We start from the raw sequence: 113,125 nt of genomic DNA on the forward strand, positions 1-113,125 counted from the left end.
TCCGTGAACTCCGGGGCATCGGCGGTCAGGACCTTCACCGCACCGTGCTCACCCAGCACCCCCGCGGTCGCCTCCGCACCCGCGCCCAGCGCGAGCGCGACCGGGTCACCGATACGGCGGGCCAGCGTCAGCAGCTCCAGCGTGGGCTTGCGGACCGCACCGTCCACGTGATCGACCAGAACAAGAACTTCAGCCATGACAACGCACTCCAGACGAGAAAGACAGCAGGGAAGAGAAGGGGGAAGTCGAGCGTGCGGGCTAGATGAACTTCTGGCCCGCGAGGAACTCGGCGAGCTGCTTGCCGCCCTCGCCCTCGTCCTTCACGATCGTGCCCGCCGTACGCGCCGGACGCTCCGTCGCCGAATCGACCGCGGTCCACGCACCCGCCAGACCCACCTCATCCGCGTCCAGACCCAGATCGTCCAGGTCCAGGGACTGAACCGGCTTCTTCTTCGCCGCCATAATCCCCTTGAACGACGGGTAACGCGCCTCACCCGACTGGTCGGTCACCGACACCACCGCCGGAAGCGAAGCCTCCAACTGCTCCGACGCCGTGTCGCCGTCACGACGGCCGGTCACCACACCACCGTCCACCGCCACCTCGGAGAGCAGCGTCACCTGCGGCACACCCAGACGCTCCGCCAGCAGAGCCGGCAGGACACCCATCACACCGTCGGTGGAGGCCATCCCGCAGATCACCAGGTCGAAACCGGTCTTCTCGACCGCCTTCGCCAAAACCAGCGACGTCCCCATCACATCGGTGCCGTGCAGATCGTCGTCCTCGACGTGAACAGCCTTGTCCGCACCCATCGACAACGCCTTGCGCAACGCGTCCTTGGCATCCTCCGGACCCACCGTCACCACGGTGATCTCCGCACCGTCCGCACCGTCCGCGATCTGCAGCGCCTGCTCGACCGCGTACTCGTCCAGCTCCGACAGCAGACCGTCGACATCCTCACGGTCCAACGTCAGGTCATCGGCGAAATGCCGGTCACCGGTCGCGTCGGGCACGTACTTCACACAGACAACGATCCTCAAGCTCACGCCGGCTCTCCTGCCTACCTGGGTGTGGTCCCCAGCCGATCGGGCCCGGTCCCACCTGGGAGTAGTTTCGTTAGGGTGACCTTATGGTACTCAGTACCCTCTGTAAAGGTACCCAGTGCCAAAAGTGCCCTTCCGGTGCTACGTTTCGCCGCATGAGCGAGGCACGCGGACCCGAGAAGAAGGCACCCATGCGGGAGGTGCTCGCGCAGGCGGCCTTCCAGCTCTTCCTTGAGCGGGGCTTCGAGCGGACGACGGTCGACGACATCGTGGCGCGGGCCGGGGTGGGGCGGCGCTCCTTCTTCCGGTACTTCCCCTCGAAGGAGGACGTGGTCTTCCCGGACCATGAGCGCTGTCTCGCCGAGATGACCGAGTTCCTGGCCGCCGTGGACGACAGTGATCCGGTGGGCGCGGTGTGCGACGCGGCGCGGATCGTGCTGCGGATGTACGCGGCCGACCCCGAGTTCTCCGTACAGCGCTACCGGCTCACCCGTGAGGTGCCCGGACTGCGGACGTACGAACTGTCGGTGGTGCGCCGCTACGAGCAGACGCTCGCCGGTCATCTCCGGGGCCGGTTCGGCGCGGACGGTGACGGGGAGTTGCGGGCCGAGGTGATCGCCGCCTCCGTGGTCGCCGCGCACAACAACGGGCTGCGGCTGTGGCTGCGTTCGGGGGGTGCAGGGGATCCCGAGGCGGCTGTGGACCATGCGCTCGATCTGGTGCGGGGTGTGTGGGAGCGGCCCGCCGGGCCCTCGCCCGCGCGGGAGAAGCCCGCCCTGCCGGCGGCCGGGCCGTCCGGCATCACCGCGGGGTCCGGCGACAACGAGGTCATCGTCATGGTCGCGTCCAAAGGGACGCCGATGTGGCGGGTCGTGCAGCAGATCGAGGCAGCCGTCGGCGAGAGCTGAGCGGGTGCACGCAGTAAGAACCCGGTAATAATCGGCACTCAGTGCCTTTACTCTCCGGCACTCAGTGCCATATGGTGCGGACGCGCCGTCAGCCAGGTGCGGCGCGTCCGAGTCGAGCGCAGGGGGTCGATCCGTGTCTCAGGCAGGAATGGGCACCGTCCAGAAGACGCACGAGGAGTGCGGCCTCTCCTACAACCGCTGCCGCTGGTGCGGCACCGCCTCCTTCCGGCGGCTGCTGTGCCCGGTGTGCGCGTCGAGCGAACTGGAGCCGGAACGCACCACCGGCCACGGGGTGGTCGTACGGACCGCCGTGGTTCACCGCTACACCGAGGCAGCGCGCAACGAGTCCCTGGTCCGCTTCCCCGAGGGGTTCGTCTTCCGCTGCCAGGTCGTCGGCGCCGCACCGCAGATGGTGGCCGTCGGCGCCCGTGTGAAGCCCCTCGCGGGGGAGGAACCGGAGTCGGGCGCGGTGGTTCTGGAGCTCTGCGAGCCGCCCGTACGCAACGACTGGGCCTGACGCGCCGGGAACGCCCGCGCCCCGGCCACGTACGGCCTGTGAGCGCGGGCGGTCCGGTGCCGGTCGAGCGGCGGCCGTGGGGCAGGCGGCCGGGCGGTCCGGTGCCGGCCGGGGCCGTCAGCCGATCCGCTTGAGCAGCTCCTCGGCCAGCGGGGCGGAGGACGCCGGGTTCTGACCGGTCACCAGGTTCCGGTCGACGATCACGAACGGCGCCCAGGGCTCGCCCTCCTGGAAGTCCGCGCCGAGCTCCACGAGCCGGTCCTGGAGCAGCCACTTGGCCTTCTCCGCGAAGCCCGCCTGGGTCTCCTCGGCGTTGGTGAAGCCGGTCAGCCGGTAGCCGGCGAACGCGTTGGCGCCGTCGGGTCCGGTGGCGGCGAGCAGTGCCGCCGGGGCGTGGCAGACGACGCCGAGCGGCTTGCCCGACGCCAGGGCCTCGGTGAGCAGCCGCCCGGACACGGGGTCCACCGCGAGGTCCTCCATCGGGCCGTGTCCGCCGGGGTAGAAGACGGCGTCGTACGCGTCCAGGTCCACGTCCTCCAGCGCGACCGGCCGTCGCAGCTCCTCGAACGCCTCCAGCCCGGCCGCCACCTTGTCGGCGCCCTCCTGGCCGCCGTTGACATCGGGTGCCAGGCTGCCGCGGTCCACGGTGGGGACGACGCCGCCCGGGGTGGCGACGACCACCTCGTGACCGGCTCCGGTGAACGCCTGGTACGGGGCCACGGCCTCCTCGGCCCAGAAGCCCGTGGGGTGGGCCGTGCCGTCCGCCAGGGTCCAGTGGTCCGCGCCGGTCACCACGAAAAGGATCTTTGCCATGTCGTACATCTCCGTCGGTCGGGGTGGGCTGACCCGGCCGACCGTAGGCCCGGTCCGGCCAGGATCCGCGTCCGGCCGACGTGTGCCGGAAAGTGGGTTCCGACGGGTCGGTGGTGATCGGCCGGACGGCGGATCGTCTGCCCGCCGCAGCCCGTCCGAATCATCCGGAGGCTTCCGGCGAACCGCCCGGAGGTTCCGGGGCGGCTCAGCCCGCGCGCGTTCCCGCCGCGCGGGCGGCCAGCGCCTCCGCGTTGCCCGAGAGCCAGGCGGTGATCACCTCGGCGGGCAGCGCCAGCGCGGCAAGCTCATCGGCCAGGGAACCGGTCGGGCCCGGATTGACCCAGGTCGAGGTGCCGAAAAGGACCCGGTCGCGGGCCATTCCCCGGGCGTGGTGGAGCAGCGGCTCCCAGCCCGAGCCGGGCTTCGGCATGTGCCGGGGCCGGTGCGAGGAGAACTCCAGGAAGACCCCCGGGTGCCGGGCGGCGGTGAGCAGCATCTCCTGCACATCGGGCCAGCCCGCGTGCCCGGCGACCAGCACCAGCTCGCGGTGGCGGCCCGCCAGCGTCTCGACCGTACGCCAGCTCCCCAGGCCGCTGGGGTGGCTGCGGGAGAAGTGGTGCCCGGTGTGCAGCCAGACCGGCAGCCCCGCCGCAGCCGCCGCGTCCCAGACCGGGGAGAACCGCGGATCGGCCGGGTCGGTGCCGTCCAGGAAGGGGATCACGCACAGCCCGGTCGCCCCGGCGGCCGCCGACCGCTCCAGCTCGCGCAGGGCGTCGGCCGGGTCGCGCAGGGAGAGTCCGGCCCAGACCTGGACGCGGTCGGTGACGCCCCGGACCGTCTCCAGCAGCCACTCGTTGACGGTACGGCCGTCCGGCAGCCGCTCCGGCGACCCCATCGCGAACTCGCCCGTCACGCCCTGCCGTTCCCGGTCGGCGAGGTGGGCGGTCAGGTCGAAGGGGGGCCGGCCGGGCGGCAGGAGCACGTCGACCGCGTCCTGGCGGCGCACGGCCAGGGCGTCGCGGTACGCGGTGTGCGAGGCGCCGAAGTACCGGCAGAACGAGGCGGAGAAGACGTCCAGGTACTCGGGAGCGTTCTCGCCCAGCCGGTTGAGGTACACCCGCCACCCGGCGTCGTCGTACACCAGCGAGCAGGCGTCCACGACCGGCGGCCGGACCCGGACACCGGCGTCCGCCACGGCGGTGGCGGTCGCTGTTCCGTTGCTGGTAGCGGGGCCGGACGACAGGTTCACGGTCACTCCATCACGAGGGGGCGGCGGCGCGGTGCGAAGGCGTACGCGAGTGGTTCAGGAGGCGGCGCGGTGCGAAGCCGTACGGGCGGGGCTCGGTTCAGGAGGCGGCGCGCCGGGCCTCCCAGTCGGCCACCAGCGCCTCGGTCTGCTCCACGAAGCCGCTGAACAGGGTGGCGAGCGAGGCCAGCCGGTCCCGGGCCTCGCCCCGCGCCACCGGGATGCCCGAGCTCAGCGTCTCGGTGAACTTGCGCATATGGGCGTTGTTCACCAGCAGCAGGTGCTGGAGGTCGCCGACCGCCTCGTAATCGATGCGCCGGCTGCCGGGCCTGGTGGAGCGCCGCACCAGGGTCCAGGACTCCAACTGGCGTGCCGCCACACTCAGTCCGCTCTTGGCCTGCCCGAGCTCGCGGGTCATGGTGTCGAGGTCCACCGGCTTGTTGCGCAGCAGGAGGTAGCCGAAGAGGCGCCCGGTGGCCTGGGGGAGCCCCCAGCGCTCCATCAGCGAGCCCATTTCGCTGATGAAGGCGGCTTCCGCGTCGCTGAACCCGTCGGAGCCGGGGGCCGGGGAGGGCTCGGCGTCGGTGGTGGTGTCGTCGTGGTCAGTCATGGTCTCGCTGGGTTCTCAGGCCTTCGGGAAGGCGAAGGAAGGCGACGGTCAGCCGGTTGACCTCGTCGGGACGGTCCAGATTGGCGACGTGTCCGGCGCCGGGGATCACATGGAACTCGCTGTTCGGATCGCGTTCGCTCCACCGTTCCATCGCCGAGCGGATGTTACCCGTGCTGTCGTGTTCACCGCAGATCAGGAGCTCGGGCTTCTCGACACGGTAGTCGGGGGAGGGGTCGACCGCGCGGGTCATACCGTCCCAGGTGGTGAGGAAGGAGCGCCGCCCGTTCGCCGCGAAGGCCTCGCGCAGATACTCCTGGGCCCCGGGGTCCTCGGCCGACGCCCGGGCCATCCAACGGGTCAGCCGGCGGTAGGGCAGCAGCCGCATGAGGGTGCGGGAGAAGGCCAGGCGCCGCCGCTCGCCCCGGGTGATGGGGAGGGTGCTGGACGTGGAGCCGATCACCACGAGCGCGGCGACCTCCTCGGGCCGCCGGCGCAGGTACTCCTGGGCGATGTTGCCGCCCATCGACTGCCCCAGCAGGACCACGGGCCTGCGCACGTCGGCCGCGTCCAGCACCGCCCCCAGGTCCCGCGCCGCGTAGCCGGTCCGGAATCTGCCGGTGCCGGAGGCGGACGCGCCGTGATAGCGCACGTCCCAGCGCAGGGTGCGGTAGCCCGCGCCGACCAGGGCCGGGATCTGCGGGTCGAACATGCGGTGGTCGGCCCCGGCGCCGTGGGTGAGGGCGACCGCCGGGCGGTCGGCCCCTCCGGCGGTCCAGTAGTGCAGCCGGGCGCCGGAGACGTCGACGCTGTGCGCCGTCTCCTCGACCCCGGTGCCGCCGGTGGACAGGAGGGGCGACGGGGGCGGGCTGGCCTCCGGCCGGTGGTGCCGCATCGCTTCGTTCATCGGAATCAGAATACTCTCATCGTTGCGGTCGCAGAGGGAGGCAGCCCACCGCGCCGAGTCGCGGCAGCGGTGGCCGGACCCCGAATCCCCGTCAGCCGCCGGTGAAGCGCGGCGGCCGCTTCTCCGCGAACGCGGCCATCCCTTCCCGGGCGTCGGCCACCGTGGCGTGCGTCTTGAGGTGGTATGCGTCCTGGATCCGCAGACCGTACTCGGCCGGCTGCCCCCAGCTCCGCTCCCGCAACTCCTTGAACAGCCCCACCGAAGCGGTCGGCAGCGCGGCGAACCGGCCGGTCAGCTCGGCCAGTTCGCGGTCGAAGTCCTCCGGTGCGCAGAGCCGGTCGAACAGTCCCAGGCGCACCGCCTCGTCCCCCGAGACCATCCGCCCGGTGAGGTAGATCTCCGTCGCCCGCGCCGGACCGGTCAGCCGGGACATCAGGACCACGTTCCCCACATGCCCGACCCCGGCCAGGCAGCTGCCGATCGAGGCGCGGGTGTCCGCCAGCCGGAAGTCGGCGGCGCAGGCGATCTCCGCCCCCGCCCCCGCCGCCGCCCCGGTCAGCCCCACGACCACCGGCTTCGGCAGGTGCAGGATCGCCTCGCAGACCCGCAGATAGTGCGCGTCCGAGGTGATCGGGTCGAAGGGGGTGTCCACCCGGTCGCCCAGCCGCCACCGCCGTACGCTCTCCACGTCGTCGCCCGCGCAGAACGCCCCGCCGCTCCCGGTGATCACGACCGTACGCACCCGGGGGTCGTCGCCCGCGCACATCAGGCCGAGCAGCAGATGACGGGAGAGCGTCAGATCGAGGCTGTTGCGGCGGTGCGGCCGGTCCAGCGTCAGCGTGGCGACCCCGCCCGCCAGCGAGGCACGCAGCGGTACGTCCTCCTTGCCGTCCACCCGGTCCGCGAAGTCCGCGAACGACTCGGTGGCCGCCCCGGCCCACTCGGCCGCCGGCTCCTGGCCCGTCGGGAACGCTTCCTGGCTCATACGATCTTCTCCCTGCGTATCCGGATGCCCGCCGCCTCGCGGTCCCACGTCCCCGCCACCACGCCCTCGGCGCGCAGCGTGTGCTTGGTCGGCTTTCCGGTGGGTGTCTTCGGGAGCTCGGGGAGCACCCGGATGTAGCGCGGCAGCATGAAGTGGGCCAGCCGCTCCCGCAGGAACCCCAGCAGCGCCGCCGGGTCGACCGGGTCGGCCGGGTCGCGGTCCGCCACCACCAGCAGCACCTCGTCCTCGCCCTCGTCGCCGGGCACGGCCACCGCCGCCGCCTCCAGCACGCCGGGGTGGGCGACCGCCTGGGCCTCCACCTCGAAGGAGGAGATGTTCTCGCCGCGCCTGCGGATGGCGTCCTTCTTGCGGTCCACGAAGACCAGGCCGCCGTCGGGGGCGCGCCGGAAGGTGTCCCCGGTGTGGAACCAGCCGTTGCGCCAGACGGCAGCCGTCTCGGCGGGCCGGCCGAGGTAGCCGCTGAGGAACGACCACGGGCGGTCCGCGCGCAGCACCAGCTCGCCCGCCTCGCCGTCCGCCACCTCGCGGTCGTGGTCGTCGACGACCCGGGCGGTGATGCCCGGCCGGGGTTGCCCGCAGTGCATCGGGACGCCCGGGTGGTGGTCCGGGGCGGAGAGCACCGGACACGACACCTCGGTCATGTTGAACAGTGCGCGGACCGACACCCCGAACCGCTTGGAGAACTCCGTCGCCCCCTCGGTGAACGGGATGACGTAGGCCGCCCGCAGTGGATGCCCGGTGTCCTGCGGCAGCGGCGGCTGCTTGAGCAGATAGGTCGCCATGACGCCGAGCAGCGTGCACAGGGTCGTCCCCGTACGTCGGATCAGGGGCCAGAACTCGCTGGTGGTGAAGGCGGGTACGACGGTCACCGAACCGCCGTGCACCAGCATCCCGTAAGCACCGATCGTGCCGCCCGCGTGGAACAGCGGCAGCTGCAGCAGATAGCGGTCCTCGGGCCCTGCCATGCCGTGGAAGGCGGCGGTGCAACTGCTGTACAGGTGCGCGTAGGAGGAGACGACCCCCTTGGACGGACCCGTCGTCCCCGAGGTGTAGATGACGGTCTGCGGGTCCCAGGGCTGCGGCGCGGGCACCGGTTCCGTGAACTCCGTCCGGGGCGAGCGCAGTTCGGTCTCCACCCGGAAGCGGGCGGAGAGCCGGGCGGCGAGCGCCTCCACGTCCTGCGGTACGTCCTCGGGACCCGGCAGCAGGACCACCGTGCGTACTGCTCCCACCCCGCCGTCCGACTCCTCCAGCCGGGCCGCCAGCGACGGCCTGCAGATCAGCACCTCGGCCCCGCTGTCGGCGATCACCTGGCGCAGGATCGCGCCCCGGTAGGCGGTGTTGAGGGGGACGAGGACGGCTCCCGCCGCGTTGACCCCGTACCACGTACGCAGCGCTTCGGGCCCGTTGGGCAGCCAGCTCAGCACCAGTTCGCCCGGGGCGACACCGAGCGCCTGGAGCGCGGCGGCCGTCTCCTCGGTCTCCTGGAGCGTCCGTGCGTACGTCCAGACGTCACCGTCCGGCATCAGCGCGTACGGCGCCTTCGGCGTGGCTGCGGCGCGCCGTCTGAGCAGGGGGCCCAGTACACACTGTTCGGCCGTCGGTACGGCGGCGGACGCGGGGTCGAGTACGTCGTCGGTCACCGGGCCTCCCCGGCGGTCGGCGCGGGCAGGGTCCGGAGCTGGAGCACACTCTCGTACGGGCCGCCGTACCAGACCGTCTGCCGGGCGGGGCGGCAGTGTTCGGCCTCGCCGACCGGTCCCGGAACGTTGGGGTGCCGGTCCAGATGGGGGAAGTTGCTACTGGTGACGTGGACCCGCAGCCGGTGCCCGGGGGCGAAGCGCCACGCGGTGTCCCCGAGCAGCAGATCGGCGTCGTACGGCTCGTCCGGCGGGCCGTCCCCGTCCGCCTCCAGCCGCAGGCTGGCCTCGGCCACCAGCAGGGAACGCCCGTCCGGATGTACATCGGTGAGCTTGGCGACCACGGCGGTGGCGGGTGCGTCCGAGCCGAAGCGCAGCCGCAGCCGCTGCCGGCCGACCACGTCCAGCGGCCCGGTGAGCGGCTCGGAGGTGTAGACGAGCACGTCCGGCCTGCTCTCCAGATGCGCCTGGTTGAGCGGGCCCGCCGCCAGCCGGCCGAGCTGGAGGACCCGCCCGCCGTGCGAGGGCACCGGGTCCTCCGGGTCGTAGGTGAACGTGTCGTGGCCCGGGGCCACGTCGGACGGTTCGGGCAGCAGCCGCCCGCCGTCTCCGCCACCGGCCGAACCCGCCAGGTACCAGGGCGAGTCGACGGCCTCCGGCGGCGGCCAGCTCGCCGCCCGGTGCCAGGTGTCGTCACCGAAGAGGAAGTACCGTACGTCGCCGCCGGGATCCTGGTCCGCGGTACGTTCCCCGGTCGCCCTCAGGTGGCGGTCGAAGAAGTCCAGATGCAGATCGGCCAGCCGCGCGCCCTGCGCCGAACCGTACGGGCCCGTGTTCACCTCGCCCTGCACCTGCGGGAGTTGGCCCGAGTGCACCCACGGCCCGACGACCAGCTCGTGCCGCCCGGCCACCGGATCCTGGGCGCGCATGGCCCGGTGCAGCTCGATCGTGCCGAAGGAGAACACGTCGTACCAGCCGCCCACCGAGAAGGTGGGCACGCCCACCTCGCCCAGGCGGTAGTCGGCCACCGTCGCCACCTTACCGGCGAAGATGTCCCGCAGTCGGCCGGGGAACCCCTCGAAGTCGAGGATGGTCGACAACGGCCAGCGCCTCAGCGGCACTTCGGGCGTGGTGAGCAGCTGCACCACCTCCGCCACGACCGCCCCGTCCACCGGATCGCCCGCCGCCGCCCGGCGTTGCACCCACTCCAGTGCGGTCAGGCCGAGCCAGCTCGTGAGGTGGTCCAGCCGCAGCGAGCCGCCGAGCTGCTCGGTGTCGTAGGGGGCCGAGGTGGACATCGTGGGCGCGATGGCCCGCAGGTGCGGCGGCTTCTCCATGGCGGCCAGCCACTGGACGATCGCCTGGTACGAGGTGCCCGCCATGGCCACGTTCCCGTCGCACCAGGGCTGCCGCGCGGTCCACTCGACGGTGTCGTACCCGTCCGGCCCCTCCTGGGACCAGTCCAGCGGCGCCCACTCGCCCTCCGAACGGAACCGGCCCCGGGTGTCCTGCACCACGGCCGCGTACCCCCGGTCCACGCACTGCGCCGGGGTCAACGTGGCCAGACCCAGAGGGGACTTGCCGTACGGGGTGCGGAAGAGCACGGCGGGCGAGGCCGGGCCGTCCGCCGGGCGCCACACATCGGCCCGCAGCACCGTCCCGTCACGCATCTCCACCGGCACGTCGTGCTCGATGAGGGTGGTCCTGCCCATCAGGGGGTCTCCTTCGCAGCGGGCTCGGTGCCCGCGTTCTGTGTCGGCCCGGCGCCCCGGTCGCGGGAACGGGTCAGATGACGCGTCATGGCGTCACCGGCGGCGGCCCGGCTCGCCGAGGGCTCGACGCGGACCAGCGGGCCGACGCTCATCCGGGCCGGGCGGTCCAGCAGCCAGGCAACGGTGTCCGCGATGTCCTCCGCGTCCAGCACCTCCTCCTCGGGCACACCGAGGTCCGAGGGGCGGGCCGCGAGCCGGGTGGAGACCCAGCCAGGGGCGACGGTGACCGCGCGGATGCCGAGGTCACGGTTCTCCTCGTGGACCAGCTCGGTGAGCCGGTGCACGGCGTGCTTGCTGACGCCGTAACCGCCGCTGCCCGGCACCACCTCGGAGCCCACGCCCGAACCGATGTTCACCACCCAGCCGTAGCGGCGCTCCCGCATCCCGGGCAGCACCTCACGCGCCAGCAGGAACGGCACGGTCAGATTGATCCGCAGCTGCCGCTCCCAGTGCCGCTCCTCGGTCTCATGAATGGCTGCCAGCCGGATCGCGCCCGCGCTGCAAACCAACAGCCCGACCGGCCCCAGTCCGGCGGCGGTGGCGGCGACCGCCTCGGCGGGGGCACCGGGCTCTGCCAGGTCCAGGGGCAGCGGCAGCGCCGTGCCCCCGGCGGCGCGGATCGACTCCGCGACCTCCTTCAGCTCGGCTTCCCGCCGCCCGACCAGCGCCACGGCGCTGCCGCGCGCGGCCAGCCGTCGGGCGACAGCCGCCCCGATCCCGGAGGAGGCCCCGGCGACGAGAGCGACCGGGTGGCCCCCCGTCTCCTCAGTGACGTTCACCGGCTCCCCACCTCGGCAGCCTCGGGGAACCCCGGCCGCAGCGGAGCCACGTCCCCGAGGCCGAAGCCGCCGTCGGCGCGCAGCACCGCGCCGGTCACCCGGGAGGCCGAACCGCTCAGGAGGTATCCGAGGACCGCCGCCACCTCGCGCGGGTCACCGACCCGCCCGGCCGGTATCCGGCTGATCCAGCCGCGCCGGTGATCCGGTCCCGCCGCGTCGCCCATCGGCGTCTCGATGATCCCGGGGGCCACGCAGTTGGCGCGGATGCCGTAACGCGCCACCGACACCGCGAGACAGCGGATGTACTGCGCCATCGCCGCCTTGCTCGCCCCGTAGTACTCCAGCCCCGCCACCGGGCTGAGCGTGGAGCTGACCGAGGAGACCCCGACCACCGCGCCGGGGACCTTCTCGTCCCGCCAGCGGGCCGTCAGGTACTCGGTGACGGCGACGAAGCTGTGCAGGTTCACCGCGAAGGTCCGGGCGGCCGACGCCGGGTCGCCGCCGACCGCGCTGAAGCCCAGGTGCCCCGCCGCGTACAGCAGGGTGGTGACCCCGTCGGCCGCCTTCCAGGCGCGTTCGCCCAGGGTGGCGGCGTCCTCGGCGTCGGAGAGGTCGCAGCGCAGGGTCCAGGCCTGCCGGCCCAGTGCTTCGATCTCGGCGGCGACCTCCTCCAGCGCCTGGGTACGCCGGGCGGCCAGGACCACGTCGGCCCCGCGCCCGGCCAGGTGCAGGGCGGCGGCCCGGCCGATGCCGCTGCTGGCGCCCGCCACCAGGACCTTCTGTCCCAGCAGGTCCTGACCGGTGACCGGCTCCGGCGGCGGCTGCTCCTGCGGGGCGCTGCGCCGGGGTGCGGGGGCGGCGGCCGGAGTACCGGCGGGCAGGGACGGGATCTGGCCGAGCCCCGCGCCCCCGTCCACCGGGATCGTCTCGCCGACGAGGTACGAGCACCCCTCCGACGCCAGGAACGCGACGGTGGCCGCCACATCGGCGGCCGTGGTGGGGCGGCGCTGCACGAGATAGCGCAGCAGCCCGGCCTCGGCGGCCGGGGAGAGGCGGTGGCCCAGGTCGGGGGAGTAGCCGGTGACCAGGGTGTTGCCGGTGACGCCGCGCCCGGCCACCTCGGTGACCAGGTGCTGCCACCAGGCCCGGTCGGCGGCCAGCCGGGCGTACCGGTCGGGGTCGGTCCCGGCGTGCGTCCCGCCCGTCGCGTCGGTCACCAGGACGAGGCGCCCCCGGCCCGCCGCCGCCATCGCCAGCGCGGCGGCCCGCACGCGCTGGCGGTCCAGGCCGGCCGAGCGCCCGGCGCCGTACGCCTCCTCGCCGAGGAGCAGCGCGCAGTAGGCGGCGGGAGTGTCGGTCGATACGTCAGAAGCATCCGGGGCGTCAGAAGCGTCCGGAGCTTGCGAGATGTCCGGGGCTTGCGAGGTGTCCGGGGCGTCAGAGGTGTCCGGGGCCTCGGGTGCGAGGCCGAGTGCGCCGAGCGCTGCGGAGAGAGCAGCGCCCCCACCCTCCGCCCCCGACGCGTCGAGGACCACCCGGGTGCTGATCGGCGCCCGCAGCGGGTCCCCTCCCGCGGCCGTCCCGGGCCGCGTCGCCGTGCTGTGAACGTGGGTCATGGCAAGTCGCCGCCTTCGTATTCGATGACCATGCTCGTGGCGTCGCCGCCCGCCCCGGAGGCGAGCACCAGCGCGCTGTCGCCGCCGGTCGCCAGGCCGCCCGCGAGCACCGGATCGCCCGGCAGACCCGCGTACGGGACCAGGGTGTTGGCGCTGGGGGCGATGTGGCCGTGGTGCAGCATGAGCAGGCTGCCGAGGAGTTTGACCAGGCCACCGGTCCCGGCGACATGCCCGAAGACGGCCTCCTGGTTGGTCAGCCGCACCTCGCCCCGGTACCCGGCCGCCTCCCGTACGCCGGAGAGCGCCTCGCACAGGTGGTCCTCGACGAACCGGTTGCCGTCCGCGTAGTCGTTGACGAACGCCAGATCGCCGAGGCCGCGCCCGGCCGACGCCAGCGTGGCCAGCACATCGCCCACCACATTGGCGGGCGGCCCGGTGGCGACGGTGGAGGGGCCGTTGGAGCGCGAGGTGCGCAGATGCGCCCGGTGCAGCAGCCCCGGGCGCTCCCCGGTCGCCGCCGGGTCCTCCAGGACGACGGCGAGCGCGCCCTCCCCGGTGGCGTTGCCGGTCTGGATCTCGTCGTGCGGCCGGACGTCGGCGGGGTCGTCCGAGAGCGAGGAGGCGCGGTAGCCGCTGCGCCCGGTGTGGCTCGTGCCCGCCACGAAGACCGGGTCCACGGTGGTGTCCACGCCGACGACGATCGCGCGGTCGATGTCCCCGCACCGGAACATCTGCTGGACGAGGTGGAGCGTCCGCAGTGCCACATTGCAGGAGCCCGCCACGCTCAGTGTCTGGCAGGGCAGTTGGAGGCCGGAGGCCACGGTCCCCACCACGCTGGGCGGGGTGCCGTTGAGCCAGTACTCCATGCCGAGGGCGGCAACCCCCTTGTCCCGGGCCAGGTTGTAGTAGCGCTCGGTCTCCGGGAAGGCGAACTGGAGCGAGCAGGCGACCAGTGCGGTGCGCTCCGGGTCGAGGTCGGCGGCGGTGAGCCCCGCGTGCTCCAGGGCCCGGTGTACCGCGCCGGTGGCCATCAGCCCGGCCCGCGAGGAGCGGCGGATCTGCCGCTCCGACAGCGGCAGATCCGCCTGAGGGTCCCAGCCGTTGACGGTTCCGGCTATCCGGAGGGGGAGTTCGGGATGGGCGTACGGGGAGAGGCAGCTCGCCCCGTCGCGCACCACGCGCCAGAAGGTGTCCAGGTCGGTGCAGGCGCGGCCGTCCGGTCCCGGCAGGACGAATCCGGCCCCGGAGAGCCGCAGCACCGGAATCTCAGCAGGCATCGCCACCCCCGAGCAGCAGTGCGCTGTTGACCCCGCCCACCTGGTAGTTGAAGCTCAGCGCCCGGTCGAAGTCCAGCGGACGTGTCTTCGTGCCCGGCACCGGGTCGAACGTGCAGACGGGCGAGGGGGTCTCGCAGTTGGCCGTGGGGCAGACCTCGCCCTCGCGCATCATCATCAGCGTCAGCGCCGTGCCCAGGTTGCCGAGCGGCGCCCCGCTGTGGCCGAAGCAGGCCTCCTGCGAACTGACGAGCAGCTGCTCGGAGTTCTCGCCCCACAGGGCGCGTACGGCGTTGGACTCGATCCGGGTGAACAGGGCGTCGCCCTCGCCGCCCCCGTTGACGTACGGGATCTGCTCCAGCGAGGTGTGGCCGCCCAGGGCGCGGCGGGCCGCCTCGGCCAGCCCCGTACCGCCGGTGTCGATGGCGACCGCGCTGTTCAGCCCGCCCCGCGTGGTGGCCTGGCCGAGGACCGCCCCGTGGGCGCGGGCGCCGCGCGCGGTGGCGTGCTCGCGGCTCTCCAGGATCAGGGTCACCGAGCCGTCGCCGTAGTTCATGCAGTCGCCCGCCGCGTCGTACGGGCGCATCGGCCGGTCGTGCCGGGGTGCGGCGGGCGGGTCGGCGTTGTGCCGCACGGTCACGCCCTCGCGCTCGACCACCTCCCGCAACCGGTGCCCGTGCAGCACCCGTTCGGTGTCGAAGCGGTCCACCCCGGTGACGACCACCAGGTCGCTCCGGCCGGAGGCGATCATCATCTGGGCGATGCCGAGCAGCACCGAGGAGGAGGCGCAGCCGCAGCTCACCGTGTAGTTGGCCCCGGTGGATCCGAGCAACGCCGCCTGCACCGGCCCGACATCACTCGACGTGCCCGCCACCAGCAGCCGTACGAAGAGGGACTTGGCGTCCGCCGGGCTGACCGTCGCCGGATTGGCGTCGTGCCAGGCGCGGTAGCTGTCGTAGTTGCTGTCCACCCCGGCGCGGGCGGTCAGCACGTCCGCCCCCCTCAACTCGTCCTCCCTGTGGTCGAGTCCGGCGTCCTTGCAGGCCTCGGCCAGCGAGATGAGACCGTAGAGATGGACGTCGGCGTAGCTGCGCAGATAGCGCGCCGGCATCTCCGGCAGCAGCTCACCGAACGCCTCGCGGGCGCCGCGTACGGTGCCGTGGTGGAAGCCGTCGCGCTCGACATGGCTGGTCCCCGTGGAGGCGGCCGCCCAGACGTCCTTCGCCTTCCGCACCGGCTCGTCGCCCGCCCCGGGCAGGCAGAAGCCCATCCCGGTGACCAGGGCGTCCCGGGGGCCGGGGGACCACGTACCGTACCCGTTGCTCACAGAGCCCCCGCGTCCACGTTGACGGCCTGTCCGGTCATCCCGCCGGAGAGGTCGGAGAGCAGGAACAGCACCTGGGCCGCGATCTCCTCGGGGCGCACCAGGCGGCGCAGGATGGTGCTGTTGACCGCCCGCTTGAGGTACCGCTCCCAGGTGAGGTCCGGCGGTCCGTGGTGCTTGGCGATCGCCGACATGAAGGCGTCGCCGTACCGTCCGCCGTCCGTGGCGGCCGGGCTGTCGGTGAGCCCGGGGCAGACCGCGTTGACCCGCACCCCGAAGGCGCCCAGCTCGGAGGCGAGCGCCTGGGTCATGCCGTTGAGCCCGAACTTCGAGGCGCAGTAGGAGGTGTTGGCGGGCAGCCCGCGCTTCCCGGCGATCGAGGAGACCATCACGATGTTGCCCTCGCGGCGCTCCATCATCCCCGGCACCACCGCACGGGCGACCCGGAAGGCCCCCAGCAGGTTGATGTCGAGGGTGGCCATCCACTGGTCCTCGTCCTGGTCGCAGAGGAACGCCTGGTTGCGGGCCTCGCCCGCGCAGTGCACCAGCCGGTCGATCGGGCCGAGCTGCTCCTCGGCCTCGCGGACGGCGGCGCGCACGCTGTCGGCGTCGGTGAGGTCGCCGGGGACCGCCACCGCCCGCCCGCCCTCCGCCTCGATCCGCTCGGCCAGCAGGCGGAGCTCCTTCTCGCTGCGGGCCATGAGCGCCACACGGGAGCCGTGGGCGGCGAGCATCGACGCCAGCACGGCGCCGATCCCGCTGCTGGCACCGGTCAGAAAGGTGGTCCTGCCCTCAAGCAGGGTGGGTGCGAAGCCGCTGGTCATGCTGTGTTCTCCGCTTTCTCGGGGAGGTCCGCGCTCGCGGCTGTCGTGCTCGCCCCGGCGATCCGGCCGGCCGGGGGCAGGACGCGGGCGGGCAGTCCGCCCCCGTCGACCTCCAGCACGGTGCCGGTCACCGAGGGGTTGTCCGCGGCGAAGGCGACCGCCTCCGCCACGTCCCTCTCGTCGCACCAGCGGCGCAGCGGCACATGGCGCCGGAGGTCGGCCATGTACGCCGCGTGCCGCTCGCTCGCCGCCGAACGGCGGCGCAGCGCCTCGCCGTCGATGACTCCGGGCGCCACCGCGCTGACCCGGATGCCGTACTCGCCCAGCTCGACCGCCCAGGTCCGGGTCAGCGCCTCCACCCCGGACTTGGCCGCGCAGTACGCCGACTGCCCGTACGAGCCGTGGCGGACGGTGGAGGAGATGTTGACGATGGCGCCGGGCGTACCGGCGGCCAGCATCGCCTGCGCCGCGTGGCGGCCGACCAGGAAGGTGCCGGTGAGCAGGGACGTCACCACCCGCTCGAAGTCCTCCAGCGGATGCGCGGAGAGCAGTGGCGGGCCGTCCGGCTGTTCCTTGACGCTCACCAGGCGGCGGGAGAAGTTGTTCCCGGCGTTGTTGACGCAGAGCCCGAGCGGTGGGGCGTCCTCGGCCAGCCGCTCGAAGAGGGCGGCCACCGACCGTTCGTCGGTGACGTCCGCCCGTACGGCGTGGAGCACGAGCCCGTCGTCGGCCGCCGCCTTGACGGCCGCGTCCAGGCTCTCGGTGTCGCGCCCGCAGATCACGGTGTGCCAGCCGACGGAGGCCAGATGCCGGGCGATGGCCGCGCCGAGGCCCCGGCTGCCGCCGGTGACCAGTGCGGTGCCGCGAACACCCGTACCGGGCAAGGAGAATGACTGATCAGACACGGAAGAGAAGCCCCCCGTAGTACCAGCCCGAGCCCACCGTGGGCGTGTAGCAGAGGTCCCCGGGCTTCAGCCGGCCCTCGCGTGACATCTCGGAGAGCACGATCGGAACCGAGGCGCTGCCGGTGTTCGCCCGCGTCTCGTAGTTGGTGACGAAGCGCTCCTCCGGGATGTCCAGACGTTCCCGTACGGCGGTGTGCAGCTGGCCCGTCCCGGGGTGCGGCACCACCCAGTCGATCTCGTCCATCTTGGTGCCCGAGCGGGCCAGCATCCGGGTCGCCAGGTCGGCGTGGGAGTCGGCGGCGATGGAGACCAGCTCCCGGCTGCTCTTGATCCACCCGTTGGGCGGGTAGACGGTGACCGTCTCCCGGCCGGAGCCGTCACTGATCAGCAGCGAGTCCCAGAGTCCCGCACCGGGTTCGGCGCCCCGCGACAGCACGGCCGCACCGGCCGCGTCGCCCACGATCAGCTCGCCCTTGCTGCCCGGGCGGACCCGGCGGGAGAACCGCTCGCTGGAGACGACCAGCGCGTGTCGCCAGCCGGCGTGCGCCCCGAAGAGCGCCGCCGCCGTCTGGACCCCGTGCACGAACCCCGTACAGGCACCGCACACGTCGAAGGCGAGGGCCCGGTCCGCGCCCAGCAGATGCGCGGTGTGCGGACCCCACTCGGGGACGAACTGGCGGTCCGTCCAGTTGCTGAAGACCAGCAGGTCCACCTCGTCGGCGCCGATGCCCGCCTGCTCCATCGCCGCACGGGCGGCGCGCACCCCCATGTACGCGGGGGTCTCCTCGTCGTCCGCCACATGGCGGCTGCGGACGTCGAGCCGGCCGATGACGGCCTGGTCCACGGCGTTGCCCGCCGGGTCGTCGCCGCTCTCGTTCTCGACCAGGAGGCGTGGGTAGTAGTGCCCGAATCCGGACAGGCGCAGACCGCTCTCGCGCCACAGGGACGTCTCGTCGTGCATCTCTCGTCTTCCCGTACTGTGCGGTGGGGCCGGGGGCCGCCCGGCCGGAGTGGGATCGTCCGGGCTCACGGAATCCGCAGGAGCATCGCGCCCCAGCTGAAGCCGCGGCCGATGCCGATGGTCGCCACGAGATCGCCGGAGCGGATCTTCCCCGAGCGCAGGTTCTCCGAGAGGCAGCTGGGGATGGAGACGCTGGAGGTGTTGCCGCGCTCCTGGATGTTGGTGAGGAGCTTCTCGCGCGGGATCTCCAGGGTTTGGCACACCTGGTTGATCATGTTCAGGTTGCCCTGGTGCGGCACGAACCAGTCGATGTCGTCCACCGTCAGGTCGTTGCGCTCCAGGATCTCCCGGCCCACATGGGAGAGCAGCTTCGGGCCGACCGCACCGACCTCCCGGCCGCGCATCAGCATCTTGTCGTTCTCGTCGATGTCGAAGGCGTCGAAGTACGAGCCGTCCGCGTGCAGCGCCACATCCAGCAGCCCGCGCTCCTGGGTGTCCGCCGACCAGACCGCCGCGGCGGCCCCCGCCCCGAACAGCGCCGAGTAGCGGTAGTCGAAGTTCAGGATCGGGCGCGGGTTCTCCGCGCAGACGACCAGCGCGTTGCGCATCCCGAGGGCCGGGAGCATCGCGGCGGCCGTGGCGGTGCCGTACATGAAACCGGCGCAGGCCACCGAGGTGACGTCGAAGCAGGTGGCGTGGCGCAGCCCGACCTGCTTCTGCAGCGGCAGCGAGATGTCCATGTAGTTGTTGGTGGCGCTGGAAGGGTTGGTACGCGGCCGGGTGGTGGAGGTCGTACCGATGACGAGGTCGATGTCGTCGGGGCCCAGACCGGCGGCGGTCAGGGCGTCGTCCACCGCCTTGGCCGCCATCTCCACCGCGCGCTCTTTCTCGTCGGCCGGCCAGTGGCGGCTGACGATCCCGGTGTTCTCGCGGATCCAGGCGTCGTCGATGCCCAGCGCCTCGATCTGCTCGAAGTGGGCGTTGGTGATCGGCTCGCCGGGGAAGTAGTGGCCGATCCCGGCGAGCCGCACGGGGGCGATCGCGGTGGGCGGCAGGGGGCGGAGGTGGGCCGTCGCCGGGTCGGGGACGGTGCCCGTGGTGATGGTCGTCATCGGTAGAAGCCTTCCGGGTCCATGGTGCGCAGGAGCGTGAGTTCTTCGGTGGTGACGGCCTTCTCGTCGGTCAGGAACCCGCTGACGCCCACGGTCCAGCCGGTGAGTTCGCGTACGGCTGCCTCCGGCCCGTCGGGGAGGTCCTGCGCGCCGCGGCCCCGGCCCGGCACCGGCGGCAGCCAGCTCGTCAGCTCGAAGGCGGCGTCGGCCCCCGTCCGGGTGAAGCGGCCGAACTGGCTGACCACGTCACGGACGTGCAGGCCCGGACTGGTGAGGTGGGTCAGCCGCGGTACGTAGCGGCGGGGCGAGGCGACCGCGACGACCACGCAGTCCACGGACGAGGCGATGTCGTTGGCCCCGCCCGATCCGGTGATCCAGCGGCCGTCGGGCAGCAGCGTCGTGTTGATGTTGGCGTCCGGGTCGATCTCCGCCGCCGAAAGCACGCCCAGGCAGCGCGGGTTGGCGGCGACCGCGCCGCCCAGCGTCTCCGCGACCCCCGCCAGCATCTGCGAGCGCTCGGCGTGCCGCTGGCTGAAGAGGAAGACGTCGCCCGCCTCGGGGTCCATCGACTGCAGGCCCAGCTCGGCGGCCACCTGCACCTGCACACCGTCGGCCGCCAGCAGCCGGGCCGCCAGCCACGCGGACATGTGCGAGGTGCCGATCCCGGCGAGCAGCGTGTCGTAGCCGCGCTCCCGGACCAGCTCGGCCACCGCGCGGGCGCCGAGCACGATGAGCTGCTCCTGCTCGGTGGGCGCGCCGGACCCGTCCGCCGGGGGCCGGGGAGCGGCTGGGGGAGCGGGGAAGGCCAGCGAGGCGCGGCGCTCCTCGCCCAGCCGCTCCAGGTAGTCGGCGTGACTCTCCACCCCGCCGACCCACTCCTCGTACCAGGCGGCGGCCGTCTCCGGGTCCTTGCAGGCGGTCACGATGTCGGTGAGGAACGCGTAGTCGTCCAAGTAGCCCTCGACACCGGCCAGTCCACCCGTACGCAGCGACTGCGGGTGGGCGCCGAGCGGCGCCTCGCACAGGCCGAGCACGCGGGCGGCGGGGATCACCACCCGGTCAGGCATGGCCGCGATCACCTCGTCGTCGACGATCGCCTCGACGGAGGCCAGCACCCCGTCGGTGGCGGCGTACGCGGCCCAGGCGCCCTCGCCCAGTGGCGGGACGGCGACCACGTTGCCGCGCCGGTCGGCGACGACCCCGTGGAAGAGGGCGATGCGCGGGCGCAGCGGGGTGAGGAGGGTGACGGACCGCTCCGGGTCCTCGGGGTGGGGCACCAGGTGGAGGCTGCCCTCCTTGCCGTGCCGGAGATCGGTCTCCGCGAGCATCGAACCGGTGGTGGCGAAGGGCTGGCCGAGCGCGGCGGCCATCAGCCGCTGGGTGTAGCTGAGCAGCGACCACATCTCGATCTCGAAGGGCCTGCCCTCGGCGAGTTCGCGGTAGAGGCGGTTGGGGCGCGGCGAGGGGAAGGTGTCACCGACGAAGCCCGTGATCACCTTGCGTACGGCACCGGACAGAGCGAGCGCGTGGGCGCTGGAGTGCACGGCCGTGGTGCTCACCGTCAGGCTGTGGCTCCCGGCGAAGGCCCGGCACACCGCGTTCAGCAGGGCGTTGGGCCGTGACATCGTTGCCGCCGCGTGCACGTGGTCGCCCTCGCGGACGAAGCGGCGCACCAGCTCGTCGGGGCCGCTCGCCAGATAGGGAGTGGTGGCGGCGGGGCGTTCGGGGGCTGTGGTCATGCGTGCTCCAGGGCCATGACGGAGGTCTGCGATCCGAAGGCGAAGGACAGCGAGACCGCGAGGTCGAGCTCGGTGTCGCGCGGCCCCTCGGCTACGTGGTCGTAGTCGCACTCGGGGTCCGGCGTGAGGTGGTTGGCGGTCCGGGCCAGCCGCTGGTGGTGGAGCATCAGCGAGGTGGCGGCGACGTTGATGATCCCGGCCATGCCGAACGTGTGGCCGTAGATGGGCTTGTTGGAGCCGTGCGGCGGCAGGTCGGCGTCGTCGTGGCGCGGCAGCAGACGGCGCAGCGCCCGGCTCTCGGCGATGTCGTTGTACCGGGTGGCGGTGCCGTGGCCGCAGAGGTAGCCGATCTCCTCGGGTTTGCGCCCGGCGTCGTCGAGCACGCCCGAGACGACCGAGGCGGTGACATCACCGACCAGGTCCATGCTGGTGGCGTGGTTGGCCTCGTTGAGCGCGCGGTGGCCCAGGATCCGGGCGTAGATCCGGGCGCCGCGCTCCCGGGCGGACGACTCGCGCTCCAGGCAGAGCGTCATGGCGCCCTCGCCGAGGGCGAATCCGCGCCGGTCGCGGTCGTAGGGGCGCACCGCGGTGGCCGGGTCGTCGCTCTCGGGCGAGAGCACCCCGTCACCGAGGGCGAGGTAGCAGCGGGCGACCTCGGGGACGATGGGGAACTCGTGCCCGCCGGCGAGGACCACGTCGGCGCTGCCCGAACGCAGCTCGCGCAGGGCGAGGCCGATCGCGTGGTGGCCGCCGACGCAGGCGCTGCTGAGGGTGGTGACCAGGCCGCTCGCGCCGACGTCGATGGCGGCCAGCGTGGCCGGGCAGCCGGCCAGCCCGCGGAACATGGCCGTCGCCTTGCCCCCGTACGGGTCCTGCTCCGGGTCGGCCGTGATGGTCTCGGCCCACCACGACAGGGGGCCGCGGGACGAGGACTGGACGATGCTCATCCGCTCCGGGGCGATCTGGCCCCGGGCGATCCCGGCGTCCTTCAGCGCGTCGCTGACGGCGGCCATGGTCGCGAGGATGTCGCGGTTGTACTTCGCGGCGTGCGCCGGGAGGAGGTCGGGCAGCCGGGTCGCGGTGTCGAACTCGCCGAGCTGCGCGGCCGCGTGGACGGGCAGCCCGGCAGCGGCGAAGGCCGGCTTCTCCAGCCGGCTCACCTGTGAGGTCCCGGTGGAGACATGGTTCCAGAAGGCATGGACATCGGGAGTTCCGGGCAGTACGCACCCGATGCCGGTCAGCACGATGGGATCGGAGGGGTCCGGGGAATGGGCTCGGCTGCTGTCCATGGATCGAAGCTAGCCGCCCTTACATGAGCCTCGATATGGCCGTCAAGTACTCATGCGCGCTTTATTTGATGACTGCCAGTACTCGATTTCCGGCCCCGCGCGTCAACGCCGTGACCCGCCCCCACCCCGTACACACGCCGGCGGCCCGGCACCTCCGCGAGGGAGGCACCGGGCCGCTGGGGAACGCGCGGGTGCGCGGTTCAGGCGTTCTTGATGTCGCGTCGGTCCACGGCGTACGTCCCGGCGGCGACGACCACGACGGAGACGGCCACCAGCAGCGCGACCCCGCCCCAGGGGACGCCGTTGAGCAGCGGGTCGCTGCCCAGCGCCCACTCCCAGGGGGAGACGTTCGCCAGCGGTTCCAGGGCGTCGGACATCGGCGCGATGCCGTGCAGCAGGTACCCGACGACGAGCACGCCCGCCGCCACGCCCAGCGCGGGACCGCGCCCGAAGCCGAACCCGACGATGGCGTACGCGATACCCGCGTGCAGCACCGCCAGCAGGGCGACGGTCAGCGTCACCGCCGCCACCCCGCCCGCGGAGACGTCCATGTCGAGGGAGACGACCGAGCCGTACACCGACAGCCAGACCAGGACGCTGGTGAGGGCCAGGCCGAAGGCCACGCAGAGGAAGCGGACCAGGAACACCTGGCGGCGGGCGACCGGCAGCGCAAGCAGCAGTTCGAGCCGCCCGGCCTCCTCGTCGCCGCCGGTCAGGGCGGTGGTGGCGGTGACGGCCATCAGGCCGAGGAGCAGCGGCAGCAGGACGGCGTACAGGTTGCCCTTGAGGTAGCCGCTGGCGCTGGCGATCTGGTCGACCCCGAGCGCCGAGGCCAGCTCCGGCGAGAGGCCGGTGGAGAAGTCCTCCAGGGCGCCGGAGCTCTCCATCGAGGGCCAGGCGCTGACGACGGAGAGCGCGAGCAGGACCAGCGCGGCCGACCAGGCGATCAGGGTGCGCTTCTGGATCTGTACTCCGCGCCGGAAGATCTCCGAGCTGGGCGATGACATGTGTTTCCCTTCCGGCCGGCCCGGGGGAGCGGCCTTGGTGACTGAGACCCGTGGCGGTGGTGTCCGGCGGTCGCTACCGCACCGGGTCGGCGGCCGGGGAGGGCTCCTCGGCCGTGGAGCTCCGGCTGCCCGGGACGTCCCGCTGGTAGTACTCCAGGAACGCCTCCTCCAGGTCCGGTTCGGGGGCGGTGAGCGTCGTGATGCGGTGCCCGGCCAGGAACCTCAGCAGCGCGTCGGGGGAGCCGGCCCACGCCAGGGAGACCTCCTGGCCCTCCGCCCGGCGCCGCTCCACGCCCGACGCCCCGTCCAGGGCGGCCAGCGCGGTGAGCGGTACGTCCTCGCCCTCCGCGAAGGTGATGTGGAAGCGCTGCGCGGCCTGGCGGCGTAGCTCCTGCGTCGGCCCGGAGGCGGCGAGCTTGCCGCCCTGGAGCACCGCGACCAGGTCCGCGACCCGCTCGACCTCGGAGAGGATGTGCGAGGAGAGCAGCACGCTCTGCCCGTTGTCCCGGGCCTCCTCGACGGTGGAGAGGAACACCTGCTGCATCAACGGGTCGAGCCCGTTGGTCGGTTCGTCCAGGATCAGCAGCTCCGGCCGGGCCATGAAGGCGCCGACCAGGCCGACCTTGCGGCGGTTGCCGGTGGAGAGCCCGCGCACCTGCCGGGACGGGTCGACGCCGAACCGCTGGACCAGATCGTCCCGGTAGGCGGTGTCGGTCAGCCCCCGCAGCCGCCCCCAGGAGGCCAGCGTCTGCCCGATGGTCAGCCGCTCGTCCAGCCGCAGTTCGCCGGGCAGATAGCCGATGCGCCGCCGGACCTCGGGTTCGGTCGGGTCCTGGCCCAACACCCGGACCTGGCCCGATGTCGGCCGGGAGAGGCCCATGAGCATCCGGATCGTGGTGCTCTTGCCCGCTCCGTTGGGGCCCAGGTATCCGTAGACGACGCCCTGGGGGACCGTCAGGTTCAGCCGGCTCAGCGCGGTGAAGTCACCGAACTTCTTGGTGACATCGGTACATTCGATGAGAGGGGTCACGTCTCTTCTGCTCTCTCTCCTCTTGCGTCCACGGCTCTTGCGTCCACGGTCGTCCGCACGGCATATTCACTGATTACTGAATCTGATCAACAAGACTAACGGTGCAGCTCACCCGCTGCAACGGAGCGCTCGCTTCCGGTGGCCGGAAATGCTCCGGTCGCAGGGGTGTGAGACCTAGGCGGGGTTCCGGTTCGCGGCCGACGCGGCCTGCCACCAGTAGCCGTTCTCCACGCCGAGCGCCGCTGTGCGGTCCAGGTGCCCGGAGTCCCGCAACAGCCGGACCCCCGCCTCCAGAAGCGCCGGATCCTGCGCCGCCACGGAGGCGGCCAGGGCCTGTGCCTCGGCGAGCGCCCCGCCGTCGGGCACCGTACGGTCCACCGCGCCCAGCCGGGCGAGCTCGTCCGCCCGCACGCGCTCCCCGGGGATCAGCAGTATCCTGGCGGCCACCCCGCGGCCGGCCCGGCGCAGCAGTGAGTGGACCGCACCGCCACCCGGAACGGCGCCGACCCCCAGCTCCGGAAGGCCGAACAGCGCACCCTCGCCGGCCACCACGAGGTCGCAGGCCAGGGCCAGTTCGAGCCCGCCCCCGAGCGCGTACCCCTCGACGGCCGCCACCACCGGGAAGGGGGCCTCGTGCAGGGCCGCGAACACGGTACGGAAATGGGCCCGCCGCACCGCGCGGCGCGACAGATCCCGCCAGTCGGGCTCCCGGGTGTCCGCGCCGCTGGAGAAGGTCCCGCCGGCGCCGGTGAGCACCAGTGCGCCCGGCGCATCGCCACCCGGATCCGTCAACTCCCTTAATTTATGCGCAAGTTGACTCAACATCTCGGTGGACATCGCATTGCGGCGGTGCGGCCGGTCCAGAGTGAGGGTGACCACCCGCCCGTGCCGCTCGACCAGCAAGGGGTTTTCCGCCCTTTGTGCCGCTGTTTCCGGTGGGGTCATCCGCAGGGCCTCAGCATCCTGAACAGCTCCTTGCGCCCGGAGACGCCCACCTTGTGGAAGACTCGGCTCGCATAGTTCTTGACGGTCTGCTGGGTGAGGCACAGCTCATGGGCGATCTCCTCGTTGGAGCGACGACGGAGTAAGAGGCCGAGAATCTCCTCCTCACGCCCGCTCAGTTTCCACTGCCCGCCCGCGTCGGGGCGCTGCGCCACCGGTGCCCGCTCGGGCTCGTCGGCCCCCAGATGCCAGAAGCTGCGCCCGCTCAGCACATCGTGCAGCCCCTTGACGATGGACTCGGGCGGGCACGACTCGTGCACGAACCCGGCGGCCCCGCCCCGGATGCAATCCACCACGCTGCGGGGGGTGTTGTCCCTGCTGTAGAGGATGACCCGGGTGCCGCTCCAGTACGCCAGATTGCCGCGCACGCCCTGCCACTGCTCGTACTCCACCAGCGCGACGTCCGGCCGGCGTCCGGGAAGGCTGCCGACGGCGGTCGGGTGCGGACAGCCGCCCAGTACGGTGACGCCCGGATCGCCCCGGAACAGATCGAGAATCGCCTTGCGTATCAAAGGTGACGAGTGCAGGACCAGCAGTCCGCATCTGCCCTTCTCTGCCATACCAGAACCCCTCGTGCTCCAACAGCGACGGCTGCTGCCGTGTGTCGTTCGGCATGTTGTGAATGTGTTGAACCGTGTGATCGGAGCGCGCCTGCCCCGCCTGGTGGGAGTTCACTCCCGGTGTGGGTCCGGGGCGACGGAAATGCGGGATTGCGGCGTCTTCGGCGCGCGACCGCATTGCTGCCGGGGCGCCGCCGTGTATTCAGGCGGAATGCATTCTTCTTCCGACAGTTATTACTGGCGCGTAGACAGTCCGTGCGGGAATGGGATTCCCCATGGGGGACGCTTCCGCTTCCTGATCGGTTCCACTGTCGCGGATACCTGATACCAGGCTTCGGTGCGCACGTTAAGGCTCTGTGACATCCGTGGGAACAGTGGGCCCGGGCCGCACGGAGGGCGACACGGTGGCCGGTGGCGGCCCGGGTCTCCGCGGTGTGACGGGAAAGTCCGCACGATCCTGCCGGGGCGGTGCAACCCTGAGGGGTCAGCTGGCTGCGGCACGGTTTCCCCCCTGGTTGTGCGTTCCAGCCTGGATGGCCACTCAAGGGCCGCACGGGGGAATCATTGCGTGAGCTCCGCCCCCGAATCCAGGCCAACACTAACCGCAGCGCCTCCACTTGTCACGCAGCGGATTTTTACCCGGGGGTCAAGAATATGCAGGGGAAATTGACGCATCCTTTGTTCCTGGTCGCATTTCGCGGCCACTGTCCGGCATCCGACCGTGCGCCGGAGATGTCCCGGTTCACCCGGGGTGAGGGCGCCCGGCGGGCCATGCTTAGCTGGAGCCATGATCGATGACTTCCTGTACGGGACCGCCGGGCACACCGGAGCGTTGACCGAGGTCGAGGCGGCCGTGCGCGCCGCGGCGGCGGCCGAGATCATGCCCCGGCACCGGAAGCTCGCCGCCCACGAGATCATCGAGAAGAGCGGCCCGCACGACCTGGTCACCGCCGCGGACCGGCTGGCAGAGGAACACCTCACCGCCGCCCTCACCAAGCTGCTGCCCGGCTCGGTCGTCGTCGGCGAGGAGGCCGTGCACGCCGACCCGGCGGTCTACGACGCCCTCGGCGGCGACGCCCCCGTCTGGATCGTCGACCCGGTCGACGGCACCCGCCAGTTCGTCCGGGGCGAGTCCGCGTTCTGCACGCTCGTCGCCCTCGCCCAGCACGGCGAGGTCCACGCCTCCTGGACGTACGCCCCGGTCCTGGGCGAGATGGCCGTCGCCCTGCGCGGCCGCGGCGCCACGCTGAACGGCACCCCGATACGCTCCGGCGCGCCCGCCCCCGGCGCCGTACTGAACGTGGCCATGTCGCACCCCGACTACACCACCGAGGCCCAGAAGCGGGCCCTCCTCGGCCTGCGCACCGAAGGCATCGCCGCCCGCCCCTGCGGCTCCGCCGGGCTCGAATACCTCGCCGTCGCCCGTGGCGCCCAGGACGCCACCGCCTTCAACTGGGAGTACGCCTGGGACCACGCGGCGGGCCTGCTCCTGGTCACCGAGGCGGGCGGCGCCCAGGCCACCCTGTCCGGCACCCCCTTCCGGATCGCGGGCGGCAACGACCTGCCGTTCTCGGCGGCCCGCGACGAGACCGCCCTCCAGCGCGTCCTGGCCGCCCTGCGGACGGGCGGCTGACAGGTTCCGGGCGGCACCCGCGTCCACACGGCCGGTGCGCCGGAATACCCTGGGGTTCCGCCTGTCGGCTGACGAAGGAGTCCCAAGGTGCCGTCGATGCTCGATGCGGTCGTCGTGGGGGCCGGGCCCAACGGGCTGACCGCCGCCGCCGAACTGGCCCGCAGGGGCTTCGCCGTGGAGGTCCACGAGGTGCACGACACCGTCGGGGGAGGCGCCCGCACCGAGGAGCTGACGCTACCGGGGTTCCGGCACGACCCCTGTTCCGCCGTCCACCCGCTCGGCGTCGGCTCACCCGCGTTCCGCGCGATGCCCCTGGCCCGGCACGGTCTTGAGTGGCTGCACCCCGAGGTCGACCTCGCCCACCCCTTCCCCGACGGCACCGCCGCCACCCTCACCCGCTCCGTCGGCGAGAGCGCGATGTCGCTGGGGCCCGGTGACGCGGGGGCCTACCGCCGCCTCGTCGCCCCCTTCCTCGGCCACTGGGACACCCTGGCCGCCGACTTCCTCCGCACCCCCTGGGACGGCCTGCCCCGCGACCCGTACCGGCTGGCCCGCTTCGGCCTGCTCGGCCTGCAGCCCGCCACCTGGGTCTCCCGGCGCTTCGAGGGCGAGAAGGCCCGGGGCCTCTTCGCCGGGCTCGCCGCCCACGCCATAGCTCCCACCAGCGGATTCGCCACCGCGGCGATCGCCCTTGTCTTCGCGCTCGCCGCCCACGAGAACGGCTGGCCGGTGCCGCGCGGCGGATCGCAGGCCATCTCGGACGCCCTCGCCTCCTACCTCCGCGAACAGGGCGGCACCATCCGCACCGGCAGCGAGGTCAAGCGGCTCGACGAGCTCCCGCCGGCCCGCGCCTACATCTTCGACACCTCGCCCTCCGCGCTCGCCCGGATCGCCGGCCTCGGCAGCGCCTACAGCCACTACCGCTACGGCGCCTCCGCCTTCAAGATCGACTACGCGCTGTCGGGCCCCGTCCCCTGGACCGCCGAGGACGCCCGCCGCGCCGGCACCGTCCACATCGGCCCCGACGCCGGGACCATCGACACCGCGCTGAAGGCCGCCGTCGAGGGCCGCGACCCGAGCGTGCCCTTCCTCATCACCGCCCAGCCGAGCATCACCGACCCCTCCCGGGCCCCCGAAGGACGCCATGTCTTCTGGGTGTACGGGCACGTCCCGGCCGGCTGGGAGGGCGACGCCACCGACGTCATCGAGCGCCAACTGGAGCGCTTCGCCCCGGGCTTCCGCGACCTGGTGCTCGCCCGCGCCGTCTCGGGCCCGCCCCAGCTCGCCGCACGCAACGCCAACTACGTCGGCGGCGACATCGCCTGCGGAGCCTTCTCGGGCCTCCAGACCCTGATCCGCCCCAAGCTGGCCCGCGTCCCCTACGCGACCGCGCACCCCGCGGTCTTCCTCTGCTCCTCGGCCACCCCGCCAGGACCCGGCGTGCACGGCATGTCCGGCCACCACGCCGCCAAGGCCGTATGGCGACAGCTGCGCGCCTCCTGAATCAGCCGCCGGGGGCGGTGCGGGAGGCCGGAGCCCAACGCCGCTGCGCCGCACCGCCGATGTGGCTGCCGAGCACGGTGCCCACGCCGATGGCGGCCGTGGTGACGAACGCCAGCACCGCGTAGGCGCCCGCCCCCGGCACGTGCAGCCCGTACTGGAGCAGGCTGCGGTAGACGTCCGGGCCGGGCAGCAGAGCCCCCGCGATACCGGGCACCACCAGGGAGCGCGACGGGATCCGGAGCACCGGCGCCACCGCACCGGCCGCCGCGCCCAGCACCGCGGCCGCCCCCAGGACCGCCAGCGGCGTCGGCTGCCCCAGCTCCTGGTGGAGCACGCCGTTGACCAGGCCGGCCAGCACGCCCGCCCCCATCGCCCACGGCAGCAGGCGGGGCGGGCCGCCCATGAAGATGGCGTTGCCGAGCGCCCCGACCGCCGAGGTCACCAGGGAGAGCACCAACGGCAGGGCGCGGAAAGCGGTGTTGCGGGCATCCACGTCGGCGTCCCGCAGCAGGAACGCCACCAGGGAGATCCCGCCGACCATCGACGCCAGGAACATGCCCACGCTGATCAGCCGCCCGGCCGCCATCGCCCGGAACCCCGAGATGGCGTCCTCCGCGAGGCTCACCACCGACAGGATCGGCAGGAGCAGCACCATGTTCGCCGCGGCCACGCTCGCCGCCTCACCCCCGGTCAGCGCATGCGCGTCGGCCAGCACCATCGTCAGCCCGATGACGGCGGCGGTCTGGAGGCCGGTGACGTAGAACGAGGGCAGGCCGTTGGTGGACAGCGCCCAGCCGAACCGGTTGCCGACCAGGAACACCACGGTGGAGACCACCGCCGCCTTCGGCGTCCCCGAGGCGAGCACACAGAGCATCGCGGCGAGCAGCGCCCCGCCCAGCACCTTGGTCCACCAGGGCCAGTAGCCCTTCAGCGAGATGATGCGGGTCAGTTCACGCTCGGCGGCGAGCGGCCGCAGCCCCTCGTCCAGCACCCGGTGGGTCAGCGCGCTCAGATCGTCCAGCTGCCGCAGGTCCCGGCTGTCCTCCGAACCCGTCTCCATCATCATCGTCAGCGGCCGGGCGCCCGGCGGCGCGTACTGGGCCTGGATCGTCCGGGAGGTGACGTCGACCGTCATGTGGTCCATGCCCCAGCGCGCGGTGACCGCCACGACCGCCGACTCGATGGCCCGGGTCTCCGCCCCGGCGAGGAACAGCTCCCGCCCGTGGCGCAGCGCGAACCGCATACAGGCGACGGCGGTGGCCTCGTCCACGTCGTACGGCTCGGGGAAGGCGTACCCCTCGAACTCCGTTCCGTACAGCCGGTCCAGCAGCGTCGACTCGTTGTCCCGCAACCGGGCGAGCTGCTCCCGCCGCTCCCGGCGCCGGGCGAGCAACGCGGCAACGGAGGGTCTGCCGGTCAGGGGGCCGCCCGCCCGGCCGCCGGTGGACGCATCGTCTGAGGACACGGACGCGCCCCTCCCCTGGGTAGCCACCGCCGAGAGCGCGGGGAATGTTGATGTAACGGACATTCTGCCCCTCGGGTGGGCGGCCGGGCGTCAGCGGGGCGCCGCGCGTCACCGTGGGACGGCGGCGCGGCGCCGTCCGCCGGGTCCGGTCCGCCCGAGCGGGCGGCGCGGGCGCGTGGGGCGCGGCATGATGTCCGCATGAGCACCTCCGTCACCCCCGCGGTCCGCCTGGTCCGCGGTGACATCACCGACCAGTCCGTCGACGTCATCGTCAACGCCGCCAACTCCTCGCTCCTCGGCGGCGGCGGGGTCGACGGCGCCATCCACCGGCGCGGCGGACCCGAGATCCTCGCGGCCTGCCGGGAGCTGCGCGCCTCGCAGTACGGCAAGGGCCTCGCCACCGGCCGGGCCGTCGCCACCACCGCCGGACGACTGGCGGCCCGCTGGGTGATCCACACGGTCGGCCCGGTCTTCTCCGGAGCCCAGGACCGCTCTGCGCTCCTCGCCTCCTGTTACCGCGAATCGCTGCACCTGGCGGCCGAGTTGGGGGCCCGGAGCGTCGCGTTCCCGGCGATCTCGACGGGCATCTACGGCTGGCCCATGGACGACGGCGCGCGGATCGCCGTGCGCACGGTGCTCGCGGAGACCGTGGCCCCCGTCGAGGAGGTGCGGTTCGTGCTCTTCGACGCGCACGCGTACGTGGAGTTCGAGGAAGTCCTCGCGATGCGCGGCTGACACCCAGGGGCCACGGCGGCCGCGGTGGCGGTGGCCCGGAGGCTGCGGCTGAGACCGTCCCGGCCGCCCCGAGGTGCATGTCGGATTTCCGCCAGCCAAGCCCCTGACCGGTGCCCCATCCTGGAACCATGCACACCGACACCGAGCGCTGCGTGCGGGCCGTCCAGTCCAAGGACGCCCGCTTCGACGGCTGGTTCTTCACCGCGGTCCTCACCACCCGGATCTACTGCCGCCCCAGCTGCCCCGTCGTGCCGCCCAAGGTCCGCAACATGACGTTCTACCCGAGCGCGGCCGCCTGCCAGCAGGCCGGATTCCGGGCCTGCAAACGGTGCCGCCCCGACACCAGCCCCGGATCCCCCGAGTGGAACGCCCGCGCCGACTCCGTGGCCCGCGCCATGCGGCTCATCCGGGACGGTGTCGTGGACCGCGAGGGCGTCCCCGGCCTCGCCTCCCGCCTCGGCTACTCCGCCCGGCAGATCGAGCGCCAGCTCCTCGCCGAGCTGGGCGCGGGCCCGCTGGCCCTGGCCCGCGCCCAGCGGGCCCAGACCGCCCGGCTCCTCATCGAGACCACCACCCTGCCCCTGGCGGAGGTGGCGTTCGCCGCCGGGTTCTCCTCCGTCCGCACCTTCAACGAGACCGTCCGCGAGGTCTTCGCCCTGGCCCCCGGCGAACTGCGCACCCGCGCCGCCCGCGGCCCCCTGGCCCCCGCCACCCCCGGCGTGATCGCGCTCCGCCTCCCGTACCGGGCCCCGCTCAACCCCAGCAACCTCTTCGGCCACCTCGCAGCCACCGCCGTCCCCGGCATCGAGGAGTGGCGGGACGGCGCCTACCGCCGCACGCTGACCCTCCCGTACGGCCACGGCATCGTCGCCCTCACCCCGCAGCCCGACCACATCGCCTGCCGGCTCTCCCTCACCGACCCCCGCGACCTCACCCAGGCCATCAGCCGCTGCCGCTGGCTCCTGGACCTGGACGCGGACCCGGTCGCCGTCGACTCCCAGCTGCGCACCGACCCCCTGCTCACCCCGCTCGTCGACGCCGGGCCCGGCCGCCGGGTGCCGCGTACGGTGGACGGGGCCGAGTTCGCCGTACGCGCGGTCCTGGGCCAGCAGGTCTCCACCGCCGCGGCCCGCACCCACGCGGCCCGCCTGGTCACCGCCCACGGGGTGCCCGTCGAGGACCCCGAGGGCGGACTCACCCACCTCTTCCCGGCCCCGCAGGCCCTGGCCGGGCTCGACCCGGAGTCCCTCGCCCTGCCCCGCACCCGCCGCACCACGCTGACCACCCTGGTCGCCGCCCTCGCCGACGGGACGCTCCGCCTGGGCACCGACACCGACTGGGAACGGGCCCGCGCCGAACTCTCCGCGCTGCCCGGCTTCGGCCCCTGGACGGTCGAGGTCATCGCCATGCGGGCCCTCGGCGACCCCGACGCCTTCCTCCCCACCGACCTCGGCATCCGCCGGGCGGCCGAGCGCCTCGGCCTCCCGGCCACGCCCGCCGCCCTCACCGCACGGGCCGCCGACTGGCGCCCCTGGCGCGCGTACGCCGTCCAGTACCTCTGGACCGTGGACGACCACCCCATCAACCATCTGCCCGCCTGACGGAGGGACCCCGCCATGACCACCCTCACGCCCCCGGTGACCAAGCAGCACACGGTCCTCGACAGCCCCTACGGCCCACTGACGCTCGTCGCCACCGACGGCGTCCTCAGCGCCCTCTACATGACCGACCAGCGCCACCGCCCGCCCGAGGAGACCTTCGGAGTCCCGGACCCGGAGCCCTTCGGCGAGGTGATCCGCCAGCTCACGGCGTACTTCGCCGGCGAGCGCACCACCTTCGACCTCCCGCTCGACCTGCACGGCACCCCGTTCCAGCGGAGCGTCTGGGCGGAGCTGCTGAAGATCCCGTACGGCGAGACGCGTACGTACGGCGAACTGGCCGAGGAGCTCGGCAAGCCGGGCGCCTCCCGGGCAGTGGGCCTGGCCAACGGCAAGAACCCGGTCGGCATCATCGTGCCGTGCCACCGGGTCGTCGGAGCCTCCGGCAGCCTCACCGGATACGGCGGCGGCCTGGACCGCAAGCAGCGGCTGCTCGCCTTCGAGAGTGGCGGCGGGCGGAGTGACGGGGTGCAGGCGCTGTTCTGAGCGGGGGCTCCCGGGGGGCGTACCGGCACCGGCACGCCCCCGCGAGGCTTCACCGCCGTCAGCCGGTGAAGATCTCCACGGCCGTCCAGAGCGCGAGGCCCAGCATGCAGATACCGCCGATGCGCTGCACGGTCTTCAGCGGTACGCGCTTGGCGATGAACTTCCCCGCGAGCAGGGCCAGCGCCGAGACGGACATCAGGGCGGCGGCCGAACCGATCGCGGTGGACCAGGTGCCGTTGCTCGCCGCCAGGTTGGCGGTGGTGATCTGGGTCAGGTCGCCCCACTCGCTGATGAAGACCGCCATGAACGCGGTCGAGTAGACCGGCCAGAAACCGGTCACGGTCTTCACCTCGGCGTCGTCATCGTCGTCCCCGCCGCTGCCGCGCAGCAGGATGAACGCGCCGAACGCGAAGAGCGAGGCCGAGACGAGCTTGACGGTCCAGTCGGGCAGCAGCCCGATCAGGCTGCCCGCGCCGACGGCGATGGCGACATGCACGATGAACGCGGACGATGTGCCGAACCACACGTAGAGCGGGCGCATCCGCGTGCCCATGGCCAGCGACGCGAACATCGTCTTGTCGGGGAGCTCCGCGAGGAAGATCAGCCCGAAGGCGGTGATGATCGCCAGAGGGTCGAGGTGCATTCCGGGTGGCTTTCTGTGCGAGCCGGGCCCCGGATCTTCGCGAAGCGCCACTGGCGCTTTTCGGAGGACCACTCGGCCCGGCATGACGGCAGCGCCCACAGGGCGTGGACGTGTCATACAGGACCGAAGGTCTCGCCCGCCCGTGATCACGATCCCCTCAAGGATCCACGAGCCCGGCCACCGGGAACCCGAGGGCTCCAGTGTGTCGACGACCGGTTTGCGGGGCTACTCCCCTTCGCAGCCATCAACGATACCCCACCAGGCCCGGCGGGAGGGCAGGTGTTCGAAGCGGGGCGGCCTCGGTAGAGTCGCCGTGATCACCCGCACCGCTCCCTCCCCCCACCACCGACCGGAAAGTGCCCGCATGAGCCGCCGCCCCCGCAAGGACGTGCCCGCCCAGGGTGTTCCCCGGCCCACCGTGAGCGTCTGCCGGGGCTGCTGCTGCGGCACGGAGAAGATCCCGGGCGTCGATCACGCGGCCCAGCTCACCCGGCTCCGCTCCGGCCTGGACGGCGCCGCCACCGTCCGGGCCGTCGAGTGCCTGGACGCCTGCGAACAGGGCAACGTCATCGTGGTCCAGCCCTCCGCCGAGGGCCGCCGCGCAGGCGGCCGCCCGGTCTGGCTGGGCCTGGTCAACGACGAGCACGCGGAGCAGGACATCATCACCTGGGCCTCGGCCGGCGGCCCCGGCCTCGCGGACGCCCCGGACATCCTCGACCTGTACGTCTTCCAGCCCTCGCGCCGGGTCCGGGCGGGGCTGGACGGCTGAAGCCGCAGGTCAGCCGGCGGCCAGCCCCGCCAGCAGCCGGGGCAGCGCCGTACCGATCGGCTCCCGGACGATCTCGTCGGCCAGTTCGTCGTACGGGGTCGGCTCCGCGTTCACCACGATCAGCCGCGCCCCGTGCTCGGCCGCGACCCCGGCGAGCGAGGCGGCGGGCTGAACCTGGAGCGTCGAGCCGACCGCCACGAAGACCTCGCACGCCTTGGCGATCGTCATGGCGTCGGCCAGTACCCGCGGGTCCAGCCGTTCGCCGAACATCACCGTCGCCGACTTCAGGATCCCGCCGCAGACCGAGCACGCCGGGTCCGCCTCGCCCCCCTCGACGCGCTCCAGGGCCTCGGCCATCGAGGAGCGGGCGTGGCAGCGGGTGCAGGTCACCTCGCGTGCGGTGCCGTGGAGTTCCAGGACCTTGCGGGCGGGCAGCCCGGCCAGCTGGTGCAGCCCGTCGATGTTCTGGGTGATCACCCGGACCGGGGTGCCGGACCGCTCCAGCTCCGCCACCGCCCGGTGGGCCGCGTTCGGCTCGGCGTTCCAGGTGGAGGCGGTGCGGCGCATCTGCCAGGAACGGCGGCGGATCTCCGGATCGGCCATGTAGAAGTCGTACGTGACGAGCTTCTCGGCCTCCGGATCCTTGCGCCACACCCCGTTCGGGCCCCGGTAGTCGGGGATGCCGGAGTCCGTGGAGATACCGGCACCGCTGAGGATCGCGACAAGCGTCATGCGCCGAGCCTACGGATGCGGGAACGCGCCCCGCGAACGCATTTCGGCGGGGTAGGGTCCCGCCATGGCCAAGGTGAGCGTCAGTCTGGACGCCGAGCTCGTCGTCGAAGTGATGGTCCTCGCGGGCGTCGGCAATCCGCAGGATGCCGTGGAGCTCGTGGTGCGCGACTACATCGCCCGCGGACACCGCACGGAGGCGCTGGTCGCCGAGCGCGAGGGGCCGGCCCGGGACGTGGAGATCAAGCCCGAGGCCCAGCAGGGCTGAAGCCGCCCCGTGCCCGGACCTCGGTCCCGGCAGGGCTGACGGCCTACGCCCCCTCCGCGACCGGCTTCCCGTCCTCAAGCTCCGCCGTGCCGGACCCGGACTCCAGCACGTCCAGGGCCGCCCGCACCCGTGACTCCAGCTGCCCCAGCAGATGCCCGCCCAGGTCCGCCGGAGCGACCAGCTTCCAGGAGAGCAGCTCCTCCTCCTGGAGCCGGATCGCCGCGAACTGCTCCGGGGCGAGCACCCCGCCGTCGTACAGGTACGCCACGATCGGCGGCCTGCGGCTGCCCCGCGTCCAGTCGACGGCGAGCAGCCGGCCCGGCGCCAGGTCGAGCCCGATCTCCTCCAGCGTCTCGCGCCGGGCGCCCTGCCGGGGGCCTTCGCCCGTCTCCGACTCGACCGTCCCGCCGGGCAGCGCCCAGCCCTTGCGGTAGTTCGGCTCGACGAGCAGGACCCGTCCCTCCGCGTCCCGGAAGAGACACGCGGCGGCGGCCAGGACCCGGGGGAGCGCGGCGATGTACGTGGCGTAGTCGGCATCGGTAGTCGTCACGGCCGACAGCGTAGTGGGGGAGGGGGGAGGAAGGCTGGACGGAGCCGTTCCGGACGGCCATGGGCAGATCAGGGGGCATGCGGATAGGGTCGGTGCGGCGCGACTCTGTTCGAAGGCAAGGGATGCAAGGTGACGGACGGAGCAGATGTGGAGACCGCCCGCGTGCTCGTCGCGGCGGACAAGTTCAAGGGCTCGCTCACGGCCGTACAGGTCGCGGAGCGGGTGACGGCCGGGCTGCGGCGCGTCGCCCCCGGCGTACGGGTGGAGACCCTGCCCGTCGCGGACGGCGGCGACGGCACGGTCGCGGCGGCGGTGGCCGCCGGATTCGAGCGCCGCGAGGCGCGGGTGACCGGACCCCTCGGGGACCCGGTGACGGCGGCGTACGCGCTGCGCGATTCCACCGCCGTGGTGGAGATGGCCGAGGCCTCGGGCCTCCAGCACCTGCCCGACGGGGTGTTCGCCCCGCTCACGGCCACCACGTACGGCTCGGGCGAACTGCTGAGGGCCGCCCTGGAGGCCGGGGCGACCACGATCGTGTTCGGGGTCGGCGGCAGCGCCACCACGGACGGCGGCGCGGGCATGCTCGCCGCGCTCGGGGCCCGCTTCCTGGACGCGGACGGCAAGCCCGTCGGCCCCGGCGGCGGGGGACTCGCCGAGCTGGCCGAGGCGGACCTGTCCGGGCTCGACCCGCGCCTGAAGGACGTCGACCTGATCCTGGCCAGCGACGTGGACAACCCGCTGACCGGGCCCAAGGGGGCACCCGAGGTGTACGGGCGGCAGAAGGGCGCGAGCGAGGAGGACATCGCGGTCCTCGACGCGGCCCTGACGCACTACGCCTCGGTCCTGGGGCCGGAGACGGCGGCCCTGCCCGGAGCCGGAGCGGCCGGAGGCATCGGTTACGGGGCGCTCGTCGCCCTCGGCGCCCGCTTCCGGCCCGGCATCGAGGTGATGCTCGACGTGCTCGGCTTCGCCCCCGCGCTCGCCCGCGCCACGCTGGTCATCACCGGCGAGGGCTCGCTCGACGAGCAGACCCTGCACGGCAAGGCCCCGGCGGGGGTGGCCGCGGCCGCCCGGGAGGCCGGGATCGAGGTCGTCGCGGTCTGCGGCCGGCTCGCCCTGTCCCAGGAGGCCCTGAGCGGGGCGGGCATCGCGCGCGCCTACGCCCTGGCCGAGCTGGAACCGGACCCGGCCGTGTCGATGGCCCAGGCCGGGCCGCTGCTGGAGCGGGCCGCCGAGTCGATCGCCCGGGACTTCCTGAGCTGACGGAACGGGGCCGGCGTACGGAACGTACGACCGGCCCCGTGTCGGGCCCCGTGGGCCGACGCGCCACGCGAGGGCCCGCCGCTCACCCCGCCCCCCACCCCCGCGCCGCCGACAACCTCAGCGCGTCCAGCGCCAGCACCGTCTCGACCAGCTCGTGCGGGTGCGACAGCGACCGTGAGGTCAGTCGTTCCAGTCGTCGCAGCCGGTTGAACACCGTGTTCCGGTGGCACCGCAGCCGCACCGCGGCGCGCCCCACCGAACCCCCGCACTCCAGCCACACCTCCAACGTGCCTACGAGCAGGGCCCGTTCGGCAGGTTCCAGCACGAGCAGCGGGCCGAACACCTCCGCGAGCAGTCGCGCGGACAGCTCCGGCCGGCTCGCCACCAGGGCCGTCGGCAACCGCTCGTCCAGCGTCACGATCTCGCGTGTCCCGGGCCCACAGGTCAGCAGCGCCGCCCCCGCGAGCCGACGGGCGAGCCCCAGCTCCGCGAGACCGCCCACCACCGGGCTGACCCCGCCCGGCCCCGCCCCGGCCTCCCCGAGCGACCCGACCGGTCCGTCCAGACCTTCCCGGCCCAGCAGGACCACCCCCACCTCCCCGCACCAGCACCACCGCGCCCCGTCCCTGTCCGGGACCATGGCGGCCGTACCCAGCACGACCACCGCGTATCGCCCCCGCTCGGGCAGCCCGAGCCCCTGGGCCGCGCGCCGCACCTGGTGCGGCTGGGTGGAGCCGGCCAGCAGCGGTCCGAGCAGCGCCCCGGCAGGTTGCTGCGCCGCGGCCCATGCATCCCGCCGCATCCCCGCCTCCCTCCGCCGGGCCGGTCCCCCCGGTGACCGATGAGGATGCCACCGGCCGCGCGGGCGGGAGCCCGCCCGTCACCGCCTCTGTGCGCGTGCACAACGAGCCCCTTCGATCGCTGGTCACCCGCATCGAGTCCGCCCCGCCCCGTGGACGCGCGCTCCGGCCGGTGCTGGTCTGTGGCACCACACGAAGCCACACCCCCACAGATGAGCACGACCCACGAGCACGACACGAGAAGGCGGAAGGAGGAGGACGCATGGCAACGCTAGAGATCCGCGCACTGTCCGTCGGCTACGGCCCGGTCCGGGCCCTGCGCGACATCTCCGTCGATGTGCCGGACGGTGCGATCACCGCCGTACTCGGCGGCAACGGCGCGGGAAAGACCACGCTGCTGCGGGCCGTGTCGCGGACCCTCGGCTTCCACCGCGGCACGGGCACCGGCACCATCCGGTTCGACGGCCGCCCCCTGGAGGGGCTGCGGCCCGCCCAGGTGGTGGCCGCAGGAGTGGTCCAGGTACCGGAGGGCCGGCAGGTCTTCGCCCGGATGACGGTGGCCGACAACCTGCGGGCGGGCGCCCTCGGGGCGCGCGGCGGACGCAAGGAGACGAGCGCCGCACTGGCCCGCGTCCACGAACTGTTCCCGGTCCTCTCCGACCGGGCGCACCAGCGGGCCGGCCTGCTCTCCGGCGGGGAGCAGCAGATGCTGGCGATGGGCCGCGCGCTGATGGCGGGACCCCGGCTGCTCCTGCTGGACGAGCCATCGCTCGGCCTCGCCCCGCTGATGGCGGCCAGGATCGCGGAGACCGTGCAGGAGATCAACGCGAGCGGCACCTCCGTCATGCTCGTCGAGCAGAACGCGGCCATCGCGCTGCGCCTCGCCTCGACGGCGTACGTCCTGGACGTCGGCGAGGTCGCCCTGCACGGGCCGGCCGCCGAACTCGCCGCCTCCGACGAGGTGCGCCGGCGCTATCTCGGCGTGGTCGACGAGGAGGCCGCCGCCGACGCCGACGCGGCGTCCCGCACCCGCCGCACCCTGAGCAGGTGGTCCGCGTGAAGACCGCACCGGCACCCGGGACCGGCACCGACAACACCACGGCCGCCCTCACCGTCACCGACGTGACCGTACGCTTCGCCGGGCTCACCGCCCTGGACGGCGTCTCCTTCACCGTCGAACCCGGCAGTGTGCACGCCGTCATCGGCCCCAACGGCGCGGGCAAGTCCACCTGCTTCAACGTCCTCTCCGGGGTGTACCGCGCCTCCGCCGGCACCGTCCACCTCGGCACCACCGAGCTCACCGGACTCGCGCCGCACACCATCGCCGGCCTCGGCGTCGCCCGCACCTTCCAGAACCTGGCGCTCCCCCCGCATGCGACCGTCGCCGACAGCCTGCTGCTCGGCCGCCACCGGCTCACCCGCTCCGGGTTCATCGCCACCGGTCTGCGGCTGCCGTCCGCCGCCCGCGAGGAGAAGCGCCATCTGGACCGGGTCCGGGAGATCGCCGAATTCATCGGACTGGAGAAGGCGTTGGAGCGCCCGGCGGGATCGCTTCCCTACGGGCAGCAGAAGCTCGTCGAGCTCGGCCGCGCCCTCTGCATGGAGCCGAGGGTCCTGCTCCTCGACGAGCCGATCGCGGGAATGACCGCCGACGAACGCCGCCGCACCGCCTCCGTCGTGGCCAACGTCCGCGACAGCCTCGGCATCTCCATCGTGCTGGTCGAGCACGACATGGGGGTGGTCATGCGGCTCGCGGACGCGGTGACCGTACTCGACTTCGGACGCAGGATCGCGGGCGGCACCCCCGCCGAGGTCCAGAACGACCCGGCCGTCGTCCAGGCCTACTTGGGAGCACCGGAATGACCACGTTCATCGAACTTCTCCTCGGCGGCCTGTCGATCGGTTCGGTCTACGCACTGATCGCCCTCGGTTTCGTCGTCATCTTCAAGGCCACCGAGGTCGTCAACTTCGCCCACGCGTCACTGCTGCTGGCCGGCGGCTACGTCACCGCCGTCCTCCACGACGACATCGGGTTCTGGCCCGCGCTGCTCGTCGGGATCGCGGGGGCGGCCTCCGTCGGGGCGGCCATCGAGTTCTTCGTGATGCGCCGCTACCGGGGCAGCGACCACAGCGTCCTGGCCATCGTCACCATCGGCGTCGACATCCTCCTCATCACCGAACTCACCCGCCGCATGGGCACCGACGTCCTCGCGCTCGGCGACCCGTGGGGCAACGAGGTCGTGCAGATCGGCGGGATCACCCTCGCCCAGACCCGGATCGCCGCGTTCCTCGCCGCCGGGCTCCTCATCACCGTGTTCCTGCTGGCCTTCCGCTACACCTCCTGGGGCGTCTCGATGCGGGCCGCCGCCGAGAACCCGCAGACCGCGGCCCTCATGGGCATCAAGCTGGGCAGGGTCTCGCTCGCCGCCTGGGCCGTCGCCGGAGCCCTCGCCGCCGTCGCCGCCCTCTTCCTCACGGTCTTCCCGACCCCCGGCCTCGAACGCGCCACCTCGCTCGCCGCGCTCAAGGCGTTCCCCGCCGCGATCCTCGGCGGACTCGACTCCACGACCGGGGCGCTCGCCGGCGGACTCATCGTCGGCGTCACCGAGTCGCTCGCCACCGGCTACCAGAGCGATCTCTCCTTCCTCGGCCGGGGCATCGGCGATCTGGCGCCCTACCTGGTGATGGTCGCGGTCCTGCTCATCCGGCCCGCAGGACTCTTCGGCACGAAGGAGCTCGCCCGTGTCTGACACGACCGCCGAAGCCGCCCCCCTGGTGACGACCGCCCCCGCACCCGGTGGCGCGGAGAGCTTCACCGACCGGCTGCGCCGACCCCGTACGTACGCCGTCCTCATCGCCTCCGTCCTGCTCCTCGCCCTCCCGTTCTACCTGGACCGCTTCTGGCTCCAGGCCGGACTGTTCGCGATGGCGGCGGCGATCGGGGCCATCGGGCTGAACATGCTCACCGGCGCCACCGGCCAGCTCTCCATGGGCCATGCGTTCTTCCTCGCCGTGGGGGCGTACAGCTACTGCATCCTGGCGGGCGAGAGCAGCACCGAGAACGGCCACGCCCTGACCGGACTGGGGCTGCCCACCTGGCTGGCCGCGATCCTCGCCGTCCTGCTCGCGGGGGCCGCCGGAGGGGTGTTCAGCCCGATCGCCGGACGGCTGCGCGGTGCCTACCTCGGTATCGCGACCCTCGCGCTGATCTTCATCGGACAGCACATCCTGTTCAACGCGGGCTCCCTGACCGGGGGTTACAACGGGCGGGCCGTACCGCCGCTCTCCCTCTTCGGGTTCACCTTCGACGACACCGAAGTCGTCGTCGCCGCCGTGCCGTTCGGCTCCTCGGAGAAGCTCTGGTACGTGGGCCTGGTCGCCCTGCTGCTCGCCGCCCTGTTCGCCCGCGGAGTGCTGCGGGGCAGGCCGGGACGGGCGATGAACGCCATCCGCGACCACCGGATCGCGGCGGGCGTGATGGGCGTGCCGGTGGCCCGCTACCGGGCCGGGGTCTTCGTCCTGTCCTCCATGTACGCCGGTCTCGCGGGCGTCCTGCTCGCTCTGGTGTTCCAGCGGACCGTGCCCGAGTACTTCGGCATGATCCTGTCCCTCGAATACCTCGCCATGATCGTCATCGGCGGGCTCGGCAGCGTCGCGGGAGCCGTCGTCGGCGCCTTCTTCGTCTCCCTGCTCCCGCAGGTGCTCACGCACTACAGCGACTCCCTCCCGCTGGTCTCCGCCCCCGGTACGGGCGGTCTCGCACCGGGTGAGGCGTCCCGCTATCTGTACGGCGCCGCGGTGGTCGCGGTGGTCCTGTTCCTGCCCGGCGGCCTCGCCCGCCTCGGCATCGCACTCCCACGAGTCACGCGTCCGAAGAAATCAGGGGAGAAGTAATGAAACTCAGAGCGCTCACGGCCGTGGTCGCGGCCCTCACCGTCACCCTCGTCGGGTGCAGCGGCAAGGCGACCGAGGGGAAGGGCGAGGAGCAGGACAAGGCCGGGATCAAGACCGGTCCCGGGGTCTCCTCCTCGACGATCTCGCTCGGTGTCCTCACCGACATGACCGGCGTGTACGCCTCGCTCGGCAAGAGCGTCACCCAGGCCCAGCAGCTGTGGGTGAAGCAGATCAATGCCAAGGGCGGCATCTGCGACCGGAAGATCGAGCTGACCGTACGGGACCACGGCTACGACCCGCAGAAGGCGATCGCCGGCTACACCGAGCTGGAACCGAAGGTCCTCGGCTTCGCCCAGTTCATCGGCTCCCCGTTCGTCGCCGCCGTCGAGCAGCGCATCGACGGCAAGGACAAGGGGCTCGTGCTGCCGCAGGCCTGGTCGGCGAACCTGCTCGGCTCCCCGTACATCCGGGTCGTCGGCGCCACGTACGACATCGAGACCATCAACCTCATCGACCACCTGCTCAAGGAGAAGCGGATCGCCAAGGGCGACAAGATCGGCCATGTGTACTTCGAGGGCGACTACGGCGAGAACGCGCTCACCGGCTCCAAGCACGCGGCCAAGGAGGCCGGGCTCACCGTCGTCGAGCAGAAGATCAAGCCCACCGACAACGACATGACGGCCCAGGTCGCCGCGCTCAAGCAGGCCGGCGTCAAGGCCGTCGTCGTCAGCGCCGGTCCGCGTCAGGCGGCCTCGCTGGTCGGCGTCGCGGCCGCCACCGGCTTCAACGTCTCCGTCGTAGGCAACAACTCGGCCTACGCACCGCAGCTGTTGAAGACCCAGGCGGGCCCGGCCCTGCTGAAGGACTACTACATCGCCTCCTCCACGCTGCCCATCGGCGACCCCGGCGACGGGCCGTCGCTGCTGGCGAAGCAGTACGCCTCGCAGTACCCGAACGACGTCCTCGACAACGGCGTCGTCGCGGGCTGGACGGCGGCCTCCATCTTCGGCGAGGCCCTCGACAAGGCGTGCGACAACAAGGACCTCACCCGGGAGGGCGTCGACAAGGCGCTGCTCACGATCAAGGGGTACGGAACCGAGTTCGGGGTCTCCCACGACTTCTCCGACCCCGCGGCACCGTCCACCCGGGAGAGCGTCATCATGAAGCCGGACGCCACGGTCCCCGGCGGACTGAAGGTCATCAGCCCGGCGTCGGTCTCCGAGGCGGCGAAGTCGTTCACGCTGAAGTGACGGCCTGAGTACGCGTATGGGCCCGGCCGTCGTCCTGCGGCCGGGCCCACACCCTTGCCCTGCTCAGCTGGTGTACGCCTCCACCTCCGAGAGCTGCGCGGCCGGCCAGCCGGTGTTGCCGGTGAACGTCAGCCGCAGATAGCGGGCAGAGGTTCCGGGCAGTGTGACGGTGGCCGTGTTGCCGCTCGACGGGTTGAAGCCGTAACCCGCCGACGCCTTCAGGGTGTTGTACGTGGAGTTGTCGGTGGACCCCAGCACGCTCAGGGTCTGGGTGCGCGTCGCCCAGGCGGCCGCCGGGGGCAGCTTCAGCACCACCCGCTTGACGGTCTTCGCCGCGCCCAGGTCGACGGTGAGGGTCTGCGGGAAGGCGTTGTTACGGCTCTCCCAGTACGTGTTCGGGTTCCCGTCCACCGCGTTCTGGGCGCCGTACACGTCGACGTGACTGCTCGCCGTCACCGCACGCCCCTGCGCGAGGTTGCCGGTCTCCTCCGGCGGGTCGGTCGGGCCGGGCGGGTCGGTGGGACCCGGCGGGTCCGTGGGGCCGGGCGGGTCGGTCGGGCCGCCGGGGCCGCCTCCGGGGACCCCGCCGTTGGTCCACACCGGGGGCGGCCAGACGCCCGTGCAGGCGGGCGGATCGGCGTACCAGCCGGAGTTGCCGGAGCCCCGGGTGATCTGGAAGCCCGCGCCGACACAGTTGTGGATCGGGTTGGACTGGGCGATGTTGGTGGCGACGACATCGGTGAACGTCGCCCGGCCCGGCGACTGGATCTGGAGCGCGTAGGTCCCCGCCCCGTCGATCTTCACCCGGTTGAAGTTGAGCCCGTTGCTCGCGCCCTCGATCAGGTGGATCGCGGCGTAGGAGCTGTCCAGGATCTCGGTGTCGGTGACATTGATCGTGGCGCCCTGGATCGGTTCGTTGAGACCGCTGAACCAGACCGCGCCGACCCCGAACTGCCAGTTGAAGTCGTTGTTCCCGGTCCGGATGAGGGTGTTGCGGGCGGCGGTGTGCGTCCCCGAAACAGCCGTTCCCCGGCCGGAGTTGACCCCGGGGTAGCGGTTGGCGATGTGCAGGCCGCCACCGTTGGTGATGGAGTCCGACATGACGTTGTCGGAGATCGTGATGTCCTTGCCGCCGTAGGTCACGATGTTGTTCGCCAGGATCGGCAGGATGACGGTGTTGAACGTGAACTTGTTGTTCACGTTCGGGATGTTCTCCGCCCACATGGCGAGCCCGTCGTCACCGCTGTTGCGGACGAAGGTGTTGGTGACGGTGGAGTTGGTGACGCCGTAGTGGAAGTTCACCCCGTCGGCCGTCTGGTCCAGGATCCGGGTGTTCTTCATGGTGAAGTTGTTCATCGGGCCGGTCAGCCAGGCGCCGCACTTGGTGTGCTGGAGCCAGAGGTTGTCGACGACCGAGTCGGACAGGGAGCCGCCGATGGCGTTCACCTGGTCGTCGTCGATCCGTTCCCGGATGTCGCCGATGATCGCGAAGTCCTTGAGCGTCACGTTCGAACTGCCGCCCTGGGAGGCGTACTTGCCGTAGACGCCGACGGCCTTGTTGCGCTCCGTGGGATGCCGGCCGGTCAGCACGCTGTACCAGGGGCCCGCCCCGCGCAGCGTCACCTTGTCGACGATGATGTGGTCCTGGACCTTGAAGGTCCCCTGCGGGATGTACACCTCCCGGCCCTGGGTGCGGCCCGCGTCCACCGCCGCCTGGATCTTCGCCGTGGCGTCCGCGGCGCCGGTCGGGTCGGCACCGAAGTCGCTCACCACGTCCAGCGCCCCGGAGGGCTTGCCGATGGGCGCGGCGACCTGCTCGAAGTCGGCGAGGTCGATGGTGAACGTGGGGGACTGCGCGGTGGAGGAGACCTGGAGGCGGACCTTGGTGCCGGCCGCCAGGGTGGAGCCGAACATCGTCCGGGTCTCGTCGTAGAAGTGGTGCGGGTTGGTGTCGCCGGGGTTGTTGTTGAAAGGGTAACCCCCGTAGTACCAGCCGTACTTCGAGGTCACGGGCACGCTCTTGAGCTGTGCTCCGTTGACCCGCACGTCGATCGAGGCGTCCCGGCCCGTCCCGGCGGCGTTGTCCGGCAGTGAGTAGCGGAAGGTCATCGCGTTCGCCGGTGCGGTGAGTGTGAACTCCACGTACTCACCGACCGCGTCGAGCGTGACGGCCTGGCGGCCCGAGGCCTCCGAGGGCAGTGAGCCGTAGAGCCGGTTCGGCCCGATGAGCGTGCCGTTGGTCGCGGCGTACTCGGCCTCCTGCTCCTTGAACGGGACACTCGCCCCGCGTCCGGGGACGTTCAGCGGGGAGGGTGCGGGGACGGCGGCGGCCGCGGCGGGCGGCGCACCGGCCACGACGAGCGTGGTGGCGGCGGCCAGCGCGGTGAGGGCCAGCGCCAGGGAGGCGGACAGGGATCGCCGCAGCATGCGGCCGGGGCGTGGGGGTGGTGGGGGGGGGGTCACGGGAGGTCCGTCCTTGCGGCTCGGGGGCTCTGCGGACGCCCTGAGGCTAGGAGAGACCCCGCAAGGAAGTCTATGCCGGTGCGCAAAATATTGCCCTGGACGCTCAAATTAGCGACTCAAGGAGGAATGTGACGCGCCCTCACCTCTGACGGACGATCAACCGGCCCCACCTCCAGGGGCGATGCTCAGACCTCGCGGCCGTCCATTCCGATGTACCGGAAGCGCCCTCGCTCCACGCGGTAGATGAAGACCCCGGTGCCGGTGTACATCCCGTTCGCGGGCTCGAACGCATAGCTCTTGGATACGCCCTTGTACCGCGTCGACCGCAGCACGGGCAGCATGTCCTGACGCGTCACCGTCTCCCGGCCCAGCCCCTCCGCGCAGGCCGCGATCAGCCCGACCGCGTCGTACGCCTCGGCAGCGAGCAGCGGCGGCGCACTGTCGAAACGCTTGCGGTAGCCGGCCGCGAAGGGGTGCACCGAGGGTACGGAGGCGGGGTCGGCGGCCGTCGACACGACCAGCCACCCCGCCGCGTCCTCGCCCGCCTCCGCCAGGAACCGGGGATCGTGCACGGCCTGGGTCCCGATCTTCGGCCCCAGGAACCCCGCCCTGGTCAGCGCCCGCGCGAACCGGCCCGCGTCCCGCCACCCGCCCCCGTACACCACCGCCCCCGGCTTCTTCGCGACGATCCGCTCCGCCTCGGCGTCCAGATCACGGGTGCCCTCCCGCACGGTCTCCGCGAGCACCGTCCGCCCGTTGCCCCGCAGCCCCGCGTCCAGGAACCGCGTGGTCTGCCGGCCGTACTCGGTCCCGTCGTCCACCAGCGCCACGGCGTCGATCTCGTACGCCCCCAGGAACTGCGCCACCGGCAGCATCTGCATGTCGTTGCGCGGGCGGGCGCAGAGGAAGATCCGGTTCAGGTTCCTGGTGTCCCCGTCGACCACGCTGAGCAGCGGCAGCGCCGCCTCGTCGTACGCGACCAGCGCCTCGCGCGCCGCGTCCGTGCCGGTCGCCCCGATGGCCGCCACCAGCAGCGGATCCTCGGCGAACCGCCGCACCGCGGCCTTCGCCCGCTCCTCGTCGCCGCCGTCGTCGGCCGTGGTCAGGCGCAGGGTGAACGGCGCGTCCTTGCGGGCGTTGTGCTCCTCGACCGCCAGGAGCGCCGCCCGCTCCTGGCCCTTGCCGGTGGCCGCCGAGGGGCCGCTGAGATCGGCCTGCAGCCCGATGTGCAGCTCCGGCCGGGCCGCCGCCGTCTCCCCGCCCTCCTTGCCGTCCCCGCCCGGGTCCTTCCCGCCCCCGAACGCGGCCAGCCAGGCGGTGGTCCCGCCCGCGGCGGCGAGGACCGCGCCGCCGGTGACGTACGCGAGGAAGCGCCGCCGCCCGGGGGGCGCCGGGAGGGCTGTTGTGTCCCGGCTCGCGGCACCGGTCTCCACCGTGGACCCGGCGTCCAGGCTGGTCGCCTCGATGTCGGGGAGGGCCAGCATCCGCGCGGAGCGCTCGGCGATCAGATGGGTCACCGGGCCGGGCAGCCAGCTGCCCCCCGACGCGTCCTCGGCGAAGGCCCGCCGGATGTCCCCGGCGGTCGGCCGCCCCGCCGGCTCCTTCGACAGGCACGCCTCCACGACCGGCAGCAGCCCGGGCGGCAGCGCGCCCAGCTCCGCCGGGTCATGGACCGTACGGAAGAGCATCGCCTCCACCGGGCCGCTGCCGAACGGCCGCCCGCCGGTCGCCGCGTACACCAGGACACAGCCCAGCGAGAAGACGTCGCTCGGCGGACCGATCCGCCGCCCCTGCGCCTGCTCCGGCGAGAGGAAGCCGGGCGAACCGACGATCGCGTCCGTCGCCGTGAGGACCGTGTCGTCCAGGGCCCGCGCGATCCCGAAGTCGATCAGCCGGGGACCGTCGAGGCCCAGCAGAACGTTCCCGGGCTTCACGTCCCGGTGCACCAGCCCCGCCCCGTGGACGGCTTCCAGCGCCTCCGCCAGCATCGAGCCGAGCGCCCGCACACTGCGCTCGGGCAGCGGCGCCCCGCCCCCCAACCGCCTCGCTCAGCGCGGGCCCCGGCACGAACTCGGTGGCCAGCCACGGCGCGCCCGCCTCGGTGTCGGCGTCGACCACCGGCACCGCCCACCGGTTGCGCACCTGCCGGGCGATCGCCACCTCGCGCCGGAACCGGGTACGGAACCCGGCGTCGTCCGCGTACTCGGCCCGGATCAGCTTGATGGCCACCAGCGCGCCGCCGGGCGACCGGCCCAGCAGGACCACGCCCATGCCCCCGGCACCGAGCCGGCCGAGGATGCGGTACCCGGCGATCCGCGCCGGGTCGGTGGAGCGGAGTGGTTCCATGAGGTGTTACGTCCCCGAATCGTGCCGTGCGCCCTCAGGCGCTTTCTCCAACAGGACCGGTCCGACGCTCACTTCAGCTCCAGCTCGACGCGGTAGAGCACCTTGGCGCCGCCCTCGGCCGCGATGCGCAGCAGGTCGGAATTCTGGTAGCCCTCGGCGCCCTTGACCGAGACGGCCGTGGTGACCGGCCCGATCCGGGACTTGGACCAGACGTAGTCCTGGGTCCCGCCCGAATCAGGACCGGTGAACTTCCCCGCCTCGAACAGTGAGGCGTCCGCGTTGCGCACGTCCTTCTGGTCGAACTGCAGGGACATCAGCCCGCTCAGCCGCTGACCGCCGCCCAGTTCCTGCGCCGGGCAGCGGAAGCTCTCCTGGACGGTGTCCTTGATCTCCCGGTCGGCGTCCTCGACGGTCCTGTGCACCGTCACGGTCACCGACCCCCGGACCCGCTCCTTGCCGTCCTGGGCCGGGACGTCGAGCCGCCGGGTGAAGGAGTCGAGCACTCCGTCGGGCAGCGCGCTCCGGCTCCAGACACAGGAATCGGCCAGTACGGTCCAGGTCCCGGCGGTCTCGTACGGCGTCCCGCGCACCATGCCCGCCGTCCAGTCGGCCTCCCCGAGAGCGGCGTTACGCGTCAGCCTGCGGGCCTCCGCCGCCGTCTTCGGGACCCGGGCCGGGTCGGGAGTGAACTCGTACGCGCTGGGCAGCGCACCCGGCTCCTTCGTCTCCTCGGGCTTCGTCGGATCGGGCGTCCCGGACGGGTCGGCCGGCTCCCCGGCCTGCCGCACGGAGGCCGACGGCTTCGGATCCGGGCCCTCCCCGGTCTTCGTCCCCGAGCCGCCGCAGCCGGCCAGCAGGACCCCCGCCGCCGCGACCGCCACCACACGTGCCCCGTTATGCCTGTGCTTCATCGCCGGACCCCCGTCGTCCCCCGCTCCGCGCCCCGTCCGAGGTGGCCGGGGCGTCGGGTGCGAGGCGATTCTAGAAGCCCGGCGCGCCGGGTTGACGGGAACCCGGTACTCATCCCGCTGCCGGAACTTCTCAGCCATCGGGAGGGGTTCGCCTCTGGTGCGGGGGAGCGGTCCGTGGTAAATGACAGCGGCTGCGGGTCCCGGTGGCTGAAATCAGGTCATGGTGCACTGGCTCAACTCCCGTACGGCGGGGGCGGTGGCGGGCAGTCGGCCGCCCTGTAATCACCGTGTACGGGTTCCGTGTTCGGCGGAAAATTGGTCTGGACCACCTGGGGTGGTGGTGGTTAGCTCGACTCCGGGCCCGGGGCCGCCGCGCTGCGTGCCGTGCCGTTTCCGCCCGGGCTTCCGCCGCTTGCCCACGCTTCTGCTGAGGGGATCCATCCCGTGATCGACATCGTGGCCGTGCTCAGGGCCGAGGACGCCGTTCTGGACTTCCTCTCCGTGCTCACCGCCCCCGGGCCGACCGGTCGGCAGGACGAATCCCCCGAGGTCCACGTCCTGTTCGGCGACACGGCCGAACACCTGGTGCTCCCCGCGGGCCTTCCGACCGCCGAGCGCCTCGACGCCGTCGCCCGGCACGTCCGGCCCGTCGACGAGAGCGCCGCATCGCCCGGTCCGGCGGCGCTGGCCGCCCTGATCGAGGCGGCGGCCCAGGGCGGCCCGGCCCAGGGCGGCCCGGCCCAGGTCTGGACCCACTCGCCCGCCGACACCCGGCGCAGCAGGGGCCGCCTCGGCCGGGACGCCGCTGCCGCCGTCGCCCCGGACGGGCCGCCCGTCCTGCACGCCGTCGGCCACTCCCCGTACCTCCAGTTCATCAGCGACCTCGACCGGCCGCTGGACCGCGCCGGGGCCGAGGCCAAACTCGCCTTCGTCAACCGGCACTGCGGCCACCTGCTGCGCACCGAATCCGCCGAACACGTCGTCGCGACCGGGCGGGTCCATGCCACCGAGCGGTTCTTCTCCGCGGGGCCCGAGGAGCGCGAGCGGCTGTTCGCGCTTCTGGCCAGCCTCGACGAGGACGCGGCCTCGGTGCCCGACCCGTGGGAGTTCGCCACCTCCGCGTACGAGGCGGAGCGGCTGGACTCCACCGTCGCGTGGATCGCCGGACACTGTCCGCCCGGCAGCGGCCCCCTCGTCGAGGTCGGTGCCTGCGAAGGCGCGCTCACCACCCGGCTCGCGGAGAAGGGCTTCACCGTCCACGCGACCGAACCCAACCCCGCCTTCCGCCGCCGGCTGACCCACGCCGTCGGAGAGACAGCCCGGGTCCACCCCGCCTCCCTGGAGGAGCTGGCCGCCAGGCCGGAGCTGCCCGGGGCGGCCTACCTCCTGATCGAGATGCTCTACTACGGCCAGGACCTCACCCTGCTGGACCGCCTCCCGGCCGACCTGGTCTTCGTCGCCCTCGAACCCGAGACGCTCGCCACCCGGCTGACCCCCTGGCTGGAGAGCGCCCCGCACTGGGAGAGGGCGGACAAGACCCCGCTCGTCGCCCCGGCGCTGGAGACCGTCTGCGGCGGCCGCGCCTACCTCAGCAAACGCGGCAGCATCGGCGTCCTGCTGCGGCGCACCGGCGTCTGACGGAGCCGGCCATGTACGACGTCTGTGTCGGGCTCGGCTACCACTGCGAGTCGACCTACCAGCTCCGCCGCATCACGGGCGTCGAGCGCGCCCACTTCTTCGACTGGCTCGACCTCGACCTCGTCGCCGTGCGGGAGATCATCGAGGCCGACTTCGCCAACGTACTCCGCCCCGGCCTGAGCGAACCGTTCAGCAACGGCCTCTGCGTACGGGACCGGGGCTCGAACATCCGCTTCTTCCACGACTTCCACGCCCCGGAAGGCACCCCGCTGACCCCGGCGCTCATCGCCGAACAGCATTCCGGGGTCCGGGAGAAGTTCGCGTACCTCGCCGACCGCTGGCGGGCGCTGACGGCCTCCCGCTCCCGCGTCCTGTACGTCCACCACGACGCGTTCGACGAGAGCGGCGCCGACGACCTGGCGGCCCTGCACGGCCTCCTGCGCTCCCGCTACCCGGACCACGCCTTTGATCTCCTCTGGCTGCGCCGTACGCCCCCGGAGGACTCCGTCGCGCTCCCGCCCGGCATCACCTGGTCCACCGTCGCCGCCCAGCCGGGCCGCTGGGAGGGCAGCGACACGGCCTGGGACACCGCCCTCGCCCCGCTGGACATCCCCCGGGCCCCAGCGCCGGCGCCCTGAGACCACCCCCATCCCTCCGGAGGAACCGTGCCCGTACCGCCCCCCTGGCGCACCCTCGTCGTCTCCCCGCACTTCGACGACGCCGCGCTCTCCCTCGCCGGGCTGCTGCCCACCCTGCCCGGCCCCCTCGCCGTCGTCACCGTCCACGGCGGGCCCCCGCCGCCCGGCGCCCCCGTCTCCTGGTGGGACAGCGTCTGCGGCTTCACCACCGCCGCCGAGGCCCACCGGGTCCGCAGCGCCGAGGACGCCCGCGCCTGCGAGCTGCTGGGCGCCGAGCAGGTCCTGATCGACCACCCCGACGGCCCGTACGTCACCGAGGGCGACGGACCGGACGCGCTCGACGCCCTCCTGGGCACCCTCGCCCCCACCACCCGGGTCCTCGTCCCGCTCGGCACCAACCAGCCCGACCACGAGGCCGTCCGGCTCCGCGCCGAACGCGCCCTCGCGGCGGCCGGAGCGCCCGTCCCCTGGGTCTACGCCGACCTGCCCTACACCGGGCACCTGCCGGAGTGGGGCACGCCCGAGGCGTCCGGGGCACTGGCCGCGAGCCAGAAGTGGGGCACCGCCTACCAGGAGCTCACCCGCCGCCACCGGGTCACCGTCGAGCGCGAGCTGGTGCTCTCCGACGAGCAGTGGGCCGCCAAGCGCGCGGCGGTCCTCAGCCACGCCTCCCAGCTCGCCGCGCTCGCCCCCGACCACGGGAACTTTCTCGCCAGGTCCGGCCCTCTGCGCGCCGAGCTGATCTGGAGCCTGGCACCTCAAGGCTGAGCGCCCCGGAACGCACGAAGGCCCGGATGCCGGGGAGCATCCGGGCCTTCGCCCTGTTCTGCATGCGTAACGCTGTGTTCGTATCGCTGCGTACGTACCGCTACGGCAGCTGCGCCGCCCGCGCCTCACGCCGGTTGTCACGGAACGTGTTGACCCGTCGCGCCGTGGCGAAGAGCGGGATCACCGCACCGAGGACGACCTGGAGCGCACAGCCGGTCTGGAGCAGCAGCTGACCGCCCGGCGCGTCGAACGCCCACGCGGCGAGCAGCCCCATCGCGCCCACGATCCAGCTGAGCATCGCCACCGCGAGGATGCCCCGCGGCTTGGGGTACTCGACCCGGCTCACCATCAGCCACGCCACTCCGATGATCGCGAGCAGCGTCGGGACGAAGGGCAGCTCCAGGAGCACGATCGAGACGACCGTCAGCGCTCCGAAGGGGCTCGGCATGCCCTGGAACATGCCGTCCTTCAAGGTCACACAGGAGAATCTGGCCAGCCTGAGCACCACCGCCAGCAGCACGACGATCGCCGCCAGCGCCGACACCCGCTGGTGGGCGTCGTCCGCGACCATCCCGTACACGAGCACGAAGTAGGCCGGGGCGAGCCCGAAGCTGATGAGGTCGGAGAGGTTGTCCAGCTCGGCACCCATCGGCGAGGAGCGCAGCTTGCGTGCCACGAGCCCGTCGAAGAGGTCGAAGATCGCCGCCATCAGCATGAGGATCACGGCGGTGGCCGCCGAGTGGCGGGCCATGCCCGTCTCCTCGCTGCCCGTGAGGTGCGGGATGAGGATCCCGGTGGTGGTGAAGTACACCGCCATGAATCCGCACGTGGCGTTACCGAGGGTGAGCGTGTCCGCTATCGACAGCCGCATCGACAGCGGCATGTCCTCCGCGCCGTCGGCGTCGCTCTCCTCGTCGGCTTCCGGCACCCAGCCGACCTTGGTATCCGGATCAACTACGGTCAATTCGAGTCACCCCCGCGGTGGTGGCCTGGCCGACCTCGACCGCGACATCGATACCTTCCGGAAGGTAGATGTCGACGCGCGAGCCGAAGCGGATCAGGCCGATGCGCTCGCCCTGCTCCACCTTCGTGCCCTGGGGGAGGTACGGCACGATCCGACGGGCGACCGCTCCTGCGATCTGCACCATCTCGATGTCGCCGAGCTCGGTGTCGAAGTGCCAGACAACGCGCTCGTTGTTCTCGCTCTCCTTGTTGAACGCCGGGACGAACCCGCCCGGGATGTGCTCGACCGACGTCACGGTGCCCGCCAGCGGTGCGCGGTTGACGTGGACGTTGAGCGGGCTCATGAAGATGGCGACCCGGGTGCGCCCGTCCTTCCACGGCATGATGCTCTGCACCACACCGTCGGCCGGGGAGATGACCCGGCCTTCGGCGATCTCGCGCTCGGGGTCACGGAAGAACCACAGCATGCCCGCCGCGAGCGCGGTGGTGGGCACAGCCACTGCTGCCCAGCGCCCGGACTTGCGGGCGCGAGCGAGGCTGAGGGCTGCGGTGGCGACGGTCGGGAGGAGCCACGGCGATGCTCCGCGTGCGATGCGGACCCCGCCGCGGGGTGCGGAGGTAGGGCTGTCGGGCATGGATGACCTTCGTAGCGGATGATGCCGCGCTGGCAACGGGGGACGGCGGCTTTCCGAAGATGCTATCGGTTGCCGGGCGCAACTGGGCAAGCCAGCAGCCGAGTCGGACTGTCGAACGCCGCCCGTCGAGGGTGACCCGGTGTGATGTTCTTCGCCACCAAATCACCCTGAATCGGACAATCAGCCCTGGAATCGGTACTCCTCCAGGAGTCGCCGGCCAATGATCATTTTCTGGATCTCGGCGGTACCTTCACCGATCAGCAGCATCGGGGCCTCGCGGTAGAGGCGCTCGATCTCGTACTCCTTGGAGAAGCCGTAACCGCCGTGGATACGGAAGGCGTCCTCGACGACTTCCTTGCAGTACTCGGAGGCGAGGTACTTCGCCATCCCTGCCTCCAGGTCGTTACGTTCCCCGGAGTCCTTTTTGCGTGCCGCATTCACCATCATCGCATGGGCGGCTTCGACCTTGGTGGCCATTTCAGCCAATTTGAACTGGATCGCCTGGTGCTCCGCGATCGGTTTGCCGAAGGTGTGGCGCTGCTGGGCGTACGAAACACCCAGCTCGAATGCACGCTGAGCGACGCCGCAACCACGTGCGGCGACATTCACCCGGCCGACCTCGACACCGTCCATCATTTGGTAAAACCCTCGGCCGGTCGTGCCCCCGAGGACCCGATTGGCCGGAATGCGCAGGTCGTCCATGATGAGCTCGGTCGTGTCGACGCCCTTGTAGCCCATCTTGTCGATCTTCCCGGGGATGGTCAGGCCGGGCCGGACCTCTCCGAAGCCGGGCTCCTTCTCGATGAGGAAGGTCGTCATCGACTTGTGGGGCGGGGTGCCCTCGGGGTGGCCTTCGTCACTCCGGCAGAGAACGGCCACCAGATTGGACGTTCCGCCGTTGGTCAGCCACATCTTCTGGCCGTTGAGAACGTACTCGTCGCCGTCCCTGACGCCCTTCGACGAGATCGCCGAGACATCGGAACCGAGCGCCGGCTCCGACATCGAGAACGCGCCCCGCACCTCGCCCAGCGCCATCCGCGGCAGGAACGTGTCCCTCTGCTCCTGGGTGCCGTGCTGCTTGAGCATGTAGGCCACGATGAAATGCGTGTTGATGATCCCCGACACGCTCATCCAGCCGCGCGCGATCTCCTCCACGCACAGCGCGTAGGTGAGCAGCGACTCTCCCAGACCCCCGTACTCCTCGGGGATCATCAGCCCGAACAGGCCGAGTTCCTTGAGCCCCTCCACGATTTCCGTGGGGTACTCGTCGCGGTGCTCCAGCTGGGTCGCGACCGGAATGATCTCCTTGTCGACGAAATCCCGGACCGTGGCAAGGATTTCCCGCTGGATGTCGTTCAGACCGGCGGTCTGGGCGAGTCGCGTCATGGCTGCTTCTCCTGTGGCTTCACGCGGATGGCCTTAAGGCTTCAGACAGTTACTTGGCGGGCGTCGGGCGGCCGGGCTGTTCCCCGCCGCGCTCCTTGATGTACGTCTCGGTGGGGACCATCACCTTGCGCCGGAACACGCAGACGACCGTGCCGTCCTGCTTGTAACCCTTGGTCTCCACGTAAACGATCCCGCGGTCGTTCTTCGACTTCGAAGGCGTCTTGTCCAGCACGGTCGTCTCGCCGTAGATCGTGTCGCCGTGGAAGGTTGGCGCGATGTGCTTGAGCGATTCGACCTCCAGGTTGGCGATGGCCTTTCCGGAGACGTCCGGCACCGACATGCCGAGCAGCAGCGAGTAGACGTAGTTCCCGACGACGACGTTCTTCCCGAAGTCGGTCGTGCTCTCCGCGTAGTTGCTGTCCATGTGGAGCGGATGGTGATTCATGGTCAGCAGGCAGAAGAGGTGGTCGTCGTATTCCGTGACCGTCTTTCCGGGCCAGTGCTTGTAGACGGCACCGACCTCGAACTCCTCAAAGGTGCGTCCGAACTGCATGATCAGGCCTCCGGGGCTTCGAACTTGGAGGTGCGCTGCATTCCGGCGGCCCGGCCCTTGCCCGCGATGACCAGGGCCATCTTGCGGCTGGCCTCGTCGATCATCTCGTCGCCGAGCATCGCGGAGCCCTTCTTGCCGCCCTCCTCGGAGGTGCACCAGTCGTAGGCGTCGAGGATCAGCTCGGCGTGGTCGTAGTCCTCCTGCGAGGGCGAGAACACCTCGTTGGCCGCGTCGACCTGACCCGGGTGCAGCACCCACTTGCCGTCGAAGCCGAGGGCGGCGGCGCGGCCGGCCACCTCGCGGTAGGCGTCCACGTCACGGATCTGGAGGAACGGGCCGTCGATCGCCTGGAGATCGTGCGTACGGGCCGCCATCAGGATGCGCATCAGGATGTAGTGGTACGCGTCCGCCGGGTAGCCGGGCGGCTGCTGGCCGACGACCAGGGTCTTCATGTTGATCGAGGCCATGAAGTCGGCCGGGCCGAAGATCAGCGTCTCCAGGCGGGGCGAGGCGGCGGCGATGTCGTCGATGTTCACCAGGCCCTTGGCGTTCTCGATCTGCGCCTCGATGCCGATCTTCCCGACCTCGAAGCCCATCGTCTTCTCGATCTGGGTCAGCAGCAGGTCCAGCGCCACAACCTGCTGGGCGTCCTGGACCTTCGGCAGCATGATGCAGTCGAGGTTGGGGCCCGCGCCCTCGACGACCGTGATGACGTCCCGGTACGTCCAGTGCGTCGTCCAGTCGTTGACCCGGACGACCCGGGTCTTGCCGCTCCAGTCACCGTTGTTCAGCGCGTCCACGATGTGGTGGCGGGCGCCCTCCTTGGCGAGGGGCGCACAGGCGTCCTCCAGGTCCAGGAAGACCTGGTCGGCCGGGAGGCCCTGGGCCTTCTCCAGGAAGCGCGGGTTGGAACCCGGCACGGCCAGACACGAACGCCGGGGGCGCAGCCGGTTCACGGGGGTGGTGGGCGTGGTCATGCGGAGACCTCCAGAGGGTCGAGCTTGTTCGCTTTCCGGATCTCGTCGACGATACGGCCGATGATCTCCGTGATACCGAAGTCCTTCGGGGTGAAGACGGCGGCCACACCGGCTTCGATGAGCGCAGCCGCGTCGGCCGGTGGGATGATGCCGCCCGCGATCACCGGAATGTCCGGCGCCCCGGCCTCGCGCAGCCGGTGCAGCACATCGGGCACCAGCTCCGCGTGTGAGCCGGACAGGATCGACAGCCCCACGCAGTGCACGTCCTCGGCGATCGCCGCGTCGGTGATCTGCTCGGGGGTCAGCCGGATCCCCTGGTAGACCACCTCGAAGCCGGCGTCCCTCGCCCGTACGGCGATCTGCTCGGCCCCGTTGGAGTGCCCGTCCAGGCCCGGCTTGCCGACCAGCAGGCGCAGCCGTCCCACGCCCATCTCGTCGGCGGTGCGGGTGACCTTCTCGCGGACCAGGGCGAGCGGGGTGCCCGCCTCCGCGGTGACCGCGACCGGGGCCGAGGAGACCCCGGTGGGGGCGCGGAACTCGCCGAAGACGTCCCGCAGCGCCCAGGACCACTCGCCGGTGGTGACGCCCGCGCGGGCGCACTCGACGGTGGCCTCCATCATGTTCTCGGTGCCCGCGGCGGCCTTCTTCAGCGCGGCCAGCGCCTCCGTCGCGCGCGCCTCGTCGCGGTTGTCCCGCCACTCGTGGAGGGCGGCGACGACCCGGGCCTCGTTCTCGGGGTCGACGGTCATGATCGCGCCGTCGAGGTCGGAGGTGAGCGGGTTGGGTTCGGTCGTCTCGTAGATGTTGACGCCGACGATCTTCTCCTCGCCGCCCTCGATCCGGGCCCGCCGCGCCGCGTGCGAGGAGACCAGCTCGGACTTGAGGTAGCCGGACTCGACGGCCGCCATCGCGCCGCCCATCTGCTGGATCCGGTCGATCTCCGCGAGCGACTCCTCGACCAGGGACTCCACCTTGGCCTCGATGACGTGCGACCCGGCGAAGATGTCCTCGTACTCCAGCAGATCGCTCTCGTGCGCCAGCACCTGCTGGATCCGCAGCGACCACTGCTGGTCCCAGGGCCGGGGCAGCCCCAGCGCCTCGTTCCAGGCGGGGAGCTGCACGGCGCGGGCGCGGGCGTCCTTGGAGAGGGTGACTGCCAGCATCTCCAGCACGATGCGCTGGACGTTGTTCTCCGGCTGCGCCTCGGTCAGGCCGAGGGAGTTGACCTGGACGCCGTAGCGGAAGCGGCGCTGCTTGGGGTTGGTGATGCCGTACCGCTCACGGGTGACGCGGTCCCAGATGCGGCCGAAGGCGCGCATCTTGCACATCTCCTCGATGAAGCGGACGCCCGCGTTCACGAAGAACGAGATCCGGGCGACCACATCACCGAACTTCTCCTCCGGCACCTGCCCCGAGTCGCGGACCGCGTCGAGCACCGCGATGGCGGTCGACATGGCGTACGCGATCTCCTGGACCGGGGTGGCCCCCGCCTCCTGGAGGTGGTAGCTGCAGATGTTGATCGGGTTCCACTTGGGGATGCGGTTGACCGTGTACGTGATCATGTCGGTGGTCAGCCGCAGCGAGGGCACCGGCGGGAAGACGTGCGTCCCGCGCGAGAGGTACTCCTTCACGATGTCGTTCTGCGTGGTCCCCTGGAGCTTGTCGGGGTCGGCCCCCTGCTCCTCCGCGACCACCTGGTAGAGCGCCAGCAGCCACATGGCGGTCGCGTTGATCGTCATCGAGGTGTTCATCTGCTCCAGGGGGATGTCCTGGAACAGCCGGCGCATGTCACCGAGGTGGGAGACGGGAACACCGACGCGGCCCACCTCGCCGCGGGCGAGAATGTGGTCCGGGTCGTATCCGGTCTGCGTCGGCAGATCGAAGGCGACCGAGAGACCCGTCTGGCCCTTGGCGAGGTTGCGGCGGTACAGCTCGTTGGACGCCTCGGCGGTCGAGTGACCGGCGTACGTCCGCATGAGCCAGGGCCGGTCCTTCTGACGTTCGTTCATCGGAGAACCTCAGACGTTGCGGAAGCGGTTGATGGCGTCGATGTGCTGCTCGCGCATTTCCTCGTTGCGCACGCCCAGACCCTCGCGGGGCGCCAGTGCCAGGACGCCGACCTTGCCCTGGTGGACGTTGCGGTGGACGTCGTGGGCGGCCTGTCCCGTGTCCTCCAGGGAGTAGACCTTGGAGAGGGTGGGGTGGATCTTGCCCTTGGCGATGAGCCGGTTCGCCTCCCACGCCTCGCGGTAGTTGGCGAAGTGGGAGCCGATGATCCGCTTGAGCGACATCCACAGGTAGCGGTTGTCGTACTCGTGGTTGAAGCCCGAGGTGGAGGCGCAGGTGACGATGGTGCCGCCCTTGCGGGTGACGTAGACGCTCGCGCCGAAGGTCTCACGGCCGGGGTGCTCGAAGACGATGTCGACGTCCTCGCCGCCGGTCAGCTCGCGGATGCGCTTGCCGAGCCGCTTCCACTCCTTGGGGTCCTGGGTGTGCTCGTCCTTCCAGAACTTGTACCCCTCGGCGTTGCGGTCGATGACCGCCTCCGCGCCCATCGCCCGGCAGATGTCGGCCTTCTCCGGGCTGGAGACGACACAGATCGGGTTGGCGCCGCCGGCCAGCGCGAACTGGGTGGCGTACGAGCCGAGTCCGCCGCTGGCGCCCCAGATCAGCACGTTGTCGCCCTGCTTCATGCCCGCGCCGTTGCGCGAGACGAGCTGGCGGTACGCGGTCGAGTTGACCAGGCCCGGCGATGCGGCCTCCTCCCAGCTCAGGTGCTGGGGCTTGGGCATCAGCTGGTTGGACTTCACGAGCGCGATCTCGGCGAGCCCGCCGAAGTTGGTCTCGAAGCCCCAGATGCGCTGCTCGGGGTCGAGCATCGTGTCGTTGTGCCCGTCGGAGGACTCCAGCTCCACGGAGAGGCAGTGCGCGACGACCTCGTCACCCGGGTTCCAGGCGTTCACGCCGGGGCCGGTGCGCAGGACGACGCCCGCCAGGTCGGAGCCGATGACGTGGTAGGGCAGGTCGTGGCGCTTGCTGAGCTCGCTGAGCTTTCCGTACCGCTCCAGGAAGCCGAAGGTGGACACCGGCTCGAAGATCGAGGTCCAGACGGAGTTGTAATTCACCGAACTGGCCATCACGGCGACGAGGGCCTCGCCGGGGCCGAGTTCGGGGACCGGGACCTCGTCCAGGTGGAGCGACTTGCGGGGGTCCTTGTCACGGGAGTCGAGCCCCGCGAACATCTCCGCCTCGTCCTTGTGCACGGTGATCGCGCGGTAGGACTCGGGGAGGGACAGGGCCGCGAAGTCCGCGGCGGTGCTGTCCTGCGACTGAATCGCGTCCAGGATTTCCTTCACGGTGTTGCCTCCGGTGATGCGGCGTCGAGGGAACGCTTGAGGGGCCCTGCTGGCAGGGGTGCGGTGCGGTGTGGAGGTGTTGCCGTCGGTTCGGCGAGTGGAGCTTCGGCTTGCTCGGGTGGAGCAGAAGGTTGCCTGTGACGCAGGCGTCCGGGCGCGCAGCACGGTGGTTGCGGGGACAGCCGGCGTACGTGAGATGCCAGCACGCCGGCCGCCCGGACACCTTCAACGTATGGCACTCCGTGACACCTGACAAGGCACCCAGTGCCAACAATTTCTCTCACTTGTCATCTCGTAGGCACGCATGAGCAACACGATGGGCGTTACGAGACGTTCTGTCCTGCTGGCAGGCGGTTACCTCCCCGGTCGGTACACATACGGCGTCGTCGTCCCCAGCTCCGTGAAGCCGAGCCGGCGCAGAATCGGGGCGGACATGCCGGTCGCGTCGACCTGGAGATACCGGTAGCCGCGCTCGGCGGCGATCCGTGCCCGGTGGGCGACCAGCGCCCGGTAGATGCCCTTCCCCCGCCAGGCGGCCACCGTGCCGCCGCCCCAGAGCCCCGCGAAGCCCGTGCCCGGGTACAGCTCCATCCGCCCGGAGCACACCGGCTCCCCGTCGCCGTCCACCGCCATCACCGCCACGAAGTCCCCGGGGGCCTCCTCCAGCCGCCTCAGCACCTGATGGAGGAGCCGGGCCCCGTCGGTCCCGAACGCCCGCTCGTGGGCCCTGGCCATCAGCTCCGCGCCCGCCGCGTCGGTCACCGGCCGCAGGGTCACCCCTTCGGGCAGCTCGACCGGCCCGGCCGGCAGGGCGGCGGGCGCCACCAGCAAGGTCTCCGGCTCCTCCGGCACGAATCCGGCCGCCCGCAGTCGGTCGCCCAGATCGGCGGGCCGGTCGTGCGCGTACAGCTTCCACTCGAAATCCGGCAGGCCGAGCGCCGTGCAGTGCTCGATCTGCGCGGCGATGGCGGCATCGGCCCCGGCCGCGTCCAGCTCCGGGTCCGACCACACCACCCCGTTCCAGTCGTCGGGGCCGCCCACCTGGCGTACGACGGGGCCGGAGCGCTCGACGCGTACGCCGGGTCCGTCGGGGCGGGCGTGCTCCCGCATCTCACGGTCGAACAGGTCACGGATCTCGATGGCGTTCTCGGTTGATCGCATCCGCGCACCTCAGCACAGCGCTGATCGGTAAACCAGCGGATTTCGGCCGCCGCCCGCGCGGAACGGCTCGGCCCGCACGCGTCGAAACCCCAGCTCGGGGCAGGTGTGCCGAACCAAGTGATCTTGAAGTGGTCGGAAGGGCAGGGGTGGGGCACCGATGGGCATACCGATCCGCAGAGGGAGCACGCAGAAGCGACGGGGTCCCTTCGACCTCCGCCGCACCACCTTCGGCTTCGCCCTGATCGCGCTGATCCTCGCGGGCGGCGGGATGGCCCTGCGGGCGGCCTGGCGGAGCGCCGGGAACCACCCGGTCGCCGTCGGGGCCCTGATCGTCCCGGTCCTCGCCGCAGCGGCCGTGGTGCTGCGCCGCCGCCGTCGGGCCCGGCGGGTCGCGGGGGCGGTCACGGACGCCGCGTACGGGATCGTCGACGCGGGCCTCGCGGAGCTGGACGCCGCCGAGGCCGCCCGGGCGGAGAGGCGCCCGGAGCCCCCGGAGGCCGCTCATCCGGTCGACTACGCGGCACTGGACCCGTACGCCTTCGAGGAGGCCGTGGCCGAACTCTGCCGGCGTGACGGCTGCGCGGACGCCGAGGTGGTGGGCGGCGCCGGTGACCTGGGCGCCGACGTCCTGGCCACCACCCCGGACGGCCGCCGCCTGGTCGTCCAGTGCAAGCGCTACGGGCCCGACAACCGGGCCGGATCGCAGGAGCTCCAGCGCTTCGGCGGCACCTGCTACGCGGTGCACGGGGCGGACATCGCGCTCGTCGTCTCCACCGGCGGTTTCACCGAACCCGCGCTCGACTACGCCGAGCAGTGCGCGATCCTCTGTTACGGCCCCGAGGAGCTGGCCGCCTGGAGCGAGGGCGGGGCGCCGCCGCCCTGGGAGACGGTGGCGGCCCCGGCCGAAGAACAGGACGCCGGGCTCAGCGCTCCTTGAGCGCCTGCTGGATCGTCCGCATGACCTCGTCCAGCGGGGCGTCCGTACGCGCCACCGCGACGAGCACCTCGCCCTCCGTGGCCACCGTCGCCGCCGGGGTCCTGGCGGGCTCGGCCTGGGCGGTCCGCCCGGCCCCGATGCCGGTGCCGAAGGTGTCGCGCACGATGGCGAAGGCCCGGTCGAGCTGGGCCTCCACATCGCCCTGGCCGCCCGCCCGCAGCCAGCGGCGCAGTACGTGGTTGTGCGCGGTGACCACGGCGGACGCGGCCACCTCCGCCAGCAGCGGGTCGTCGTTGCCCACGTGGTGGTCGCGCTCGTCGAAGTGGCCCAGCAGATAGCGGGTGAACAGCCGCTCGTAGCGGGCCACCGACGCGATCTCGGCCTCCCGGAGGGTGGGCACCTCGCGGGTCAGTTTGTAACGGGCCACGGAGACGGCGGGCTTGGCCGCGTACATCTTCATGACTTCCTTGATGCCGCGGCAGACCGTGTCGAGGGGGTGCTCGTGCGCGGGGGCGGCGTTCAGGACGGCCTCGGCCCTGACGAGGGTGTCGTCGTGGTCCGGGAAGATGGCCTCTTCCTTGGAGCGGAAGTGCCGGAAGAAGGTCCGCCGGGCGACGCCCGCGGCGCCCGCGATCTCGTCGACGGTCGTCGCCTCGTAGCCTTTCGTGGCGAAGAGCTCCATCGCGGCTGCGGCCAGTTCGCGGCGCATCTTGAGCCGTTGGGCGGCGGCACGCGTTCCCGCGGCGGTCTCCGGGGCGTCGGGCGCGGCGGTGGCACGGGGTGACTTGGCGGGCTGGGACATGGCATGAACGTAACGCATCGGTGCAGGAGAGCGCGCCTGCGGGGGCGGGGAGCCGGAGGGTCCCAGCAGCCCGCCCCACCCGGCTCCCGGGTCAGCGACGGGCATATTCGCGGAAGCCACGGCCCGTCTTGCGGCCGAGGCAGCCCGCGGCCACCAGGTGCTCCAGCAGCGGCGCCGGAGCGAGCCCCGGGTCGCGGAACTCGCGGTGCAGGACCTTCTCGATCGCGAGCGAGACGTCCAGCCCCACGACGTCCAGCAGTTCGAACGGTCCCATCGGGTAGCCGCCGCCCAGCTTCATCGCCGCGTCGATGTCGTCCAGCGAGGCGTAGTGCTCCTCGACCATCTTGATCGCGTTGTTGAGGTACGGGAACAGCAGCGCGTTCACGATGAACCCGGCCCGGTCCCCGCAGTCCACCGGGTGCTTGCGGATCTTCGTGCAGACCGCGCGGACCGTGGCGTGGACGTCGTCGGCGGTCAGGACCGTACGGACGACCTCGACCAGCTTCATCGCGGGCGCCGGGTTGAAGAAGTGCATCCCGATGACGTCCTCGGGCCGGGCGGTGGCCCGGGCGATGGCGATGACGGGCAGCGAGGAGGTGGTGGTGGCGAGCACCGCGCCCGGCCGGCAGACCTTGTCCAGGGTGGCGAAGAGCTGCTGCTTGACCTCCAGGTCCTCGGCGACCGCCTCCACGGCGAGGTCGACCTCCGCGAACGCGTCCAGCGAACCGGCCGCGGTGATCCTGGCCAGCGTCTCGTCGCGCGCCTCGGCGGTGAGCCGCCCCTTGGTCACCGAGCGCTCCAGCGACTTCGCGATCCGGGACTTGGCGAGGTCCGCCTTCTCCTGGCTACGGGCCGCCAGGACCACGGTGTAACCGGCCTTCGCGAAGACCTCGGCGATCCCGGAGGCCATCGTGCCGGAGCCCGCGACCCCGACGGACGCGATCTCGCGCCCGGTACCTGCGGCCGCTTCCGGCGAAGGAGTCAGCGCGTCGGGCACCACGTCCTGGCCGCCCGGGGCGTCGTACGTGTAGAAGCCGCGCCCGGCCTTGCGCCCGGTCAGGCCCGCCTCGCTGAGCTGGCCGAGAACGGGGGCGGGGGCGTGGAGACGGTCGTGGGAGGCGGAGTACATCGCCTCCAGGACCGTACGGGCGGTGTCGATCCCGATCAGGTCCAGCAGGGCGAGGGGGCCCATCGGCAGGCCGCAGCCCAGCTTCATCGCCGCGTCGATGTCCTCGCGGGAGGCGTAGTTCGCCTCGTACATCGCGGCGGCCTGGTTCAGATAGCCGAAGAGCAGCCCGTCCGCGACGAACCCGGGCCGGTCACCGACCGCGACGGGCTCCTTGCCCAGCTCCCGGGCCAGCCTGGTGACGGCCTCGACGGCGGGCGGCGCGGTCAGCACCGAGGAGACCACCTCGACCAGCTTCATCGCGGGCGCCGGGTTGAAGAAGTGCAGGCCGAGGACGCGCTCGGGGTGCTGCGACTCGGCCGCGAGCCGGGTCACGGACAGGGCGTTCGTCCCGGTGGCGAGGATCGCGGTGGCCGAGACGACGGCGTCCAGCTCCCGGAAGACCTGCTGCTTGATCTCGTACGTCTCCGGCACGACCTCGATGACCAGCTCCGCATCGGCGGCGGCCTGGACGGTGTCGTACGTACGGAACCGGGCGAGCGCGTCGGCCCGCTCCTGCTCGGTGATCCGCCCGCGCCCGACGGCCCGTGCGGTGGAGGCTTCGAGGGAGGTGACGGCCTGCCGGGCGGCCGCTTCGCTGATGTCGATACCGATGACTTCGCGGCCGGCGAGAGCCAGGACCTCGGCGATGCCGGTGCCCATGGTGCCGAGGCCGACGACGGCAATGGTGGAGAGCGGGGTGTCCATCACGGGACTCCAGGGTGAGTGACGACTGTGGGAGCAGGCGCGCGCGGCGATGAGGGAGCGGCGCGTGTGCATGCGCGGATGCGTGTCGTGAAGCGCGGTGGCGGGGCGCTGGAAGCACGCCCGGCCGGGAGGGGTGAGCGACTCTGTCCCGGAGTCGCGTCGCACGGGAACTGCCGAACCGACAAGCACTCCGGGTGGCTGCGTCACCAGGCCACCGGAGTCGCGGGGAGTGTGTTCCCGCTCAGATGAGATTAACCGGCGAGTAACGAGCGCGCCACCCCTGGGTCTTTGTGCGCTGGACCACATCGGCTCTTCCGGCCCGCCCCGCACGGAGCGTGTTCGTGGATACGCTGAGCGTCATGGATGAGGAGCTGCGTTCGCTGATGGACCGGTTACGGGACGAGGCGGCCGGGTCGGCCGCGTACGACCTGCTCGTGGCCACCGACGACAACGAGGTGCTGGCCCGGGTCCTGGTGGAGCCCGGGCGGCCCCTGTGGGCCCGCGAGATCGCCGCCTTCCGGCTCGGCTGCGCGGGTGACCGGCGGGCCTTCGAGGCGCTGGTGCTCCTGCTCAACCACCGCGACCCCGAACGCTGCGTCTCCGCCGCCCACGCCCTGGCCCGGCTGGACGACCCCCGCACGCCCCGGGCCGCCGCCGCGCTCGCCACCAACACCCTGCGCACCGCCTACGCCCTGCACCCGGTCCGGCTGCTCACCACCCTGCGGGCCCCCGAGGCGGTCCCCGCCCTGGTCGCCACCCTCCAGCGGCTGCTGGCCCCGGGGGAGCCGCACTGGCGGGTGGCGCTGGCCTGCGTGGAGGGGCTCGGACAGCTCGGCGACGACCGGGCCCGCCCGGTCCTCACGGCGGCCCTCCCGCACCCCCGGCTGGGGACGGCGGCGGAGGAGGCGCTGGGGCGGCTGCCGTAGGGGCCCGGTCGTCCGGTGACTAGTGGCGCGGCCCCAGCAGCCCGTGCAGGCGGCTGCCCGCGCTGTTGTCCACCGACTGGGCCGCCGCCTTCGCGGCCGGCAGCGGCTTCGGGTCCGGGAGCGCCGCGCAGACCGCGTCCGCCTCGCCCTCGCCCCGGCCGCGCGGGACGGTCCCGTCGGTCAGATAGGCCGTCAGGTGCTTGTCCAGGCAGGCGTTGCCGCTCAGCGTGATGCCGTGGTTGCCGCCGCCCTCCTCCACCACGAAGCTGGAGCCCGCGATCTTGCGGTGCATGGCCACCGCGCCCGCGTACGGGGTCGCCGCGTCGCCGGTGGCCTGGAGGATCAGCGTCGCCGGGAGGCGGTCGTTGTTCACCCGCACCGGAGTGAGCGGCGCCACCGGCCAGTCGGCGCACGGCGCGTTGTACCAGGTGTTGTTCCAGGCCATGAAGGGCGCCTTGTCGTGGATCCGGCGCGTGTCGTTGCGCCAGGTGCTCCAGTGCCGGGGCCAGCCGGCGTCGCGGCACTGGACGGCGGTGTAGACGGAGTAGCTGTTGTCGCCGCCCGCGCCGGTGGCGCCGAAGTTCTCGTACGCCTCGACCAGCGCCTCGGTGTTCTGGTCGTTCACGTACGCGGCGAACGCCTCGGCGAGATAGGGCCAGTAGCCGTTGTAGTACCCGCCGGGCAGGAAGGTGTCCTCCAGCTCGCTCCCCCCGACCTTGCCGCCCGCCGGCTCGGCCGCGACCGCCGCCCGCATCCGGTACCAGGCGGCCTCGACCCCGGCCGGGTCGGTGCCGAGCCCGTAGGTCGCGTCGTGCTTCGCCACCCAGGCCGCGAACGCCTTGTGACGGTCGTCGAAGGCGTAGTCCTGGTTGAGGTTGCCCTCGTACCAGACGTCGTCCGGACCGACGACGGAATCCAGCACCAGGCGCCGCACCCGCTCCGGGTGCAGCTTCGCGTAGACCGCGCCCAGATAGGTGCCGTACGAATAGCCGAAGTAGTTGATCTGCTCCGAACGCAGCGCCCGGCGGATCACATCGAGGTCCTTGGCGGCGCTGACGGTGTCCATGTACGGCAGCACGTCACCGTGCTTCTCGCCGCAGGCGCGGGCGAAGGCCGCCGCCCGGTCGCGGTTGACCCGTTCGTCCCGGTAGGAGGCGGGCACCGAGTCCGGGCGCACCGGGTCGGAGTGGCCGGGCAGGCAGTTCAGCTTCGGGGTGCTCTTCCCGACCCCGCGCGGGTCGAACCCGATCACGTCGTACTGGGACGCCACCTTCTTCGGCAGCGACGAGGCCACGAACCCGGCCATCGACAGACCGCTGCCGCCCGGCCCGCCCGGGTTGACCAGCAGCGGGCCCTGGAAGGTCTTCGCGGTGTGCGGGATCCGGGACAGGGCGAGGGTGACCCGGCGGCCCGAGGGGTCGGCGTGGTTCAGCGGGGCGTCGACCTTGGCGCACTGGAGCGTCGGATGGTTCTCCGTCGGACAGTCGGTCCAGGCGAGCTCCGGGGTGGGCGGCGCGCTCGCTCCGGCGGCGGCGGCCGGGGCCGGAGCGGCGGCCAGCAGACCGGCGACCGTCGCACCGGCGGCGACCAGAATTCCTGCACGTTTCGTCATGGGGCCTCCCGAGGTGGAGGGGACGCGGCGGCGGTCGGCCGGTCCCCGCCGCATGCTCCCCGAGATCCACCGGCCGGGGGCCGATTCCGCGCGGAGTTGACCCGTACGGTCACGCCATCGGCCCTGTGGGAGGCGCCAGGACCCTCCTTGAGACGTCAGAGCAGGGTGAGCTGCGTCGGTCCCGGCTCCGGCTCCTCCGGTGTCCGTACCGGCGTGATCCGGCGGGCCTCGCCCCGGTGCGCCGGGCCGATCCCGAACTCGTCCGCCAGCTCGTGCACCTGACGGGTGATCCGGCGCTGGTACCAGGTGGGGGCGTACGCCCCGTCCGCGTACATCCGCTCGTACCGCGGAACCAGGTGCGGATGGTGGAGTCCGAGCCACCGGAGGTACCACTCGCGGGCGCCGGGGCGCAGATGCAGGACCAGCGGGGTCACCGAGGTCGCGCCGGCCGCCGCGATGGCCGAGACGGTGGCGCGCAGCTGCTCCGGGCTGTCGCCGAGGAAGGGGATGACCGGGGCCATCAGGACCGAGCAGCCGATCCCGCTCTCCGTGAGGGCGTGTACGACGTCGAGGCGGCGCCCGGGGGAGGGGGTGCCGGGTTCGACCGTGCGCCACAGCTCGCGGTCGGTGAAGCCGACGGAGACCGAGACGCCGACCTCGGTGACCTCGGCGGCCTGCCGCAGCAGCTCCAGGTCGCGCAGGATCAGCGTGCCCTTGGTCAGGATCGAGAAGGGGTTCGCCCGGTCCCGCAGGGTGCTGATGATGCCCGGCATGAGCCGGTATCGCCCCTCCGCCCTCTGGTAACAGTCGACATTGGTGCCCATCGCGACGTGCTCGCCCTGCCAGTGCCGGGACGCCAGCTCCCGCTGGAGGAGCTCGGCGGCGTTGATCTTGACGACGATCTGGGAGTCGAACCCGATGCCGGTGTCCAGGTCCAGATAGCTGTGGGTCTTGCGGGCGAAGCAGTACACACAGGCGTGCGAGCAGCCCCGGTAGGGGTTCACCGTCCATTCGAACGGCATCCGCGAGGCCCCGGGCACCCGGTTCAGGATCGAACGGGCCCGGATCTCGTGGAAGGTGATGCCCCGGAATTCCGGGGTGTCGAAGGTGCGCGTGGTCACCGCGTCCGCGGCGAAGAGCGCGCTGTTGCCGGTCATGGGGCTGTTTTCGACCAGATTGTCCCAGCGCATGGACGCCTCCTCGGTAGCACTGGCCACAGAATAGAACACTTGTTCCCTTGATCGTGCGGACCGCACCCCGGGCGGCCCGTCGGCCCCGATTTTGAGCGGTTGTACCGGAGGTGGTTGGCTCAGCCCAGGACACCCCCCAACCCCGAATCACCCCGAACAACCGAAGTGCTGGAGGAACAGCCATGGCGCAGGTCGAGGCCACCACGGAGCGGATCATCGCGGCGGACGCAGAGGCGGTGTTCGACGCGCTGGCCGACTACAAGGACGTCCGCGGCAAGGTGCTGACCGCGCACTTCAGCGAGTACGAGGTCCGGGAGGGCGGCGACGGCGAGGGCACCCTCGTCCACTGGAAGCTCCAGGCGACCAGCAAGCGGGTCCGTGACTGCCTGCTGGAGGTCACCGAGCCGACCGACGGCCAGCTCGTCGAGAAGGACCGCAACTCCTCCATGGTCACCACCTGGACCGTCACCCCGGCCGGTGAGGGCAAGTCCAAGGCCGTCGTCACCACCGTCTGGGACGGCGCGGGCGGCATCGGCGGCTTCTTCGAGCGCACCTTTGCCCCCAAGGGCCTCGGCCGGATCTACGACGAACTGCTCCAGAACCTCGCCACCGAGGTCGAGAAGTAGGTCCCGTACGCACGCCGGGCCCTCGAACGGCCCGGCTCCCGCAGGTCGGCCGGCCTCACCGGAACGGGTGGTTTTCCGGGGCGGCCGGTTGTGCGCCGTAGCGGCTCCCACCGGCGCATAAGCCCTCCCGACGCGCCCTGCGCGCCCCTCATCACGTTTGCCCTGCCTTGCCGGGCGATGCGAGAAATGGGCGGCGCAGGTGCGACGAAGGGGAGCGTTACGTGGTGGGCGGTATCACGCTGGTGAAGGACGAGCCGGACGGTGCGGCAGCGCCCGTGGGGGAGCCGCCGCCACCACCGGCCGACGCCGTCCCGCTCCCGGCGGCCGAGGAGATCAGCCCCCGCCGGGTCCGCATGGTCTTCCTCGGGCTGATGCTCACCCTGCTGCTCGCGGCGCTCGACCAGATGATCGTCGCCACCGCCCTGCCGAAGATCGTCGGTGAGCTGCACGGCCTGGAGAAGATGTCCTGGGCGGTCACCGCCTACCTCCTCGCCTCCACGATCGTCCTGCCGCTCTACGGCAAGCTCGGCGACCTCTTCGGCCGCAAGGGCGTCTTCCAGTTCGCGATCGTCGTCTTCGTCGTCGGCTCGGCGCTGGCCGGCTGGTCGCGGACCATGGACGAGCTGATCGCCTTCCGCGCGATCCAGGGCATCGGCGGCGGCGGTCTCATGATCGGCGTCCAGGCGATCATCGCGGACATCGTCCCGCCCCGGGAACGCGGCCGCTACATGGGCCTCATCGGCGCGGTCTTCGGCCTCGCCTCCGTGGCCGGGCCCCTGCTCGGCGGCTTCTTCACCGACCACGCCTCCTGGCGCTGGTGCTTCTACATCAACGTGCCGTTCGGGCTGGTCACGTTCGCCGTGATCGCCGTCGTGCTCAAGCTTCCGAAGCCCGCCGTACGGCCCCGACTCGACGTCCTGGGTGCCGTGTTGCTGGCCGTCGCCTCCACCTGCCTGGTCCTGGTCACCAGTTGGGGCGGCACGGAGTACGCCTGGTCCTCGCGCACCATCCTCGGCCTGACGGCGGGAGCCGTCGTCACGACGCTGCTCTTCGTCGCCGTCGAGCACCGCGCCGCCGAACCGATCATCCCGCTGCGGCTGTTCCGCGACTCGGTCTTCAACGTCACCGGTCTGGTCGGCGCGGTCGTCGGCGTCGCCCTCTTCGGTGCCGCCAGCTACCTGCCGACCTATCTCCAGATGGTCGACGGGGCCAGCGCCACCGAATCCGGGCTCCTGATGCTCCCGATGATGCTGGGCATCGTCGGCGGCTCCATCGTCTCCGGCCAGCTCATCACCCGTACCGGCCGCTACCGGATCTACCCCATCGTCGGCAGCGCCGTCTCCGTCGTCGGCATGTGGCTGCTCTCCGGGCTCGAAGTGGGCACCTCCCGCCTGGAGTACAGCCTCTGGCAGGCCGTCCTCGGCACCGGCATCGGCCTGGTCATGTCGGTCCTCGTGCTCGCCGTGCAGAACTCCGTACGCCCCGCCGACCTCGGCACCGCCACCAGCGCCAACAACTACTTCCGGCAGATCGGCGGCAGCGTCGGCGCCGCGATCTTCGGCACGCTGTTCGCCGGGCGGCTCTCCGGCGCGCTCGGCATCCGCCTGCCCACGGGCGTGGAGCTGCCCGCCCCCGAGTCGATCACCCCGCAGATCGTCCACGCGATGGAACCGGCGCTGCGCGACGCCTACATCCAGGCGTACGCCGACGCGATGCCGCGCATCTTCCTCTACCTCGTGCCGGTGCTCGTCCTCGGCCTGGTCCTCGCCTTCTTCCTCAAGGAGAAACCGCTGGTGTCCCACCACAGCCCCGAAGCGGCCACCGAGCCCTCGCCGATCCCCGCCGCCCGCACCGACATCGGCCGGCCCCGCGCCGGTCACCACACCGGCGTGCCCGTCCGCGGCAGCGTCCAGCACCCGGACGGTACGAAGGTGGACCGGGCCGCCCTCACGCTCATCGACGTCCAGGGGCAGCAGATCGGGCGCGGGGCCAGCGGCGAGGACGGGCGGTACGCGCTGAGCGTGCCGGGCCCCGGCAGTTACGTTCTCATCGCCGCGGCGGGCGGACACCAGCCGCAGGCCGTCAGCGTCACCGTGGGCGACCGCCCCGTCGAGCTGGACGTGGTCCTCGGCGGCGCCGGGCGGCTCGCCGGGTCCGTCCTGACGGCGGACGGTGTGCCGGTCCGGGACGCGGCCGTCACCCTCACCGACGTACGCGGCGAGGTCGTGGCCTCCACCCGCACCGGCCGTGAGGGCACCTACGTCATCACCGAACTGGTCGCGGGCGAGTACACCCTGGCCGCCAGCGCCCCCGCCTACCGCCCCGCCGCCCTTCCGGTCAGCGTCCAGGCGGCCCGTGAGACCCGGCAGGACATCGAGCTGGCGGGCGGGGCCGTGCTGCGCGGCGTCGTCCGGGCCACCGGTGGCCGACCGGTGGAGGACGCCCGGGTCACCCTGCTGGACGGGGCGGGCAACGTGGTGCACACCCTCACCACCGGGCCCGACGGATCGTTCCGCTTCGTGGACCTGTCGTCCGGCGAGTACACGGTGATCGCCGCCGGGTACCCGCCGGTCGCGACCGTGCTCCAGGTGGCGGGCGGCGGCCGCACGGAACGCGACCTCCAGCTGGGCCACGAGGACTGAGGCGTACGGGGGTGAGCTGAGCCCACGAGTCCTGTACGGGCTCCGAGGGCTCAGCGCACCGCGGCTTCCGGCGCCCCCGCCTCCTGCCCCGGCGCCTCCCGCGCGTCCGGCTCCCGCACTACCGGCTCCCGCACCTCCGGCTCCCGTACCGCGTCCTCGCGCACCAGCCGCATCAGCGCCCGCGCCCCCGGGCTCAGGCTCCGCGCCGCCGGAAGCACCACCACGCTCTCGTACACCGCCTGCCGGCCACCCACCGGAGCCACCTCCACCGCCACCAGCCGCGCCGCCTCCGGCTTGCGGGAGAAGTGGTGCGGCACCACCGCGATCCCCAGCCCCTCCTGCACCAGCTCCAGCAGGCTGTGGACGTCGTTGACCTCCAGGCCCACCGTCCGCCGGGCCCCCGCCGCCGCGAACGCCTCGTCCGCCGCACGCCGGGGCCCCCAGTCCGGGTGGAAGTCGATGAACGACTCACCCGGCAGCTCCTCCCACGCCACCCCGCCCCGCCCGGCGAACCGGTGGCCCGCCGCGCACAGCACCACCATCGGCTCCCGCGCCAGCGGCATCAGCTCCCCGCGCCACTCCGCCGGGCTGACCGTGGCCGCGAACGCGAGGTCGAGGCGCCCCCCGGCCACCCCGTCCAGCAGGCTGCTCGTCCCCTCCTGGCGCAGCCGCAGCTCCATCTGCGGGTGCTCCCGGTGGAAGGCGGCCAGCAGCCGGGCCGGGCTCACCCCCGCCACGCACTGCTCGACCCCCACCGTCAGCGTCCCGCGCAGCAGCCCCCGTACGGCGTCGACCGCGTCCCGCGCCGCCCGTGCCCCCGCCAGCGTGCGCTCCGCCTCCACCAGCAGCGCCCGGCCCGCCTCGGTGAGCCGGACGGTCCGCGTGGTGCGGCTGAACAGCGGGGTCCGCAGCTCCTGCTCCAGGGCCCGCACGGAGGCGGAGAGCCCCGACTGGGAGACGGCGAGCCGCTCGGCGGCGCGGGTGAAGTGCTGCTCCTCGGCGACGGCGACGAAGTGTTCCAGCTGACGCAATTCCATGATTGAGCAATGTAGGCGATGAATCCGAGCGGAATCTCCTGTTGGACTGCTGGATCGATCTGCGGAAACCTGGAGACCGTCCCCCCGGCCCTCTCCCCCCGGAGCCCTTCGTATGTACCTGCCGTCCGCCGACCGCTACTCCGCCATGCCCTACCGGCGCACCGGCCGCAGCGGCCTGCTGCTGCCCGCGCTCTCCCTCGGCCTCTGGCACAACTTCGGAGGGGACAGGACCCCCGAGGAGCAGGGCCGCATCCTGCGCCGCGCCTTCGACCTGGGCATCACCCACTTCGACCTGGCCAACAACTACGGCCCGCCGCCCGGCTCCGCCGAACTCACCCTGGGCCGCGCGCTCGCCGGCGACTTCGCCGGGCTGCGCGACGAGATCGTCATCTCCACCAAGGCCGGCTACCACATGTGGGACGGCCCGTACGGGGAGTGGGGCTCGCGGAAGTACCTGCGCTCCTCCCTGGACCAGAGCCTCAAGCGCCTGGGCGTCGAGTACGTCGACATCTTCTACTCCCACCGCCCCGACTCCGACACCCCGCTCGCAGAGACCATGGGCGCGCTGGACACCGCCGTACGCCAGGGCAAGGCCCTCTACGTCGGCCTCTCCAACTACTCCGCCGAGGAGACCCGGGAGGCCGCCGCGATCCTCAAGGACCTGGGCACGCCCCTGCTCATCCACCAGCCCCGCTACTCGATGCTCGACCGCCGCCCCGAGGACGGGCTGCTCACCGCGCTCGACGAGCTGGGCGTCGGCTCCATCGCGTACTCCCCGCTGGAGCAGGGCATCCTCACCGACCGCTATCTGAACGGCATCCCGGCCGGCTCCCGGGCGGCGGGCGACAGCCCGTTCCTGACGTCCGACGCCCTCACCCCCCAGCTGGTGGAGCGGCTGCGCGCCCTGGACGCCCTGGCGAAGGAGCGCGGCCAGTCCCTCGCCCAGCTGGCCCTGGCGTGGGTGCTGCGCGGCGGCCGTCTCACCTCCGCCGTGGTCGGCGCGAGCAGCGTCACCCAGCTGGAGAACAACGTGGAGGCCGTGGCGAACCTGGAGTTCGCCGAGGACGAGCTGGCCCGGATCGAGGAGCTGCTGGGCGAGACCGCGAAGGGCTGACGTCAGGGCGCGATGCCGACCCCGTCGATCCGGCTCCAGGCCCGCTCCTGCCCGGCGGTCATGGCGGGCCAGTGGTGCCCGCCCGGCCGGGGCAGTACCCGGGAGGCGTACGGGGCGGGCCGGAACGCCGGATCGTAGAAGCAGCCCGTGCCGTACGTCCGGTCGGCGGCGGCGCACCCGGTGGCCAGTGAGCGCTGGGTGGGCTTGCGGCCGGTGCGTGCCCAGCGGTCCAGGGCGCCGATGGAACCCGCGTACTCGGCGTCGCTCAGCCCGCTGTGCTCGCTCTCCCGCGTGAAGCTCTGGACGAGGTGAGGCTCCCGGCCCGCACCCCGGAGCGTCGCCCGGTAGGCGGCCTCGTGCTCGACGAACGCCGTCGGGTCGTCGATCGCGTGCAGGGTGAGGACGGGCAGGGAGACCCGGCCCGTGAGGTCGCTGTCCCAGGAGAGGTCCCGGCGCGCGGCGGGGTCGGCCGAGAACCGCTCCACGCCCGCGTTGAGCGCCCGGTCGTCATGCGAACCGGCGTACCGCACACCCTGGTTGGAGAAAGGGTTACGGCCGCCGAGCCGCGTCGACACGATGTCGCGGAACGTGAACGTCGCGAACCGCAGATGCGACTCCAGGGCGCGCTCCGGGATGCCGGTGACGGCGAGGATGTCGTCGAGGTTGCGCTGCTGGAGCGCGGTTCGCTCGGAGGGCTCGGTGTCGAACCCGGTGCACTCCCGCAGCCGGGCGCGCAGCCCGGTGGCCGTCATCGTGGAGTCCGGGCGGAGCCCCTGCCAGAGCGGGTACTGCGGTTCGGCCGGGCGCGGGTGGTTGGAGCAGTAGTACTGGTACACCACGCGCAGGTCGACGCGGTAGTCGTAGCCGCGCGAGCCGCCCCCGAGGACCCCGTTGGTCAGCAGCACCCCGTCGTAAGCGCCCGGCTCGCGGCCGTACGTCTCCGCGACCTTGGCGGCGACGTTGCCGCCCCAGGACTGGCCGTGCACGAAGGTCCGCCCCGGCTTCCCGAACCGGTCCACGAACACCCGGCGCACGCTCTCGGTGTCGGCGGCCGCCATCCGCGTCCCGTAGCCGCCGCGCCGGTAGGAGGAGCCGGCCCAGGCGTAGCCCTCCTTCACCATGACGGCCCAGCGTTCCAGGTCGCCGGTGGAGCGGGACGGGTCGGAGGCCTCGCCCAGGTCGGGGCCGCCGTGGGCGTGCACGACCAGGGAGCCGTTCCAGCGCTCGGGGACGGCGATCGCGTAGTGCGCCCCGTTCGCGTCCCGGCCGGTGTAGCACCGTGCCTGGCCGGTCAGGGCGGACGGGCAGTCAGTGGCGGTGGGGGCGGGTGCGGCCGCGGTGTCCGCCCGCGCCACGGGGACGGTGCCGGCCGTGCCGAGGACCACCGCCGCGAGGAGGGCCGCCAGAGCGGCGGAGCGGCGCCGCGCCCGGCCGTACAGCGGGACGGGACGGGCGGGTACGTGGGGGGTGATGTGCACGGGTGCGGCTCCTGGCTCTCTCCACGGCGCTGACGTGCACCGCGATGCGGGGATGCTAGGGAGCGGCCCGCCCGGGGGAGAACCCCCGTGCGCTTTGCGTTCATAGTGTTCGCCCGGCCGCTCACCGGCCCGGAGCTGCGCACACCCGCCGGAAGCGGGGCACACCGGCCGGGTCCCTCCGCAGGAGCCCACCGGAGGGACCTTCGGCGGTCCGGAGCAGCGACAGGGGTACCCTCCCTGGCCCCGTCCGCCGCCGGGGCGTACGGTGTGGCGGCATGAAGATCCTCATCAGCGCCGACATGGAGGGCGCCACCGGAGTGACCTGGCCGGCCGATGTGCTGCCGGGCACCCCGCAGTGGGAGCGCTGCCGACCGATGTTCACCTCCGACGTGAACGCGGCCGCGCTCGGCTTCTACGACGGCGGCGCCGACGAGGTCCTCATCAACGAGGCCCACTGGTCGATGCGGAACCTCCTGCTGGAGCAGCTGGACGACCGGGTCCAGATGCTCACCGGCAGGCACAAGTCCCTCTCGATGGTGGAGGGCATCCAGCACGGTGACGTGGACGGCATCGCCTTCGTCGGCTACCACACCGGAGCCGGTACGGAGGGCGTCCTCGCCCACACCTACCTCGCCAACTCCATCACCGGCGTCTGGCTCGACGGGGTGCGTGCCAGTGAGGGCCTCCTCAACGCCCATGTCGCCGCCGAGTACGGCGTGCCCGTCGTCCTCGTCACCGGCGACGACCTGACCTGCGTGGATGCCGAGGGATACGCCCCGGGCGCCCGCAAGGTCGCCGTCAAGGACCATGTATCGCGGTACGCGGCCGTGTGCCGCACCCCGGCCCGTACCGCGGCAGACATCCGGACGGCCGCGCGTGACGCCGCCGCGCTCGCCGTCCGTCAGACCCCCGTCACCGGCGGGACGTACACCGTGGAGCTGGAGTTCGACGCCGAGCATCTGGCTGCCGCGGCGACCGTGGTGCCCGGCGTCGCGCCGAGCGGTGAGAGGCGCGTCGCCTACACCAGCGGGACGATGTACGAAGGTATCCGCACGTTCAAGGCGGTGACGACCATCGTGTCGTCCGCCGTGGAGGAACAATATGGCTGACGCCCCCGGCCCGCTCGGCCCCGTGGACGAGCAGGCCCTCGACGAAGTGGTCACGTTCACGTCCGGACTGATCCGGATCGACACCACCAACCGGGGCGGCGGCGACTGCCGGGAGCGCCCGGCCGCCGAATACGTCGCCGAGCGGCTCGCCGCCGCCGGGATCGAACCGACGCTGCTGGAACGCACCCCGGGCCGGACCAACGTCGTCGCCCGGATCCCCGGCACCGACCCGTCGGCCGACGCGCTGCTCGTCCACGGCCACCTGGACGTGGTGCCCGCCGAGCCCTCCGACTGGTCCGTGCACCCCTTCTCCGGCGAGGTCCGCGACGGGGTGGTGTGGGGGCGCGGGGCCGTCGACATGAAGAACATGGACGCGATGGTCCTCGCCGTCGTACGGGGATGGGCGCGCGAGGGGTTCCGCCCCCGCCGCGACATCGTCATCGCCTACACCGCCGACGAGGAGGCCAGCGCCGAGGACGGCTCCGGCTTCCTCGCCGACCGGCACGCGGAGCTCTTCGAGGGGTGTACGGAGGGCATCAGCGAGTCCGGCGCGTTCACCTTCCACGCCGGGCACGGCCTCTCCCTCTACCCGATCGCGGCGGGCGAGCGCGGCACCGGCTGGCTCAAGCTGACCGCCGAGGGCCGGGCCGGGCACGGCTCCAAGGTGAACCGGGCCAACGCGGTGAGCGCACTGGCCGCCGCCGTCGCCCGCATCGGTGAGCACGAGTGGCCGATCAGGATCACCCCGACCGTCCGCGCCGCGATCACCGAGATCGCCGCCCTGCACGGCATCACCGCCGACCTGGACGAGCCCGGCTTCGACGTGGCCCAGCTCCTCGGCAAGCTCGGCCCGGCCGCCGCCCTCGTCGAGAACACCGTCCGCAACAGCAGCAACCCGACGATGCTGGAGGCCGGTTACAAGGTCAACGTCATCCCCGGCCACGCCACCGCCTACATCGACGGACGTACGGTGCCCGGCGGCGAGGACGAGTTCCGCGAGACCCTGGACCGGCTCACCGGGCCCGACGTCTCCTGGGAGTACGACCACCGCGAGATCGCCCTCCAGGCCCCGGTCGACTCACCCACGTACGCCAAACTCCGCGCCGCCATCGAGAAGTTCGACCCCGACGGGCACACCGTCCCGTACTGCATGTCGGGCGGCACCGACGCCAAGCAGTTCTCCCGGCTCGGCATCACCGGCTACGGCTTCTCGCCGCTCAAGCTGCCCCCGGGCTTCGACTACCAGGCGCTCTTCCACGGCGTCGACGAGCGCGTCCCCGTCGACGCCCTCCACTTCGGCGTCCGCGTCCTCGACCACTACCTGCGCACCGCCTGACCCGCACCGCCTGACCAGCACCCAGGGGGAACCTCCAACGTGAACACCGTGCCCGAAGCCCCGTACGGCTCCTGGCCGTCACCGATCGACGCGGCCCTCGCCGCCTCGCACGACGGCCGGCCCGACCACCTCGGCACCGTCGGCGACGAGGTGTGGTGGACCGAGCCGCGCCCGGCCGAGGGTGGCCGCCGCGCCCTGGTGCGCCGCCGCCCGGACGGCACCACAGCGCCCGTGCTGCCCGCCCCGTGGAATCCGCGCAGCCGGGTGATCGAGTACGGCGGACAGCCCTGGGCGGGCGTGGCGCGCGAGGAGGGCGGGCCGCTCGTGGTGTTCGTCCACTTCGCGGACCAGCGCCTCTACGCCTACGCCCCCGACGGGCCGGACGCCCCCCGGCCGCTCACCCCGGTCTCGGACCTCGGCGGCGGACTGCGCTGGGTGGACCCGCAGGTGCACCCTGACCGGGGAGCCGGGGGCGAAGTGTGGTGCGTGCTGGAGGAGTTCACCGGCCCCGGGCCGACCGACGTACGCCGTGTCCTGGCCGCCGTACCGCTGGACGGCTCGGCCGCCGACGACCGCTCGGCCGTACGGGAGCTCTCCGACGGCGGCCACCGGTTCGTCACCGGGCCCAAGGTCTCCCATGACGGGCGGCGGGCCGCCTGGATCGCCTGGGACCACCCCCGGATGCCGTGGGACGGCACGGTGGTGATGCTGGCCGAGATCACCGACGCCGGTGGATTCACCGGTGTGCGGCCCCTGGTGGGCGATGTCGACGAGTCGGTCTGCCAGGTGGAGTGGGACCGCGACGGCAGCCTCCTGTTCGTCTCCGACCTGGCCGGCTGGTGGGAGCTCCAGCGCATCCGCCCCGACGCCGTGGCCGGGGGCGCGGTGCCCAGCAGCCGCCTTCTGCCGCCCCGGGGCGAGGAGTTCGGCGGGCCGCTGTGGAAGATCGGGCTGCGCTGGTTCCATCCTCTGGAGAACGGGCTGATCGCCGTCCTGCACGGCCGGGGCTCCCAGCGCCTGGGCATCCTCGACCCGGAGACCGGTGAACTCGCCGACGTCCCCGGTCACTGGACCAGCTGGTCCGACACCCTCACCGTGCACGGCAGCCGGGTCGTCGGTGTCGCGGCGAGCCCGCGCACCGGCCCCGAGGTCGTGGAGCTGGACACGGCGACCGGCCGCACCCGCGTGATCGGCTTCGCCCACCGCGACGCGGTCGATCCGGCCTACTGCTCCGTGCCGCAGGACCGGACGTTCACCGGACCCGACGGCCGTGAGATCCACGCGCACATCCACCCGCCGCACAGCCCCGAACGCACCGGGCCCGAGGGCGAACTGCCCCCGTACGTCGTGTGGGCGCACGGTGGCCCCACCGGCCACGCGCCGCTCGTCCTCGACCTGGAGACCGCCTACTTCACCTCGCGCGGCATCGGTGTCGCCGTCGTCAACTACGGCGGCTCCACCGGCTACGGGCGCCACTACCGCGAACGGCTCCGCGAACAGTGGGGAGTCGTCGACGTGGCGGACTGCGCGGCCGTCGCCGACGCCCTGGTCGCCGAGGGTGCGGCGGACCCCCGCCGGCTCGCGGTCCGGGGCGGCAGCGCGGGCGGCTGGACCGCAGCCGCCTCGCTCACCGGCACCGACCGTTACGCCTGTGGGACGATCCTCTACCCCGTCCTGGACCTGGAGGGCTGGTCGACGGCCGGCACCCACGACTTCGAGTCGCAGTACCTGGAGTCCCTGATCGGACCGGCCGCCGAGGTCCCCGAGCGCTACCGCGAACGCGCGCCGATCAACCGCACCGACCGGCTGACCAGCCCCTTCCTGCTGCTCCAGGGGCTCGACGACGAGGTCTGCCCGCCGGCCCAGTGCGACCGGTTCCTCGCCGCCGTCGCGGGGCGGGGGGTCCCGCACGCGTACATCGCCTTCGAGGGGGAGGGGCACGGGTTCCGGCGGGCGGAGACCCTCGTTCGGGCCCTGGAGGCCGAACTCTCCCTCTACGTACAGACATTCGGTATCGACCGGACCGACGTGCCCCCGCTGGAGCTGGAGGAGTGACGGTGGCTCCTTCGCGGACGGCCCCTGCGGACCGCCCGTCCCGGCTGCGCCCGGGGTCGCGGGTCGCCGTCGTCGCCCCCAGCGGTCCCGTCCCCGCCGACCGGCTGGAGGCGGGGCTCGGGGTGTTGCGCGAATGGGGCCTCGAACCCGTCGTGGCCCCTCATGTCCTGGACGTACACCCGGAGTTGGGCTACCTGGCCGGGACGGACGCGGACCGGGCGGCCGACCTCCAGGCGGCCTGGTGCGACCCCGCCGTGGACGCGGTGATCTGCGCCCGGGGCGGGTACGGCGCGCACCGGATGGTGGACCTGGTCGACTGGGCGGCGGTCCGGGCCGCCGGGCCCAAGGCGTTCGTCGGCTACAGCGACATCACCGTGCTGCACGAGGCGTTCGCGCTGCGGGCCGGCTTCGCCACGCTGCACGGCCCGATGGTCGCCACCGAGGCGTTCCTCAAGGACGCGCCGACCCGTGAGCACCTGCGCGCCACCCTCTTCGAGCCGGAGACGGTCCTGACCCTCGGCCTGGACACGGCCGCCGCCCTGGTGCCGGGGCGGGCCCGGGGGGTCCTGTACGGGGGCTGCGTCAGCCTGCTCGCCGCCGACGCCGGTACCCCGCACGCCCGGAACGGGGCCCGGGGCGGACTGCTCGTCATCGAGGACACCGGTGAGGAGCCCTACCGGCTCGACGGCATCCTCACCCGGCTGCTGCGCTCCGGCGCCCTGGAGGGGGTGTCCGGGGTGGTCTGCGGCTCCTGGCAGGAGTGCGGACCGTACGAGAAGATCCGCGCGGTGCTGGCCGACCGGTTCGGCCCGCTGGGGATACCCGTGATCGAGGAGCTGGGGTTCGGCCACGGCCCGACCGCGCTGACGGTCCCGCTGGGCGTGGAGGCGGTACTCGACGCCCCTGCGGACGGAGGCCGTTGCACGCTGACCGTCGAGGCCCCCGCGCTCCGCTAAGTCCGGGCACTTCAGGTCGCTTCCCCCGGGCATTCTTATGTGAAGGTCCGTCAACAACCGCTGTCCTGAGCGTTGACACGGCTATGACACGTGTCACAGCATGAGCGCGGCCCAATACTTACCGGTCGGTAAGGTGTCCTCGGTGTGGAGGTCTTCGTGTCAGGTGCTGTCCCCAGCTTGCGCAACCCGCTCGTCGCGGTCGCGGCGGCCGCCCTCGCCGCCCCCCTCGTCCTCTCCGGCCCGGCCCACGCCGAAGCCGCCCCGTACACCGTCACCCCCCTGAAGTTCACCGTCCAGGCGGGCGGCCGCTCCTGCGTGGTCGACGCCGACCTCTACCGCCCCGCAGGCGTCGACGCGGACAGCCCCGCCCCCGCCGTCCTCGCCACCAACGGGTTCGGCGGCAGCAAGTCCGACGGCTCGACCGACGCCATCGGCAAGGCCGTCGCCGCCCGCGGCTACGTCGGCCTCGTCTACTCCGGGCTCGGCTTCGGCAGGTCCGGCTGCCTGATCACCCTGGACGACCCCGCCATCGACGGGAAGGCCGCGAGCGGACTCCTCGACTTCCTCGGCGGGACCCGCGCGGCCGACGACGGCACCCGCGCGGACTACGTCGTCCAGGACGGCGAGGGCGACCCGCGCGTCGGCATGATCGGCGGCTCCTACGGCGGCGCCATCCAACTGGCCACCGCCTCCACCGACCCCCGCGTCGACGCCCTCGTCCCGCTCATCACCTGGAACGACCTCGCCTACGCGCTCGCCCCCAACAACACCGGGGCACGCACCGGCGTCACCTCAGACACCCCCGGCGTCTTCAAGTGGCAGTGGACCAACGGGTTCTACCTGATCGGCGAGGGGCAGCCGCTCCTCAACCCGAGCCTGGACCCGTCCCGCTTCAACCGGCTGGACTGCCTGCACTTCGCCGACCGGGCCTGCGAGACCATCCGGTTCCTCAACTCCGGCCGCTACCCGGCCGACAGGACGCGGGCGATGCTCGACTACGCCCGCAGCGTCTCGCCCGTCTCCTATCTCGACCGGGTCAAGGCCCCCACCCTGATCGTCCAGGGCCAGGCCGACAGCCTGTTCAACCTCAACGAGGCCACCGCCACCTACGAGACGCTCAAGGCGCAGGGCACCACAGCCAAGATGATCTGGCAGTCCTGGGGCCACAGCGGCGGCCAGGTCCCCGGCGAACTCGACCTGGGAGAAGGCAACCTGGAGACCAGTTACGTCGGCCGGCGCGTGCTCGCCTGGTTCGACCGGTACCTCCAGAAGAAGACGGACACCGACACCGGGCCCGAGTTCGCCTACTACCGCTCCTGGCAGAGCGGTTACGGCACGGCGGCCGCCGTGCCCGCCCTGTCGCAGAAGATGTACCTCTCCGGCGACGGCAAGCTGGTCGACAACCGCTCCAAGGTGGTCCGCGGCAGCCGCCAGTACACCAACTGGCTGGTGCCGACGAGCCATTCGGAGAGCTCGATCGCCCCGCTGATCGGACTGCCCGACCCGAAGCCGTACGACACCAAGGGCACCTACCTCGGCTGGCGCAGCGCCCCGCTCACCGCACCCGTCGACGTGGTCGGCGCCCCGAAGGCCACCCTGAAGGTCGTCTCCCCGAAGGCGGAACGGGCCCAGAACAGCGGGGACGCCTCCGACAGGCTCGTCCTCTTCGCCAAGGTGTACGACGTCGCCCCCGACGGCAGCAGGACCCTGGTGAACCGCCTCGTCTCACCGGTCCGGGTCCCCGATGTCACCCGGCCCTTCACGGTGGAGCTGCCCGGCATCGTCCACCGGTACGAGAAGGGGCACCGGATGGAGTTCGTGATCGCCGCCAGCGACACCGCGTACTTCGGCAACCGGGGCGTCAAGCCCGTCACCGTGGTCAGCGCCCCCGAGGACACCGGCGTGCTGGAGCTCCCGGTGGTCCCGGCCGGCTGACCGCCCCTGCCCCGCCCAGCGCCTTCGTTCACCCGAACGGCCGTACAGCACCGCCCCCCGGACCCGGCACCGAGCCATGCTGGAAAACCGGGGGGGCGGCCGCGTGGCACGACGGACGGGCCGGACGCGAGGAGCGAGCGGAAGGACCGGGCCATGAGTCCCAAGGACGTGACGAGCGACGGCAGGCGTGGCACCGGGGTGTGGACCCCGGGGCGCATCGCCGTCGCGGTGCTGGTCGCCCTCGTCATCGTGTTCATCTGCGTGAACACCCAGAAGGTCACCATCCGGGTGATCGTCCCCGAAGTGACCATGCCGCTCTGGCTCGCCCTGCTCGCGATGTTCCTCATCGGGCTGGTCTGCGGCGGCTATCTGTTCCGTCGCAAGCGCAAGTGACGCCTGGGGTGCACATGACGGGCGGTGCCTGCCGACCCCACCGCCCGTACCCGTCGTACGCTGGGACGATGCCCGATCCGAACGGTCACCCGAGCCCGACCGATCCGTACCTCGCCGAAGGCCCGCGAGCGGCCCTGCGCCGCTTCACCGAGGCCGACGCGGCGGAGTTCACGGCCCGCGCCCGGGAGAGCCGGACCCTCCACCACCCCTGGCTCTTCCCGCCGGAGCGCGCCGCCGCCTACGCCGCCTACACCGAGACCCTCGCCCGGGACCCTGCCCGCGAGGGCTTCCTCATCGTCGAGCGCGGGGAAGGCGGCGGGCCCGGCGAGGGCGGGGCGGACGGGGCCATCGCCGGGTTCATCAACATCAACAACATCGTCCTCGGCGGCTTCCGCTGCGGTGCCCTCGGCTACGGTGCCTTCGCCCACGCGGCCGGGCGCGGACTGATGGGCGAAGCGCTCGGCCTCGTCATGGGCCTGGCCTTCGGACCGCTCGGCCTGCACCGCCTGGAGGCCAACATCCAGCCCGGTAACGCGGCCTCCATCGCCCTGGTCCGGCGGGCGGGCTTCCGCCTGGAGGGGTTCTCGCCCGACTTCCTGCACATCGACGGCGCCTGGCGCGACCACGAACGCTGGGCGATCACGGCCCCGGCCGCCGAAGCCGCGTAACCCTGCCGCAGGTCTCGCCCACACCCTCTTCCGGGCCCGCCGGAACCCTCTTGAGGCCGCTCGTTGCAGCGGCGAGGATGGGGCGCATGCGCACCATCGTGGTCCTCGACGCCCCCTCGAACCTGGGCCTGCGGCCCCCCGCCCCCGGTACCGTCCCGGGCTGCTACAAGCTGGCGGGCGCACTGCGCGAGCAGCGGATCGTGCAGCGCCTCGGGGCGCTGGAGGGCGGAGTGGTGGTCCCGCCGCGCTACGACCTGGGGGAGTGGAAGGAGGGCGACGGGGTCTTCAACGCCGCTGCCATCGCCCGGTACACCCGCACCCTCGCCGACCGCGTCGAAGGACACGTACGGGCCGGAGAGTTCGCCCTGGTCCTCGGCGGCGACTGCTCGATCCAGCTCGGCGCCGCCCTCGCCCTGCGCCGCCTCGGCCGGTACGGGCTCGCCGCCGTCGACGGGTCCGCCGACTTCCGGCACCCCGGCAACAGCGACCGGATCGGGGCCGCGGGCGGCGAGGAGCTGGCGATCTCCACCGGGCGCGGCCAGGCGGACCTCAGCGACATCGACGGGCTCGGCCCCTACCTCAAGGACGAGGACATCCGCCTCTTCGGCATGCGCGACGGGGACGAGGACCGGGCCGAGCTGGCCGCCCTGAACATCCCCAACGCCACCGTCGGCCAGATCAGGGAGCGGGGCGCCGCCGAGCTGGCGCGGGCCACCGTGGAGAGCCTGGAGACGCCCGCCCTCGACGGCTACTGGGTCCACCTGGACGCCGACGTCCTCGACCCGAGCGTCATGCCCGCCGTCGACAGCCCCGACGACGGAGGGCTGCTGCCCGGCGAACTCGCCCCGCTGCTGCGTACGCTGGTCTCCTCCCCGCGCTGCGTGGGGCTCAACGTGACCATCTACGACCCGGATCTCGACGCCGACGGCACCGCGGGCGCCCTGCTCGCCGACCTCGTTGTCGGAGCCCTCGCACCGGCCTGATCCGACCGCCCGGGGTGGGGGCGGATCAGGCCATGATCTTGCGGTCCGCGTACTCGAAGACCGAACCGTCCGGGTGCAGCGCGATCAGGTTGCGGCCCGCCGGGGTCGGCACCGGCCCCGCGACGATCCGCGCCCCCGCCCGGGCAAGTGCCGCGTTCGCCTCGTCCACGTCCTTGACGGCGATGGTCGCGCTCACCTTGCGCAGCACCTCCAGCTCCGACTCCGGCCCGCTCATCAGCAGGAAGCAGCCGATCGCGGCGACCGAGACCCCGCCGCGCTCGAAGCGCAGTGCCGGGGTGCTCGTCAGCCCCTCGTAGAAGGCCACCGCGGCCTCCAGGTCGTCGACGCAGATACGCAGCGTGGTTCCCAGGATCTCCATGCGTACGAGGGTAGTTGGCGTGCGCCGCGAGCGTGATCGATTCGGGACCGCTCCGGCGGTCACCTCACCCCCGGCAGAGCACCTCGCCGTGCGGGACCATGAACCAGCCGTCGTCCTCCGCGCCCCAGCCCCGCCACGTGCTCGCGAAGGCCGTCAGCTGCTCGGTGCTCGCATGGCCGCCCCGTACCGCCAGCTCGGCGTAGACCGAGTCCGTCGTACGGTCCGCCCACAGCCCGCTCCACCAGGCACGGGTCTCCGGGGTGGCGAAACACCAGGCGGCGGCGGTCGGTGTGATGTCGGTGAACCCGGCCTGCCGCGCCCAGGAGAGCAGCATCCGCCCGGCGTCCGGCTCGCCGCCGTTGGCGCGGGCCACCCGCCGGTAGACCTCCTGCCACTCCGACAGTCCGGGCGCCTCGGGGAACCAGGCCATCGCCGCGTAGTCGCTGTCGCGCGCCGCGACCACCCCGCCGGGCCGGCAGACGCGCCGCATCTCGCGCAGCGCCTGGACCGGGTCGCCCACATGCTGGAGCACCTGGTGGGCATGGACGACGTCGAAGGAGTCGTCGGGGAAGTCCAGTGCGTGCACGTCGGCCACCGCGAACTCGACGTTCTCCAGCCCGCGTTCGGCGGCCACCGCGGCCGCCTGCTCCAGGATGCCGGTGCCGGTGTCGACGGCGGTCACCCGGCCAGGCGCGACCAGCGCGGCCAGGTCGGCGGTGATGGTGCCGGGGCCGCAGCCGACGTCCAGCACCGCCATTCCCGGCCGGAGTTCACCGAGCAGGTAGCCCGCCGAGTTGGCGGCGGTCCGCCAGCGGTGCGAGCGCAGCACCGACTCGTGGTGGCCGTGGGTGTAGACGGCGGTTTCTTTCGGCATGGCAGCGTCCGGCATGGCGGCGTCCTCTCTCGATTCCGCAACCACCGTACGCCGCCATGCCGGATGGTGAGATGGGCGTCTTGAGATGCGGACGGATTGCGGGGAGGGCTACACGTGCATCGGGCAGTAGACCGTCAGCGCCTCCGGCAGCTTGTCGATCAGCAACTCGGTGCCGGAGTGGGCCACTTCACCGTCGTACGCGTACGGAGTGCCCGGTGCCAGACCGGCGATCCGCACCCGGCGCCGCCGTACCGCGGCGTGCGCGGGGGAGCGGGTCAGGGGTCCGGCCACCGCCGCCGCCAGCAGCCGCAGCGCCGGGCCCCGGCCGCCGTGCACCACCCTCACGTCCAGCAGCCCGTCCGCCAGGTTGTGGCGCCGGCCGGGCGCCGGGCCGACCCGCTGGAAGAGGCCGTTGCCGACGAACACCAGCCACAACGGGCGTCGGCGCCCCTGGAGTTCGGCCTCCAGGGGGCGCTGTCCGCGCAGTACGTGGAGGGCGGCGAGCACCCCCGCCGGCCAGCCGCCGATCCGGGGCGACCAGTGCTCCCGCTTCCGTACGAGCTCCGGATAGGCGCCCAGGCTGAAGGCGTTGAGGAAGTAGCCGTCGGCCCCGTCGGGCCCCTTCGGGCCGGGGCGGAACCTGCCGAGGTCGACCTGTATGGCATCGCCCGCCGTGAGCGCGGCCGCCGCCTCCTGGACCGTCTCGATGCCCAGGTCGTAGGCGAAGTGGTTGAGCGTCCCGCCGGGGAAGACCGCCAGCGGCATCCCGTGCGTCGCCGCGACGGAGGCCGCCAGGTTCACCGTGCCGTCGCCCCCGCAGACGCCCAGCGCCTGCCCCCGGCCCGCCGCCTTCTCCATGGCGGTGGACAGGTCGGCGGGCGCGCACTCGACCACCTCGGCGAGCGGCAGCGCCTGGCGCACCAGCGAAGCGGTCGCGGTGGCCGTCCCGGACGCCTCGTTCACCACCACCACGAGGCCCTTCCCGCCGGGCAGCGCGGGAGCCTCACCGGGCGGGCGGCCGGGCGCGGGGAGCTGGCCCCGGGTGGGGACGACCCCGCGCAGCGCGAACGCGGCTCCGATGCCGAGCGCCGCCCCGGCCAGCACATCGCTCGGATAGTGCACCCCCGTGTAGACGCGGGAGGCGGCCACCGCCGCCGCGACGGGGGCGACGACGGCACCCCAGCCCTTCGACTCCAGCGCCACCCCGGTGGCGAAGGCCGCCGCCGAGGCCGCGTGGCCGGAGGGGAAGGACGTGGTCACCGGCTGCCGCTTCAGCTGCCGCACGACCGGCACATGATCGAGTATCGGCCGCCGGCGCCGGACCGCCCCCTTGCCGACGGTGTTGATCGCCACCGACGCCACGGCCAGCGACGCGACCCCGCGCAGCGCCGCACGGCGGGACCGCGCACTGGAGCCGAGGGCCGCGATGCCGACCGCCGTCCCGAACCAGAGCAGCCCGTGGTTGGCGCTCCGGCTCAGCTGGGGCAGCAGGGGGTCGGCGCCCGGCCAGTGCCGTCCCGCCACGCTCTGGAAGACGGCCAGGTCCCGTCCCTGCAGCCAGCTCCGCACCCGGTCGGCGGCGGGGGCGGCGGACGATGTGTTCGGTGACGACTTGGGCGACATGGCTCAGCGAATACCCGGAGACCGGCCGATGAACCAGCAGGCGCGCTGAGAGCCTCACCACGTGGCGCCGGCCACCGGCTCAACGGCCCAGGATCCGCCCGGTGGGCCGGCCACCGGCGCGTGGGCCGGGGACCTCCCGGCGGGTGACCACCGGCCCCCCGGGTGCGCAATTGGGCGGGCGGCCCGGCCCGAACCTCCGTATAAAGGGCCCTGAGAGCGCCCCGGAGCCGTAGCGGAACGGTCGTGGCCGGTGGCGGCGGAGGAGGCCGGAATGCACGAGGACCACGGGCCCGTCCGCTACGGGCCGCCCGCCCCCGACCCCGGCCTGCCCGTCATCCCCGAACTGGCGGCGGTCCTGGCCGCCGCGGCGGACCGCACCCGTCCCGAGCCGCCCGGCGGCGGCCGCGGCCTGCGAGAGGCGGCCTGCGCCTACTGGGCCCGGCGCGGCCTGCACGGCGGGCCGGAGAACATCGTGGCGGCCCCCGGCGACCAGCCGCTCCTCCTCGCGCTGATCGCCGCGCACGGCGGTGACGTCCTGATGCCCCGCCCCTGCCCGGCCACCTGGATGCCCCAGGCCCGGCTGCTCGGCACGCCCGCCTACCAGGTGCCGACGCCCGCCGAATGCGGGGGCGTCCCCGACCCGTACGCCCTGCTGGAGACCGTGCGCCGGGTACGGGCCGAGGGCGGCCGGCCGAAACTGCTGGTGCTCTCCGTCGCCGACGACCCCACCGCCACCGTCGCCCCGCCCGAGCTCGTGCGGGAGGCCTGCGAGGCGGCGGTCGGCGAGGGGATGCACATCATCAGCGACGAGACCTGGCGCGACACCGTGCACCGGCCCCGCGACACCGTCCTGCTCAGCCCCGCCGAGATGTGCCCCGACGGCGTCACCGTCATCAGCGACCTCTCCGGCGGACTCACCCCCGCCGCCTGGCCGGTCGCCGTCGCCCGCTTCCCGGAGACCGGGCGGGGAGCCGTGCGCCGGGCCCGCACGCTGGACGTCCTGACCGCGCTGGGCGCCCTGGTCGCCGGCCCGCTGGCCCCCGCCGCCGCCCACGCCCTCGGGGAGCCGGAGGCCGTACGGGAGAGGATCCGGCGGGCCGCGGGGCTCCAGTCCCAGGTGGCCGCCGCCGCCCACCGCGCGGTCCTCACCGCCGGAGTCCTGGCCCGCCCCCCGCAGGCCGGCCGCCACCTCTACGCGGACCTCGGCCCGCTCCGCTCCCGGCTGGCGGACCTGGGTGTCACGGACTCCATGGAGCTGGAGGAGTACCTCACCGACCGGCTCGGCGCCCCGACCCCGGGCGGCCACCGCTTCGGGGACGAGCTGGGCGCCCTGCGCGTACGGCTCGGTACCGGGCCGCTGCTGGGGGCGACGGCCGAGGAACAGCGGGAGTCCCTCACCGCCGAGGAGCCCCTGGAGCTGCCGCACGTGGCGCGGGCACTGAGCCGGTTCGCGGCGGCCTTCGGCGAGCTGCGGTGACCTTCAGGGGGTGAGCCCCGGGGAAGGCCGGCACCTCAGCTCGTCGCGTCACCTGTCCCATGGCCGAACCGCGCGCGCAGCTTCCGCCACACCGCCGGCGCCACACTGATCAGCACGGTCAGCGCCACCGCCGCGACCACGCCCTGCCAGGGCTCCGGGAAGAGCGAGCCGCCCAGGATCCCGATCAGCTGGTACGTGGCCGCCCACGCCAGACACGCCGGCACATCGCCCCGGGCGAACGTCTTCAGCGGCATCTTCCCCAGCAGGCACGCCAGCATCACCGGGATCCGCCCGGCCGGCACCAGCCGGGACAGGATCAGCACCGTCCCGCCGTGCTCGTCGAGCTTCTCCTGCGCCTGCGCCAGCCGCTCCGGCGCGGCCCGGCGCGTGAGCGCCTCCAGCCACTTCGAACCGTGATTCGAGCGCACGCCCCGCTGCCCCAGCCAGTACAGGCAGATGTCACCCAGGAACGCCGCCGACGAGGCCACCGCGAAGACGAGGAGCATCGAGAGCGGTGACGTCTGGTGGAGCGCCACCACCGCCGCCGAACTCACCAGCGCGCCCGTCGGAATCACCGGCACCAGGGACCCCAGCGCCACCAGGAGGAACAGCGTCGGATAGCCCACGGCCTGCTGGGTCGACTCGGTGGGTAGCGCCCCCACCACCGTTTCGAGCTCCGGGATCACCGGCCGGCCTCCGGCCGGACCCGCTCGCCGTGGGACAGCAGGTGCACCGCCACCTCGGGCGCCCGTATGCCCGCCTGCCGGACGAACTCGTCGCCCGGCCCGTGGAACTCGTGCGGCCGCACCCCGTCCAGACCGATCGGCCAGTACGTGCCGTAGTGCACCGGCACCGCCGAGCGCGGCTCCAGCAGGGTCAGCGCCTCGGCGGCCCGGGACGGGTCGAGATGGCCGTGCCCGAGGTACGGGCCCCAGCCGCCCACCGGCAGCAGCGCCACATCGACCGCGCCCACCGCATCCGCCATCTCGTCGTAGAGCCCGGTGTCCCCGGCGAAGTACGTCCGCGCCTCGCCCTCGACCACGTAACCGAGCGCGGGCACCTTGCGCGGCCCGACCGGCAGCCGCCGACCGTCGTGGAGCGCCGGAACCGCCCGCACCCGCACCTCGCCGACCCGTACCTCGTCGCCCGCCCGCACCTCGGTGATCAGGAGCTCCCGCCTCCGGCGCAGGGCCCGCAGCCCGGGCACGGCCGCGACCGCGCCGCTCGGCACGATCAGCCGGGTGCCGGGGGCCAGCCGGGAGAGCGAGGGCAGATGCAGATGGTCGGAGTGCAGATGCGAGACCAGCACCACCTCGGCGAGCGCGGCCTGCGGCGGCGGTACCTCACCCCGGCGGCGCCGCAGATGCGCGAAGCGCCGTACGAACAGGGGGTCGGTCAGCACCCGTACCCCGGAGTCCTCGATCGTGCAGGTGGCATGACCCCACCAGGTGACCTCCACCGGCACGTCCGCCTCCTCGTTCGGCCTCTGTTCGTCTCCGTGACCCGTTGCCCCGGAGCGGCCCGCCCATACCCGTACGGGCAAGCGCCGCCGGTACGAGCCTATGCGCCCCCAGGCCTCCACCACGACGGCCCTGACCGGGCCCGACGCTGTGAAAAGCTGGGGAGCGGGCTCCTGACGGACGGGCCCGCAGGGGGAGAAGGCGTGAGGTGGACCGGCGTGGACGAGCGGAGACGGCCTGCGCCGGGACGGCGTACGGCGAGATGGCGTACGGCGGGCGGTGCGCTGATGCGAATCATCGCGGTCTGGGCGGTGTCCACCCTCACCATGCTCGCGCTCGCCGGCCTCCTGCCCGACTTCCGGCTCCAGTCCGACGACGGCGACACGATCACCCGGACCGCGTTCACGGCGGCCTGGGGCGCGGGGGCGTTCGGCCTGCTCTCCGCCCTGGTGTGGCCCGTACTCGTCCGGGCCCTGCTCATCGTCCCCGCGCTCGTCCTCGGCGCGCTGGTCTTCTTCCTCAACGGTTCGCTGCTGCTGATCGCGCTGCGCCTCATCCCGGACGGGCGCGGCGACGCCGCCCCGGAGACCGCGGTCGTCGTCGCCGCCGTGATGTCCGCCGTCGCCTCCGCCACCTCCACCGCGCTCGCCGTCCGCGACGACGAGGCCTACCGCCGCAGACTCTCCCGCCTCGCCGACCGGCGCCGCCGGCGCGGCTCCCCGGACATCCTGGGACCCGACCGCGACGGACCGCCCGGCACCGTCTTCCTCCAGCTCGACGGCGTCGGCCACGACGTCCTGGTGAAGGCGGCGGCCGACGGGCTCATGCCGACCGTCGCCGGCTGGCTCGCGGACTCCTCCGGACACCGCCTCACCCCCTGGCGCACCGACTGGTCCAGCCAGACCGGCGCCAGCCAGCTCGCCATCCTGCACGGTTCCAACCACGACGTCCCCGCCTTCCGCTGGTACGAGAAGGAGACCGGCACCGTCATGGTCTCCAGCCGCCCCGCCAGCGCCCTGGAGATGCAGCGCCGCGCCATCGCCCGCACCCGGGACGGCGGGCTCCTCACCATCGACGGCGCGAGCCGGGGCAACCTCTTCAGCGGCGGAGCGGGACAGCTCGCCCTGGTCCTGTCCATGGCCGCCCGGCGCGGCAAGGGCCGCCGCTCCCGCTCCGGGTACTTCGCCTACTTCTCCGACCCGGCCAACGCCGTCCGCACCGCCCTCTCGTTCGCCGCCGAGGTCGGCCGCGAGATCGGCCAGTCGACCCGGGCCCGCGCCCGTAAGGTCACCCCCCGGGTCAAGCGCGGCGGCCTCTACCCCTTCATCCGGGCCTTCGCCACCGTGGTCGAGCGCGATGTGGTTGTCTCCGCCGTCCTGGGCGACATGTTCGCCGGACGCACCGCCGTCTACGCCGACCTGGTGGCCTACGACGAGGTCGCCCACCACTCCGGACCGCACAGCCGCGACGCCGAGAAGGTCCTCCAGCGCCTCGACCGCTCCCTCGCGCTGATTGCCAAGATCGCCGACCACACCCCGCGTACGTACCGGATCGTGCTCCTCTCCGACCACGGCCAGAGCCCCGGCGAGACCTTCGCCGGGCGGTACGGGCTGACGCTCAAGGACCTGGTGCGGGCGGGCTGCGGGCTCCCGGTGCCGCGCAGGGCGCGCGGTACGCACAGCGCGTCCGAGGCGCGTGACGCGGTACGGATCGCCCTGCACCGCCCGCCCGCGGAGGTGGAGCCGGAGGCGGAGCACGCGGCCAGGCGCTCCGAACCGATCGTGCTGGCCTCCGGCAACCTCGGCCTGGTCTCCTTCCCCGACATCGAGGGGCGCGCCTCGCGCGAGGAGATCGACCGCCGCAACCCGGCGCTGCTGTCCACGCTCGCCAACCATCCGGGGATCGGCTTCCTCCTCGTACGCAGCGAGGAACACGGCTCCGTGGTGCTCGGGCCGGGCGGTACCGAGGTCCCCGTCGCCGAACTGGCCGACGGGGCGGGCCCGCTCGCCGTCTTCGGCACCGGCGCGGCGGCCGCCGTCCGGCGCACCGACACCTTCCCGCACGTCGCCGACGTCATGGTCAACTCCATGTACGACCCCGGAACCGGCACCGTGCACGCCTTCGAGGAGCAGATCGGCTCGCACGGCGGACTGGGCGGTGAACAGGCCAGGCCGTTTTTGCTCTGGCCGCGCGGTATGACGGACCCGCTGGACATCGTGGCCGCCGAGACCGCCGAAGGCGCGCCCGCACCGCCGGGCGGCGGGCTGGTGGGCGCGGAGGCGGTGCACCGGGTGCTGAACCGATGGCTGCTGGAGTTCTCCGGCCCGCAGGTGCCGGTGCGGACGGAGGGCTTCACGGGCGCCGCCCGGGCCGACGAGCCGTTCCCCGGGGAGCGGGGCGGCGGCGGGCAGGGTCCGGCCGACGGGCAGGGTGCGGCCGTGCGGGGGGTGCCGGTGCTCAGCGAGATCCCGCTGCCGGAGACGCCGAGTTGACCTGAGCGCCGCCCTCTCGGATCAGGCCGACTGGCGTCGTACCAGCGTCGGCGGGAAGACCACGGAGGGCGAGGGCCCGCCGGGGCCGCCGATCTGCTTCAGCAGGAGCCGGGCCATCTCCGCCGCCATCTCCTCGACCGGCTGCCGAACCGTCGTCAGCGGCGGATCGCAGGCGGCCGCCGCGCTGCTGTCGTCGAAACCGACCACCGCGACATCGGACGGGACGTCGCGGCCGGCCCGTTGCAGCACCGGGAGCGCGCCCAGCGCCATCAGGTCCGAGGCGATGAACACCCCGTCCAGACCGGGCTGTTCCTCCAGCAGCCGGCGCATCGCCGCCGCACCGCCCAGATGGGTGAAGTCCCCTTCCGCGCAGGCCACGTCCTCGATGCCGTGCGTGGCGAGTGCCTCCAGGAAACCCGCGAGACGCACCTGCCCCGCCGGTCTGTCCTGCGGACCGGATATGGTCCCGATCCGGCGCCGCCCCAGCGCGGCCAGATGGTCCGCCGCGAGCCGCGCCCCGGCCTGCTGGTCGACCTCCACATAGGCCAGCGACGAAGGACGCGGGGGGCGGCCCGCGAGGACGGCGGGCAGCCGGGTCTCCTGGAGCAGATGGGGCAGCGGGTCGTCCGCGTGCGAGGTGACCAGGACGACGCCGTCGACGTGGCCGTGGCGGAGGTAGGAGAGCAGCTGGTTCCGGGACGTCTCGTCGTCCGCCAGCATCAGCACCATCTGGATGCCCGCAGGACGCAGCACTTCGAGGAGCCCGCTGACGACCCGGCCGAAGTAGGGGTCGGAGAACATCCGGCCGGCGAACGGCTCGGAGACCGGCCGCCGTTCCCGCTCCGAGATCACCAGGGCCACGGAGTCGGTGCGCCGGGTCACCAGCGAGCGCGCCGCCCGGTTGGGCACGTACCCGGTCGTCGCCACCGCCTCCTCCACCACGGTGCGCAGGGCGGGGTCCACCGTGGTGGCTCCGTTGATCACCCGGGACACGGTGGCCCGCGAGACACCGGCCACGGCCGCCACGTCCTCCAAGGTCGGACGTACGGGCGGCTCCACTTCGGCTGTCATGCAGCCCTTTATACCCGCAGCCCAGCGCGCCGGTCAGCCGAGGGCCTGTGCCGCCCCCGGGAGCCCTTCCAGCTCGGTGAGCGCGGCCTCGCGCGCGGTGACGAGGGCGGCGGCCAGCTGCTTGGCGTCGGCTCTGGCGCCCGCGGTGATCTCGGACCGCGACACCTGCGCGGAGTGGCGCAGATGGTCCCGGATCCCGGTCAGGAAAAGCCGGTCGAACGCGGCCCCCTCGGCCGCCCGGGCCGCTTCGAGGTCCGCCTCCGTCACCATGCCGGGCATGTCGTGGCCCGCGTGCACATCGGTGTCCGGAAGTCCCATCCGGGCCAGCAGGGGCCGCAGGCGGCCGAGTTCGGCCTCCTGCCCGCTGTGCAGCCGGGTCGCGAAGGCCCGCAGCCGGGGCTCGGTGGCCCGGTCGGCGGCGAGCGTGAGCAGGGCAAGCGCCTTCTCGTTCATCGGGGTCATCAGCTGGGCCCAGGCGGCGTCGGTGGGCGTGGAGGAGGTGGAGGGGGAGGGGGCCGCGGCCGTGCGTACCGGGGAGGCGACGGGCGCGGGCTCCGTCGTGGTGGAGCAGCCGGCCGACGCGGCCAGACCCAGCAGGGCCAGCAGGATCGGCGCGACGACGGGGCGGCGTGTGGTGGGGGGCCTGGATCGGGTGGCGTGACTCATGAGGTGTCCTGGACCGGGCGGAGGGCGCCGCCCCGGGGCCTGGGCCCCGGGGCGACACCGGTGGACGGATGAACGGATCGACCGGTGTACGGATGGACGGGTGACGACGTCGGATCAGGGAGTGCCGTCGAACCCGCACTTGACGATCGCGTTGATGCAGTCGCGTACGCGCTGCGCCATCTCCTCCTCCGGCCATACGTTGAAGAAGTCACCGTGCATCGTGTAGCCGGGGCCCGACGCCAGCCGGAAGCGGGCCGGGTCGCCGCTCACCGGATAGCGCAGCACCTGACGGAGCTTGGGCACCGGCACAGGGTGGGTCGACGGGCAGGCGCCGGCCACGGGGTAGGCCATGTGGCTCTTGTGGTCGGCCGAGTCGAGATCCGTACCGTTCCAGCACTGCGGGAAGTCCAGGTAGGACTCCAGCATCGTGCCGGGCGGACAGTTCACGAAGTCCTGCGAGGGGTTGACGTGACCGGCGTGCAGGCACGACCAGCGGGCGATGGTGTTCTCCTGCGGTGCGGTCGCCTTCGCGTTGCCCGCCACGATGCGCAGGCCCCGGGGGAAGGGCTTGATCTGCCGGATGATGTCGTCGCGGACCCCTTCACCGAGGTAGTAGAAGGTGGTTCCGGTCGGCTCCACCTCCCGGTCGCCGTCGTACAGGGTGGGCACCCAGTACGAGGAGAGGTCGGTGTCGGGCGAGCAGCTCGTGCGGCCCTTCTCCAGCGACTCCAGGTTCGAGTTCCCGTTGGTGGTGTCGTTGCCGAAGAAGCTGTGCATGTGGGAGGCGCCCGGCAGCCCCGGGAAGACGATCGGGTCGTCGGGCGCCCGGTGGGTGTAGGGGCACTCCGCCAGGAACTCGGCCACCCGCACCACATCGGCGGCGGCCTGGGGGGCGACCTCGGCGGCACCACGGTCGCCCGCGGCGTTGCCGACGTTGGCCTGGACGAGGGAGAGGGCGAGGGCTGCGGCGGCGAGTCCGGCGATTCTGTAGCGCCAGGACTGGGGGGATCGTTGGCGGCGGTGTTCACGGCTGAGTCGATTACGGAAGAGCACGGCACTCCTGTTCGGAAGTGGGGGGAGGTTCCTTGATCACGGTAGAGAGCGCTCTCTCATGGGGGAACGTAAGAGTGCGGCCTGAGCATGTCAAGAGAATGCGCAAGCACTGCAACACCCGGTCACGTGACGGCACTTAGGGGTGGAGGAGATGGGAGAGCGCTCTCCTGAATGCTGGTCGGAGCGTGTTGTTCCCTCCCGTACGGGGAGGTGTTCCGCGTGCCCGGAGCGACGGGTGGGACGTCGGCGGGAGGGGGGTGGGGAGGAGCTGTCGAGGGCGTTGTCAGTGGTGGGCGGCAGGATGGTGGCCATGACGAACTCAGCCGCTGTGCTCGCCGATGCCGCCGCCTACGCCGCCGCGGTCGAAGAGGCCTCCCAGGCCGCCGCCGCGTACTACGCCACGGGCGAGAGCACCCTCGACGACGACGCGTACGACCGGCTGGCGCGCGGGATCGCCGCATACGAGGCGGACCACCCCGACGAGATACACGAGTCATCACCCACCGGCAAGGTCGCGGGCGGCGCCGCCGTCGGCGACGTTCCGCACACGGTGCCGATGCTCTCGCTGGACAACGTGTTCTCGGCCGAGCAGTTCGCCACCTGGACCGCCTCTCTGGAGCGGCGGATCGGCAGACCGGTCGCGGCTTGGAGTGTGGAGCCGAAGCTGGACGGCCTGGCGGTCGCCGCCCGCTATCGGGAGGGGCGGCTGGAGCGGCTGATCACCCGGGGCGACGGCACGGCGGGCGAGGACGTCTCGCACGCGGCCCCGGCGGTCGTCGGGCTGCCCGAGCGGCTGGACGCACCGGTCACCATCGAGGTGCGCGGCGAGATCCTCATGACGAACGAGCAGTTCGAGCAGGGCAACGCGATCCGCACGGAGCACGGCGGCGCCCCCTTCGCCAACCCGCGCAACGGGGCGGCGGGCACCCTGCGCGCCAAGGACCGGGCGTACCGGGTGGAGACGACCTTCTTCGCCTACGGCGCCCTGCCGCTCGCCGGCTCCGGAGAGCTCTCCGCGACCCTCACCGAGCTGCCCCACAGCGAACTCCTCGCGTACGTCGCCGGGCTCGGCGTGCACACGGCCGCGGCCACGGAGGTGGCGCCGCTCCGGGTGACCACCGTGGAGGAGGTGCAGGCACGGGTCGAGGAGATAGGCGCCCTGCGCGCCGCGCTGCCGTTCGGCATCGACGGCATCGTGATCAAGGCCGACCTCGCCGCCGACCGGCGCGAGGCCGGGTCCGGCACCCGGGCACCGCGCTGGGCCATCGCCTACAAGCTCCCCGCCGTGGAGAAGATCACCCGCCTGCTCTCCGTCGAGTGGAACGTGGGCCGCACCGGCATCATCGCGCCGCGCGCCGTCCTGGAGCCCGTCGAGATCGACGGATCCACCGTCGGCTACGCCACCCTCCACAACCCGGCCGACATCACCCGCCGCGATCTGCGCCTGGGCGACCAGGTCATGGTCTACAAGGCGGGCGACATCATCCCGCGCATCGAGGCGCCCGTCGCCCATCTGCGCACCGGGGACGAGACGCCGATCGAGTTCCCGGCGAGCTGCCCGCAGTGCGGTTCCGAGATCGACACGAGCGAGCAGCGCTGGCGCTGCACCCGCGGCCGCAACTGCCGGCTGGTCGCCTCCGTCTCGTACGCCGCTGGCCGTGACCAGCTCGACATCGAGGGCCTCGGCGCCACCCGGGTCGTCCAGCTCGTCGACGCGGGCCTCGTCAAGGACTTCGCCGACCTGTTCACCCTGGAGCGCGAGCAGCTGCTCGCCCTGGACCGGATGGGCGAGACCTCCACCGACAATCTCCTGGCCGCCATCGCGACCGCCCGCTCGCGCCCGCTGTCCCGGGTCTTCTGCGCCCTGGGCGTACGGGGGACGGGGCGCTCCATGTCCCGCAGGATCGCGCGGTACTTCGCGACCATGGACCACATCGTCGCCGCGGACGCGGAGTCGCTCCAACGGGTCGACGGCATCGGCAAGGAGAAGGCCACGGCGGTCGTCGCCGAGCTGGCGGAGCTGGCCCCGCTGATCGAGAAGCTCGTCCGGGCCGGGGTGACGATGACGGAGCCGGGCGCCACTCCGCCGCCGGAGCCCGGCACGGAGGAGGAGGGCGACGGCGGCGGGACCGGCGCCGAGCTGCCCCTGGCGGGGATGAAGGTGGTGGTCACGGGCGCCATGACCGGGGCGCTGGAGAAGCTGTCGCGCAATCAGATGAACGAGCTGATCGAGCGGGCGGGCGGCAAGTCGTCCTCCAGCGTCTCCGCGCGCACGAGCCTGCTGGTCGCGGGGGAGAAGGCCGGGTCGAAGCGGACCAAGGCGGAGGAGCTGGGGATCCGGATCGCGGCGCCGGAGGAGTTCGCGGAGCTGATCGCGGAGTTCCTGCCGGGGGCGGCCGGGGAGGCCGTCGCGGTGGTGGCTGCTGTGGAGGTGGTGGAGGTGACGGAGGTCGTGGAGCCGGTGGGGGGTGCGGCTGCCGTACCGGCGGCGGAGGTCGCGGAGGTCGCCGAGGTCGTGGAGGTCTGAGACCGGTCGGGCTCCTTTGAATCGGGGAGGAAGTGGCTTTCCCGCACCCGGTATTGCATAGTGAGGGCTTGGTCATGCCTCGCTATCAGCGGGCCGATGGGTGCGTGGACGGCTGCCGCTGGCGGGCCGGGGGTGAGGGGCGATGCGTTCTCTGCACGACGGACAGCCGCACGGCCGTGCCGTCCCCCTGCCGGGCCGGCCCGGGGGCGAAGTCCCCGGCCCCCCGAACCTCGACTCCCCGAACCCTGACCCTCGGACCACGCGCGGGACCGGCCGGTCCGGCGAAGGTCCCGGGCCGCTTCGTGACGGAAGCGGGGCCGTGGGGCTCGGGACCGGGCGCGAGCCCGGGGCGCTCCGGGTGCGCCACGGACACCGTCGGCTCGGCGGCAGGACCGTGGCCGCCCGGGGACTCGCCCTGGATCTCGGCAGCTCCCGCACCCGGGCCTGGGTGCCCGGCCACGGACTGGTCACCGACCCGCTCCTCAGCAGCGACAGCCCCCTCGACGGCCGCGCTCTCGACGGGGACGCCGAACGGCCCGTCCGGCGCGGGCGCATCGTCGACCCCGAGGCCTGCGTGCGGCTGCTCGGGCGTATCGCCGACGCGGCCCTCGGCCCCGACCGTACGGACAGCGTGATCGTCCTCAGCCACCCCGTTCTCGCCGGGGCCGGTCACCGTAACGCCGCGCGGGAGCTGCTCGCCGGTCTTGGACCCACGCGCGTCCTCGTCCTCAGCAGCGCCCGGGCCGCCGCGGCGCACGCCGGGCCGCGCGACGCCGGGCCGCTGCTCGTCGTCGACATGGGCGCCGAGCTGACCGAGGTCACGCTCCTCGTCGGCGGCCGGATCGCCGACGCCCGGCAGGCCGAGACCGGGCTGAGCGACCTGGACCCGGAGACGCTGCCCGCCACCCTCGTCCGTACGGTTCTCGACATGGTGATGTCCATGTGGCGGCAGGACCGGCACGGCGCGATCCGCGGCGCCCTGCGCAAGGGCCCGGTGCTCGCCGGCGGCGGGGCGCTGCGCCCCGACGTCACCGACCGCATCGCCCGGTGCCTCGGCACGCCGGTCCGGCTGGCGGACGACCCGTCGACCACCGTCGTCCGCGGTGCCGGACAGATCCTCAGCTCCGTGCTCCGCCACGGAGTGACGCCCGCCGCCTCCCTGCCCGGCCGACCGAGGTGACCCCGCACCCGGGGCCGCCCCGGGGCAACGCGCTCCGGCCGCGGCAGACCGGTCCAGCGGGGAACACCCGGCGCCTGCCGAACCGTTCGGCGCACGGCTCCCGGCGCCTCCGGACGGCCCCGGCGCACCGGACCCGGAGCGTGCTGGCCGCGCTGGTCCTCGCCGTCCTCACCCTGGTCGGCGGTGCCCCCACCGCAGGTGCCGCGCTCCCCGTCGGCGCCCTCAACAGCCTCTCGCTCACGGTGGCGCACACGCCGAAACCGCCGGCGCCCGCCCCGAAGACCGACCGCACCGCCCACCCCGGCGGCCTCCACCACGACCTGCGGCGCACCCGCACGGCCCCGAGCCCCGTCGGCTCCGGCCCCGGCAGCCGTGGTCTCCGCGACCAGCCGCCCGGCCCCCAGCGGCCCCACGCGCGGCCCGCCCCCGCCCAGCCGCACACCCAAGCCCCTCACGACCGGTCACGGGCCGCCGATCCGGCCCCGCAGACCCCCCGGGCGGGCATCGGCCGCGCCCACCTCACGGGCCACGCGCCACCGCCGTCCTACGACGGGCTGCAGGCCTGCTCACCGGGGCCGATCGTGGAGCGCGGCCCCGTCGAGCCGGTCACCGCGGCCTCCTTCGGCACACCCTCCGGACGCCGGGGCGCGCTGCCCGGTGTCCGCGGTCCTCCGGGCACGGCCGCCGGTCTCCCGACCGGCCACCGGTCCTGCTCTGCCGATCCGGCGTCGCGTCCTCGCTGAGGTGAGGGCGGCCGACGCCCCACCGGAGGATTTCCATGACTCGCGCCACCACGGTGCGAGCGGTTCTGGCTGCCGCCGTCCTGCTCGTTTCCGTCTTCATCACCCTGACCATGTCACCCAGACTCGGCCTCGATCTCCAGGGCGGCACCCGTATGGTGCTCCAGGCCGAGGACTCCGCCACCGTCGAGGCGAACCGGGAGACCACCGACCGCACCCTGGAGGTCCTGCGCCAGCGCATCGACTCCCTCGGGGTCGCCGAACCCGTCCTCACCCGGTCCGGCGAGGACCGGATCATCGTCGAACTGCCCGATGTCCAGGACCCGCGCCAGGCCGCCGCCGTGATCGGCCGCACCGCCCAGCTCAGCTTCCACGCAGTCCAGGGCGCCACACCCCCCGGCACCGAACCCGAGTCCAAGCCCGAGTCCGAGCCCGGATCCGGCCGGCTGACCCTCCCCGACGAACAGGGGACACAGCTCGACCTCGGCCCCGCCCGCCTCTCCGGAGCGGGTGTCAAGGACGCCACCGCCTCCTTCGAGGCCCAGCAGGCGGCCGGCTGGACGGTGAAGCTGGACTTCCACAAGGACGCCGGGAAGGACTGGACCCGGCTGACGGGTGAGGCCGCCTGCCACCCCGCCGGGGACGAGCGGCGGCGCGTCGCGATCGTCCTGGACGAGAAGGTCATCTCCTCGCCCCAGGTCGACCCCTCGGTCGGCTGCCAGGCCGGACTGCCCTCCGGCGGTACCCAGATCACCGGCTCCTTCAGCGCGAAGGAGGCCCGTGACCTGGCCCTGCTCATCAAGGGCGGCGCCCTGCCCGTTCCCGTGGAGATCGTCGAACAGCGGACCGTCGGCCCGACCCTCGGTGCCGCCGCCATCGACGCCAGCGCACAGGCTGCGCTCATCGGCGCCGCCGCCACCGCGCTCTTCATCACCTTCGTCTACCGCCTCTTCGGCGCACTGGCCGCCGTGGCCCTCGCCGCGTACGGGGTGATCTCGTACGCCGCGCTCGTCGGCCTCGGGGTCACCCTCACGCTCCCCGGACTCGCCGGGTTCGTCCTGGCGATCGGGATGGCGGTCGACGCGAACGTCCTGGTCTTCGAACGGGCCAGGGAGGAGTGCCAGGACCGGCCGGCACGTTCTCTGCGCTCGGCGCTGACCACCGGCTTCCAGAAGGCGTTCAGCGCCGTCGCCGACTCGAACATCACCACACTCCTCGCGGCCGGGCTGCTGTTCTTCCTGGGCTCCGGCCCGGTCAAGGGCTTCGGCGTCACCCTCGCCATCGGCGTCGTCGCCTCGATGTTCTCCGCGCTGGTCATCGCCCGGGCGCTCACCGAGATCGCGGCGGGCTCCCGGTTCGTCAGCGACTACCGGGGCGTCAACGGGATCGCGCGCCCCGGCAGCGTACGGACCTGGCTGACCCGCAAGGACCCGCAGCTCTTCCGGAAGCCGGTCCGGTGGCTCGTCGTCTCCACCGCGCTGGTCGCCGTCGCCGTGGCGGGGATCGTGGTGCGCGGGGTCGACCTGGGCGTCGAGTTCACCGGGGGGCGGCTCGTGGAGTACTCCACCAGCCGCCCCGTCGACGTCGAGACCGCCCGCTCCACCCTCGCCGACGCCGGTTTCGGTGACGCCGAGGTCACCACGGCGGGCGACGGCGACATCTCCGTACGCACCGGAAAGCTCGACAACGACGGGGAGCACACCCTGCGCGAAGCACTGGCCACCGAGGGCGGTGAGACCACGAAGGTACGGGACGAACTGATCGGCCCGAGCCTCGGCGACGAACTGCGGCGCAACGCGCTGATCGCCCTGGGCGTCGCCGTGTTCGTCCAGCTCGCCTACCTCGCGATGAGGTTCCGCTGGACGTTCGCCGTGGCCTCGGTCGTGGGGATGGTGCACGACGTGGTGATCGTCGTGGGCGCCTTCGCCTGGCTGGGCAGGCCCGTGGACGGCATCTTCCTGGCCGCCCTGCTCACCGTCATCGGCTACTCGGTCAACGACTCGGTGGTGGTCTTCGACCGGGTACGGGAGCTGTGGGCCGGGAACCGGAAGACACCCCTGGCCACCATCGCGCGCCGGGCGGTCCTCCAGACCGTCCCCCGCACCGTGAACACCGGGATGGGCGCCCTGTTCATCCTGGTCGCCCTCGCGGTGCTGGGCGGCGACTCACTGGCCGACTTCGCGCTCGCCCTGCTCATCGGCATCGTCGTGGGCACCTGGTCCTCGGTGTTCACCGCCGTACCGGGCGCCCTGGTCCTGGAACGTACGACCGGCGCACCCCCGCCCGTACCGGGGAAGGCATCCCGGCGCGCCCGCGCACCCCGGCGCGACCCGCTCGACAACGGGGCCCGCGTCTGACCCCGTACGGGACCCGTCCCCCCGCCCCGCCCCGAACGCCGGGCCGGGCCGGGGGGACGGCTACGGAAGGCGGTCGCGCAGGTAGGCGGCGGTCTCCCGGTCGGCGGGGAGGAACGTCTCGATGGCCAGCTCCGCCACGGTCACGTCCATCGGGGTGTTGAACGTCGCGATCGAGGCGATGAACGACAGCACCTGGCCCCCGTGCTCGATCACCAGGGGCAGGGCGAACGAGGGCGTGCCCTCCCCGGCCCGGTCACCGGCGCCCCGGTCCGCGACCGGATAGCCGGCCACCTCCTCGTACAGCGCGCGCAGCTCCGGCGACCGTACGAGCGCGATCTGGCGTTCCATCTGCGCCAGCAGATCCGCCCGCCACTCCGGCAGGTTCAGGATGCGCGGCGCGAGCCCCGCCGGGTGGAGGGTGATCCGCATGGCGTTGAGCGGAGGGGTGAGCAGCTCCTCGGAGATGCCCTCCATGAGCAGGGCGATACCCCTGTTGGCCGCCACCACGTCGTACCTGCCGTCCACGACGAGCGCCGGATACGGCTCGTACCCCGCCAGCAGCCGGTCCAGCCCCTCGTGCACCGAGGCCATCGCGGGGTCGTCGAGCGGCGTCTGCGCGTAACGAGGGGCGTAACCGGCCACCACCAGCAGGGCGTTGCGCTCCCGGACGGGAATGTCCAGCTGCTCGGCCAGGCGCAGGACCATATCCTCGCTGGGGCGCGAACGGCCCGTCTCGATGAAGGAGATGTGCCGGGCCGAGGAGTCCGCGCGCAGCGCCAGATCCAGCTGGCTGATCCGCCGCTGCTCCCGCCAGCCGCGCAGCAGGGGACCCACGCCCGTGTCGGGGGAGACAGTTCTCATGGGGAGACCGTAACGTCGGACGACCGGTCGTACGTCGCCATCCGAGACCCACGGGAGCCGCTCCATGTCCGCCGAACCGCTGTCGAGGACCGAGACCGAACACCGTCTTGAGGCGCTGCCCGGCTGGGCGCTGGAAGGCGACCGGATCACCCGGACCTTCCGGCTGCCGTCGCACTTCGCCGCCGCCGCGCTGACCGTCCACATCGCGCAGATCCAGGAGGAGCTGAACCATCACTCCGATCTGACGCTCGGGTACAACACCGTGGCCCTCTCCGTCCATACGCACGACGCCGGTGGCGCGGTCACGGAGAAGGACCTCGAACTGGCCGCCAGGGTCGCGGCCGCCGCACCGGCCCACGGAGCGGAATAGGGCCCCAGGGGCAGGCCCGGGAGCGGAATAGGAGCTCCATGGGCAGACCCGCCTCAGCTCACCAGCCCGAACCGCGGATTCCCGGCGAGCCACCGTGCGTAGACGGGGCTGCGCGACACGGCCTCCGCGTACGCCGCCCGGGTCTGCCCGGCCACCGCCACCGCCGCGGCGTCCGCGGCGGGCGAGTGCGGGTGCCAGCCCAGCAGGTGCCGCCAGCTGAGCGGTGAACCCGCGAGCGGCCGGGTCACCAGGCCGGGGACCGGCGGGAACGTCGCCCGGCACAATCCGATCGCCCGCCCGACCTGCACCAGATGGACGACGGACGAGGTGTCCGTCTCGTACACCGACACCGGGGTGAAACCGGCCCGCGCGCAGGCCGTGGCGAAACAGTCGGCGAAACAGCCGTCCCCCGGAACGTCGGCCCAGCACTGGTCCGCGAGCGCGGCGAGCTCCAGCTCCTCCTCACCGGCCAGCGGATGGTCCTCCGGCAGCATCACGAAGACCGGGTCCACCCCCACCACCTCCCAGACCAGCCGCTCGGCCAGCGGCGGCGGACTCTCGCCGCAGGTGCCGATCAGCGCGAAGTCGAGGCGCCCGTCGATCGTGAGGGCGGCGATCTCGTCCACCGACCACGAGGTGTACGTGGAGACCGGCGCCGCCGGGTGCGCCGTGGCGATCCGGTCGACCAGACCGCCGAGCAGCGGACCGTGCGTACCGCCCAGCCGGAACCGCTCCAGCGGCCCGGTGGCATTGGCGAACCGCACCGCCTCCGCCTGGAGTTCGCTCACCGCGGGCAGCACCACCCGGGCCCGCTCCAGCACCAGTTCGCCGAGTGGAGTGGCACGGGCGCCCGTGTGGTCACGCTCGAAGAGCGTGCCGCCCAGGGCCTTCTCGATCCGCCGCAGCTGGGCGCTGAGCGCGGGCTGGGCGAGGCCCAGCGTGGCGGCGGCCTTGGTGAGGCTGCCGGTGTCGGCGATGGCACGGACGGTTCTCAGATGGCGCAACTCCAGCTCCATAAAGGCAAGTTATGGCCCCTGGCCCGCCCCGGCAATATGTCGGTCACTCTTCGGTACGGGCAATGTTTCCGGGCTGTACCTCCGGCGCACGGGGCGCCGGAGGGTCCCGCTCCAGTTCAGCCGTGCCAGGCGCCGTCCCGGGCCGCCTCGCGGGTGAACGCGGTGAACTCCTTCGCCTCCCGGCCCAGCACCCGCTTCACATCGTCCGTGGTGGCGGAGTTGTGGCCGTCGAGCAGTGTCGCGAACAGCTCGGCCAGGAACCCGGCCTCGGGCCCGAACACCCCGAACCCCTCCAGCACCTCCGCGTACGCCGGACCGCTCACGGGCACGTACCGCACCGGCCGCCCCGCCGCCCGGCCGAGCTCCGCCGCCGCTTCCTCGAACGTCAGGCTCCGGGGCCCCGTCAGCTCGTACACCGCGCCCGCGTGCCCGTCCCCGGTCAGCGCCGCCACCACCACATCGGCCAGGTCGTCGATGTCCAGGAAGGGCTCCGCCGTCGACCCGGCCGGAAAGACCAGCTCACCGCCGAGCACACTGTCCAGCAGGGCCCCCTCGCTGAAGTTCTGCGCGAAGAACGCCGACCGTACGACGGTGAGCTCGACCTCCCCGCACGCACCGCGCAGCGCCTCCTCGGCCACGGCCGCCTGCGGTTCGCCGCGCCCCGAGAGCAGCACCACCCGGCGGAGTCCGCTCGCCGCCGCAACCCGTCCGAACGCCGCCATCGCCCCGGCCGCGCCGGGCACCGCCAGATCCGGGTAGTACGCCACATAGGCGGCCTCCGTACCGTCCAGCGCGGCCGCCCACCCCGACTCGTCCTGCCAGTCGAAGGGCACCTCGCCGGCCCGCGACCCGGCCCGCACCGGCACCCCCAGCGCCGCCAGCCGCTCCGCGACCCGGCGGCCGGTCTTGCCGGTGCCACTCGTCACCAGAACCGTGCCCATGACCCGCGCCCCTTCCTGCGCGGTGCCGTCGGCCGCGCCCTTCTTCGTATACGTCGTGTTCGTCGTGTTCTTCGTCATGGCTCCAGACTTCCGGGACCCGGCCGCCGGGAACATCGTCGAGAAGCTCAGCTCCCTCCGCCTGCGTCTACGCTGTCGGCCATGGACGCTCTCGCCGGACTCCTGGACGGGCCGCGGGCGCGGGGCGCCTTCCTCCTGCGCATGGTGATGGAGCCGCCCTGGGCGGTACGGGTCGCCGACCGCGCCCCCATCTGCCTGATGTCGGTCACCCGGGGCGCGGCCTGGATCGTCCCGCCGGAGGGTGCCGCGCCGGTCCGCCTGGTGCCCGGTGACATCGCGGTGGTCCGCGGCCCCCACCCGTACACCGTCGCCGACGCCACCGGCACCGACCCGGGCGCCCTGGTCGGCCCCGGCGGTCTCTGCACCACCCTCCACGGGCAGCCGCTCTCCCAGGAGATGGTGCTGGGGGTACGGACCTGGGGCAACGCCGCCCACGGCTCCACGGCGGTCCTCGTCGGCACCTACCTGATGGACGGCGAGATCAGCCGCCGGCTGCTCGACGCGCTGCCCCCGCTGCTCCGGCTCCCCGCCGACGCCCGGACCGGGCCGCTGCTGCGGCTGCTCGACGCGGAGATCGCCCAGGACGAGCCGGGGCAGCACGTCGTCCTGGACCGGCTGCTCGACCTGCTGCTCATCGCCGTGCTGCGCGGCTGGTTCTCCCGGCCCGGCGCCGAGGCCCCCGCCTGGTACCGGGCCATGAGCGACCCCGTCGTCGGGGTGGCGCTCCGGCTCCTCCAGGACGACCCGGCGCACCCCTGGACCGTCGCCTCGCTCGCCGCCCGGGCCGGGGTGTCGCGGGCCGGGCTCGCCCGCCGCTTCACCGAACTCGTCGGCGAGCCCCCGATGGCGTACCTCACCGGCTGGCGGCTCGCGCTCGCCGCCGACCTGCTCCGGGAGAGCGACGCCACGGTGGAGGCGGTGGGCCGGAAGGTCGGCTACAGCGCCCCTTTCGCGTTCAGTACGGCGTTCAAGCGCGTCCGGGGAGTGAGCCCGCAGGAGTACCGCGGCAACTTGCCGGAGCAGCAACAGAACTTGCCCGAACGCTGACCTCCGGTGAGGGTGGCGCCATGAGCAGCCACGCCGGACACGGCCACCACGACGCGCACACCCACGCCCACACCCACGCCCACACCCACAGCCACGGACCGGGCGCCGCAGGCGCGGGCACGGAGTTCGACTGGGACGTCATGGGCCCGATGCTGGAGCAGGAGGCGGAACTCAACAGCGGACCGTACGAGGAAGCGGCCCGCTGGATCGCCGCCCTGCCCACCGCCCCGAAGGTGCGCCGGGTGCTGGACGTCGGCAGCGGCCCCGGCGTCGTCACCTGCCTGCTGGCCGAGGTGTTCCCCGAGGCCGAAGTCGTCGCCGTGGACCCCACGCCCGCCCTGCTGGAGCGGACGAAGGACCGGGCCCGGCGCCTCGGGGTGAGCGACCGCGTCCGGACGCTGGAGGCCGAACTTCCGCAGGACGCAGCACGGTTGGGGGAGGCCGACCTCATCTGGGCCGGTAACTCCCTGCATCACATGGGCGACCAGCGCGCCGCCCTCGCCGGATTCGCCGAGAACCTGCGCCCCGGCGGGACCGTGGCGCTCCTGGAGGGCGGGCTCCCCACCCGGCGGCTGCCCCGGGACCTCGGCATCGGACGGCCCGGCCTGGAGGCCAGGATGGACGCGGCCTCCGCCGCCCGGTTCGACCGGATGCGGACCGAGCTCCCGGACAGCAAGCGGGAGGCCGAGGACTGGAGCGCCCTGATCGCGGCGGTCGGGCTGACCCCGCAGGGCACGCGCAGCTTCCTGCTGGACCTGCCGGCCCCGCTCTCCGCGTCCGCCCGCGAGCATGTGATCACCAAGCTGACCCGGGAGTACGAGGTCTTCGGCGAGCTGCTCGACGCCGAGGACCGCGCCGTACTGGAACGGCTGCTGGACCCCGAGGACCCGGCGGGGCTCCACCACCGGCCCGACGTCTACCTGCTCACCGCCCGCACGGTCCACCTCGGCCGCCGCGACTGAGACACCCTACGGGCCCTCTTCAGGAGGGCACCGGCTCCAACTGCCACCACTGGAAGGGGGAGTCGGTGTCCTCCCACTGCTGGACCGTCCCGCCCTCCTCGGTCGAACGGTCGGCGACCTCCATGACGAGTCCGCTGATGAAGCTGACCAGAGTCACCGTCCCCGGTGCCTCCAGATGCTGCTCGATGAGCCACTCCTGGGCGCCGAAGTTGTTGGCCTTCCACTGCTGGATGCGGACACCGTTCTCCGTGTCGGCATTGGCGACGTCCAGCCGCTTCCCGCTGTGCGCGTTGACCAGGTGGTAGAGGGCCGCGCCCTCGTGCACCGGGGAGAGCTGCCACTGCTGGGCCGCCGTCCCGTCCTCCTTGCCCTGCTGCACCCGGGCACCGCTGCCCTTGGCCGCGCCGTACACCTCCAGCACCAGGCCGCTGCCGACATTGCGCAGACGGTACGTGCCCGTCTCGACGACGGGCGCCGGATCGCTGCTCATCTTGCTCTCTCCCCGTTGGAGTTGGAGTGGGACCGTCGGCCGGGTGTCCGGGGACGGACCGACGAAGGCGCCCCCACCTCGGTCGGGGTGGGGGCGCCGGACGAACCTGGCGCTCAGGCGCCGATGTTGAACCCGGCCGGGTCCGGACCGAGCCGCTTGCCCTCGTCCAGCGCCGCGAAGGCGGCGAGGTCGTCGGCGTCCAGCTCGAAACCGAACACGTCGAGATTCTCCTCGATCCGCGACGGGGTCACGGACTTCGGGATCACGATGTTGCCCGTCTGCAGATGCCAGCGCAGGACGGCCTGGGCGGGGGTGCGGCCGTGCTTCTGGGCGATGGCGACGACCGTCGGCACCTCCAGGAGACCCTTGCCCTGGCCCAGCGGCGACCAGGCCTCGGTGGCGATCCCGTGCTCGGCGTGGAAGGCGCGCGCCTCGGCCTGCTGGAACTGGGGGTGCAGCTCGATCTGGTTGAGGACGGGGACCACGGAGGTCTCGTCCAGCAGCCGCTTCAAGTGCTCGGGGTAGAAGTTCGACACACCGATCGCCTTGGCGCGGCCGTCGGCGTAGATCTTCTCGAACGCCTTGTACGTGTCGGTGTACGCGTCCTTGGCCGGGACCGGCCAGTGGATCAGATACAGGTCGACGTAGTCCAGGCCGAGCTTGTCCAGCGAGGCGTCGAAGGCACGCAGCGTGTTGTCGTAACCCTGGTCGCCGTTCCACAGCTTGGTGGTGATGAAGAGCTCGTCACGGGCGACACCCGAGGCGGCGACGGCCTTGCCGGTGCCCACCTCGTTCTCGTAGATCGCGGCGGTGTCGATGGAGCGGTACCCGGACTCGATGGCCTTCGCGACCGCCTTCGTCGCCTCGTCGTCCGGCACCTGCCAGACACCGAAACCGAGCTGCGGCATTTCGAGGCCGTTGTTGAGGGTGATGGAGGGGACCTGGCTCACGAGCGGTCGATCCTAACGTCGTCGGTTGGTACTCCCCACGACAACGAGCGGGCGGCCCCGGTCATTCCCGTTCCATGATCCGGAATGGGCGGTGGCCGGTCAGTGGTAGAGCGCGTCGACCTCGACCGCGTACGCCGTCTCGATCGCCCTGCGCTTCAGCTTCAGCGACGGCGTCAGCAGCCCGTGCTCCTCGGTGAACGGGTGGGCCAGTATCCGGAACGTACGGATCGACTCGGCCTGCGAAACCGCCGTGTTGGCGGCCACCACCGCCCGCCTGACCTCCATTTCCAGGTCCGGGTCGCGCACCAGCTCGGCGGGGCCCAGCGGCGTGCGGCCCTGCATGGAGAGCCAGTGGTCCACGGACTCCTGGTCGACGGTGACCAGCGCCGCGATGTACGGGCGGTCGTTGCCGACGACGATGCACTGGGCGACCAGCGGATGGGCCCGCACCCGCTCCTCCAGACCGGCCGGCGACACGCTCTTGCCGCCGGACGTCACCAGGATCTCCTTCTTCCGCCCGGTGATCGTCAGATAGCCGTCCTCGTCCAGCGAACCGAGGTCCCCGGTGGCCAGCCAGCCGTCTTCGAAGGTGGCCCGGGTCGCCGCCGGATTGTTCAGGTAGCCGGAGAAGACGTTGGGGCCGTGCACCCACACCTCGCCGTCGTCCGCGATGTGCACCGAGGTGCCGGGGATGGGCAGCCCGACCGTGCCGTACCGGGTGCGCTCGGGCGGGTTGGCGGTCGCCGCCGCCGTGGACTCGGTGAGCCCGTACCCCTCGAAGACACTCACCCCGGCGCCCGCGAAGAACAGGCCGAGCCGGCGGTTCATGCCCGAGCCGCCCGACATCGCGTGCCGCACCCGGCCGCCCATCGCGTCGCGGACCCTCTTGTAGACGACCTTGTCGAAGAACTGGTGCTGCATCCGCAGCCCGGCGGACGGTCCGGGCCCGAGGCCGAACGCCTTCTGCTCCAGCGCCTCGGCGTACTTCACCGCGATGTCCACGGCCTTGTCGAACGGCCCGGCCCTCCCCTCCGCCTCGGCCTTGCGCCGGGCGCCGTTGAAGACCTTCTCGAAGATGTACGGCACCGCCAGGATGAACGTGGGCCGGAACGTCATCAGGTCCGGCATCAGGGCGTTCGCCGACAGCTCCGGCTGGTGGCCGAGTTTGACCCGCCCCCGTACCGCCGCGATCTCCACCATCCGGCCGAAGACGTGCGCCAGCGGCAGGAAGAGCAGGGTGGCCGCCTCGTCGCCGGGCTTGGAGTGGAACACGGGCTCCCAGCGGGCGACCATCGTGTCGCTCTCGAACATGAAGCTCGCATGGGTGATCACGCACCCCTTGGGGCGGCCCGTCGTGCCCGAGGTGTAGATCACCGTCGCCACGGACTCGGGTGTCACCGCGCGCCGGTGCCGGTGCACCACCTCGTCGTCGACCATCCCGCCAGCGCCGACCAGCTCGTCCACCGCACCGGCGTCCAGCTGCCAGAGCCGCTTGAGGTTCGGCAGCCGGTCGATCACCGAGCCGACGGTCATCGCGTGGTCCTCGTGCTCGACCATCACCGCCACCACTTCGGCGTCGTGCAGCATCCAGTGGACCTGCTCGGCGGACGAGGTCGGGTAGATGGGCACCGACTGGGCCCCGACCGACCAGAGCGCGAAGTCGAAGAGCGTCCACTCGTACCGGGTACGGGACATCAGGGCGACCCGGTCGCCGAACCGGATCCCGTGCGCGATCAGGCCCTTGGCCAGGGCCAGCACCTCGTCGCGGAAAGCCGCCGAGCTCACATCCCGCCACTGTCCTCCCGCGTCCTTGCGGCCGAGCGCGACCCGCTGCGGATCGTCGTCCGCGTAGTCGAAGACCGCATCGGCCAGACCGCCGACTTGGGGCGGCGCGGCCATGGGTGGGACAGTGAATTCACGCAATGACCTGCTCCTCGTGGCGCTCCGCACAGCGCCGCGACGCTACCCCAACCAGGGGCCCGGCGGGAGGGTCCGAACCCCCCGTAAAACGTGGCATTCGCAGAGGTCAACCGTCGAAATCCGGCCAGATGGGCAAGGCCCGGGCGCACTTCTGACGGAGGCGTAAGCGGCTCGCGGTCAAATCTCCACCGAATCCGACCGAGGTGATCACTCCCGGTCTCTGGCGGTACGAGGTGTTATGCACCGCTATCGGCCGGTGCTGTCCTCGGGGTGCACACCGCTCTTGGCCGGTACGAGTCATCCTCCGCCACCCCGGTGCAGCCGGTCCCCGCCCGCCAGGATGGCCGCCGCCAGCGCGTCCGCCGCCTCCTGCGCCGCGCCCCGGCGGTCACCGTGCAGCAGGACGAAGTCGACGCCGCCCGGCTCCGGCAGCCCCGCCCGCGCCGGAACCGGCACGAGCCCCGGCGGGATCAGCCCCCGCGAGTGCACCATCACGCCAAGACCCGCCCGCGCCGCCGCGACCAGGGCGCTCAGGCTCGTACTCGTACACGCGATCCGCCAGGCCCGCCCGTGCTCCTCCAGGACCTCCAGTGCGCGGGCCCGGGTGATGCCCGGCGGCGGGAAGACGATGAGCGGCACCGGACGTTCCGGGTCGATCCGCAGCTGCGGCGCGCCGATCCAGTCCAGCGCGTCCTGCCACACCAGCTCGCCGTGTGTGTCGCCGGTCCTCCGCTTGGCCAGCACCAGGTCGAGCCTGCCCGCCTCCAGCTGCCGGTGCAGCGTCCCGGACAGCTCCACCGTGAGTTCCAGTTCGACCTCCGGATGGTCGCGGCGGAACGACTCCAGGATCTCCGGCAGCCGGGTCAGCACGAAGTCCTCGGACGCCCCGAAACGGAGCCGGCCGCGCAGCCGGGTGCCCGCGAAGAACGCCGCGGCCCGCTCGTGCGCCCGCAGGATCGTCCGGGCGAAACCGAGCATCGCCTCCCCGTCCTCGGTCAGGTCGACCCGGTGGGTGTCCCGGGCGAACAGCTGCCGGCCGGCCGCCTCCTCCAGCCGCCGGACGTGCTGGCTGACGGTGGACTGCCGGATCCCGAGCCGACGGGCGGCCTGGGTGAAGCTCAAGGTCTGGGCAACCGCGAGGAAGGTGCGGAGCTGGGCGGGGTCGTAGGAGGTGTCCACGCCCACCACGCTAACGTCCTCCATCGCGTTCCGTGATGACAGTCAGAGCGGTGTGAGGGATTCCCGATCGCCGGGCTCCGGGCAGGATGGTGGGGTCCACCAGCGCGCCGAAGAATCACGTGGAGCACATGAGCCGCCGCCGCACCCTCGCCCTGCCGTCCTGGCTGCCGGTCGACGCGTACATCCTGGCGCTGATCGGCACGGTCGTCCTCGCCGCGCTGCTGCCCGCCCGGGGCACCGCCGCCGACGTGGCGGGCGGGGCCTCCACCGGGGCGGTCGCCCTGCTCTTCTTCCTCTACGGGGCCCGGCTCTCCACCGCCGAGGCGCTGGACGGGCTGAAGCACTGGCGGCTCCACCTCACCGTCCTGGCCTGCACGTTTCTCATCTTTCCGCTGCTGGGGCTGGCGAGCGGGGGCCTGG

General features: G+C 72.6%; 99 protein-coding genes and 2 pseudogenes (1 of these 101 cut by a window edge). 41 read left to right on the forward strand and 60 right to left on the reverse strand.

The window, feature by feature from the left end; all coding sequences use genetic code 11:
* Both IE264_RS09010 and IE264_RS09015 read right to left on the reverse strand, forming a co-directional pair.
* A pseudogene (locus tag IE264_RS09010) lies at positions 1-197 on the reverse strand (electron transfer flavoprotein subunit alpha/FixB family protein); the annotation flags it as partial.
* A 61-nt stretch (positions 198-258) separates the two neighbouring features.
* Positions 259-1,044 carry an electron transfer flavoprotein subunit beta/FixA family protein gene (locus IE264_RS09015; RefSeq protein WP_190167613.1) on the reverse strand — a complete coding sequence of 262 codons (786 nt, stop codon included), beginning with the start codon at positions 1,042-1,044 and terminating at the stop codon, positions 259-261.
* Positions 1,045-1,232: 188 nt separating this feature from the next.
* Here IE264_RS09015 and IE264_RS09020 point away from each other — a divergent pair, with 188 nt between their 5' ends.
* Positions 1,233-1,949: a TetR family transcriptional regulator gene (locus tag IE264_RS09020; protein ID WP_032757052.1), complete on the forward strand. Its 717-nt coding sequence runs from the start codon at positions 1,233-1,235 to the stop codon at positions 1,947-1,949.
* Positions 1,950-2,097: 148 nt separating this feature from the next.
* Positions 2,098-2,466 (forward strand): Zn-ribbon domain-containing OB-fold protein, encoded by a 369-nt coding sequence (locus IE264_RS09025; protein ID WP_015612452.1) that lies wholly within the window; start codon positions 2,098-2,100, stop codon positions 2,464-2,466.
* Positions 2,467-2,583: 117 nt separating this feature from the next.
* Here IE264_RS09025 and IE264_RS09030 read toward each other — a convergent pair whose 3' ends face one another.
* From IE264_RS09030 to IE264_RS09130, 21 genes are all read right to left on the reverse strand, one after another.
* A complete protein-coding gene (locus IE264_RS09030; protein ID WP_180289043.1) occupies positions 2,584-3,279 on the reverse strand; it encodes a type 1 glutamine amidotransferase domain-containing protein in 696 nt (231 codons plus the stop codon).
* Between the two features lie 205 nt (positions 3,280-3,484).
* Positions 3,485-4,528, reverse strand: a complete 1,044-nt coding sequence (locus tag IE264_RS09035; RefSeq protein WP_229887477.1) for an amidohydrolase family protein — start codon at positions 4,526-4,528, stop codon at positions 3,485-3,487.
* A 97-nt stretch (positions 4,529-4,625) separates the two neighbouring features.
* Positions 4,626-5,135, reverse strand: coding sequence for a GbsR/MarR family transcriptional regulator (locus IE264_RS09040; protein ID WP_015612455.1), 510 nt, complete (start codon positions 5,133-5,135; stop codon positions 4,626-4,628).
* Positions 5,128-6,039: an alpha/beta fold hydrolase gene (locus IE264_RS09045; RefSeq protein ID WP_032757050.1), complete on the reverse strand. Its 912-nt coding sequence runs from the start codon at positions 6,037-6,039 to the stop codon at positions 5,128-5,130. The genes IE264_RS09040 and IE264_RS09045 overlap by 8 nt, the downstream gene beginning before the upstream one ends.
* 91 nt (positions 6,040-6,130) lie before the next feature.
* Positions 6,131-7,024 (reverse strand): enoyl-CoA hydratase/isomerase family protein, encoded by an 894-nt coding sequence (locus tag IE264_RS09050; RefSeq protein WP_032757049.1) that lies wholly within the window; start codon positions 7,022-7,024, stop codon positions 6,131-6,133.
* Entirely contained in the window at positions 7,021-8,688 is a 1,668-nt protein-coding gene (locus tag IE264_RS09055; protein ID WP_032757048.1) for an ATP-dependent acyl-CoA ligase, read from the reverse strand. Before IE264_RS09055 ends, IE264_RS09050 begins: the two co-directional genes overlap by 4 nt.
* Positions 8,685-10,397 carry a CocE/NonD family hydrolase gene (locus IE264_RS09060; RefSeq protein WP_032757047.1) on the reverse strand — a complete coding sequence of 571 codons (1,713 nt, stop codon included), beginning with the start codon at positions 10,395-10,397 and terminating at the stop codon, positions 8,685-8,687. The genes IE264_RS09055 and IE264_RS09060 overlap by 4 nt, the downstream gene beginning before the upstream one ends.
* The gene (locus IE264_RS09065; RefSeq protein WP_032757046.1) at positions 10,397-11,236 is read right to left on the reverse strand and encodes an SDR family oxidoreductase; all 840 of its coding nucleotides are present in this window, start codon (positions 11,234-11,236) and stop codon (positions 10,397-10,399) included. The genes IE264_RS09060 and IE264_RS09065 overlap by 1 nt, the downstream gene beginning before the upstream one ends.
* Positions 11,233-12,852 carry an SDR family oxidoreductase gene (locus tag IE264_RS09070; RefSeq protein WP_032757045.1) on the reverse strand — a complete coding sequence of 540 codons (1,620 nt, stop codon included), beginning with the start codon at positions 12,850-12,852 and terminating at the stop codon, positions 11,233-11,235. Before IE264_RS09070 ends, IE264_RS09065 begins: the two co-directional genes overlap by 4 nt.
* Positions 12,849-14,129 (reverse strand): beta-ketoacyl synthase, encoded by a 1,281-nt coding sequence (locus tag IE264_RS09075; protein WP_015612462.1) that lies wholly within the window; start codon positions 14,127-14,129, stop codon positions 12,849-12,851. Before IE264_RS09075 ends, IE264_RS09070 begins: the two co-directional genes overlap by 4 nt.
* Positions 14,119-15,453, reverse strand: coding sequence for a beta-ketoacyl-[acyl-carrier-protein] synthase family protein (locus IE264_RS09080; protein ID WP_032757044.1), 1,335 nt, complete (start codon positions 15,451-15,453; stop codon positions 14,119-14,121). The genes IE264_RS09075 and IE264_RS09080 overlap by 11 nt, the downstream gene beginning before the upstream one ends.
* Positions 15,450-16,274, reverse strand: coding sequence for an SDR family NAD(P)-dependent oxidoreductase (locus IE264_RS09085; RefSeq protein ID WP_015612464.1), 825 nt, complete (start codon positions 16,272-16,274; stop codon positions 15,450-15,452). The genes IE264_RS09080 and IE264_RS09085 overlap by 4 nt, the downstream gene beginning before the upstream one ends.
* On the reverse strand, positions 16,271-17,179 hold the full coding sequence (locus tag IE264_RS09090; protein WP_051821817.1) for an SDR family NAD(P)-dependent oxidoreductase: 909 nt from the start codon (positions 17,177-17,179) through the stop codon (positions 16,271-16,273). The genes IE264_RS09085 and IE264_RS09090 overlap by 4 nt, the downstream gene beginning before the upstream one ends.
* The gene (locus IE264_RS09095; RefSeq protein WP_015612466.1) at positions 17,172-18,140 is read right to left on the reverse strand and encodes a ketoacyl-ACP synthase III; all 969 of its coding nucleotides are present in this window, start codon (positions 18,138-18,140) and stop codon (positions 17,172-17,174) included. The genes IE264_RS09090 and IE264_RS09095 overlap by 8 nt, the downstream gene beginning before the upstream one ends.
* Positions 18,141-18,205: 65 nt before the next feature.
* Positions 18,206-19,252 carry a ketoacyl-ACP synthase III gene (locus IE264_RS09100; RefSeq protein WP_032757042.1) on the reverse strand — a complete coding sequence of 349 codons (1,047 nt, stop codon included), beginning with the start codon at positions 19,250-19,252 and terminating at the stop codon, positions 18,206-18,208.
* Positions 19,249-20,991 carry a CoA-transferase gene (locus IE264_RS09105; RefSeq protein ID WP_051821816.1) on the reverse strand — a complete coding sequence of 581 codons (1,743 nt, stop codon included), beginning with the start codon at positions 20,989-20,991 and terminating at the stop codon, positions 19,249-19,251. The genes IE264_RS09100 and IE264_RS09105 overlap by 4 nt, the downstream gene beginning before the upstream one ends.
* The gene (locus tag IE264_RS09110; protein WP_032757041.1) at positions 20,988-22,280 is read right to left on the reverse strand and encodes a beta-ketoacyl-[acyl-carrier-protein] synthase family protein; all 1,293 of its coding nucleotides are present in this window, start codon (positions 22,278-22,280) and stop codon (positions 20,988-20,990) included. The genes IE264_RS09105 and IE264_RS09110 overlap by 4 nt, the downstream gene beginning before the upstream one ends.
* Positions 22,281-22,480: 200 nt before the next feature.
* Positions 22,481-23,287 carry an efflux permease Rv1217c-related protein gene (locus tag IE264_RS09115; protein WP_015612470.1) on the reverse strand — a complete coding sequence of 269 codons (807 nt, stop codon included), beginning with the start codon at positions 23,285-23,287 and terminating at the stop codon, positions 22,481-22,483.
* Between the two features lie 73 nt (positions 23,288-23,360).
* The gene (locus IE264_RS09120; protein WP_015612471.1) at positions 23,361-24,317 is read right to left on the reverse strand and encodes an ABC transporter ATP-binding protein; all 957 of its coding nucleotides are present in this window, start codon (positions 24,315-24,317) and stop codon (positions 23,361-23,363) included.
* A gap of 174 nt (positions 24,318-24,491) precedes the next feature.
* Positions 24,492-25,220: an enoyl-CoA hydratase/isomerase family protein gene (locus tag IE264_RS09125; protein ID WP_229887479.1), complete on the reverse strand. Its 729-nt coding sequence runs from the start codon at positions 25,218-25,220 to the stop codon at positions 24,492-24,494.
* A 38-nt stretch (positions 25,221-25,258) separates the two neighbouring features.
* Positions 25,259-25,879 (reverse strand): response regulator transcription factor, encoded by a 621-nt coding sequence (locus IE264_RS09130; RefSeq protein WP_015612473.1) that lies wholly within the window; start codon positions 25,877-25,879, stop codon positions 25,259-25,261.
* 787 nt (positions 25,880-26,666) lie between these two features.
* Between IE264_RS09130 and IE264_RS09135 the strand changes: the two genes are divergently transcribed.
* Both IE264_RS09135 and IE264_RS09140 read left to right on the forward strand, forming a co-directional pair.
* Entirely contained in the window at positions 26,667-27,512 is an 846-nt protein-coding gene (locus tag IE264_RS09135; RefSeq protein WP_032757039.1) for an inositol monophosphatase family protein, read from the forward strand.
* A gap of 87 nt (positions 27,513-27,599) precedes the next feature.
* A complete protein-coding gene (locus tag IE264_RS09140; RefSeq protein WP_032757038.1) occupies positions 27,600-29,015 on the forward strand; it encodes a phytoene desaturase family protein in 1,416 nt (471 codons plus the stop codon).
* 1 nt (position 29,016) lies between these two features.
* On the opposite strand, the gene IE264_RS09145 is transcribed toward IE264_RS09140, so the two are convergent.
* A complete protein-coding gene (locus IE264_RS09145; protein ID WP_229887481.1) occupies positions 29,017-30,480 on the reverse strand; it encodes a threonine/serine exporter family protein in 1,464 nt (487 codons plus the stop codon).
* A gap of 198 nt (positions 30,481-30,678) precedes the next feature.
* On the opposite strand from IE264_RS09145, the gene IE264_RS09150 reads away from it, so the two are divergent.
* The 3 genes from IE264_RS09150 (at position 30,679) to IE264_RS09160 (ending at position 33,359) form a co-directional block, all read left to right on the forward strand.
* Positions 30,679-31,215 (forward strand): O-acetyl-ADP-ribose deacetylase, encoded by a 537-nt coding sequence (locus IE264_RS09150; protein WP_015612477.1) that lies wholly within the window; start codon positions 30,679-30,681, stop codon positions 31,213-31,215.
* Between the two features lie 128 nt (positions 31,216-31,343).
* Positions 31,344-32,816: an AlkA N-terminal domain-containing protein gene (locus IE264_RS09155; protein WP_032757037.1), complete on the forward strand. Its 1,473-nt coding sequence runs from the start codon at positions 31,344-31,346 to the stop codon at positions 32,814-32,816.
* Positions 32,817-32,831: 15 nt separating this feature from the next.
* Positions 32,832-33,359 carry a methylated-DNA--[protein]-cysteine S-methyltransferase gene (locus IE264_RS09160; protein ID WP_015612479.1) on the forward strand — a complete coding sequence of 176 codons (528 nt, stop codon included), beginning with the start codon at positions 32,832-32,834 and terminating at the stop codon, positions 33,357-33,359.
* Between the two features lie 58 nt (positions 33,360-33,417).
* On the opposite strand, the gene IE264_RS09165 is transcribed toward IE264_RS09160, so the two are convergent.
* Positions 33,418-34,002: a TMEM165/GDT1 family protein gene (locus IE264_RS09165; RefSeq protein ID WP_015612480.1), complete on the reverse strand. Its 585-nt coding sequence runs from the start codon at positions 34,000-34,002 to the stop codon at positions 33,418-33,420.
* 364 nt (positions 34,003-34,366) lie between these two features.
* Here IE264_RS09165 and IE264_RS09170 point away from each other — a divergent pair, with 364 nt between their 5' ends.
* Positions 34,367-34,771: a (2Fe-2S) ferredoxin domain-containing protein gene (locus tag IE264_RS09170; RefSeq protein ID WP_015612481.1), complete on the forward strand. Its 405-nt coding sequence runs from the start codon at positions 34,367-34,369 to the stop codon at positions 34,769-34,771.
* 9 nt (positions 34,772-34,780) lie between these two features.
* Here the strand turns inward: IE264_RS09170 and IE264_RS09175 are convergent, their stop codons facing one another.
* Positions 34,781-35,503, reverse strand: coding sequence for an SIR2 family NAD-dependent protein deacylase (locus tag IE264_RS09175; RefSeq protein WP_015612482.1), 723 nt, complete (start codon positions 35,501-35,503; stop codon positions 34,781-34,783).
* A 64-nt stretch (positions 35,504-35,567) separates the two neighbouring features.
* Here IE264_RS09175 and IE264_RS09180 point away from each other — a divergent pair, with 64 nt between their 5' ends.
* Positions 35,568-35,768 (forward strand): hypothetical protein, encoded by a 201-nt coding sequence (locus tag IE264_RS09180; RefSeq protein ID WP_015612483.1) that lies wholly within the window; start codon positions 35,568-35,570, stop codon positions 35,766-35,768.
* 43 nt (positions 35,769-35,811) lie between these two features.
* Here IE264_RS09180 and IE264_RS09185 read toward each other — a convergent pair whose 3' ends face one another.
* Positions 35,812-36,318: an NUDIX domain-containing protein gene (locus tag IE264_RS09185; protein WP_032757036.1), complete on the reverse strand. Its 507-nt coding sequence runs from the start codon at positions 36,316-36,318 to the stop codon at positions 35,812-35,814.
* Positions 36,319-36,465: 147 nt separating this feature from the next.
* Between IE264_RS09185 and IE264_RS09190 the strand changes: the two genes are divergently transcribed.
* Positions 36,466-37,581 carry a glycerate kinase gene (locus tag IE264_RS09190; protein WP_032757035.1) on the forward strand — a complete coding sequence of 372 codons (1,116 nt, stop codon included), beginning with the start codon at positions 36,466-36,468 and terminating at the stop codon, positions 37,579-37,581.
* An 82-nt stretch (positions 37,582-37,663) separates the two neighbouring features.
* Here the strand turns inward: IE264_RS09190 and IE264_RS09195 are convergent, their stop codons facing one another.
* The gene (locus IE264_RS09195; RefSeq protein WP_032757034.1) at positions 37,664-38,383 is read right to left on the reverse strand and encodes a PucR family transcriptional regulator; all 720 of its coding nucleotides are present in this window, start codon (positions 38,381-38,383) and stop codon (positions 37,664-37,666) included.
* 260 nt (positions 38,384-38,643) lie between these two features.
* Here IE264_RS09195 and IE264_RS09200 point away from each other — a divergent pair, with 260 nt between their 5' ends.
* The 5 genes from IE264_RS09200 to IE264_RS09220 are packed head-to-tail and all read left to right on the forward strand — an operon-like array spanning position 38,644 to position 43,525.
* A complete protein-coding gene (locus tag IE264_RS09200) occupies positions 38,644-39,441 on the forward strand; it encodes an ABC transporter ATP-binding protein (protein WP_015612487.1) in 798 nt (265 codons plus the stop codon).
* A complete protein-coding gene (locus tag IE264_RS09205; RefSeq protein WP_031123349.1) occupies positions 39,429-40,244 on the forward strand; it encodes an ABC transporter ATP-binding protein in 816 nt (271 codons plus the stop codon). Before IE264_RS09200 ends, IE264_RS09205 begins: the two co-directional genes overlap by 13 nt.
* Positions 40,241-41,131: a branched-chain amino acid ABC transporter permease gene (locus tag IE264_RS09210; protein ID WP_015612489.1), complete on the forward strand. Its 891-nt coding sequence runs from the start codon at positions 40,241-40,243 to the stop codon at positions 41,129-41,131. Before IE264_RS09205 ends, IE264_RS09210 begins: the two co-directional genes overlap by 4 nt.
* Positions 41,124-42,275, forward strand: coding sequence for a branched-chain amino acid ABC transporter permease (locus IE264_RS09215; RefSeq protein WP_015612490.1), 1,152 nt, complete (start codon positions 41,124-41,126; stop codon positions 42,273-42,275). The genes IE264_RS09210 and IE264_RS09215 overlap by 8 nt, the downstream gene beginning before the upstream one ends.
* The gene (locus tag IE264_RS09220) at positions 42,275-43,525 is read left to right on the forward strand and encodes an ABC transporter substrate-binding protein (RefSeq protein WP_032757033.1); all 1,251 of its coding nucleotides are present in this window, start codon (positions 42,275-42,277) and stop codon (positions 43,523-43,525) included. Before IE264_RS09215 ends, IE264_RS09220 begins: the two co-directional genes overlap by 1 nt.
* Positions 43,526-43,588: 63 nt before the next feature.
* Here IE264_RS09220 and IE264_RS09225 read toward each other — a convergent pair whose 3' ends face one another.
* The 3 genes and pseudogenes from IE264_RS09225 to IE264_RS09235 form a co-directional block, all read right to left on the reverse strand.
* Positions 43,589-45,952, reverse strand: coding sequence for a discoidin domain-containing protein (locus IE264_RS09225; RefSeq protein ID WP_032757032.1), 2,364 nt, complete (start codon positions 45,950-45,952; stop codon positions 43,589-43,591).
* Positions 45,953-46,173: 221 nt separating this feature from the next.
* Positions 46,174-48,334 (reverse strand): annotated as a pseudogene (locus IE264_RS09230) (bifunctional serine/threonine-protein kinase/ABC transporter substrate-binding protein).
* Positions 48,335-48,402: 68 nt separating this feature from the next.
* Positions 48,403-49,245, reverse strand: a complete 843-nt coding sequence (locus IE264_RS09235; protein ID WP_032757031.1) for a hypothetical protein — start codon at positions 49,243-49,245, stop codon at positions 48,403-48,405.
* A 444-nt stretch (positions 49,246-49,689) separates the two neighbouring features.
* Here IE264_RS09235 and IE264_RS09240 point away from each other — a divergent pair, with 444 nt between their 5' ends.
* The 3 genes from IE264_RS09240 to IE264_RS09250 are packed head-to-tail and all read left to right on the forward strand — an operon-like array spanning position 49,690 to position 52,289.
* Positions 49,690-50,883 carry a class I SAM-dependent methyltransferase gene (locus IE264_RS09240; protein WP_032757030.1) on the forward strand — a complete coding sequence of 398 codons (1,194 nt, stop codon included), beginning with the start codon at positions 49,690-49,692 and terminating at the stop codon, positions 50,881-50,883.
* Between the two features lie 11 nt (positions 50,884-50,894).
* A complete protein-coding gene (locus tag IE264_RS09245) occupies positions 50,895-51,521 on the forward strand; it encodes a DUF1796 family putative cysteine peptidase (protein ID WP_032757029.1) in 627 nt (208 codons plus the stop codon).
* A gap of 27 nt (positions 51,522-51,548) precedes the next feature.
* The gene (locus IE264_RS09250; RefSeq protein ID WP_032757028.1) at positions 51,549-52,289 is read left to right on the forward strand and encodes a PIG-L family deacetylase; all 741 of its coding nucleotides are present in this window, start codon (positions 51,549-51,551) and stop codon (positions 52,287-52,289) included.
* Positions 52,290-52,389: 100 nt separating this feature from the next.
* Here IE264_RS09250 and pssA read toward each other — a convergent pair whose 3' ends face one another.
* The 8 genes from pssA to IE264_RS09290 all read right to left on the reverse strand — a co-directional run bounded on the left by pssA (position 52,390) and on the right by IE264_RS09290 (position 61,320).
* The gene (pssA, locus tag IE264_RS09255) at positions 52,390-53,217 is read right to left on the reverse strand and encodes a CDP-diacylglycerol--serine O-phosphatidyltransferase (protein WP_032757026.1); all 828 of its coding nucleotides are present in this window, start codon (positions 53,215-53,217) and stop codon (positions 52,390-52,392) included.
* A gap of 22 nt (positions 53,218-53,239) precedes the next feature.
* Positions 53,240-53,887: a phosphatidylserine decarboxylase gene (locus IE264_RS09260; protein ID WP_015612499.1), complete on the reverse strand. Its 648-nt coding sequence runs from the start codon at positions 53,885-53,887 to the stop codon at positions 53,240-53,242.
* 180 nt (positions 53,888-54,067) lie between these two features.
* Positions 54,068-55,273 carry an acyl-CoA dehydrogenase family protein gene (locus IE264_RS09265; RefSeq protein ID WP_015612500.1) on the reverse strand — a complete coding sequence of 402 codons (1,206 nt, stop codon included), beginning with the start codon at positions 55,271-55,273 and terminating at the stop codon, positions 54,068-54,070.
* A gap of 49 nt (positions 55,274-55,322) precedes the next feature.
* On the reverse strand, positions 55,323-55,826 hold the full coding sequence (locus tag IE264_RS09270; RefSeq protein ID WP_015612501.1) for a MaoC family dehydratase: 504 nt from the start codon (positions 55,824-55,826) through the stop codon (positions 55,323-55,325).
* A gap of 2 nt (positions 55,827-55,828) precedes the next feature.
* A complete protein-coding gene (locus tag IE264_RS09275) occupies positions 55,829-56,803 on the reverse strand; it encodes an HpcH/HpaI aldolase/citrate lyase family protein (RefSeq protein WP_031123361.1) in 975 nt (324 codons plus the stop codon).
* Positions 56,800-58,812, reverse strand: coding sequence for an ethylmalonyl-CoA mutase (locus tag IE264_RS09280; RefSeq protein WP_015612503.1), 2,013 nt, complete (start codon positions 58,810-58,812; stop codon positions 56,800-56,802). The genes IE264_RS09275 and IE264_RS09280 overlap by 4 nt, the downstream gene beginning before the upstream one ends.
* Before the next feature lie 9 nt (positions 58,813-58,821).
* Positions 58,822-60,159 carry a crotonyl-CoA carboxylase/reductase gene (ccrA, locus tag IE264_RS09285; RefSeq protein ID WP_015612504.1) on the reverse strand — a complete coding sequence of 446 codons (1,338 nt, stop codon included), beginning with the start codon at positions 60,157-60,159 and terminating at the stop codon, positions 58,822-58,824.
* Between the two features lie 354 nt (positions 60,160-60,513).
* Complete coding sequence (locus tag IE264_RS09290) at positions 60,514-61,320, reverse strand: GNAT family N-acetyltransferase (protein WP_032757025.1); 807 nt, start codon at positions 61,318-61,320, stop codon at positions 60,514-60,516.
* A gap of 157 nt (positions 61,321-61,477) precedes the next feature.
* Between IE264_RS09290 and IE264_RS09295 the strand changes: the two genes are divergently transcribed.
* Complete coding sequence (locus IE264_RS09295; protein WP_032757024.1) at positions 61,478-62,257, forward strand: restriction endonuclease; 780 nt, start codon at positions 61,478-61,480, stop codon at positions 62,255-62,257.
* Here IE264_RS09295 and IE264_RS09300 read toward each other — a convergent pair.
* Positions 62,244-63,059, reverse strand: a complete 816-nt coding sequence (locus IE264_RS09300) for a TetR family transcriptional regulator (RefSeq protein ID WP_015612507.1) — start codon at positions 63,057-63,059, stop codon at positions 62,244-62,246. The genes IE264_RS09295 and IE264_RS09300 overlap by 14 nt on opposite strands.
* A 91-nt stretch (positions 63,060-63,150) precedes the next feature.
* Positions 63,151-64,932 (reverse strand): 3-hydroxyacyl-CoA dehydrogenase family protein, encoded by a 1,782-nt coding sequence (locus IE264_RS09305; protein WP_015612508.1) that lies wholly within the window; start codon positions 64,930-64,932, stop codon positions 63,151-63,153.
* Between the two features lie 359 nt (positions 64,933-65,291).
* On the opposite strand from IE264_RS09305, the gene IE264_RS09310 reads away from it, so the two are divergent.
* Complete coding sequence (locus IE264_RS09310) at positions 65,292-65,858, forward strand: adenylosuccinate lyase (RefSeq protein WP_180289044.1); 567 nt, start codon at positions 65,292-65,294, stop codon at positions 65,856-65,858.
* A 19-nt stretch (positions 65,859-65,877) separates the two neighbouring features.
* Here the strand turns inward: IE264_RS09310 and IE264_RS09315 are convergent, their stop codons facing one another.
* Positions 65,878-67,470: an alpha/beta hydrolase gene (locus tag IE264_RS09315; protein WP_032757022.1), complete on the reverse strand. Its 1,593-nt coding sequence runs from the start codon at positions 67,468-67,470 to the stop codon at positions 65,878-65,880.
* A gap of 155 nt (positions 67,471-67,625) precedes the next feature.
* Positions 67,626-68,660 carry an Rv2578c family radical SAM protein gene (locus tag IE264_RS09320; protein WP_032757021.1) on the reverse strand — a complete coding sequence of 345 codons (1,035 nt, stop codon included), beginning with the start codon at positions 68,658-68,660 and terminating at the stop codon, positions 67,626-67,628.
* Positions 68,661-68,842: 182 nt separating this feature from the next.
* On the opposite strand from IE264_RS09320, the gene IE264_RS09325 reads away from it, so the two are divergent.
* Entirely contained in the window at positions 68,843-69,286 is a 444-nt protein-coding gene (locus tag IE264_RS09325) for an SRPBCC family protein (protein WP_015612512.1), read from the forward strand.
* A gap of 221 nt (positions 69,287-69,507) precedes the next feature.
* Positions 69,508-71,928 carry an MFS transporter gene (locus IE264_RS09330; protein WP_032757020.1) on the forward strand — a complete coding sequence of 807 codons (2,421 nt, stop codon included), beginning with the start codon at positions 69,508-69,510 and terminating at the stop codon, positions 71,926-71,928.
* A 50-nt stretch (positions 71,929-71,978) separates the two neighbouring features.
* On the opposite strand, the gene IE264_RS09335 is transcribed toward IE264_RS09330, so the two are convergent.
* Positions 71,979-72,965 carry a LysR family transcriptional regulator gene (locus tag IE264_RS09335; RefSeq protein ID WP_032757019.1) on the reverse strand — a complete coding sequence of 329 codons (987 nt, stop codon included), beginning with the start codon at positions 72,963-72,965 and terminating at the stop codon, positions 71,979-71,981.
* A gap of 112 nt (positions 72,966-73,077) precedes the next feature.
* Between IE264_RS09335 and IE264_RS09340 the strand changes: the two genes are divergently transcribed.
* Positions 73,078-74,079, forward strand: coding sequence for an aldo/keto reductase (locus tag IE264_RS09340; RefSeq protein ID WP_032757018.1), 1,002 nt, complete (start codon positions 73,078-73,080; stop codon positions 74,077-74,079).
* 2 nt (positions 74,080-74,081) lie between these two features.
* On the opposite strand, the gene IE264_RS09345 is transcribed toward IE264_RS09340, so the two are convergent.
* Positions 74,082-75,557: an alpha/beta hydrolase family protein gene (locus IE264_RS09345; protein WP_190167614.1), complete on the reverse strand. Its 1,476-nt coding sequence runs from the start codon at positions 75,555-75,557 to the stop codon at positions 74,082-74,084.
* A gap of 275 nt (positions 75,558-75,832) precedes the next feature.
* Between IE264_RS09345 and IE264_RS09350 the strand changes: the two genes are divergently transcribed.
* From IE264_RS09350 to IE264_RS09385, 8 genes are all read left to right on the forward strand, one after another.
* On the forward strand, positions 75,833-76,666 hold the full coding sequence (locus IE264_RS09350) for a M55 family metallopeptidase (protein WP_032757017.1): 834 nt from the start codon (positions 75,833-75,835) through the stop codon (positions 76,664-76,666).
* On the forward strand, positions 76,659-78,002 hold the full coding sequence (locus tag IE264_RS09355; RefSeq protein ID WP_032757016.1) for a M20/M25/M40 family metallo-hydrolase: 1,344 nt from the start codon (positions 76,659-76,661) through the stop codon (positions 78,000-78,002). Before IE264_RS09350 ends, IE264_RS09355 begins: the two co-directional genes overlap by 8 nt.
* A gap of 39 nt (positions 78,003-78,041) precedes the next feature.
* The gene (locus IE264_RS09360) at positions 78,042-80,057 is read left to right on the forward strand and encodes a prolyl oligopeptidase family serine peptidase (RefSeq protein ID WP_032757015.1); all 2,016 of its coding nucleotides are present in this window, start codon (positions 78,042-78,044) and stop codon (positions 80,055-80,057) included.
* Positions 80,058-80,059: 2 nt separating this feature from the next.
* Complete coding sequence (locus IE264_RS09365; protein ID WP_032757014.1) at positions 80,060-81,013, forward strand: S66 peptidase family protein; 954 nt, start codon at positions 80,060-80,062, stop codon at positions 81,011-81,013.
* 177 nt (positions 81,014-81,190) lie between these two features.
* The gene (locus tag IE264_RS09370) at positions 81,191-82,948 is read left to right on the forward strand and encodes a CocE/NonD family hydrolase (RefSeq protein ID WP_032757013.1); all 1,758 of its coding nucleotides are present in this window, start codon (positions 81,191-81,193) and stop codon (positions 82,946-82,948) included.
* A gap of 153 nt (positions 82,949-83,101) precedes the next feature.
* Positions 83,102-83,341 carry a LapA family protein gene (locus IE264_RS09375; RefSeq protein ID WP_015612522.1) on the forward strand — a complete coding sequence of 80 codons (240 nt, stop codon included), beginning with the start codon at positions 83,102-83,104 and terminating at the stop codon, positions 83,339-83,341.
* 68 nt (positions 83,342-83,409) lie between these two features.
* A complete protein-coding gene (locus IE264_RS09380; protein WP_032757012.1) occupies positions 83,410-84,009 on the forward strand; it encodes a GNAT family N-acetyltransferase in 600 nt (199 codons plus the stop codon).
* Positions 84,010-84,095: 86 nt separating this feature from the next.
* Positions 84,096-84,992 carry an arginase family protein gene (locus tag IE264_RS09385; RefSeq protein WP_032757011.1) on the forward strand — a complete coding sequence of 299 codons (897 nt, stop codon included), beginning with the start codon at positions 84,096-84,098 and terminating at the stop codon, positions 84,990-84,992.
* A gap of 25 nt (positions 84,993-85,017) precedes the next feature.
* On the opposite strand, the gene IE264_RS09390 is transcribed toward IE264_RS09385, so the two are convergent.
* From IE264_RS09390 to IE264_RS09400, 3 genes are all read right to left on the reverse strand, one after another.
* A complete protein-coding gene (locus IE264_RS09390) occupies positions 85,018-85,371 on the reverse strand; it encodes a VOC family protein (protein ID WP_015612525.1) in 354 nt (117 codons plus the stop codon).
* 64 nt (positions 85,372-85,435) lie between these two features.
* Entirely contained in the window at positions 85,436-86,245 is an 810-nt protein-coding gene (locus IE264_RS09395) for a class I SAM-dependent methyltransferase (protein ID WP_032757087.1), read from the reverse strand.
* A 108-nt stretch (positions 86,246-86,353) separates the two neighbouring features.
* Complete coding sequence (locus IE264_RS09400) at positions 86,354-87,868, reverse strand: bifunctional phosphatase PAP2/diacylglycerol kinase family protein (RefSeq protein WP_015612527.1); 1,515 nt, start codon at positions 87,866-87,868, stop codon at positions 86,354-86,356.
* 271 nt (positions 87,869-88,139) lie between these two features.
* Here IE264_RS09400 and IE264_RS09405 point away from each other — a divergent pair, with 271 nt between their 5' ends.
* Entirely contained in the window at positions 88,140-89,345 is a 1,206-nt protein-coding gene (locus IE264_RS09405) for an aminotransferase class I/II-fold pyridoxal phosphate-dependent enzyme (RefSeq protein ID WP_032757010.1), read from the forward strand.
* Between the two features lie 35 nt (positions 89,346-89,380).
* Here the strand turns inward: IE264_RS09405 and IE264_RS09410 are convergent, their stop codons facing one another.
* Both IE264_RS09410 and IE264_RS09415 read right to left on the reverse strand, forming a co-directional pair.
* Complete coding sequence (locus IE264_RS09410) at positions 89,381-90,031, reverse strand: DedA family protein (protein WP_032757009.1); 651 nt, start codon at positions 90,029-90,031, stop codon at positions 89,381-89,383.
* Positions 90,028-90,810 (reverse strand): MBL fold metallo-hydrolase, encoded by a 783-nt coding sequence (locus IE264_RS09415; RefSeq protein ID WP_190167615.1) that lies wholly within the window; start codon positions 90,808-90,810, stop codon positions 90,028-90,030. Before IE264_RS09415 ends, IE264_RS09410 begins: the two co-directional genes overlap by 4 nt.
* Positions 90,811-91,092: 282 nt before the next feature.
* On the opposite strand from IE264_RS09415, the gene IE264_RS09420 reads away from it, so the two are divergent.
* The gene (locus tag IE264_RS09420; protein ID WP_032757008.1) at positions 91,093-93,297 is read left to right on the forward strand and encodes a phage holin family protein; all 2,205 of its coding nucleotides are present in this window, start codon (positions 91,093-91,095) and stop codon (positions 93,295-93,297) included.
* A 21-nt stretch (positions 93,298-93,318) separates the two neighbouring features.
* On the opposite strand, the gene IE264_RS09425 is transcribed toward IE264_RS09420, so the two are convergent.
* The 3 genes from IE264_RS09425 to IE264_RS09435 all read right to left on the reverse strand — a co-directional run bounded on the left by IE264_RS09425 (position 93,319) and on the right by IE264_RS09435 (position 96,087).
* Positions 93,319-94,368 carry a LacI family DNA-binding transcriptional regulator gene (locus IE264_RS09425; RefSeq protein WP_015612532.1) on the reverse strand — a complete coding sequence of 350 codons (1,050 nt, stop codon included), beginning with the start codon at positions 94,366-94,368 and terminating at the stop codon, positions 93,319-93,321.
* Between the two features lie 33 nt (positions 94,369-94,401).
* Positions 94,402-95,034 (reverse strand): DUF305 domain-containing protein, encoded by a 633-nt coding sequence (locus tag IE264_RS09430; RefSeq protein WP_051821815.1) that lies wholly within the window; start codon positions 95,032-95,034, stop codon positions 94,402-94,404.
* A gap of 114 nt (positions 95,035-95,148) precedes the next feature.
* On the reverse strand, positions 95,149-96,087 hold the full coding sequence (locus tag IE264_RS09435) for a DUF1996 domain-containing protein (protein ID WP_015612534.1): 939 nt from the start codon (positions 96,085-96,087) through the stop codon (positions 95,149-95,151).
* 310 nt (positions 96,088-96,397) lie between these two features.
* Between IE264_RS09435 and ligA the strand changes: the two genes are divergently transcribed.
* From ligA to secD, 4 genes are all read left to right on the forward strand, one after another.
* Complete coding sequence (gene ligA, locus IE264_RS09440) at positions 96,398-98,614, forward strand: NAD-dependent DNA ligase LigA (RefSeq protein ID WP_051821821.1); 2,217 nt, start codon at positions 96,398-96,400, stop codon at positions 98,612-98,614.
* Positions 98,615-99,062: 448 nt separating this feature from the next.
* The gene (locus tag IE264_RS09445; RefSeq protein WP_078657457.1) at positions 99,063-99,794 is read left to right on the forward strand and encodes a rod shape-determining protein; all 732 of its coding nucleotides are present in this window, start codon (positions 99,063-99,065) and stop codon (positions 99,792-99,794) included.
* A 140-nt stretch (positions 99,795-99,934) separates the two neighbouring features.
* Positions 99,935-100,537 (forward strand): hypothetical protein, encoded by a 603-nt coding sequence (locus IE264_RS09450; protein ID WP_032757083.1) that lies wholly within the window; start codon positions 99,935-99,937, stop codon positions 100,535-100,537.
* A 35-nt stretch (positions 100,538-100,572) separates the two neighbouring features.
* The gene (secD, locus tag IE264_RS09455; RefSeq protein ID WP_032757006.1) at positions 100,573-102,891 is read left to right on the forward strand and encodes a protein translocase subunit SecD; all 2,319 of its coding nucleotides are present in this window, start codon (positions 100,573-100,575) and stop codon (positions 102,889-102,891) included.
* 60 nt (positions 102,892-102,951) lie between these two features.
* On the opposite strand, the gene IE264_RS09460 is transcribed toward secD, so the two are convergent.
* Positions 102,952-103,752, reverse strand: a complete 801-nt coding sequence (locus tag IE264_RS09460; RefSeq protein ID WP_015612539.1) for a helix-turn-helix domain-containing protein — start codon at positions 103,750-103,752, stop codon at positions 102,952-102,954.
* A gap of 64 nt (positions 103,753-103,816) precedes the next feature.
* Here IE264_RS09460 and IE264_RS09465 point away from each other — a divergent pair, with 64 nt between their 5' ends.
* A complete protein-coding gene (locus IE264_RS09465) occupies positions 103,817-104,122 on the forward strand; it encodes a 4a-hydroxytetrahydrobiopterin dehydratase (RefSeq protein ID WP_015612540.1) in 306 nt (101 codons plus the stop codon).
* Positions 104,123-104,175: 53 nt separating this feature from the next.
* Here the strand turns inward: IE264_RS09465 and IE264_RS09470 are convergent, their stop codons facing one another.
* Complete coding sequence (locus tag IE264_RS09470) at positions 104,176-105,138, reverse strand: LysR family transcriptional regulator (protein ID WP_015612541.1); 963 nt, start codon at positions 105,136-105,138, stop codon at positions 104,176-104,178.
* 116 nt (positions 105,139-105,254) lie between these two features.
* Complete coding sequence (locus IE264_RS09475) at positions 105,255-106,157, reverse strand: Rossmann-fold NAD(P)-binding domain-containing protein (protein WP_032757005.1); 903 nt, start codon at positions 106,155-106,157, stop codon at positions 105,255-105,257.
* A gap of 81 nt (positions 106,158-106,238) precedes the next feature.
* Between IE264_RS09475 and IE264_RS09480 the strand changes: the two genes are divergently transcribed.
* Together IE264_RS09480 and IE264_RS09485 are read left to right on the forward strand one after the other, a co-directional pair.
* Positions 106,239-107,204 carry an AraC family transcriptional regulator gene (locus IE264_RS09480; RefSeq protein ID WP_015612543.1) on the forward strand — a complete coding sequence of 322 codons (966 nt, stop codon included), beginning with the start codon at positions 106,239-106,241 and terminating at the stop codon, positions 107,202-107,204.
* 20 nt (positions 107,205-107,224) lie between these two features.
* Entirely contained in the window at positions 107,225-108,166 is a 942-nt protein-coding gene (locus IE264_RS09485) for a class I SAM-dependent methyltransferase (protein ID WP_032757004.1), read from the forward strand.
* 19 nt (positions 108,167-108,185) lie between these two features.
* On the opposite strand, the gene IE264_RS09490 is transcribed toward IE264_RS09485, so the two are convergent.
* The 4 genes from IE264_RS09490 to IE264_RS09505 form a co-directional block, all read right to left on the reverse strand.
* Positions 108,186-108,656, reverse strand: a complete 471-nt coding sequence (locus IE264_RS09490) for an RICIN domain-containing protein (RefSeq protein ID WP_032757003.1) — start codon at positions 108,654-108,656, stop codon at positions 108,186-108,188.
* Positions 108,657-108,769: 113 nt separating this feature from the next.
* The gene (locus IE264_RS09495) at positions 108,770-109,606 is read right to left on the reverse strand and encodes an aldo/keto reductase (RefSeq protein WP_032757002.1); all 837 of its coding nucleotides are present in this window, start codon (positions 109,604-109,606) and stop codon (positions 108,770-108,772) included.
* A gap of 99 nt (positions 109,607-109,705) precedes the next feature.
* Positions 109,706-111,505 (reverse strand): AMP-dependent synthetase/ligase, encoded by a 1,800-nt coding sequence (locus tag IE264_RS09500; RefSeq protein ID WP_032757001.1) that lies wholly within the window; start codon positions 111,503-111,505, stop codon positions 109,706-109,708.
* A gap of 318 nt (positions 111,506-111,823) precedes the next feature.
* A complete protein-coding gene (locus IE264_RS09505; protein WP_031123405.1) occupies positions 111,824-112,705 on the reverse strand; it encodes a LysR substrate-binding domain-containing protein in 882 nt (293 codons plus the stop codon).
* 128 nt (positions 112,706-112,833) lie between these two features.
* Here IE264_RS09505 and IE264_RS09510 point away from each other — a divergent pair, with 128 nt between their 5' ends.
* Positions 112,834-113,125 carry the 5' end (the start) of a bile acid:sodium symporter family protein gene (locus IE264_RS09510; protein WP_032757082.1) on the forward strand. The gene runs 761 nt beyond the window's last position, so the window shows 292 of its 1,053 coding nt (coding positions 1-292); it begins with the start codon at positions 112,834-112,836; its stop codon lies beyond the right edge, outside the window.

Source organism: Streptomyces microflavus, from assembly GCF_014650075.1.
GTDB classification, from domain to species: Bacteria; Actinomycetota; Actinomycetes; order Streptomycetales; family Streptomycetaceae; genus Streptomyces; species Streptomyces microflavus.

Excerpts from the sequence above, each read along its gene's own strand:
- IE264_RS09465 (WP_015612540.1), top strand. The coding sequence starts at position 103,817 with ATGTCCGCCGAACCGCTGTCGAGGACCGAGACCGAACACCGTCTTGAG.
- IE264_RS09075 (WP_015612462.1), bottom strand. The coding sequence starts at position 14,129 with ATGCCTGCTGAGATTCCGGTGCTGCGGCTCTCCGGGGCCGGATTCGTC.
- IE264_RS09425 (WP_015612532.1), bottom strand. The coding sequence starts at position 94,368 with ATGACAGCCGAAGTGGAGCCGCCCGTACGTCCGACCTTGGAGGACGTG.
- IE264_RS09200 (WP_015612487.1), top strand. The coding sequence starts at position 38,644 with ATGGCAACGCTAGAGATCCGCGCACTGTCCGTCGGCTACGGCCCGGTC.
- IE264_RS09210 (WP_015612489.1), top strand. The coding sequence starts at position 40,241 with ATGACCACGTTCATCGAACTTCTCCTCGGCGGCCTGTCGATCGGTTCG.
- IE264_RS09095 (WP_015612466.1), bottom strand. The coding sequence starts at position 18,140 with ATGCACGACGAGACGTCCCTGTGGCGCGAGAGCGGTCTGCGCCTGTCC.
- IE264_RS09395 (WP_032757087.1), bottom strand. The coding sequence starts at position 86,245 with ATGCCGAAAGAAACCGCCGTCTACACCCACGGCCACCACGAGTCGGTG.
- secD (WP_032757006.1), top strand. The coding sequence starts at position 100,573 with ATGACTCGCGCCACCACGGTGCGAGCGGTTCTGGCTGCCGCCGTCCTG.
- IE264_RS09380 (WP_032757012.1), top strand. The coding sequence starts at position 83,410 with ATGCCCGATCCGAACGGTCACCCGAGCCCGACCGATCCGTACCTCGCC.
- IE264_RS09290 (WP_032757025.1), bottom strand. The coding sequence starts at position 61,320 with ATGCGATCAACCGAGAACGCCATCGAGATCCGTGACCTGTTCGACCGT.
- IE264_RS09265 (WP_015612500.1), bottom strand. The coding sequence starts at position 55,273 with ATGACGCGACTCGCCCAGACCGCCGGTCTGAACGACATCCAGCGGGAA.
- IE264_RS09485 (WP_032757004.1), top strand. The coding sequence starts at position 107,225 with ATGAGCAGCCACGCCGGACACGGCCACCACGACGCGCACACCCACGCC.
- IE264_RS09175 (WP_015612482.1), bottom strand. The coding sequence starts at position 35,503 with ATGACGCTTGTCGCGATCCTCAGCGGTGCCGGTATCTCCACGGACTCC.
- IE264_RS09305 (WP_015612508.1), bottom strand. The coding sequence starts at position 64,932 with ATGGACACCCCGCTCTCCACCATTGCCGTCGTCGGCCTCGGCACCATG.
- IE264_RS09340 (WP_032757018.1), top strand. The coding sequence starts at position 73,078 with ATGTACCTGCCGTCCGCCGACCGCTACTCCGCCATGCCCTACCGGCGC.
- IE264_RS09085 (WP_015612464.1), bottom strand. The coding sequence starts at position 16,274 with ATGACCAGCGGCTTCGCACCCACCCTGCTTGAGGGCAGGACCACCTTT.
- IE264_RS09160 (WP_015612479.1), top strand. The coding sequence starts at position 32,832 with ATGACCACCCTCACGCCCCCGGTGACCAAGCAGCACACGGTCCTCGAC.
- IE264_RS09310 (WP_180289044.1), top strand. The coding sequence starts at position 65,292 with ATGGATGAGGAGCTGCGTTCGCTGATGGACCGGTTACGGGACGAGGCG.
- IE264_RS09420 (WP_032757008.1), top strand. The coding sequence starts at position 91,093 with ATGCGAATCATCGCGGTCTGGGCGGTGTCCACCCTCACCATGCTCGCG.
- IE264_RS09130 (WP_015612473.1), bottom strand. The coding sequence starts at position 25,879 with ATGGCAGAGAAGGGCAGATGCGGACTGCTGGTCCTGCACTCGTCACCT.
- ligA (WP_051821821.1), top strand. The coding sequence starts at position 96,398 with ATGACGAACTCAGCCGCTGTGCTCGCCGATGCCGCCGCCTACGCCGCC.
- IE264_RS09405 (WP_032757010.1), top strand. The coding sequence starts at position 88,140 with ATGCACGAGGACCACGGGCCCGTCCGCTACGGGCCGCCCGCCCCCGAC.
- IE264_RS09470 (WP_015612541.1), bottom strand. The coding sequence starts at position 105,138 with ATGGAGCTGGAGTTGCGCCATCTGAGAACCGTCCGTGCCATCGCCGAC.
- IE264_RS09220 (WP_032757033.1), top strand. The coding sequence starts at position 42,275 with ATGAAACTCAGAGCGCTCACGGCCGTGGTCGCGGCCCTCACCGTCACC.
- IE264_RS09490 (WP_032757003.1), bottom strand. The coding sequence starts at position 108,656 with ATGAGCAGCGATCCGGCGCCCGTCGTCGAGACGGGCACGTACCGTCTG.
- IE264_RS09270 (WP_015612501.1), bottom strand. The coding sequence starts at position 55,826 with ATGCAGTTCGGACGCACCTTTGAGGAGTTCGAGGTCGGTGCCGTCTAC.
- IE264_RS09245 (WP_032757029.1), top strand. The coding sequence starts at position 50,895 with ATGTACGACGTCTGTGTCGGGCTCGGCTACCACTGCGAGTCGACCTAC.
- IE264_RS09350 (WP_032757017.1), top strand. The coding sequence starts at position 75,833 with ATGAAGATCCTCATCAGCGCCGACATGGAGGGCGCCACCGGAGTGACC.
- IE264_RS09180 (WP_015612483.1), top strand. The coding sequence starts at position 35,568 with ATGGCCAAGGTGAGCGTCAGTCTGGACGCCGAGCTCGTCGTCGAAGTG.
- IE264_RS09390 (WP_015612525.1), bottom strand. The coding sequence starts at position 85,371 with ATGGAGATCCTGGGAACCACGCTGCGTATCTGCGTCGACGACCTGGAG.
- IE264_RS09135 (WP_032757039.1), top strand. The coding sequence starts at position 26,667 with ATGATCGATGACTTCCTGTACGGGACCGCCGGGCACACCGGAGCGTTG.
- IE264_RS09105 (WP_051821816.1), bottom strand. The coding sequence starts at position 20,991 with ATGACCACAGCCCCCGAACGCCCCGCCGCCACCACTCCCTATCTGGCG.
- IE264_RS09355 (WP_032757016.1), top strand. The coding sequence starts at position 76,659 with ATGGCTGACGCCCCCGGCCCGCTCGGCCCCGTGGACGAGCAGGCCCTC.
- IE264_RS09165 (WP_015612480.1), bottom strand. The coding sequence starts at position 34,002 with ATGCACCTCGACCCTCTGGCGATCATCACCGCCTTCGGGCTGATCTTC.
- IE264_RS09235 (WP_032757031.1), bottom strand. The coding sequence starts at position 49,245 with ATGAAGCACAGGCATAACGGGGCACGTGTGGTGGCGGTCGCGGCGGCG.
- IE264_RS09325 (WP_015612512.1), top strand. The coding sequence starts at position 68,843 with ATGGCGCAGGTCGAGGCCACCACGGAGCGGATCATCGCGGCGGACGCA.
- IE264_RS09115 (WP_015612470.1), bottom strand. The coding sequence starts at position 23,287 with ATGTCATCGCCCAGCTCGGAGATCTTCCGGCGCGGAGTACAGATCCAG.
- IE264_RS09480 (WP_015612543.1), top strand. The coding sequence starts at position 106,239 with ATGGACGCTCTCGCCGGACTCCTGGACGGGCCGCGGGCGCGGGGCGCC.
- IE264_RS09225 (WP_032757032.1), bottom strand. The coding sequence starts at position 45,952 with ATGCTGCGGCGATCCCTGTCCGCCTCCCTGGCGCTGGCCCTCACCGCG.
- IE264_RS09315 (WP_032757022.1), bottom strand. The coding sequence starts at position 67,470 with ATGACGAAACGTGCAGGAATTCTGGTCGCCGCCGGTGCGACGGTCGCC.
- IE264_RS09300 (WP_015612507.1), bottom strand. The coding sequence starts at position 63,059 with ATGTCCCAGCCCGCCAAGTCACCCCGTGCCACCGCCGCGCCCGACGCC.
- IE264_RS09400 (WP_015612527.1), bottom strand. The coding sequence starts at position 87,868 with ATGTCGCCCAAGTCGTCACCGAACACATCGTCCGCCGCCCCCGCCGCC.
- IE264_RS09335 (WP_032757019.1), bottom strand. The coding sequence starts at position 72,965 with ATGGAATTGCGTCAGCTGGAACACTTCGTCGCCGTCGCCGAGGAGCAG.
- IE264_RS09100 (WP_032757042.1), bottom strand. The coding sequence starts at position 19,252 with ATGACGACCATCACCACGGGCACCGTCCCCGACCCGGCGACGGCCCAC.
- IE264_RS09045 (WP_032757050.1), bottom strand. The coding sequence starts at position 6,039 with ATGAACGAAGCGATGCGGCACCACCGGCCGGAGGCCAGCCCGCCCCCG.
- IE264_RS09050 (WP_032757049.1), bottom strand. The coding sequence starts at position 7,024 with ATGAGCCAGGAAGCGTTCCCGACGGGCCAGGAGCCGGCGGCCGAGTGG.
- IE264_RS09150 (WP_015612477.1), top strand. The coding sequence starts at position 30,679 with ATGAGCACCTCCGTCACCCCCGCGGTCCGCCTGGTCCGCGGTGACATC.
- IE264_RS09260 (WP_015612499.1), bottom strand. The coding sequence starts at position 53,887 with ATGCCCGACAGCCCTACCTCCGCACCCCGCGGCGGGGTCCGCATCGCA.
- IE264_RS09155 (WP_032757037.1), top strand. The coding sequence starts at position 31,344 with ATGCACACCGACACCGAGCGCTGCGTGCGGGCCGTCCAGTCCAAGGAC.
- IE264_RS09295 (WP_032757024.1), top strand. The coding sequence starts at position 61,478 with ATGGGCATACCGATCCGCAGAGGGAGCACGCAGAAGCGACGGGGTCCC.
- IE264_RS09385 (WP_032757011.1), top strand. The coding sequence starts at position 84,096 with ATGCGCACCATCGTGGTCCTCGACGCCCCCTCGAACCTGGGCCTGCGG.
- IE264_RS09110 (WP_032757041.1), bottom strand. The coding sequence starts at position 22,280 with ATGGACAGCAGCCGAGCCCATTCCCCGGACCCCTCCGATCCCATCGTG.
- IE264_RS09375 (WP_015612522.1), top strand. The coding sequence starts at position 83,102 with ATGAGTCCCAAGGACGTGACGAGCGACGGCAGGCGTGGCACCGGGGTG.
- IE264_RS09170 (WP_015612481.1), top strand. The coding sequence starts at position 34,367 with ATGAGCCGCCGCCCCCGCAAGGACGTGCCCGCCCAGGGTGTTCCCCGG.
- IE264_RS09430 (WP_051821815.1), bottom strand. The coding sequence starts at position 95,034 with ATGAGTCACGCCACCCGATCCAGGCCCCCCACCACACGCCGCCCCGTC.
- IE264_RS09475 (WP_032757005.1), bottom strand. The coding sequence starts at position 106,157 with ATGACGAAGAACACGACGAACACGACGTATACGAAGAAGGGCGCGGCC.
- IE264_RS09320 (WP_032757021.1), bottom strand. The coding sequence starts at position 68,660 with ATGCGCTGGGACAATCTGGTCGAAAACAGCCCCATGACCGGCAACAGC.
- IE264_RS09275 (WP_031123361.1), bottom strand. The coding sequence starts at position 56,803 with ATGACCACGCCCACCACCCCCGTGAACCGGCTGCGCCCCCGGCGTTCG.
- IE264_RS09070 (WP_032757045.1), bottom strand. The coding sequence starts at position 12,852 with ATGACCCACGTTCACAGCACGGCGACGCGGCCCGGGACGGCCGCGGGA.
- IE264_RS09030 (WP_180289043.1), bottom strand. The coding sequence starts at position 3,279 with ATGGCAAAGATCCTTTTCGTGGTGACCGGCGCGGACCACTGGACCCTG.
- IE264_RS09025 (WP_015612452.1), top strand. The coding sequence starts at position 2,098 with ATGGGCACCGTCCAGAAGACGCACGAGGAGTGCGGCCTCTCCTACAAC.
- IE264_RS09460 (WP_015612539.1), bottom strand. The coding sequence starts at position 103,752 with ATGAGAACTGTCTCCCCCGACACGGGCGTGGGTCCCCTGCTGCGCGGC.
- IE264_RS09040 (WP_015612455.1), bottom strand. The coding sequence starts at position 5,135 with ATGACTGACCACGACGACACCACCACCGACGCCGAGCCCTCCCCGGCC.
- IE264_RS09020 (WP_032757052.1), top strand. The coding sequence starts at position 1,233 with ATGCGGGAGGTGCTCGCGCAGGCGGCCTTCCAGCTCTTCCTTGAGCGG.
- IE264_RS09500 (WP_032757001.1), bottom strand. The coding sequence starts at position 111,505 with ATGGCCGCGCCGCCCCAAGTCGGCGGTCTGGCCGATGCGGTCTTCGAC.
- IE264_RS09060 (WP_032757047.1), bottom strand. The coding sequence starts at position 10,397 with ATGGGCAGGACCACCCTCATCGAGCACGACGTGCCGGTGGAGATGCGT.
- IE264_RS09280 (WP_015612503.1), bottom strand. The coding sequence starts at position 58,812 with ATGAACGAACGTCAGAAGGACCGGCCCTGGCTCATGCGGACGTACGCC.
- IE264_RS09195 (WP_032757034.1), bottom strand. The coding sequence starts at position 38,383 with ATGCGGCGGGATGCATGGGCCGCGGCGCAGCAACCTGCCGGGGCGCTG.